Source organism: Mesorhizobium sp. B2-5-4, from assembly GCF_006441095.1.
In the GTDB taxonomy this organism is placed as follows: Bacteria; Pseudomonadota; Alphaproteobacteria; order Rhizobiales; family Rhizobiaceae; genus Mesorhizobium; species Mesorhizobium salmacidum.
The window spans coordinates 168,362-279,069 of record NZ_VFUR01000004.1 but is presented as its reverse complement, the minus strand read 5'-3'; the positions used below and the strand labels follow the sequence as shown (position 1 = coordinate 279,069).

110 protein-coding genes, 2 tRNA genes and 1 pseudogene (2 of these 113 running past the window's edge) are annotated in these 110,708 nt (G+C 62.5%); 51 read left to right on the top strand and 62 right to left on the bottom strand.

Annotated features, from left to right (window positions below):
• The 3 genes from FJ492_RS07505 to FJ492_RS07495 all read left to right on the top strand — a co-directional run.
• On the top strand, window positions 1-27 hold the 3' portion of the coding sequence (locus tag FJ492_RS07505) for an NUDIX hydrolase (protein ID WP_140769281.1). It extends 462 nt beyond the left edge of the window; only the last 27 of its 489 coding nucleotides appear in the window; the start codon falls outside the window, past its left edge; it ends in the stop codon at window positions 25-27.
• A gap of 104 nt (window positions 28-131) precedes the next feature.
• On the top strand, window positions 132-443 hold the full coding sequence (locus tag FJ492_RS07500) for a PilZ domain-containing protein (RefSeq protein WP_140506283.1): 312 nt from the start codon (window positions 132-134) through the stop codon (window positions 441-443).
• A 674-nt stretch (window positions 444-1,117) separates the two neighbouring features.
• A complete protein-coding gene (locus FJ492_RS07495) occupies window positions 1,118-4,915 on the top strand; it encodes a vitamin B12-dependent ribonucleotide reductase (RefSeq protein WP_140769278.1) in 3,798 nt (1,265 codons plus the stop codon).
• Window positions 4,916-5,195: 280 nt separating this feature from the next.
• On the opposite strand, the gene FJ492_RS07490 is transcribed toward FJ492_RS07495, so the two are convergent.
• The 3 genes from FJ492_RS07490 to FJ492_RS07475 all read right to left on the bottom strand — a co-directional run bounded on the left by FJ492_RS07490 (window position 5,196) and on the right by FJ492_RS07475 (window position 7,860).
• Window positions 5,196-5,810 carry a hypothetical protein gene (locus tag FJ492_RS07490; RefSeq protein ID WP_181166597.1) on the bottom strand — a complete coding sequence of 205 codons (615 nt, stop codon included), beginning with the start codon at window positions 5,808-5,810 and terminating at the stop codon, window positions 5,196-5,198.
• Window positions 5,803-6,324: a hypothetical protein gene (locus FJ492_RS07485; RefSeq protein WP_140769276.1), complete on the bottom strand. Its 522-nt coding sequence runs from the start codon at window positions 6,322-6,324 to the stop codon at window positions 5,803-5,805. The genes FJ492_RS07490 and FJ492_RS07485 overlap by 8 nt, the downstream gene beginning before the upstream one ends.
• A gap of 555 nt (window positions 6,325-6,879) precedes the next feature.
• Window positions 6,880-7,860: a DUF3592 domain-containing protein gene (locus tag FJ492_RS07475; RefSeq protein ID WP_246675926.1), complete on the bottom strand. Its 981-nt coding sequence runs from the start codon at window positions 7,858-7,860 to the stop codon at window positions 6,880-6,882.
• A 189-nt stretch (window positions 7,861-8,049) separates the two neighbouring features.
• Here FJ492_RS07475 and FJ492_RS07470 point away from each other — a divergent pair, with 189 nt between their 5' ends.
• Window positions 8,050-8,238 (top strand): hypothetical protein, encoded by a 189-nt coding sequence (locus FJ492_RS07470; RefSeq protein WP_027145480.1) that lies wholly within the window; start codon window positions 8,050-8,052, stop codon window positions 8,236-8,238.
• Between the two features lie 39 nt (window positions 8,239-8,277).
• Here the strand turns inward: FJ492_RS07470 and FJ492_RS07465 are convergent, their stop codons facing one another.
• Window positions 8,278-9,351: a GH25 family lysozyme gene (locus tag FJ492_RS07465; protein WP_140769270.1), complete on the bottom strand. Its 1,074-nt coding sequence runs from the start codon at window positions 9,349-9,351 to the stop codon at window positions 8,278-8,280.
• Between the two features lie 328 nt (window positions 9,352-9,679).
• Between FJ492_RS07465 and FJ492_RS07460 the strand changes: the two genes are divergently transcribed.
• Window positions 9,680-10,312, top strand: coding sequence for a DedA family protein (locus FJ492_RS07460; RefSeq protein ID WP_140769267.1), 633 nt, complete (start codon window positions 9,680-9,682; stop codon window positions 10,310-10,312).
• A 28-nt stretch (window positions 10,313-10,340) separates the two neighbouring features.
• Here the strand turns inward: FJ492_RS07460 and FJ492_RS07455 are convergent, their stop codons facing one another.
• The 5 genes from FJ492_RS07455 to FJ492_RS07435 all read right to left on the bottom strand — a co-directional run bounded on the left by FJ492_RS07455 (window position 10,341) and on the right by FJ492_RS07435 (window position 13,820).
• On the bottom strand, window positions 10,341-11,129 hold the full coding sequence (locus FJ492_RS07455; protein ID WP_140769265.1) for a phosphodiester glycosidase family protein: 789 nt from the start codon (window positions 11,127-11,129) through the stop codon (window positions 10,341-10,343).
• 111 nt (window positions 11,130-11,240) lie between these two features.
• The gene (locus FJ492_RS07450) at window positions 11,241-11,867 is read right to left on the bottom strand and encodes a transglutaminase-like cysteine peptidase (RefSeq protein WP_140506305.1); all 627 of its coding nucleotides are present in this window, start codon (window positions 11,865-11,867) and stop codon (window positions 11,241-11,243) included.
• Window positions 11,868-12,014: 147 nt separating this feature from the next.
• Window positions 12,015-12,887 (bottom strand): undecaprenyl-diphosphate phosphatase, encoded by an 873-nt coding sequence (locus tag FJ492_RS07445; RefSeq protein WP_140769263.1) that lies wholly within the window; start codon window positions 12,885-12,887, stop codon window positions 12,015-12,017.
• Window positions 12,888-13,077: 190 nt separating this feature from the next.
• Window positions 13,078-13,275 (bottom strand): hypothetical protein, encoded by a 198-nt coding sequence (locus tag FJ492_RS07440; RefSeq protein WP_140506309.1) that lies wholly within the window; start codon window positions 13,273-13,275, stop codon window positions 13,078-13,080.
• 149 nt (window positions 13,276-13,424) lie between these two features.
• Window positions 13,425-13,820 (bottom strand): GFA family protein, encoded by a 396-nt coding sequence (locus FJ492_RS07435; RefSeq protein ID WP_140715031.1) that lies wholly within the window; start codon window positions 13,818-13,820, stop codon window positions 13,425-13,427.
• A 113-nt stretch (window positions 13,821-13,933) separates the two neighbouring features.
• On the opposite strand from FJ492_RS07435, the gene FJ492_RS07430 reads away from it, so the two are divergent.
• Window positions 13,934-14,962, top strand: coding sequence for a 2OG-Fe(II) oxygenase family protein (locus tag FJ492_RS07430; protein WP_140769260.1), 1,029 nt, complete (start codon window positions 13,934-13,936; stop codon window positions 14,960-14,962).
• A gap of 50 nt (window positions 14,963-15,012) precedes the next feature.
• On the opposite strand, the gene FJ492_RS07425 is transcribed toward FJ492_RS07430, so the two are convergent.
• On the bottom strand, window positions 15,013-15,969 hold the full coding sequence (locus tag FJ492_RS07425; RefSeq protein WP_140769258.1) for an alpha/beta hydrolase: 957 nt from the start codon (window positions 15,967-15,969) through the stop codon (window positions 15,013-15,015).
• Window positions 15,970-16,087: 118 nt separating this feature from the next.
• A complete protein-coding gene (locus FJ492_RS07420; RefSeq protein WP_140769256.1) occupies window positions 16,088-16,336 on the bottom strand; it encodes a ParB N-terminal domain-containing protein in 249 nt (82 codons plus the stop codon).
• Window positions 16,337-16,490: 154 nt separating this feature from the next.
• On the opposite strand from FJ492_RS07420, the gene FJ492_RS07415 reads away from it, so the two are divergent.
• From FJ492_RS07415 to FJ492_RS07395, 5 genes are read left to right on the top strand one after another with little or no spacing between them, the layout of a single operon-like run.
• Entirely contained in the window at window positions 16,491-18,131 is a 1,641-nt protein-coding gene (locus FJ492_RS07415) for a N,N-dimethylformamidase beta subunit family domain-containing protein (protein ID WP_181166596.1), read from the top strand.
• A 1-nt stretch (window position 18,132) separates the two neighbouring features.
• Window positions 18,133-19,518, top strand: a complete 1,386-nt coding sequence (locus FJ492_RS07410; RefSeq protein WP_140769254.1) for an aspartate aminotransferase family protein — start codon at window positions 18,133-18,135, stop codon at window positions 19,516-19,518.
• A 5-nt stretch (window positions 19,519-19,523) separates the two neighbouring features.
• Entirely contained in the window at window positions 19,524-20,453 is a 930-nt protein-coding gene (locus FJ492_RS07405) for a 3-keto-5-aminohexanoate cleavage protein (RefSeq protein WP_140769252.1), read from the top strand.
• 14 nt (window positions 20,454-20,467) lie between these two features.
• Window positions 20,468-20,974 carry a GNAT family N-acetyltransferase gene (locus tag FJ492_RS07400; RefSeq protein WP_140769250.1) on the top strand — a complete coding sequence of 169 codons (507 nt, stop codon included), beginning with the start codon at window positions 20,468-20,470 and terminating at the stop codon, window positions 20,972-20,974.
• Window positions 20,971-21,999 carry a histone deacetylase family protein gene (locus FJ492_RS07395; protein WP_140749690.1) on the top strand — a complete coding sequence of 343 codons (1,029 nt, stop codon included), beginning with the start codon at window positions 20,971-20,973 and terminating at the stop codon, window positions 21,997-21,999. The genes FJ492_RS07400 and FJ492_RS07395 overlap by 4 nt, the downstream gene beginning before the upstream one ends.
• A 15-nt stretch (window positions 22,000-22,014) precedes the next feature.
• Here the strand turns inward: FJ492_RS07395 and FJ492_RS07390 are convergent, their stop codons facing one another.
• From FJ492_RS07390 to FJ492_RS07380, 3 genes are all read right to left on the bottom strand, one after another.
• Window positions 22,015-23,283 carry a cysteine desulfurase-like protein gene (locus FJ492_RS07390; protein ID WP_181166595.1) on the bottom strand — a complete coding sequence of 423 codons (1,269 nt, stop codon included), beginning with the start codon at window positions 23,281-23,283 and terminating at the stop codon, window positions 22,015-22,017.
• 48 nt (window positions 23,284-23,331) lie between these two features.
• Window positions 23,332-24,399: an aldo/keto reductase gene (locus FJ492_RS07385; RefSeq protein ID WP_140506327.1), complete on the bottom strand. Its 1,068-nt coding sequence runs from the start codon at window positions 24,397-24,399 to the stop codon at window positions 23,332-23,334.
• 119 nt (window positions 24,400-24,518) lie between these two features.
• Complete coding sequence (locus tag FJ492_RS07380; protein ID WP_140749757.1) at window positions 24,519-24,980, bottom strand: hypothetical protein; 462 nt, start codon at window positions 24,978-24,980, stop codon at window positions 24,519-24,521.
• Between the two features lie 381 nt (window positions 24,981-25,361).
• On the opposite strand from FJ492_RS07380, the gene FJ492_RS07375 reads away from it, so the two are divergent.
• Window positions 25,362-25,526, top strand: a complete 165-nt coding sequence (locus FJ492_RS07375; RefSeq protein ID WP_084636818.1) for a hypothetical protein — start codon at window positions 25,362-25,364, stop codon at window positions 25,524-25,526.
• 44 nt (window positions 25,527-25,570) lie between these two features.
• Here the strand turns inward: FJ492_RS07375 and FJ492_RS07370 are convergent, their stop codons facing one another.
• Window positions 25,571-26,077 carry a DUF1993 family protein gene (locus FJ492_RS07370; RefSeq protein ID WP_140506332.1) on the bottom strand — a complete coding sequence of 169 codons (507 nt, stop codon included), beginning with the start codon at window positions 26,075-26,077 and terminating at the stop codon, window positions 25,571-25,573.
• Between the two features lie 139 nt (window positions 26,078-26,216).
• On the opposite strand from FJ492_RS07370, the gene FJ492_RS07365 reads away from it, so the two are divergent.
• Window positions 26,217-27,266: a DUF1176 domain-containing protein gene (locus FJ492_RS07365; protein WP_140769246.1), complete on the top strand. Its 1,050-nt coding sequence runs from the start codon at window positions 26,217-26,219 to the stop codon at window positions 27,264-27,266.
• Window positions 27,267-27,286: 20 nt separating this feature from the next.
• Here the strand turns inward: FJ492_RS07365 and FJ492_RS07360 are convergent, their stop codons facing one another.
• Genes FJ492_RS07360 through FJ492_RS07330 form a run of 7 tightly spaced genes read right to left on the bottom strand, consistent with a single transcriptional unit; the run spans window position 27,287 to window position 33,643 of the window.
• Entirely contained in the window at window positions 27,287-28,195 is a 909-nt protein-coding gene (locus FJ492_RS07360; RefSeq protein ID WP_140769244.1) for an alpha/beta fold hydrolase, read from the bottom strand.
• A gap of 33 nt (window positions 28,196-28,228) precedes the next feature.
• Window positions 28,229-29,839 (bottom strand): molybdopterin-binding/glycosyltransferase family 2 protein, encoded by a 1,611-nt coding sequence (locus tag FJ492_RS07355; protein WP_140769242.1) that lies wholly within the window; start codon window positions 29,837-29,839, stop codon window positions 28,229-28,231.
• The gene (locus tag FJ492_RS07350; protein WP_140769240.1) at window positions 29,836-30,540 is read right to left on the bottom strand and encodes an XdhC family protein; all 705 of its coding nucleotides are present in this window, start codon (window positions 30,538-30,540) and stop codon (window positions 29,836-29,838) included. The genes FJ492_RS07355 and FJ492_RS07350 overlap by 4 nt, the downstream gene beginning before the upstream one ends.
• A gap of 6 nt (window positions 30,541-30,546) precedes the next feature.
• The gene (locus FJ492_RS07345) at window positions 30,547-30,885 is read right to left on the bottom strand and encodes an XdhC family protein (RefSeq protein ID WP_140769238.1); all 339 of its coding nucleotides are present in this window, start codon (window positions 30,883-30,885) and stop codon (window positions 30,547-30,549) included.
• Window positions 30,886-30,934: 49 nt separating this feature from the next.
• Window positions 30,935-32,185 (bottom strand): VWA domain-containing protein, encoded by a 1,251-nt coding sequence (locus FJ492_RS07340; protein WP_140769236.1) that lies wholly within the window; start codon window positions 32,183-32,185, stop codon window positions 30,935-30,937.
• Window positions 32,186-32,189: 4 nt separating this feature from the next.
• Window positions 32,190-33,119 carry a MoxR family ATPase gene (locus tag FJ492_RS07335; RefSeq protein ID WP_140506342.1) on the bottom strand — a complete coding sequence of 310 codons (930 nt, stop codon included), beginning with the start codon at window positions 33,117-33,119 and terminating at the stop codon, window positions 32,190-32,192.
• Window positions 33,116-33,643: a flavin reductase gene (locus tag FJ492_RS07330; protein ID WP_140506344.1), complete on the bottom strand. Its 528-nt coding sequence runs from the start codon at window positions 33,641-33,643 to the stop codon at window positions 33,116-33,118. Before FJ492_RS07330 ends, FJ492_RS07335 begins: the two co-directional genes overlap by 4 nt.
• Before the next feature lie 173 nt (window positions 33,644-33,816).
• On the opposite strand from FJ492_RS07330, the gene FJ492_RS07325 reads away from it, so the two are divergent.
• Both FJ492_RS07325 and FJ492_RS07320 read left to right on the top strand, forming a co-directional pair.
• Entirely contained in the window at window positions 33,817-34,890 is a 1,074-nt protein-coding gene (locus FJ492_RS07325; protein ID WP_140769234.1) for an ABC transporter substrate-binding protein, read from the top strand.
• Entirely contained in the window at window positions 34,890-35,915 is a 1,026-nt protein-coding gene (locus tag FJ492_RS07320; protein ID WP_140506347.1) for a P1 family peptidase, read from the top strand. Before FJ492_RS07325 ends, FJ492_RS07320 begins: the two co-directional genes overlap by 1 nt.
• A 9-nt stretch (window positions 35,916-35,924) precedes the next feature.
• On the opposite strand, the gene FJ492_RS07315 is transcribed toward FJ492_RS07320, so the two are convergent.
• A complete protein-coding gene (locus tag FJ492_RS07315; RefSeq protein WP_140769299.1) occupies window positions 35,925-36,179 on the bottom strand; it encodes a DUF2171 domain-containing protein in 255 nt (84 codons plus the stop codon).
• A 277-nt stretch (window positions 36,180-36,456) separates the two neighbouring features.
• Between FJ492_RS07315 and purB the strand changes: the two genes are divergently transcribed.
• Window positions 36,457-37,764 (top strand): adenylosuccinate lyase, encoded by a 1,308-nt coding sequence (purB, locus tag FJ492_RS07310; RefSeq protein WP_140769232.1) that lies wholly within the window; start codon window positions 36,457-36,459, stop codon window positions 37,762-37,764.
• 174 nt (window positions 37,765-37,938) lie between these two features.
• Here the strand turns inward: purB and FJ492_RS07305 are convergent, their stop codons facing one another.
• Entirely contained in the window at window positions 37,939-38,751 is an 813-nt protein-coding gene (locus FJ492_RS07305) for a VOC family protein (protein ID WP_140769230.1), read from the bottom strand.
• Window positions 38,752-38,995: 244 nt separating this feature from the next.
• Here FJ492_RS07305 and FJ492_RS07300 point away from each other — a divergent pair, with 244 nt between their 5' ends.
• On the top strand, window positions 38,996-39,550 hold the full coding sequence (locus FJ492_RS07300; protein ID WP_140749660.1) for an alpha/beta hydrolase: 555 nt from the start codon (window positions 38,996-38,998) through the stop codon (window positions 39,548-39,550).
• Between the two features lie 20 nt (window positions 39,551-39,570).
• On the opposite strand, the gene FJ492_RS07295 is transcribed toward FJ492_RS07300, so the two are convergent.
• Complete coding sequence (locus FJ492_RS07295; protein WP_140769228.1) at window positions 39,571-40,344, bottom strand: HpcH/HpaI aldolase/citrate lyase family protein; 774 nt, start codon at window positions 40,342-40,344, stop codon at window positions 39,571-39,573.
• A gap of 110 nt (window positions 40,345-40,454) precedes the next feature.
• The gene (locus tag FJ492_RS07290) at window positions 40,455-40,775 is read right to left on the bottom strand and encodes a DUF1476 domain-containing protein (protein ID WP_140506359.1); all 321 of its coding nucleotides are present in this window, start codon (window positions 40,773-40,775) and stop codon (window positions 40,455-40,457) included.
• A 274-nt stretch (window positions 40,776-41,049) separates the two neighbouring features.
• On the opposite strand from FJ492_RS07290, the gene purC reads away from it, so the two are divergent.
• The 6 genes from purC to FJ492_RS07255 all read left to right on the top strand — a co-directional run bounded on the left by purC (window position 41,050) and on the right by FJ492_RS07255 (window position 44,838).
• A complete protein-coding gene (purC, locus tag FJ492_RS07285; RefSeq protein ID WP_013532127.1) occupies window positions 41,050-41,844 on the top strand; it encodes a phosphoribosylaminoimidazolesuccinocarboxamide synthase in 795 nt (264 codons plus the stop codon).
• A 43-nt stretch (window positions 41,845-41,887) separates the two neighbouring features.
• Window positions 41,888-42,130, top strand: coding sequence for a phosphoribosylformylglycinamidine synthase subunit PurS (gene purS / locus FJ492_RS07280; RefSeq protein WP_013895864.1), 243 nt, complete (start codon window positions 41,888-41,890; stop codon window positions 42,128-42,130).
• A 256-nt stretch (window positions 42,131-42,386) separates the two neighbouring features.
• Complete coding sequence (purQ, locus tag FJ492_RS07270) at window positions 42,387-43,055, top strand: phosphoribosylformylglycinamidine synthase subunit PurQ (protein WP_015318137.1); 669 nt, start codon at window positions 42,387-42,389, stop codon at window positions 43,053-43,055.
• Between the two features lie 64 nt (window positions 43,056-43,119).
• Window positions 43,120-43,785 carry a glutathione S-transferase family protein gene (locus tag FJ492_RS07265; RefSeq protein ID WP_140769226.1) on the top strand — a complete coding sequence of 222 codons (666 nt, stop codon included), beginning with the start codon at window positions 43,120-43,122 and terminating at the stop codon, window positions 43,783-43,785.
• Entirely contained in the window at window positions 43,782-44,189 is a 408-nt protein-coding gene (locus tag FJ492_RS07260; RefSeq protein ID WP_140715075.1) for a hypothetical protein, read from the top strand. The genes FJ492_RS07265 and FJ492_RS07260 overlap by 4 nt, the downstream gene beginning before the upstream one ends.
• A 7-nt stretch (window positions 44,190-44,196) precedes the next feature.
• Window positions 44,197-44,838: a Pr6Pr family membrane protein gene (locus FJ492_RS07255; protein WP_140769224.1), complete on the top strand. Its 642-nt coding sequence runs from the start codon at window positions 44,197-44,199 to the stop codon at window positions 44,836-44,838.
• Window positions 44,839-44,846: 8 nt separating this feature from the next.
• On the opposite strand, the gene FJ492_RS07250 is transcribed toward FJ492_RS07255, so the two are convergent.
• Complete coding sequence (locus FJ492_RS07250; RefSeq protein ID WP_140715079.1) at window positions 44,847-45,098, bottom strand: DUF1127 domain-containing protein; 252 nt, start codon at window positions 45,096-45,098, stop codon at window positions 44,847-44,849.
• A gap of 91 nt (window positions 45,099-45,189) precedes the next feature.
• Between FJ492_RS07250 and FJ492_RS07245 the strand changes: the two genes are divergently transcribed.
• A complete protein-coding gene (locus FJ492_RS07245) occupies window positions 45,190-46,599 on the top strand; it encodes a PLP-dependent aminotransferase family protein (RefSeq protein WP_140715081.1) in 1,410 nt (469 codons plus the stop codon).
• A 78-nt stretch (window positions 46,600-46,677) separates the two neighbouring features.
• Here the strand turns inward: FJ492_RS07245 and FJ492_RS28670 are convergent, their stop codons facing one another.
• A complete protein-coding gene (locus FJ492_RS28670) occupies window positions 46,678-46,842 on the bottom strand; it encodes a hypothetical protein (RefSeq protein WP_181165979.1) in 165 nt (54 codons plus the stop codon).
• 246 nt (window positions 46,843-47,088) lie between these two features.
• On the opposite strand from FJ492_RS28670, the gene purL reads away from it, so the two are divergent.
• The 5 genes from purL (at window position 47,089) to FJ492_RS07220 (ending at window position 52,205) form a co-directional block, all read left to right on the top strand.
• Window positions 47,089-49,320: a phosphoribosylformylglycinamidine synthase subunit PurL gene (gene purL, locus FJ492_RS07240; protein WP_140769222.1), complete on the top strand. Its 2,232-nt coding sequence runs from the start codon at window positions 47,089-47,091 to the stop codon at window positions 49,318-49,320.
• Window positions 49,321-49,327: 7 nt separating this feature from the next.
• A complete protein-coding gene (locus FJ492_RS07235; protein WP_246675923.1) occupies window positions 49,328-49,915 on the top strand; it encodes a hypothetical protein in 588 nt (195 codons plus the stop codon).
• Window positions 49,916-50,037: 122 nt separating this feature from the next.
• Window positions 50,038-50,271: a BolA family transcriptional regulator gene (locus tag FJ492_RS07230; protein WP_015318146.1), complete on the top strand. Its 234-nt coding sequence runs from the start codon at window positions 50,038-50,040 to the stop codon at window positions 50,269-50,271.
• 151 nt (window positions 50,272-50,422) lie between these two features.
• Window positions 50,423-50,758, top strand: a complete 336-nt coding sequence (gene grxD / locus FJ492_RS07225; RefSeq protein WP_013895877.1) for a Grx4 family monothiol glutaredoxin — start codon at window positions 50,423-50,425, stop codon at window positions 50,756-50,758.
• Window positions 50,759-50,981: 223 nt separating this feature from the next.
• Window positions 50,982-52,205 (top strand): multidrug effflux MFS transporter, encoded by a 1,224-nt coding sequence (locus tag FJ492_RS07220; protein WP_181166602.1) that lies wholly within the window; start codon window positions 50,982-50,984, stop codon window positions 52,203-52,205.
• Window positions 52,206-52,235: 30 nt separating this feature from the next.
• Here the strand turns inward: FJ492_RS07220 and FJ492_RS07215 are convergent, their stop codons facing one another.
• From FJ492_RS07215 to rpsD, 3 genes are all read right to left on the bottom strand, one after another.
• A complete protein-coding gene (locus tag FJ492_RS07215; RefSeq protein WP_140769220.1) occupies window positions 52,236-53,063 on the bottom strand; it encodes an inositol monophosphatase family protein in 828 nt (275 codons plus the stop codon).
• Window positions 53,053-53,940, bottom strand: coding sequence for a tRNA 2-thiocytidine(32) synthetase TtcA (gene ttcA, locus FJ492_RS07210; RefSeq protein WP_140769218.1), 888 nt, complete (start codon window positions 53,938-53,940; stop codon window positions 53,053-53,055). Before ttcA ends, FJ492_RS07215 begins: the two co-directional genes overlap by 11 nt.
• A 137-nt stretch (window positions 53,941-54,077) precedes the next feature.
• Complete coding sequence (rpsD, locus tag FJ492_RS07205) at window positions 54,078-54,695, bottom strand: 30S ribosomal protein S4 (protein WP_140769216.1); 618 nt, start codon at window positions 54,693-54,695, stop codon at window positions 54,078-54,080.
• A gap of 375 nt (window positions 54,696-55,070) precedes the next feature.
• Here rpsD and FJ492_RS07200 point away from each other — a divergent pair, with 375 nt between their 5' ends.
• Window positions 55,071-55,268, top strand: a complete 198-nt coding sequence (locus FJ492_RS07200; protein ID WP_140506376.1) for a hypothetical protein — start codon at window positions 55,071-55,073, stop codon at window positions 55,266-55,268.
• An 80-nt stretch (window positions 55,269-55,348) separates the two neighbouring features.
• Here FJ492_RS07200 and FJ492_RS07195 read toward each other — a convergent pair whose 3' ends face one another.
• The gene (locus tag FJ492_RS07195; RefSeq protein WP_027143670.1) at window positions 55,349-55,537 is read right to left on the bottom strand and encodes a DUF3008 family protein; all 189 of its coding nucleotides are present in this window, start codon (window positions 55,535-55,537) and stop codon (window positions 55,349-55,351) included.
• A 156-nt stretch (window positions 55,538-55,693) separates the two neighbouring features.
• Here FJ492_RS07195 and FJ492_RS07190 point away from each other — a divergent pair, with 156 nt between their 5' ends.
• Window positions 55,694-57,076: an RNB domain-containing ribonuclease gene (locus FJ492_RS07190; protein ID WP_140769213.1), complete on the top strand. Its 1,383-nt coding sequence runs from the start codon at window positions 55,694-55,696 to the stop codon at window positions 57,074-57,076.
• Here FJ492_RS07190 and murI read toward each other — a convergent pair.
• Both murI and FJ492_RS07180 read right to left on the bottom strand, forming a co-directional pair.
• Window positions 57,020-57,889, bottom strand: a complete 870-nt coding sequence (murI, locus tag FJ492_RS07185) for a glutamate racemase (RefSeq protein WP_140506380.1) — start codon at window positions 57,887-57,889, stop codon at window positions 57,020-57,022. The genes FJ492_RS07190 and murI overlap by 57 nt on opposite strands.
• The gene (locus FJ492_RS07180) at window positions 57,882-58,805 is read right to left on the bottom strand and encodes an RNA methyltransferase (RefSeq protein WP_140769211.1); all 924 of its coding nucleotides are present in this window, start codon (window positions 58,803-58,805) and stop codon (window positions 57,882-57,884) included. The genes murI and FJ492_RS07180 overlap by 8 nt, the downstream gene beginning before the upstream one ends.
• A 213-nt stretch (window positions 58,806-59,018) precedes the next feature.
• Between FJ492_RS07180 and FJ492_RS07175 the strand changes: the two genes are divergently transcribed.
• Window positions 59,019-60,230 carry an NADP-dependent isocitrate dehydrogenase gene (locus FJ492_RS07175; protein WP_027143667.1) on the top strand — a complete coding sequence of 404 codons (1,212 nt, stop codon included), beginning with the start codon at window positions 59,019-59,021 and terminating at the stop codon, window positions 60,228-60,230.
• Window positions 60,231-60,310: 80 nt separating this feature from the next.
• Window positions 60,311-60,935: pseudogene (locus FJ492_RS07170) on the top strand (glutathione S-transferase family protein).
• Window positions 60,936-60,999: 64 nt separating this feature from the next.
• Here the strand turns inward: FJ492_RS07170 and alaS are convergent.
• Window positions 61,000-63,666 (bottom strand): alanine--tRNA ligase, encoded by a 2,667-nt coding sequence (alaS, locus tag FJ492_RS07165; RefSeq protein WP_140769209.1) that lies wholly within the window; start codon window positions 63,664-63,666, stop codon window positions 61,000-61,002.
• 271 nt (window positions 63,667-63,937) lie between these two features.
• A complete protein-coding gene (recA, locus tag FJ492_RS07160; protein ID WP_013895892.1) occupies window positions 63,938-65,038 on the bottom strand; it encodes a recombinase RecA in 1,101 nt (366 codons plus the stop codon).
• 281 nt (window positions 65,039-65,319) lie between these two features.
• Here recA and FJ492_RS07155 point away from each other — a divergent pair, with 281 nt between their 5' ends.
• Both FJ492_RS07155 and FJ492_RS07150 read left to right on the top strand, forming a co-directional pair.
• Window positions 65,320-66,264 carry a carbohydrate kinase family protein gene (locus tag FJ492_RS07155; protein ID WP_140769207.1) on the top strand — a complete coding sequence of 315 codons (945 nt, stop codon included), beginning with the start codon at window positions 65,320-65,322 and terminating at the stop codon, window positions 66,262-66,264.
• Between the two features lie 58 nt (window positions 66,265-66,322).
• Complete coding sequence (locus tag FJ492_RS07150) at window positions 66,323-67,240, top strand: pseudouridine-5'-phosphate glycosidase (protein ID WP_140506394.1); 918 nt, start codon at window positions 66,323-66,325, stop codon at window positions 67,238-67,240.
• Between the two features lies 1 nt (window position 67,241).
• Here the strand turns inward: FJ492_RS07150 and FJ492_RS07145 are convergent, their stop codons facing one another.
• Window positions 67,242-67,565, bottom strand: coding sequence for a TfoX/Sxy family protein (locus FJ492_RS07145; protein WP_140769204.1), 324 nt, complete (start codon window positions 67,563-67,565; stop codon window positions 67,242-67,244).
• A gap of 91 nt (window positions 67,566-67,656) precedes the next feature.
• Between FJ492_RS07145 and FJ492_RS07140 the strand changes: the two genes are divergently transcribed.
• On the top strand, window positions 67,657-68,154 hold the full coding sequence (locus FJ492_RS07140) for a GFA family protein (RefSeq protein WP_140715107.1): 498 nt from the start codon (window positions 67,657-67,659) through the stop codon (window positions 68,152-68,154).
• A 35-nt stretch (window positions 68,155-68,189) separates the two neighbouring features.
• Here FJ492_RS07140 and sufA read toward each other — a convergent pair whose 3' ends face one another.
• From sufA to FJ492_RS07105, 7 genes are all read right to left on the bottom strand, one after another.
• Window positions 68,190-68,570, bottom strand: a complete 381-nt coding sequence (sufA, locus tag FJ492_RS07135; protein ID WP_140506400.1) for a Fe-S cluster assembly scaffold SufA — start codon at window positions 68,568-68,570, stop codon at window positions 68,190-68,192.
• Window positions 68,571-68,671: 101 nt separating this feature from the next.
• Window positions 68,672-69,064, bottom strand: a complete 393-nt coding sequence (locus FJ492_RS07130) for an SUF system Fe-S cluster assembly protein (protein WP_140715109.1) — start codon at window positions 69,062-69,064, stop codon at window positions 68,672-68,674.
• 5 nt (window positions 69,065-69,069) lie between these two features.
• Window positions 69,070-70,311 (bottom strand): cysteine desulfurase, encoded by a 1,242-nt coding sequence (locus FJ492_RS07125; protein WP_140506403.1) that lies wholly within the window; start codon window positions 70,309-70,311, stop codon window positions 69,070-69,072.
• Window positions 70,312-70,518: 207 nt separating this feature from the next.
• Entirely contained in the window at window positions 70,519-71,787 is a 1,269-nt protein-coding gene (gene sufD / locus FJ492_RS07120) for a Fe-S cluster assembly protein SufD (RefSeq protein WP_140769201.1), read from the bottom strand.
• Between the two features lie 39 nt (window positions 71,788-71,826).
• The gene (sufC, locus tag FJ492_RS07115; protein WP_027143656.1) at window positions 71,827-72,582 is read right to left on the bottom strand and encodes a Fe-S cluster assembly ATPase SufC; all 756 of its coding nucleotides are present in this window, start codon (window positions 72,580-72,582) and stop codon (window positions 71,827-71,829) included.
• Between the two features lie 30 nt (window positions 72,583-72,612).
• Window positions 72,613-74,130: a Fe-S cluster assembly protein SufB gene (gene sufB / locus FJ492_RS07110; RefSeq protein ID WP_027143655.1), complete on the bottom strand. Its 1,518-nt coding sequence runs from the start codon at window positions 74,128-74,130 to the stop codon at window positions 72,613-72,615.
• Window positions 74,131-74,345: 215 nt separating this feature from the next.
• Window positions 74,346-75,506 carry a cysteine desulfurase family protein gene (locus FJ492_RS07105; protein ID WP_140769199.1) on the bottom strand — a complete coding sequence of 387 codons (1,161 nt, stop codon included), beginning with the start codon at window positions 75,504-75,506 and terminating at the stop codon, window positions 74,346-74,348.
• A 254-nt stretch (window positions 75,507-75,760) separates the two neighbouring features.
• Between FJ492_RS07105 and FJ492_RS07100 the strand changes: the two genes are divergently transcribed.
• The gene (locus FJ492_RS07100; RefSeq protein WP_027028091.1) at window positions 75,761-76,435 is read left to right on the top strand and encodes an alpha/beta hydrolase; all 675 of its coding nucleotides are present in this window, start codon (window positions 75,761-75,763) and stop codon (window positions 76,433-76,435) included.
• A 95-nt stretch (window positions 76,436-76,530) separates the two neighbouring features.
• Here the strand turns inward: FJ492_RS07100 and FJ492_RS07095 are convergent, their stop codons facing one another.
• From FJ492_RS07095 to FJ492_RS07080, 4 genes are read right to left on the bottom strand one after another with little or no spacing between them, the layout of a single operon-like run.
• The gene (locus tag FJ492_RS07095; protein ID WP_140769196.1) at window positions 76,531-77,352 is read right to left on the bottom strand and encodes a phosphatase PAP2 family protein; all 822 of its coding nucleotides are present in this window, start codon (window positions 77,350-77,352) and stop codon (window positions 76,531-76,533) included.
• A gap of 25 nt (window positions 77,353-77,377) precedes the next feature.
• On the bottom strand, window positions 77,378-79,027 hold the full coding sequence (locus tag FJ492_RS07090; protein WP_181166594.1) for a glycosyltransferase family 39 protein: 1,650 nt from the start codon (window positions 79,025-79,027) through the stop codon (window positions 77,378-77,380).
• A 38-nt stretch (window positions 79,028-79,065) separates the two neighbouring features.
• Complete coding sequence (locus tag FJ492_RS07085) at window positions 79,066-79,398, bottom strand: lipid-A-disaccharide synthase N-terminal domain-containing protein (RefSeq protein WP_140506409.1); 333 nt, start codon at window positions 79,396-79,398, stop codon at window positions 79,066-79,068.
• Complete coding sequence (locus FJ492_RS07080; RefSeq protein WP_140769193.1) at window positions 79,391-80,125, bottom strand: glycosyltransferase family 2 protein; 735 nt, start codon at window positions 80,123-80,125, stop codon at window positions 79,391-79,393. The genes FJ492_RS07085 and FJ492_RS07080 overlap by 8 nt, the downstream gene beginning before the upstream one ends.
• A 323-nt stretch (window positions 80,126-80,448) precedes the next feature.
• Here FJ492_RS07080 and tyrS point away from each other — a divergent pair, with 323 nt between their 5' ends.
• The gene (gene tyrS, locus FJ492_RS07075; RefSeq protein WP_140506412.1) at window positions 80,449-81,702 is read left to right on the top strand and encodes a tyrosine--tRNA ligase; all 1,254 of its coding nucleotides are present in this window, start codon (window positions 80,449-80,451) and stop codon (window positions 81,700-81,702) included.
• A gap of 7 nt (window positions 81,703-81,709) precedes the next feature.
• On the opposite strand, the gene FJ492_RS07070 is transcribed toward tyrS, so the two are convergent.
• Window positions 81,710-85,090: a DUF3971 domain-containing protein gene (locus FJ492_RS07070; RefSeq protein WP_140769191.1), complete on the bottom strand. Its 3,381-nt coding sequence runs from the start codon at window positions 85,088-85,090 to the stop codon at window positions 81,710-81,712.
• 95 nt (window positions 85,091-85,185) lie between these two features.
• Between FJ492_RS07070 and FJ492_RS07065 the strand changes: the two genes are divergently transcribed.
• Window positions 85,186-85,653, top strand: a complete 468-nt coding sequence (locus FJ492_RS07065) for a peroxiredoxin (RefSeq protein WP_140769189.1) — start codon at window positions 85,186-85,188, stop codon at window positions 85,651-85,653.
• A 41-nt stretch (window positions 85,654-85,694) separates the two neighbouring features.
• Here FJ492_RS07065 and FJ492_RS07060 read toward each other — a convergent pair whose 3' ends face one another.
• Window positions 85,695-86,825, bottom strand: a complete 1,131-nt coding sequence (locus FJ492_RS07060; protein WP_140769187.1) for a GNAT family N-acetyltransferase — start codon at window positions 86,823-86,825, stop codon at window positions 85,695-85,697.
• Window positions 86,822-87,823 carry a sterol desaturase family protein gene (locus tag FJ492_RS07055; RefSeq protein WP_140769185.1) on the bottom strand — a complete coding sequence of 334 codons (1,002 nt, stop codon included), beginning with the start codon at window positions 87,821-87,823 and terminating at the stop codon, window positions 86,822-86,824. The genes FJ492_RS07060 and FJ492_RS07055 overlap by 4 nt, the downstream gene beginning before the upstream one ends.
• Window positions 87,824-88,124: 301 nt before the next feature.
• On the opposite strand from FJ492_RS07055, the gene FJ492_RS07050 reads away from it, so the two are divergent.
• From FJ492_RS07050 to FJ492_RS07025, 6 genes are all read left to right on the top strand, one after another.
• Complete coding sequence (locus FJ492_RS07050; RefSeq protein ID WP_140749601.1) at window positions 88,125-89,429, top strand: M23 family metallopeptidase; 1,305 nt, start codon at window positions 88,125-88,127, stop codon at window positions 89,427-89,429.
• 271 nt (window positions 89,430-89,700) lie between these two features.
• Window positions 89,701-90,867 (top strand): ROK family transcriptional regulator, encoded by a 1,167-nt coding sequence (locus FJ492_RS07045; RefSeq protein ID WP_140769183.1) that lies wholly within the window; start codon window positions 89,701-89,703, stop codon window positions 90,865-90,867.
• Window positions 90,864-91,628, top strand: a complete 765-nt coding sequence (locus FJ492_RS07040) for an ATP-binding cassette domain-containing protein (RefSeq protein WP_135864119.1) — start codon at window positions 90,864-90,866, stop codon at window positions 91,626-91,628. The genes FJ492_RS07045 and FJ492_RS07040 overlap by 4 nt, the downstream gene beginning before the upstream one ends.
• 39 nt (window positions 91,629-91,667) lie before the next feature.
• A complete protein-coding gene (locus tag FJ492_RS07035) occupies window positions 91,668-92,708 on the top strand; it encodes a sugar ABC transporter substrate-binding protein (RefSeq protein ID WP_140769181.1) in 1,041 nt (346 codons plus the stop codon).
• A 116-nt stretch (window positions 92,709-92,824) separates the two neighbouring features.
• Window positions 92,825-93,820 carry an ABC transporter permease gene (locus FJ492_RS07030; protein WP_140506428.1) on the top strand — a complete coding sequence of 332 codons (996 nt, stop codon included), beginning with the start codon at window positions 92,825-92,827 and terminating at the stop codon, window positions 93,818-93,820.
• 46 nt (window positions 93,821-93,866) lie between these two features.
• Window positions 93,867-94,637 carry an SDR family NAD(P)-dependent oxidoreductase gene (locus FJ492_RS07025; RefSeq protein ID WP_140769178.1) on the top strand — a complete coding sequence of 257 codons (771 nt, stop codon included), beginning with the start codon at window positions 93,867-93,869 and terminating at the stop codon, window positions 94,635-94,637.
• 101 nt (window positions 94,638-94,738) lie between these two features.
• On the opposite strand, the gene FJ492_RS07020 is transcribed toward FJ492_RS07025, so the two are convergent.
• The 4 genes from FJ492_RS07020 to FJ492_RS07005 all read right to left on the bottom strand — a co-directional run bounded on the left by FJ492_RS07020 (window position 94,739) and on the right by FJ492_RS07005 (window position 98,033).
• Window positions 94,739-95,923, bottom strand: coding sequence for an FAD-dependent monooxygenase (locus FJ492_RS07020; RefSeq protein WP_140769174.1), 1,185 nt, complete (start codon window positions 95,921-95,923; stop codon window positions 94,739-94,741).
• Window positions 95,902-96,639, bottom strand: a complete 738-nt coding sequence (locus FJ492_RS07015) for a methyltransferase domain-containing protein (protein WP_140769171.1) — start codon at window positions 96,637-96,639, stop codon at window positions 95,902-95,904. The genes FJ492_RS07020 and FJ492_RS07015 overlap by 22 nt, the downstream gene beginning before the upstream one ends.
• A 1-nt stretch (window position 96,640) precedes the next feature.
• Window positions 96,641-97,720: a type III polyketide synthase gene (locus FJ492_RS07010; RefSeq protein ID WP_140506435.1), complete on the bottom strand. Its 1,080-nt coding sequence runs from the start codon at window positions 97,718-97,720 to the stop codon at window positions 96,641-96,643.
• A 237-nt stretch (window positions 97,721-97,957) separates the two neighbouring features.
• Window positions 97,958-98,033: transfer RNA gene (locus FJ492_RS07005), tRNA-Val, on the bottom strand.
• A 217-nt stretch (window positions 98,034-98,250) separates the two neighbouring features.
• On the opposite strand from FJ492_RS07005, the gene FJ492_RS07000 reads away from it, so the two are divergent.
• Together FJ492_RS07000 and FJ492_RS06995 are read left to right on the top strand one after the other, a co-directional pair.
• Window positions 98,251-98,327: transfer RNA gene (locus FJ492_RS07000), tRNA-Asp, on the top strand.
• A gap of 128 nt (window positions 98,328-98,455) precedes the next feature.
• Window positions 98,456-99,154 (top strand): hypothetical protein, encoded by a 699-nt coding sequence (locus FJ492_RS06995; protein WP_246675921.1) that lies wholly within the window; start codon window positions 98,456-98,458, stop codon window positions 99,152-99,154.
• An 85-nt stretch (window positions 99,155-99,239) separates the two neighbouring features.
• On the opposite strand, the gene rbsK is transcribed toward FJ492_RS06995, so the two are convergent.
• The 3 genes from rbsK to ugpC are packed head-to-tail and all read right to left on the bottom strand — an operon-like array spanning window position 99,240 to window position 101,703.
• Window positions 99,240-100,169: a ribokinase gene (gene rbsK, locus FJ492_RS06990; protein WP_140769169.1), complete on the bottom strand. Its 930-nt coding sequence runs from the start codon at window positions 100,167-100,169 to the stop codon at window positions 99,240-99,242.
• Between the two features lie 4 nt (window positions 100,170-100,173).
• Window positions 100,174-100,626 carry an RbsD/FucU family protein gene (locus FJ492_RS06985; RefSeq protein ID WP_127278878.1) on the bottom strand — a complete coding sequence of 151 codons (453 nt, stop codon included), beginning with the start codon at window positions 100,624-100,626 and terminating at the stop codon, window positions 100,174-100,176.
• Window positions 100,627-100,653: 27 nt separating this feature from the next.
• Window positions 100,654-101,703: a sn-glycerol-3-phosphate ABC transporter ATP-binding protein UgpC gene (gene ugpC, locus FJ492_RS06980; protein WP_140769167.1), complete on the bottom strand. Its 1,050-nt coding sequence runs from the start codon at window positions 101,701-101,703 to the stop codon at window positions 100,654-100,656.
• A 276-nt stretch (window positions 101,704-101,979) separates the two neighbouring features.
• Here ugpC and FJ492_RS06975 point away from each other — a divergent pair, with 276 nt between their 5' ends.
• The 3 genes from FJ492_RS06975 to FJ492_RS06965 all read left to right on the top strand — a co-directional run bounded on the left by FJ492_RS06975 (window position 101,980) and on the right by FJ492_RS06965 (window position 105,758).
• Window positions 101,980-103,644: a sugar ABC transporter substrate-binding protein gene (locus tag FJ492_RS06975; RefSeq protein WP_140506443.1), complete on the top strand. Its 1,665-nt coding sequence runs from the start codon at window positions 101,980-101,982 to the stop codon at window positions 103,642-103,644.
• A 68-nt stretch (window positions 103,645-103,712) separates the two neighbouring features.
• On the top strand, window positions 103,713-104,834 hold the full coding sequence (locus FJ492_RS06970; protein WP_140506444.1) for a sugar ABC transporter permease: 1,122 nt from the start codon (window positions 103,713-103,715) through the stop codon (window positions 104,832-104,834).
• Window positions 104,835-104,840: 6 nt separating this feature from the next.
• A complete protein-coding gene (locus FJ492_RS06965; RefSeq protein ID WP_027143632.1) occupies window positions 104,841-105,758 on the top strand; it encodes a carbohydrate ABC transporter permease in 918 nt (305 codons plus the stop codon).
• A 47-nt stretch (window positions 105,759-105,805) separates the two neighbouring features.
• Here FJ492_RS06965 and FJ492_RS06960 read toward each other — a convergent pair whose 3' ends face one another.
• Together FJ492_RS06960 and FJ492_RS06955 are read right to left on the bottom strand one after the other, a co-directional pair.
• Window positions 105,806-106,549 (bottom strand): creatininase family protein, encoded by a 744-nt coding sequence (locus FJ492_RS06960; protein WP_140715145.1) that lies wholly within the window; start codon window positions 106,547-106,549, stop codon window positions 105,806-105,808.
• 3 nt (window positions 106,550-106,552) lie between these two features.
• Complete coding sequence (locus FJ492_RS06955; RefSeq protein WP_140769292.1) at window positions 106,553-107,119, bottom strand: SIS domain-containing protein; 567 nt, start codon at window positions 107,117-107,119, stop codon at window positions 106,553-106,555.
• Window positions 107,120-107,309: 190 nt separating this feature from the next.
• On the opposite strand from FJ492_RS06955, the gene FJ492_RS06950 reads away from it, so the two are divergent.
• The gene (locus FJ492_RS06950; RefSeq protein WP_140769165.1) at window positions 107,310-108,332 is read left to right on the top strand and encodes an aldo/keto reductase; all 1,023 of its coding nucleotides are present in this window, start codon (window positions 107,310-107,312) and stop codon (window positions 108,330-108,332) included.
• An 84-nt stretch (window positions 108,333-108,416) separates the two neighbouring features.
• On the opposite strand, the gene FJ492_RS06945 is transcribed toward FJ492_RS06950, so the two are convergent.
• Window positions 108,417-108,689: an HU family DNA-binding protein gene (locus FJ492_RS06945; protein WP_027143628.1), complete on the bottom strand. Its 273-nt coding sequence runs from the start codon at window positions 108,687-108,689 to the stop codon at window positions 108,417-108,419.
• Window positions 108,690-108,885: 196 nt separating this feature from the next.
• Window positions 108,886-110,708, bottom strand: the 3' portion of a protein-coding gene (lon, locus tag FJ492_RS06940; protein ID WP_140506451.1) for an endopeptidase La. 589 nt of this gene lie beyond the right edge of the window; only the last 1,823 of its 2,412 coding nucleotides appear in the window; its start codon lies off the right edge, out of view; it ends in the stop codon at window positions 108,886-108,888.

Below are 110,708 nucleotides of genomic sequence, written 5' to 3'. Positions count from 1 at the left end.
TGTGCCGACCCGCGCAGGTTCTCCTGATAGACGCCTTTTGCGTGTATCATGGCGGATTCACAACCTTGTGCTATGCCGCAATGGTTTGCTAATTTTTCTTCGCTAAGAATCGGTCACTCCTGGTTTGATCGATGACGAATCCCGCAGACCCACTTCAGCAAGATCCCGGCGAGCCAAAGCGCGAGCATCGGCCGCGCGTGCTCAAAGGTGGAACGATCATCACCGGAATCCAGAATTCAGAAGTCGGTTGCACGGTCCGCAACCAGCATGCGGACGGCGCCGAACTGAAAATGCCGCTCGAAGCTCGGGTTCCCGACCATTTCCTTCTTTATGTGCCGCTCGACGGCGTCGCCTATCGCTGCGAGGTTCGCTGGCGCCGCAACGACCGGATCGGCGTACAGTTCACCGGTACCGAGCCCAAGCCGAAGCTGCACTACGGCTGACGCCCTGCGCACCGGCTTGCAGGCTTTTGCTGCCTGCGGGACAGTCTTTACGCAGCCCGCGTATCGCGGACTGGGTGATCGCGTGTGCCTGCCGCCGGAAAATGGCCGCCGCAAGCGGTCAATTCTATCCCCGTTATCCACATGTGTGACACACAAGATGTTGGGGTCACAAAAGCTACGCAAACGAATCCTTGACGGCTCGAAACGAGTCGCCTTTTATAGGCCATGCGCTCCTGTTGAGAGCGCGACCGGAAAGTTCTGAGCCCGGTCTTTTTCCCGGATTATGTGCGTTTTGCCCGCATTTCCGCCCGTTTACGAGGCCGGCGGAAGCGTTGGGATCGTGGGTGGTGGGGCGACGAAAGGGAGAATTGTCGGACTGGAATAAATTGTCTGTTAATACTATATTTAGTGTTTGCAGCTAGGTTCGACGCTAGATAGTGTGAACTTCCCTCGGGTGAGGGAATCGAAAAATTCAGTTTTGAGGGACCCGCGGGGTCGGTTGGCAGCCTCGGCAAACGCCCGGCAAGGCGTTTTGTCGTGTGCGTGGCCGCGCCTGCGAAGAGGAGATGCCGGCATTGTTCGCGATGCCGGCAAACGGCGGACTGCGCGTTTCGTCTTTTGGGGGCAGAAATCCCCGATGAAAGCGCTATATGTAGACAAAAGGGACCGGACCAATGCGCATCGAGCGTCGTTTCACCAAGCCAGGACATGCAGGCCAAGAAGGGGCCGCTTATGCGGAGATCGAATTCCGCAAGGCGCTTTCCGAGATCAAGAATCCGGATGGCTCGGTGGTGTTCCGCTTGGACAACATCGACGTGCCGGCGCAGTTTTCCCAGGTCGCCGCCGACATCCTGGCCCAAAAATATTTTCGCAAGGCCGGCGTTCCCGCGCGCCTGAAGAAGGTCGAGGAGAACGACGTCCCCTCCTTCCTGTGGCGCTCCGTCGCCGATGAGGCGGAGCTCGCCAAGCTGCCCGAGGCCGAGCGCTATGGTTCCGAGATCGACGCCCGTCAGGTCTTCGACCGGCTGGCCGGCACCTGGACCTATTGGGGCTGGAAGGGCGGCTACTTCAAGGCGTCGGAGGAAGACGCGCGCGCCTTCCGCGACGAGCTTGCCTATATGCTGGCGACGCAGCGCGTCGCGCCGAACTCGCCGCAATGGTTCAACACCGGCCTGCACTGGGCCTACGGCATCGACGGCCCGAGCCAGGGCCATTTCTATGTCGACCCCTTCACCGGCAAGCTGACGAAGTCGAAATCCTCGTATGAGCATCCGCAGCCGCATGCCTGCTTCATCCAGGGCGTGCAGGACGACCTCGTCAACGAGGGCGGCATCATGGATCTGTGGGTGCGCGAGGCGCGCTTGTTCAAATATGGCTCCGGCACCGGCTCGAACTTCTCGCTGCTGCGCGGCGAAGGCGAAAAGCTGTCCGGCGGCGGCCGCTCGTCCGGCCTGATGAGCTTCCTCAAGATCGGCGACCGCGCCGCGGGCGCCATCAAGTCGGGCGGCACGACGCGCCGCGCGGCGAAAATGGTCATCGTCGACGCCGACCACCCCGACATCGAGGAATTCATCGACTGGAAGGTCAATGAAGAGCAGAAGGTCGCCTCGCTGGTGACCGGCTCCAAGATCGTCAAGAAGCACCTCGAAGCGATCATGAAGGCCTGCGTCAATTGCGAAGGCCATGACGACGACTGCTTCGATCCGGCCGTCAACACGGCGCTGAAGCGCGAAATCAAGGCGGCCAAGAAATCGGCGGTGCCAGAAAACTACATCTACCGCGTCATTCAGTTCGCCAAGCAGGGCTACAAGTCGATGTCGTTCAAGACCTACGACACCGACTGGGATTCTGACGCCTACCTGACGGTCTCGGGCCAGAACTCCAACAATTCGGTGTCGCTGAAGGACAACTTCCTGCGCGCCGTCGAGACCGACGCCGACTGGCACCTGACCGCCCGCAAGGACGGCAAGGTCTTGAAGACGCTGAAGGCGCGGGACCTCTGGGAAAAGATCGGCTACGCCGCCTGGGCTTCGGCTGATCCCGGTCTGCATTTCAACACGACGATGAACGACTGGCACACCTGCGCTTCGGCCGGTGCGATCCGGGCCTCCAACCCATGCTCGGAATACATGTTCCTCGACGACACGGCCTGCAACCTCGCCTCGATCAACCTGCTCCCCTATCGCAATGCCGACGGCACGATCGATATCGCAGCCTACGAGCACACGGTGCGGCTGTGGACCATGGTGCTGGAAATCTCGGTGATGATGGCGCAGTTCCCGTCAAAGGAGATTGCCAAGCTCTCCTACGACTACCGCACGCTGGGCCTCGGCTATGCCAATATCGGCGGCCTGCTGATGACTTCGGGCATTCCCTACGATTCCGACGAGGGCCGCGCCATCTGCGCCGCGCTGACCGCTATCATGACCGGCGTCGCCTACTCCACCTCGGCGGAAATGGCTTCCGAGCTCGGCGCCTTCCCCGACTATGACCGTAACGCCCAGAATATGCTGCGCGTCATGCGCAATCATCGCCGCGCCGCCTATGGCGACAAGGACGGTTACGAAAAGCTCGCCGTCAATCCGGTGCCTCTCGTGGCGTCGGATCTGAAGCAGCAGGATTTGGCGACCCATGCCAAGGCCGCATGGGACCGTGCCATCGAGCTTGGCGAGGAGCATGGCTACCGCAACGCGCAGGCTACCGTGATCGCGCCCACCGGCACGATCGGCCTGGTCATGGATTGCGACACCACCGGCATTGAGCCCGACTTCGCCCTGGTGAAGTTCAAGAAGCTCGCCGGCGGCGGCTATTTCAAGATCATCAACCGCGCCGTGCCGGAGGCGCTGCGCACGTTGGGCTATTCCGAGAGCCAGATCGCCGAGATCGAGGCCTATGCGGTCGGCCACGGCAATCTCAACCAGGCGCCGGCCGTCAACCCCGGCTCGCTCAAGGCCAAGGGCTTCACCGACGACAAGATCGCGGCGCTCAACGCCGCGCTGAAGTCGGCCTTCGACATCAAGTTCGTCTTCAACCAGTGGACGCTCGGCGCCGACTGGGTGAAGGAGACTTTTGGCTTCACCGACGAGCAGCTCAACGACTTCTCGTTCGAAATGCTGCCGGCGCTGGGTTTCTCCCGGAAGGATATCGAGGCCGCCAACATCCATGTCTGTGGTGCGATGACGCTGGAAGGCGCGCCCTTCCTCAAGGCCGAACACCTCCCCGTGTTCGACTGCGCCAGCCCGTGCGGCAAGATCGGCAAGCGCTCGCTGTCGATCAACAGCCACATCCAGATGATGGCGGCCGCCCAACCCTTCATTTCCGGCGCCATCTCCAAGACCATCAACATGCCGAACGACGCGACGGTGGAGGATGCCAAGAACGCCTACATGCTGTCGTGGAAGCTGGCGCTGAAGGCGAACGCGCTCTACCGCGACGGCTCGAAGCTGTCGCAGCCGCTGAATGCCTCGCTGCTCGCCGATGGCGAAGAGGATGAGGACGATGCGATCGAGCAGCTGATCCAGGCACCGGCTGCGGCGCGCGCGGCGCAGATCACCGAGCGCATCGTCGAACGCATCATCGAACGCGTGTCGCGCGAGCAGGAGAAGCTGCCCGGCCGCCGCAAGGGTTACACGCAGAAGGCCAAGATCGGTGGCAACACCATCTTCCTGCGCACCGGCGAATATGACGATGGCCGTCTCGGCGAGATCTTCATCGACATGAACAAGGAGGGTGCCACGCTGCGTGGCCTTCTCAACAACTTCGCCATCGCGATCTCGCTCGGCCTGCAATATGGCGTGCCGCTCGACGAATATGTGCACGCCTTCACCTTCACCAAGTTCGAGCCGGCCGGCATGGTCATCGGCAACGATGCCATCAAGAGCGCGACGTCAATCCTCGACTACGTGTTCAGGGAGCTCGCCATCTCCTATCTCGGCCGCAACGATCTCGCCCATGTCGACCAGTCGGACTTCTCCAACACCGCACTTGGCCGCGGCATCAGCGAAGGCAAGACCGACGCCGTCTCCAAGGGCCTGACCCGCGGCTCGCCGGTAAAGCTGGTGTCGAGGGCGAGCGGCAACGAGCCGAAGGGTTTTGCCGGCCCCTCCGGCATCCCTGCCCGTTCGGCGCCGACAGCCTTCTCCGGCTCCAACGTGCTGGCGCTGAAGCCCGCAACCGACGAGGCGGTCGCCTACAAGCGCGACTATGAGGAGCGGGCCAAGGAACTGGCGGAAGACATCGCCTTCGAGGAGGCGGCCTCCGATGCCTCGACCGATACCACTGCGGCGCTGTTCACCGATACGGCGGCCCATGAAGCGGCCGAAGCGAAGAAACTCGCCGCCGACCGCCGCGCCAAGTCGCTGCTCCAGGGCTACACCGGCAATTCCTGCTCCGAGTGCCAGAACTTTACCATGGTGCGGAATGGAACTTGCGAGAAGTGCGACACGTGCGGTGCCACGAGCGGGTGCAGCTGAGAAATCTTGAGTCTCCTAAACCACTGTAACATGGTCGGCCCGGTCGCAAGATCGGGCCGAAATGGTAAAAAGAACAAAAACGGCACAAAAATATAAGTATGTCTTTATGTAGCATCCTTTGAAAATACCAAGACCGGCTCTCTCAGGCCGGCCTTGAATACCGCGAACAAGCCAAAGACCACGCGGAGCGACGAGATCAAATCCCATCTCCTGTGACAAGGATATCATATGGGGGAGTCGGTTCTCGGAGTCGAGCTGAAGGAGGTTTGACGTGGCTCCTCTACGGCAAAACCCGCAACGTCTGCTCATCAAACAACGGCTCGTCCTGACCGACGCGGACAAACAGCAGCTTGCGCCCCTCACCTGCCGGCACCTCGAAATACTGGATCCCGTCTGGTATTTCGCCCCAGTCGCCGCAGGGCGGGTCGGGGACCTCGTTAGGATCGGCCTTCGCCTTCAGCTCTTTCGCATAGGCGGCGTCGGGGCTGAACGTGTAGCGCTTGACGCCGGCGGGCACGGTGCCCTCGGTGTAAGGCGTCAGCACACAGCGGGCGCTGACGGCCTTGTCGGTCTTTTCAAGAAACAGACGCTGCAAGACGGCTTCGGCGGTTTTGCCAGACTGGATGTCGAAAACCTCGACAAGCGGATCGGCTGCGCCGCCATCGCTGTACTTGATGGCGAGCGCATTGCCGACGAATTCGAAATGAATCTGGCGGAAGCCAAAATCACAGCGCTGCACCCAGGCGGCGAGCCCGATATTTTTGTCCGTCAGCCTTTCCCAAACGCATTTGTCGATGGGCGGGCGCGACGGCGCCGATTCGCCCGCCACAGCGGGAATCGATCCGGACGCAAGCAGGGCGAAGGTCAAGCTGATCAGTCTCATCGCGCTATTCATCGGTGCATCCCGTCAAGGCAAAGGCATCCCAGGCCGAGCCGTCGGGGTTGGCGTTGGAGAAGTCGGGCCATTCGCTGAACATCGCACCGAACTGCGGCAGCAATAGCCCTTTCGGGGCCGGTGTCGCTTCGCGCGAATTCAGCTGCTCGGCGCCGCCTCCAGTCAGGGCATAAATCTGCCCGTCCCATATCCGGCAAAGCCCGCTGCCGTCCTCCAGACCCGCTTCGCGGTCGTCGTCGGTGCAGGGGTGGCGGATGGTGCCGAGCGGAAATGAATTTTTGCCGTTGGTCCAGGTGATGTCGGCCGGCAGGCTTATGCCGGTATGAGGCACGGCCAGCGAGAACACCTGCGCCGTCAGTGCCGCCGGTTCGTTGTCGAGCGGCCGGAATTGCATGACCGCGCCCGAACGTGGCTCCCGATAGGTGGCATGGCTCAGGAGGCATTCCTTGGCGCTCGCCGCTTGCATGAGCCCGAGCGAACCCAGGACAACAAAGGCCAGTTTGCGAATGATCATCGAAATCTCGGGGAAAGCGTTGTGAAGCAGGGCCGGCTGCGTGCCGGCTGCACAGTATCGCATCATCCGTGCAAAACCGTAAACGAAATCCGGAACCGCTGTGTCTATCGCACCTCGATCGAAAACTTGCCCCACGCAAACCCGCAATCTGTATGATCGAACACAGCAGCCCAGGGGACAAAGATGCAGCGTTTGGCAATGATCATAGCGATCTCCGCAACTACGATTGTGCCGGCCGCAGCGGCCGCGCCCTATGTCGGGACGTGGTCCAGGGACAGGTTGAACTGCCATGCGACCGCAGACGTCCAGCGCCAGACTGTCTTCACGGTGGATCAGTCGGCCCTGTCGTTTCCCAACCTCGGCTGCGAGCACGCGAGCTTCCGCAGAACCGCCACCGGTTGGCTCGTTCGCGCCAGCCAGTGTTATGGCGAGGACCCATCGCTTGACGAACCATTTTCGCGCATCATCCATATCCAAAGAGATGGCGCGACGGTGCGGTTGACCTGGCGGGGATTCGACAGCGGACCTCTCGTCCGCTGCTGAAGGCGGCGACACTCAGACCAGCCCTACCAGCAACGCCGCGCCGCCGAGAAAGCCTGCCGAACAGACCCACAGCAGCCAGAGCCCGCGCACCCGGCATTCGAGCACCGCCGAGGCGGGATTGGCGGGGTCATAGTGCACGTCGACCTTGCCGCCCTCGACATACCGCCTCGCCTGACCGCCGACGAGGCCGGGCAGCGAGGCCGTCACGCTGGCGCCGAAAGCGACACGATCGGCGCTGTAGCGCTGTCCGGCGACACCATAGCTGTAGATGATGCGGGATTTGAAGACAGTGCGCCAAGGCCGGTATCCCACGCGTTCGAACCGGTCGCGGATCTTGATCGCCTGCAGGCCGGACGCATCGATACGGCCGGCGGTGGTCGGCCATTTTGTCGCCTGCCCGGCCATCGATTTCTGGGCAAAGCCCATGCGCAGCACAAAAAGACCCATGAACAGCAGGAATGCCGCGGCACCAAGGTTCCGCGGCTTGGGCAAATGCGGCCCGATTGCCTCCAGCACGCCACCGACGGAAAACACCAGCACCAGCGCACCGACCACCAGCCCCGCCGAAAGCTGGATCATGAACTTGAAGGCACCGTCCGGCATGGTGCGCTCGATCACGGCCTTGACCGGGCTGGACGGGTCATAGAACACGGTTACCGCCGCGCCGCGCGGAAACCGCGCAAGGGTTTCGGCGACTTCGAAATTTCCGAGGTTCTCCTGCACGCTGTAGTGCGAACTTTGAAATGTCTTGCCGCCCACCTTGTACTCATAGGTGATAGCCGGGAAATTGCGGATCTCGGTCGAAGTGCTGCTTTCCGAGCCAGTGCCGGAGCTCGTCACCTCGCGCGCCTCGACGCGCGACGAGACGATCTTTCCAGGCGTCGGCAACCAGCGGCTGGCCGCCTTGACCTCTCGCCATTTCAGGAAGGTGACGATCGACAGCATGCCGGCGACCGTGCAGGCAAAGCCCACCAATAGAAATTTGAGCTCCAACTCGTCCCTCCGAAGACCAAGAGTGCAGCAGCCCGCATATAGACAGCACGGCAACGGAAATGTCTTGTCCATTCGCAAGGTTGGAAATGAACGCCGGCAAGGCCATCCGCACGATGACGTGATAAAGGGCTACTTGACGATCGACCCGATCGGATAAAATCCAGGAACACAACAGCCGGGACGATGCGCATGAGTGACAAAGCCGACGACGAACCCGATATCGTGAACCAGCTCGCCTATGTCAGGGCCGACCCAACCCAGCACGACACGCTAACGCTTCTCGCCATGATCGATGCCGCCATCGCCGAGATCATGAGCCTGAGGACGAAGCTGCGGCTGAGCGAGGAAAAGCACAGCGGGAGCAATCAGTTCCGATAGGCCGGGAATGAGCGCCTGGGCGGCGGACGGTATCCCGTCCTAGTCCGAGTCAGCCATCATCTGCCGGCCGCCGCCGCCGGCCCAGGCGCGCCATTGCCGCTCATCGCCATGGAAGACGTTGAGATCGATGCGGCCGGTTACACCATGCGACAGGCCGGAGCCGGAATACTGCCAGAACAGCCACTTGCGATCGGGATAGACCTTTGACGGGTGCCGGGCCACAGCGCGCAGCCAGAACGGGTAGTCCGGGAAGGCGCCCTGAAGGTTGTCTCGGTAGAAATCCGGCGCTGTGTAGATGATCGGCCGCTGGCCGTAGTGGCGTTCCAGCTTGTCCATGAACACCTGCATCTTCTCCAGCACCTTTTCGCGCGACGGGCGCCGCTGGCAACTGGAGTCGCCGTTCCACTCTACGTCGATCACCGGCGGCAGCGCGCCCTCGACCTTGGGTACGTTGCGGATGAACCAGTCGGCCTGCTCGCCGGCGGTGCGGCACCAGTAGAAGAAATGATAGGCGCCGCGCTTGAGGCCGGCGGCGTCGGCGCCGCGCCAGTTCCTGGCGAACATCGGGTCGAGATGGTCGCCGCCGTCGGTCGCTTTGATGTAGGCGAAGTTGGCACCCTGGGCGCGCAGCTTCTCCCAGTTCACGTTGCCTTGCCAGCGCGACACGTCGACACCGTGCACGGCAAGGTGACGGGGCGACGAGCGGCCGAAATTGATCGGCTTGGCATCGCGGAAGCCGTAGCGCGTGACCGGTCCGGCCAGCATGGGCGGTGCCGCCCGCGACAACAGCTTCGGCGGCGACACCAGGGCAGCCTCCTCGATCGGCGGCTCGACGCTGTCGGGCAGTTCGGCTGCGGGAAACGCCACCGTCTCTTCCTCCGCCAGGCCAAAGGGCCGAGCGGTGTCGTCCTCGGGCGCAACCTCGACCCGATTGCGCGCCGCGTTTGCCTTGGCCCGCGGAACGGATGCGATCGGCGCGCTTGGCCGGACAACCGAACTGGTGGTTTCACTGGATGGCTTCTGCATGTCGAGCGCATCCATGCCCGATGTCGACGAACAGCCGGCAAGGCACAGCGATGCGATCACGAAACTGATGACGCCTGGTAACCGCATCTGGACCTGTACTCAAAACACAACAGACCGAAGGCGACGGCCGACGGACAACCAGACGAGTTATGAACGAGAAATTACCAATAAAGATTGAATCAAGTTTTTTACCATAGTTGTGGCCCCTTTCAGACAGCCGCCGGCAGCGGTCCGGCCAAGCCTTGACAGTGCCATGATGTGGCTGTTGAGAACGGTATGCGGCGTTTGCGCCGGCGTTCCCAAGATTCCTGACAAGGCGCCGGGCCACGCGGCTGGCTCGTCAACGACAAGCTCGACGAACTCAGGAGCCTGCTCGACAGCGGCAGCTGAGGAACACTTTCAAAAGGGAGCTTGCGTGCAGTCATTCATCGACCAGAGCGTTTGTTTCATCGAGAACCATCAGGCCTGGGCGGGCCTCGTGGTCGGATTGCTGGCCTTCGGCGAATCGCTGGTGCTGGTCGGCATCCTGTTGCCCGGCACCACGGTGCTGATCATCGTCGGCGGCCTGGTGGGCGCCGGTATCGTCCAGCCGCTGCCGGTTCTCCTCGCCGCGATGATCGGTGCGACGCTCGGCGACACCATCTCCTATTTTCTCGGCAAATGGCTCGGGCGCGGCGTCGTCCACAAATGGCCGCTCAACCGCTATCGCCGCGAGATCGCCAGGGCGCGCCTGTTCTTCCATCGCTACGGTTTCGCCGCGGTTTTCGTCGGCCGCTTCTTCGGTCCGGTGCGTGCCACCGTGCCGCTGGTAGCGGGCATGATGGGGATGAACAGGCGCCGCTTCCAGATCGCCAACATCCTGTCGGCGATCGTCTGGGCGCCGGTCGTGCTGTCGCCTGGATGGCTGGTGGCGAAAGGGGCCGACAATCTGCCCGAACTCGACGCGACCAGCCTGTTCGGCCTGGCGGTGATCGCGGCCATGGTGGCGGCGATCATCATCGCCGTAATTGTCATCAGGCTGCGAGGCAGGCGCGATAAACGGGCTTAGCGCGTATCGCGATCGAGGGCGCCAAGCATCAGCGCCTCCTGAAGACGCCGATCATCGGCCCCAGGTTCCAGTAGTCGTCGTTGCGGCCGATGGCCGGAGCGAGCAGGCTCGATATCGTGCCGTCGAGAAAGAGCGCGTTGTCGCAGCCGAGCGCGTCACGAAACAGGCGGGCGAAGGCATGGAACGTCACCGTGCCGTTCGAAATGGCAAAGACGGCAATCCCATCCTTTCGCACCCCGACGCCGTCGCGGCTTTTGCGCGACGTGCCGTCAGACCGGAATTTCGGGTGAAGCTGGCCGTCGATCACCAGCATTGGCCCTGATTGGGTCGCATAGTCGGTCGCTGGCCGCTGCCTGACAAAGTCCCTGGTCGCCCGGACCACGGCCTTGCCGCCGCCGATGTAGAAGATGCCATTCGGCTGCAGCGAAAAATTGCCGCTGCCCGATCCCGTCTTCACACCGGCCATTTCCTGGCCGCGTTCGACATAGAGGCCGACCGGCCTGAGGTCGGGATGATACATGCCGGCATTGATGGCAAACAGCATGGTACGTCCGGCCGTGCGCTGGGCGTCGTCGAGATTGTGCAACGATTGAAAAGGCTTGCCCGCCGGGTCTTTCCAGAACAGTTCGATCGAATATAGCTTTGGATCGACCTCGCAGACGAGAAAGCTCGCCGCCTCGAAGGCGACGTCACGGCACGGCGGCACCGAAGCGAACCACTGGCCGAATGCCACCGTCGTGGCGACCGCGTGCGGCAACGCGGCCTTGAGCAGGGCCAGCAACAAGGGTGCCGAATGCAGGAGTGTCAAAAAATCCATGCGCGTTCCGGATTGTCGGTTCCAACGAACTGTCGTGGATAGCACCGCTTGCCGGTACGATGAAGGATTTGCTTGAGGGGCGTGGACTACGGCCCGGACGGCCCGCGGCGGCTATTTGACGGCGCTGACCAGCTTCTCTTCGCCGGCAAGAATGGAGACCCAGTGCCCGGTGTCGTCGCTCGCCTGCCTTTTCAGATAACGATACGGCGTCTGGTTCCAGAGACGAACCTTGTCGACAAGGTTGTCGAGGATGAAGTCGCCCTTGTCGGTACGCACCGTCAGCACGGCATGGCCTTCGCCGTCCGGCTTGCGAACCACCGTCATCAGAAGATTGGCTATGGCAATGCCCAGGCTGTTGAGCTCACGCCGCTTTTCCAGCGCGTAATCCTCGCAATCGCCGAAGCCATTGTCCGGATAGGCCCACCATTCCTCCTTGCCGTAATTGTCCATGTCGCTCATCGGCTTGACGCGCGCGTTGACCGAAAGGTTTACGGCGCTGATCTCCCGCGACAGCCTGGCGGTCAAGCGTGCCGGCTCGCTGTCGGGCGAACGGATCGAGCACTCGGCGGAATGGATCTTGCAAAAATCATAGTGGCCGATCGGCTGGGAAGTCGAGCCGCCGATAACCATGGAGACGGGAGCCGCGTAGGCGGAACTCGCCGCCGAACAGAAAGCAATCAGGCCAATCGCAAGCCCCAGCCCCTTCGCCTTCCGGCGCCAACCCATCGAGGATGCCATCCGGCCCCGCCCATCTGTTTTGTTAACAGAACGTTAAGGGCGGATATTGCCGGGAGTCAATGAAGGCGTCCTATCACATCTTCGGGCATGGGTTGATGCTCTCCTGGCGGTTGCAGCCGTGCAACACCGGAAGCGTGCGGGTCCAGCCTAGACAAGCCACCCCATCGCCACGCCCACCAGCAGGACGACCCCGAGCACGCCGCGATAGATGACGAAGGGCCATGCGGAGAAGCGTTCCAGCACGCGCATCAGGCCCCAGATGGCGAAAAAGGCCGATATCGAAGCCACGAGCAGTCCCAGGCCGAGAACCGACCATCCATGGGCATCGAGATGCACCTTGTGCAGCTCCCATAATTCCTTGAGGCCGGCAAGCGCGATGGCCGGCAGCCCGAGCAGGAACGAGAAACGGGCCGCCTCCGCCCGCTTGAAGCCAAGCCCTAGTGCCGCCGTCAGGGTCGAGCCGGAACGGGAAACGCCGGGTATCAAGGCACCGATCTGCGCTACGCCGACCAGCAATGCATCGGCCCGCGACGCGTCGGCCATGGTGCGCCGATGGCGGGCAAAGATTTCCGCGAACCCCAGTAGGACCGCCATGGCGATGCAGGCCCAGCCAATCACGGTCAGGCTGCGCAACGGCGAATTGCAGGTGTTGAGAACGCCCGAGAGCGCCACGCCGGCGATGATGATGGGGACTGTCGCCAGCACGATCCACAGCGCCAGACGGAAATGCCGGTCGGCAAAATCGCTGCGCGCGAGGGCGGCGAATGACCCGAACAAAAGATCCCTTACGTCGCCCCAGAAATAGCTGACCACGGCGGCAAGGGCCGCCAGTTGCATGGCGGCGGAGAAAGCGGAGCCCGGATCCTGCCATCCAAGCACGGCCGGCACGATGCGCATATGGGCGGTCGAGGAAATCGGCAGCAGTTCTGTGATGCCTTGCACCAGGCCGAGGAATGCGACCTTGGCAAATCCAAGGCCGACAAAGCCCGTGTCGACGCCTTGCGTGCAGATATCAGCCATGTCGGGCTCCATGCGGGAGGGATCGGACTAGCGAAGGCATCGACGGCGATCGGTGCCCGGCAAGCCATATCGTCATGTAGCGTAGAATCAATTTACGGATTTGTAAGCTGGCGCCGCCGCGTCAGACGCGCACGGTTCAAACCGGCCCGAAGGGCCGGCGATGCTCCATGGGTGGAGGTTGGCAAGACGATTACGGGCAAAGCCAAAGTTTCTGGCAGGTCCTGGCAATTACATGCGCGGGCGGCACGACAGGCTCCTCCGCGGATGGCCGGCGAGCCCGTTCGAGCAGCATGCGCACCTGTTCCGGGCGCACACGGTCACGCTCCATCACAAGCAGGACCATCGGGTCGCTCAAAAGCTCGTCCAGGGTGCTGATGCTGTCGTTCATCCGTCGTCTCCTCGAATGCCGGGCCCGCGACGCTTAGATAGGGCGACAAAGATGGCCCGCCAATGACGCTTTGCCGGCTATCGCGTGTCTCTTTGGACTATTTTTGGTCATCCTGGGGCACGTCCTCCTGGCGAGGGGAAGGAGGAAGCCTAGGCCGGCGGAGCGCCTTCATATCGCGGCAGGCCGTCGTCCAGCATCACCCAGGGCTGTTTCGAGGTGGTCCAGATATGCATCTGGGGCCTGAACAGCGACGGGTCGTCGAGCGAACCGGTCGTAAGGCCGATGATGCCGGCGGAATCGCGCCGCGAAAACATCGTCGTTCCGCAGTTCGGGCAAAAACCACGCTTGAGATCCGGCGAGGTGTTGACCGTGGCCAACGGACCCTCGACCGTCACATCATCGATGCGGAACAGAACGCGCGCATTGAAGGCCGCGCCAATCGCCTTCTGGCAGAGCCGGCAATGACAGATGCGCTCGTTGATGGGGTCAGCGTCGGTGCGGTAGCGCACCGCCCTGCACAGGCATCCGCCCTCATATTTTGCCATCGTCTGGATCCATTGGTGGAGTGAACGGGCGGCAAGGTAGCGGCGAGGCCGATTGGGTCAATTGAAAAGCTTTGATACAAGCTCATCGATTATCGTGATGTGGCAGGACCGTCATGACAGCGGACATCGAAACAATCGGCATTGCGGCTCTGTTCGGACCGCCCTCGCCCGCCCGCGACCGCTGCGACGCCAGGATCATGGCCGCAGCGGCTGGCATCGGTTTCATGGCGATTCGGGATTTTCCCGGCGATGACTGGCTGACGCCGGACAAGCGCACGCAAGTGCTGCGCATCTTTTCGCTTCCCGACGCCGAGAAGCAGAAACTGCTGCGCTGGAATTTCGATCACACGAAGAAGAATTTCTACCGCGGCTGGTTTCCGCTGCAGCCGCATGCCGTTTCCTACAAGGAAGGTATCGACATGGGGCCGGACCTTGCCGACGCGGCGCGACTGTCAGCCTCCGACGATCCCTTGTGCGAGCCGACACCATTGCCGGCCGAAAATGCGCTGCCAGGCTGGCGTACCGCCGCAGCCGACTACTATCGCGCGATGGAGACGGTCGGCATCATGCTGATGCGGTCGATCGCCCGCGGGCTTGGCCTGCCTGAACTGATCTTCGATGCCTATTTCGACGGTGGCATCTCGACGCTGCGCCTGATCCGCTATCCCCTGCGTGACGCCAATGCCGGCGTCGATACCGGCGGGCCGGAGTTTTCGGTGATCCACAAGGGCGAGACGCGCACCATCATTGGCCGCGAACATGCCGATTCAGGCTTCGTCACTTTGCTGGCGCAGGACGACGTCGAGGGCTTGCAAGCGAAGAACCTCGCCGGCGAATGGATCGACGTGCCTCCAGCCAACGGCACGCTGGCGGTCAATTTCGGCCAGTTGCTGGAACACTGGACCAGCGGCCGCGTGCGGGCGACACGGCACCGGGTCATTGCGCCGAAAACGGTGCGGTTCTCTATACCGTTCTTCTACGAGCCGCGTGTCGATGCGGAAATATCGCCTCTGCCGTTGGACGACGCCGAGCCGTTCGAGCCGTTTCTCTACGGTGACTATCTCTGGGAGTCGGCGACGAACTTCGTCGAGATGAGCGGCATCAAGCATCTGAGGCAGCCGCGCCGAGCCAAGGCTTCCTGAACAACTCGCCGGCCGTCCCGCTGGAGACGACCGGCGGAGACGGTGGAGGGTCATTCGGCTTCGCCGACCACCTCGTCCCAGCTCTTCACCTTGGTCTCACCGTTGAGGAACGGCAGCGCGGCGGCCGTCAGTTCCGGGGCGAAGAAGACGTCGTAGTGGGTGCGGTTGGGCAGGATCGCCAGACGGTTCTGCGACAGGTTCTCGCGCATCCAGCCGGCATCCTTCAGACCGCCGCCGAGCATCTGGTAGAACTTGATCTCGTGCTCGGGCTTGTACATATCGCTGTCGCCGTAAGCGAGCATGACCGGCATCTTGAGCTTGGGAACATCGGCCGAGAAGTCGTAGTTCTGGCGCATGAAATTGCCGAGCGCGTCGAGCAGTTTCGGGAAGTCTTCCGGATGCGGCGCGACGGCGACGTAGGATTTGTACATCGGCGTGTCTTTCATGAACGCCGCCGCGGCGGCGCTCACCTGCGCCTGCTGCGGACGCATCTCGTCGTAAAAGCCGTCGGCCGCATAGCCTGTCGAGACAAGCACCAGCCGGCGCACAGCCTCGGGATGCTGGACCGCCATGCGGAAGGCAACGCCGCCGCCCAGCGAATAGCCCATGACGTCGACCTTGTCGTAACCGAGTGCCTTGACGATACCGGCCATGTCGTCGCCGAGCGCCTGCAGACTGAATGGCCGGTCGCCAAGCGCCGTGCGGCCGTGCCCCTGCAGGTCGACGCCGATGACGGTGCGGTTTTCGGCAAGCTTGGGCAGGATCGGCGCGAACATATCGAAGGAGCCGAGGCCGCCATGCAGCAGAAGCAGCGGCTCACCCTTGCCATAGACGGCGTAATAGTAGTTGACGCCGTTGATCGGCAGCAGGCCGGATTTTTGCGGCTTCGGCAGTGTTGTCGTTTCGGTCGTCATGGCAGGCTTTGACTCCTCTGTGTTGGCTGGGCCCGAGGCGGCCACCAAGGCTGCGAGCGAGGCAAGAATGGCGATAAAAGTCGATCTGGACATGTCGGGTCTCCTCCGGTTCTGCCCAAGGACGAGCGAACACGGCGCGGGCCGACACGATCTGTGGAAATTTGTCTGGCGAGGATCAGCCAGCCATTGTCGGTCGACTAAAAACTGCGCGTCAGTGGCGCTTGGCTTGCACCAGATAGGCGTCGATCTCTGACTCGCCGAGCCATTTGGCGGCCTCCAGACGATGCAGTCCTTCGACAAGTATGTGCCGCTTCCCGTCATGGCGGACCTGGATCGGCATCTTCATGCCGTTTTCCAGTATATCCTCGGCCAGATGCCGGACGGTTTCGGGGTGCAGCGTCTTCTTGCGCGCGGTGGGCACATAGATATCGTCGACCTTGACCTTTTGCACCCTGAGCATGCCTGTCCCCGTGGCGGAACCGCCGCCGCCCTCTGAGATAGTCCGTTTGCTGAGCGCGGCCAAGGGTGCGGCTAACGAATGCTGGCATGATCGTTTCTATTTGACGCCTGGCCGGCGGATCGCCGAAATGGCGCCTCCGATGGGCTAGGGCTTCATGATCAACCTGCCGACCGAATTTCCCGATTTCGGGCTGACGCCCGAGCAACGCCGCCACGCGGTGCGCGGTCACTATTACGAATGGCCGGGCATGGATGGCGAGCGCGGCGAGATCTGGTGCTACAGTGATCGGTTTTCGTATCGTGCCGGCGAAACCGTAACGCTGCATGTTAGTTCCACCGCTCCGTCCTTCGGCATGACGATCGTTCGGGACGGCGGCGCCGAGACGAGGGCGTTCGAGAAATCGGGCATCGCATCGCGCTGGCAGGACAGTCCGGACCAATGCTCGGCAGAAGGCTGCGGCTGGGAAGCCTCCTTTGAATTCCGTGTGGAAAACGACTGGCCGTCCGGCGCCTACCGCGTGACCCTGACCGCCGACGGACGCGACGGCAAGCCGATCCGATCCCACCATCTGTTCATTGTCAGCCCTCCGCCAGGCAAGAAACCCGGCCGTGTTCTGCAGGTGGCGGCGACGGGGACCTGGCTTGCCTACAACACCTGGGGCGGCTCCAACCACTATCAGGGCATCACCGGGCCCGACCGTAACCAGTACTCGCCCATCGTGTCGACGCAGCGCCCCTGGTGCCGCGGCTTCGTCGTGCTGCCCCGGGATGCGCCGCGCGTGCCGTTGGAGGTCGCGGTGCCGCCGAAGACCGCGCCGCGCTATCCGCACATGGAATGGGCGCTCGCCACCGGCCATTCGAAGAAATACGCTTCGTCGGGCTGGGCCAGCTACGACAGCCATTTTTTTCGCTTTGCCGAAGGGGCTGGTTACGATGTCGACCTGACAAGCCAGCACGATCTGCATTTTTCGCCCGAGATTCTCGACGGATATGACTGCGCAGTCTTCGTCGGCCACGACGAATACTGGACCTGGGAAATGCGCGATGCCGTCGACTTCTATGTCGAGCGCGGCGGCCATGCGGCGCGCTTTGCCGGCAATTTCATGTGGCAGACCCGGCTGGAGGACGAAGGCCTCCGGCAGGTTTGCTACAAATACCGCGCCCGGGCCGAGGATCCCGCCTATCGCGGCGGCGACGTGACACGCGCCACCAATTCCTGGGAAGCGCCCGAAATCGGCCGGCCGGGTTCGGCGACCTTCGGGCTCAACGCCACACGTGGTGTCTATGCCGGCTGGGGTGGCTGCGCGCCACGTGGCGTACGCGGCTTTCCGGTCTATCGGCCCGAGCACTGGGCCTTCGCCGGCACCGGCATCTATTACGGCGACCTGCTCGGCGCCGACAGCCATGTCTATGGCTATGAGGTCGACGGGCTCGACTTCGAGATACGCGGCGGCCTGCCCTACCCGACCCCGACCAGCGGTGCGCCCGATGGCTTGCAGGTGCTGGCCGTCGGCATGGCAAGCCAGGTCGAGGAAAGCGCCGACATCCCGGTCGAGGACCAGTTCCTCACCGATGAGGATGGCCGCTTCACCGCCGAAACTTTGTTCGGCGCGGCGAGCGACGCCAATCTCGAAAAGGTCAAACGCGGCAATGGCATGATCGTCAACTTTCCGCGCGGCAAGGGCGAGGTGTTCCATGCCGGAAGCTGCGAATGGGTCGCCGGTCTGCTAAGACAAGACCCGATGGTCGAACGGGTTACCCAGAATGTCCTCGATCGCTATCTTGGAAAGTCCTGACATGTCGAAAGTCCAGCCTGCCGTTCAAGACATTGATGCCCGGCGCCAATCGCATTTGTTCTACCTCTCCAGCCTGCGCCGGCCGCTGATCGACCGTGCCGAAGGTATCTACATGTGGACGCAGGATGGCCGCCGTTTCATCGACGGATCGAGCGGCCCGATGGTCGCCAATATCGGCCATTCCAACCGCAATGTGCTCGATGCGATGAAGCGGCAGATGGACCGCGCCACCTTCGCCTACCGGCTGCATTTCGAAAACGAGCCGGCGGAAGAACTGGCGCGAGAACTTGCCGGCAAGCTGCCGGAAGGCATGGACCGCATCTTCTTCGTCTCCGGCGGCTCCGAAGCGACGGAATCCTGCATCAAGCTGGCGCGGCAATGGGCTGTCGCGACCGGCCAGGCGAGCCGCTGGAAGGTGATCACCCGCTTTCCTTCCTATCATGGCGGCACGCTGGGTTCGCTTTCGATCACCGGCGACGACGCGCTGGCCGAGACTTTCACACCGATGATGCGGGTGATGCCGACCGTGCCGGCACCGACCGCCTGGCGCGACCGCGACAATCTCTCGATGGAGCAGCGTGGCGTCCGCTATGCCGACATGCTGGAGGAAAAAATCCTCGCCGAAGGTCCTGAAAGCGTCGTCGCCTTCATCATGGAGCCGATCGGCGGCGCCGCGACCGCGGCCCTGGTGGCGCCGGACAGCTATTACGCCCGCATCCGCGAGATCTGCGACCGCTACGGAATCCTGCTGATCCATGACGAGGTGATGAGCGGTGCCGGCCGCACCGGCAAATTCCTCGGCGGCGACCACTGGAACTGCAAGCCTGATATCGTCGCGCTGTCGAAGGGCTTGGGGTCGGGCTATGCGCCGCTCGGCGCGCTGGCCGCACCGATGCGGCTAGTCGAGCCGCTTCTCGCCACCGGCGGCTTCCAGCATGGCCATACCTATGCCGGCAATCCGCTCGCCTGCGCCGCCGGGCTTGCGGTGCTGGGCGAAATGGACCGGCTCGACCTGATCGCCAACGCTGCCGCCATGGGCGACGTGCTGATGGACGGATTGAAGGCACTTGCGAAGCGGTTTCCGTTCATTGCCGATGTGCGTGGCAAGGGGCTGCTTACCGGCGCCGAAATGGTCGCCGATCCCGATACGCTGAAACCTATCGAGCAGAGCAAAAAAGCCACGCAGCGCCTACTCGATCTCGCCTATGAGCGTGGGCTGATCATCTATGGCCGCAGGGTCAAGGGCGGCGTCGACGGCGACAATTTCATGGTGGCGCCGCCGATGATCGTCACCAGCGAGCAGGTCGGCGAGATCATCTCCATCATCGGCGACTCGCTTGAAGTTCTGGCCTCCGAGCTAGACCTGCCGGTCGAAGGCCGGGGGTAGAGCAAATGGCACCGCGTAAAGTCATCATCACCTGCGCCGTTACCGGCTCGGTACACACGCCGTCGATGTCGCCCTATTTGCCGGTGACGCCGGACCAGATTGCCGCGGACGCCATCGCGGCGGCCGAGGCCGGCGCCTCGATCCTGCATCTGCATGCCCGCGACCCAAAAGACGGGCGGCCGACCGCCGATCCCGATGTGTTCATGCAGTTCCTGCCGCGCATCAAGCAGGCGACCGATGCGGTGATCAACATCACCACCGGCGGCTCCTCGCTGATGACGCTCGACCAGCGGCTCGCGGCACCGCTGCGGGCTGAACCTGAAATGTGCTCGCTGAACATGGGCTCGATGAATTTCGCGCTGTTCCCGATGCTCGAAAAGCCAAGGGAATGGCAGCACGAATGGGAGCCGCAGCTGCTCGAAGCCACGCGCGACACCATCTTCAAGAACACCTTCGCCGACATTGAGGGTGTTCTCGAGCGGCTGGGCAAAGGCTGCGGCACCCGCTTCGAGTTCGAGTGCTACGATGTCGGCCACCTCTATTCGCTGGTGCATTTCCGCGACCGGGGGCTGGTGTCGGGGCCGCTGTTCATCCAGTTCGTGCTGGGGATCCTGGGCGGCATCGGCGCCGATCCGGACAACCTCATCCATATGAAGCGCATCGCCGACAAATTGTTCGGCGACAGCTACCAGTTCTCGGTGCTCGCCGCTGGGCGCAACCAGATGCCGCTGATCTCGATTGCCGCCGCGATGGGCGGCAATGTGCGCGTCGGGCTGGAAGACAGCCTCTATGATGGCCGCCAGCTGGCGAAATCCAACGCCGACCAGGTGCGCCGCATCCGTGGCATTCTTGACGGGCTTTCGCTGGAGGTTGCCACACCCGCGGAAGCGCGCGACATGCTGGCGCTCAAGGGCGGTGACCGGGTGGCGTTTTGACGAGCACAGCGCCCATGATGAGTGCGATCCTCCTCCGCTCCGGCACCATCGATGATGTCGAAACCATCCACGCGGCGATCCTGAAGCTTGGCAGCCATATCGGTGCGCCGGAGGAAATCATCGCGACGGCGGACGATCTCAGAATCTGGGGCTTCGGCGAAAGGCCCGCCTTCTCGACTCTGATCGCCGAAGTCGATGGCGAATTCGCCGGACTTTGCCTGCATTTCCCGATCTTCTCGACATGGATGGGCCGGCCTGGCGTCTATGTGCAGGACCTCTATGTCGAGGACCAGTTCCGTGGCCGCAAGATCGGCGAGCGCCTGCTGCGACGCGTGGCGGCCGAGTGCCGCAAGCATGGCGGGGTCTATCTCAGGTTGTCCGTCGATACCGACAATGAGGGCGCCAAGGCCTTTTACGAGAGGCTGGGCATTGCCTGGTCGAGTTACGAGCAGACGCAGAAAATCATCGGCGAGGCCTTTTTCGCCTTCGCCGACGCGCCGGAAAATGGGGAGCAGGAATGAAAGCCTTCTATGCGCAGGAGCAGAAGCGACACGACCCCAAGGCCTTTCTTTCCAGCGGCGCGGCGCAGCCGAACCCGGAAAAACCGGAACGCGTCGAAAGATTGTTAGCCGGCGCAAAGTCCGCCGGCTGCACGATCGAGCGGCCGCGCGATCACGGCCTCGGCCCGGTCTCGGCGGTGCACACACCCGAATATCTCGACTTCCTCGAACATATTTTCGAACGCTGGCAGCGCATCGCTGGCGCATCGGCCGAGGTCATCCCCAACATCCACCCGATCGCCCGCAACGGCTCCTATCCGGCCTCCGCCGTCGGCCAGGCCGGATATCACATGGCCGACACCGCTTGCCCAATCTCAGGCGAGACATGGCAAAGTGCACTGTGGAGCGCCTGGAGCGCGGTCGAGGCGGCGGAAACGGTGATGGCAGGCGCTTCCGGCGCCTATGCATTGTGCCGCCCGCCCGGCCACCACGCCTTTGCCGATGTCGCCGGCGGCTTCTGCTTCATCAACAACTCAGCCGTTGCGGCACAAATACTGCGCAAACAGGCGGCCCGCGTGGCGATCCTTGATGTCGACCTGCATCACGGCAACGGGACGCAAGGCATTTTTTATGCGCGACCTGATGTGCTGACGGTGTCGCTGCATGCCGATCCGGTGCGGTTCTACCCGTTCTTCTGGGGCCACGCCCACGAGCGCGGTGAAGGTCCGGGACTTGGCTACAATTTCAACCTGCCGCTGCCGCGGAAATCCGCGGATGCGGCGTTTTTGGAAGCGCTCGGCGTTGCGTTCCAGCGTATCCGCGCCTTCTCTCCCGATGCGCTGGTCGTGGCGCTCGGCCTCGACGCGTTCGAAGGCGATCCGTTCGGCGGGCTCTCGGTGACGACGCCGGGCTTTTCGCGCATCGGCGAGGCGATCGCCGGGCTTGGCCTGCCGACGGTCATCGTCCAGGAGGGCGGCTATCTCTGCGACGGGCTCGGCGACAATCTCACCGCCTTCCTCACCGGTTTTGGCGGCAAGGCGCGGTGACAATGCAAGCTCGCGTCAGGGGCGTTGCTGCCTGAGCATAGCAATCACCCGGTGAACGCTCTCAAGCGTCTCGTCGATTTCGGACGCCGTATTGTAGTGAGCGATGCCGATGCGCACGACGCCCTGCTCGGCAGGAATGCCGAGCTGGTGGACGATCTCCCAGGCATAGTTGTGGCCCGACCACAGGAAGATGTTTTCGGCGTTCATCTGCCTCACGATCGTTTCGGGCACTATGCCGTCCATGGTGAAGGAGACGGTCGGCACGCGATCGCCGAGCCGTTTCGGATCGGTGATGCCGTGGACGGACAGGCCTGAAATGTCGGACAGCCCATCGATCAGCCTTTGTGCCAGCGGGTTTTCATAGGCGATGGAGACTTCGAACGCCTTGGCAATCCTGCGCCTTCTCGACCCGTCCTCGCCGGCCGACGTGCCGAGTCCGGCAAAATAGTCGACCGCGGCGGTGAGCCCGGCCATCAGTTCGATCTGCGGCGTGCCGAGTTCGAAACGCTCTGGCAGTCCGTTCGAGGAACAGCGGCATTTATAGGCTTTCAGACCATCGATAACGTCGCGCCGGCCCCACAATATGCCCATATGCGGACCGAAGAATTTGTAGGCCGAGCAGATCAGAAAATCGCAGCCGAGCTCCTGCACGTCGATCAGGCCATGCGGCGCGAATTGCACGGCATCGACATAGACCAGCGCTCCGGCGTTTTTTGCAAGTTGGGTCAAGGATTTGACCCTGTTGATCGAGCCTGTGAGATTGCTGGCGTAGTTCAACGCTACCAGCCGAGTCTTCCCGGACAACAGACTTGCCAGCATCACCTCCTCGACCTGCCAGGTCTTTTCGTCGAACGGCAGCCAGTGCACGACGAGGCCAAGGTCCTCGGCCAGTTGCAGCCAGGGCGACACATTGCCCTCATGGTCCATGCGGGTGAGGATGATTTCGTCACCGGGCTTCATCGTGCGGCCGAGCGTTCGCGACATATGATAGGTCAGCGTCGTCATGTTGGCGCCGATGATGATTTCCTGCGGGCTCGCCGCACCGAGGAAATCGGCCATCGCCTGATGCGCCTCGTCAACGACCTGCTGTGCCGCGATCGTCGTTTCAAAATGGCCGCCGAGATTGGCGTTGGTCGTGAGCAGGCAGCGCGACACCGCGTCGGCCACAGCCTGCGGCACCTGCGTGCCGGCAGGATTGTCGAGATAGATGCGGCGACGACCCTTGTCGGTCAGCGAGAGAGCGGGGAATTTTCCACGCACGGCCTCGATCGGGAAATCCACCATTGTCTCCATGCCTTTGCTGTTACTCGACAATTCCGCGCCCGGGATCGGTCACGGACAGGGATTGCCGACCCTCTGGTGAACTGTGTCCACCGCCTTCTGCATTTCTTCGGTCCAGACGACATCCACCGAGGACAGCGCCATTTCCAGTTGGGAAATGGTTGTCGCGCCGATGATGTTGGAGGTCACGAAGGGCCGGCTCGAAACATAGGCATTGGCAAACAGCGCCGGCTCCAGGCCGAAAGAGCGCGCCAGTTCATTGTATTCGAGTTGCGCTTCGGCGGCATTGGGCGTCTCATAACGCTGACCGCGATTGAACAGTTGCGAGCGCGAGCCCTGCGGGCGGGCACCGTGATCGTATTTGCCGGTCAGATAACCCTGTGCAAGCGGCGAATAGGCAAGCAGCGACACCCCTTCGCGCTCGCAAATCTCGGCGAGGTTCACCTCGAAGGTGCGGTTGACGAGGTTGTAGGCGTTCTGGATCGAGGCGACGCGCGGACCGATCTCTTTGCCGGCCTCTGCGAGGAAGCGCATCACGCCCCAGGAACTCTCGTTCGAAAGGCCGAAATGGCGGATTTTTCCTGCCTTCACCAGTTCCTCGAACACCGCGAGCGTCTCCGCGATCGGCGTTTCGCCGACTGGTGCGCCGACAGAATCGGCACGCCGCGCCACCGCCCCGATGCGCGTTGGGTTGGCACCCCAGGGGATGTCTCGTTCCGGCCAATGGATTTGATAAAGGTCGAGATAGTCCGTGCCGAGCTTGGCCAGCGACTTGTCGATGGCATCAAAGATATCGGCCCGCACCAATTGCGAGGGCCGGTCGCCGCGAAACCAGGCATTGGCCGTGCGACCGACAACCTTTGAGGCAAGGATCACCTTGTCGCGATTGCCCTTGGCCTTCATCCAGCTGCCAATGATCTTCTCGGTCCGCCCTTGCGTCTCCGCCTTGGGCGGGATCGGATAGAGTTCGGCGGTATCGATGAAATTGACGCCATGCGAGAAGGCCAGGTCCATCTGGGCATGGCCCTCGGCCTCGGTGTTTTGCTGGCCCCAGGTCATCGAACCGAGGCAAATCTGGGTAACAAGAAGATCGGTCCGACCGAGACGGCGTTTGTGCATGGAATTCTGCTCCGGAGGGAATGTATGCGCGGCTGCGCGGAGAGGAATTCGCATCTTATAGGAAAAGCGGAGGCGCTCTCCAAGCCTCGCCGGGCCGACTTTTGCGTGAGCAGAGGCGGTTAGCGGCGTGCGGCGGCCACGGCGCGGCGCTTGGCCTCGTCGATCAGCATATTGGCGATCTGCATGCGGATCATGGCGCGCTGGCGCAAATGCGGGGCAACGCGGTCGGGATGATTGGCGAAAGCAAAGCTGCGGCGCATGCGACCGAAATCGGCAACGCCTTTGGGCTGATCCAATCCCAGTTCGACCGCAATCGATTCAGGATCGATTGGCGGTAATTTTTCTTCCGGCTTCGGCTCTTCGCCAGCCAAGGCGAGCCTGGCCTGTTCAAGCAAGGCGGCAAATTCGCTGGCCAGATCGACACCAGCCTCGCGATATTCCGCGGCGGATACCTTGATGCGGCCGGAATGGAGTTCATCGGCGACCGAGAGATAGTCGAACGGGATGGATGGGCGCGCGCCGGTCTCCTCGCCCTCGCTGCCATCGCCTTTTTCGGAGGCAACGAAGAGGTCGTCGAGCAACGAAGCGAAATCACGCTTGGCGCTAGTAGCGATGTCAGCCTCCCCTTGCCTGACTGTCTGGATTACCGAGCATAGAACCGGCTCGTTAAAAATACATGCCACCGGTCTTAACGAATTTAGCCGTTGCGAGGATTGCTATCGAGGATCAATGCTCCCCAAACAAAAGCCGGACTGCACCTTCATGCAGGCCGGACGGCGAGGAAAAACTGGCCATGTGCCAGCTTCGAAGCCTACGACTGGCGCGGCGCAGAAGTCTCATCGGGGCCGAAATAAAATTGTAAAAAATCATCCGGGCATGGCAGGCATGCAAATGCTGCAATGCACAATCTTCACGATTCACCTATACTGTCTGGCGTGGAGGACCAATCAGGAGCCTGAATCATGGGTTTCTTCACGGAAATGTTCGCCCGGCCGCGCCCGCAGGAACATCAGAGGTATCGCGCGGCGCTCGCGTTGCTTCATTCGATGAGCAATGCCGAGCGTGCCGACATCGGCGTCAAGCCCGCCGATTTCCCGCGCATCGCCCGCGAAATGTCCATCCGCTAAGCAGGTGCGAGATGCCCCGGATCGATCCAGGACATCTCGATTCCTCAACGCGATCCCAGGAACGTCGCCTTGCCAAGCGGCACGCCATTGTGGCGAAGGATGTCGTAGGCGGTGGTGAGGTGGAAATAGAAGTTGGGCATGGCCACATGCAGCAGATACTGCATGCCGCGCAATGTCGTTTCCCGGCCCGCCAGCTTCAACTCGATCATCCTGTCATCCGACCCGTCGATATCGGCGGCCGAAAAAGTCGCCAGATAGGCGACCGTCTTGGCGATCCTCGCTTCGAGTTCGGCAAAGCTTGCTTCATTGTCCTCGTATTTCGGCACTTCGCGGCCGGCCAGCCGTGACGGCGCGCCCTTGGCATGGTCGGTTGCGATCTGCACCTGCCTGGTCAGCGCGAACATGTCGGGCGCAAGCCGCGCCGTCAAAAACACCTGCGGGTCGATCTTGCGATCAAGCGCATTCTGTTCGGCTGCCGCCAGCACACTGGAAAGTGCCTTCAGCCTGGCTGAAAACACGGGCACGGATGCCTCATACATCGATATCGTCACGTCAGATCTCCTGTCCGGCAGGAACGCCGCGGAAGGACGTAGCGCCCTCAACCGCGATTCTTCAAGCTGAAGCCGCACGGCGTCACCACGTCGCCGCAATCGCCATGGTAGAATCTTCGTTATCGAGCGGAGATTCCCGATGAGACGCGCCCTTCTCGCAGCGACTGCCCTTCTCTCCCTTGCCACGACACGCCAGACGGCATTGGCCGCCAGCGATACACCCGAAGCGCCCTACGTCGATGATCGGTCGAGCGCGGATGCGGTCGTCCGCTCTCTCTACAGCGCCATCAACCGGCATGAATTCGCGCGCGCCTGGGGCTACTACAGCGATACAAAGCCGGCAAAGGATTTCGATACATTCGTCAAGGGCTATGACGGCACCGACAGGGTGGAGGTCAGGACTGGTCCGATTTCGGACGAGGGCGCGGCGGGCAGCATCTATTACAACGTCCCGGTCGCCATCCAGGCAACCGACAAGAAGGGCGAAGCGAAGGTTTTCGCCGGCTGCTACACGCTGCGCCAGGTCAATGCCCAGATCCAGGCGCCACCCTTCCAGCCGATCTTCATCGACAAGGGCGCGCTGAAGCCCTCCGCCGCCGATCTCGACGAGGCGTTGCCGCCAAGCTGCGGCGACGGTCCGCCGCCGCCGAAGAAGGATACCGCGCTGGAACAGGCCAAGAAGGCCTTCCTCGCGACCTATGGCGACCAGTGCGACAAGGATCTTTTGGCCAATGAGCCGGAGGTCTTTTCGATCAAATACAAGTACAAGAATGCTCAGCCGGGCGACCCGGACAAGGAAACCCGCCTATTCCACTTCTCCTGCTCGGCCGCCGCCTACAATGAAAGCTCGGTCTATTACATGACCGACGAGGTGGACGGTGTCAGGCAATTGCAGTTCGCCGAACCTCAGACCGATATACGCTACGAGAATAATGACAGCGAAGGCAAGCTGTTGAGTGTAACGGTAATCGGCTTCCAGACCACAGGATGGGCGGTCAATTCCGACTATGACCAGGACGCCCACACGATCACCACGTTCAACAAATGGCGCGGCGTCGGCGATGCTTCGGATGCCGGGACGTATCTGTTCCGCAACGGCGATTTTTCGCTGGTTCAGTATGACGTCGACGCGTCCTATGACGGCAAGGAGAATCCGCAGACCATTGTCGACTACAACACCGCGCCTTAGAGCGGTCCACACATTGGCCTTTACGGCGCCTTCGACAGCATCCAGTTGAGCGTGCCGCGCCAGTCGACCATGCGGATCGGCGTGCCGTGGGTACCGGTTTCGAAGCGGACGAAGCGGGTCGGATAGGTTTTTGATTTCGCAAGGATGGAGCGGAAGAACGCTTCCTGGCTGGCCACGGGAAAGACCACGTCATGGCTGCCCTGGCCGAAGAACACTGGCACGCGACGCTTAAAGGCGGGACTTGCGAGAAAGCCCTCGTCCCACAGCGATCCGAGCAGCAGCAGTCCATTCACGCGGCCGCCAGTATCCTTGCGTGCGGCAAGCTTCCAGCACAGCGCTCCACCCATCGAGCCGCAGGCGACGAAGATTTTCGCGCCCGGGGACTGTTCGGCATAGTGATCGATCAGGGCCGCGACCTGTGCTGCGCCCTTGTCGCCGAAATCAGGAAAATCCGGAGAGATGTAGAGCCCGCCATTGCCGGCCATCAGGTTCTTGAGGCGGTTGAAATTGCCGCCGAAGGTGAAGTCGTCGACGCCTTGCTTACGGCTGCCGCCCTGCCCGTGCAGATAGAGCACGATGACGGCGGCCCCTTGCGTCTTGCCGACGGCGACATGCCTGACATCGCCGGCGTCCGTCTTCAGCAGCAGATCCTGCTGTACCTTGCGCACGCCGGTGTCGGTGTACTGGGCATGCACGCGCTTTTCCGGCACCTCGTCGCGCTGGTTGATGTCGCGCATCTCACGGTAGTCGAGGACCGTGTAGGCGCCGTTGCTGTCGGATGAGAGCGTCGCCGGATAGGCGAAGACATCGTCCTTGAACGGTTTTAGCGTGAGAGCATCAGCGTGAGCAGCGATCGGAAATATGATTGCAGCCAGAAAGGCCAGGAAAGCGCGAGATAAGCGGCGGCGAAGCAAGGTGGGGAATGCCATACAGAAAGGCATGCGGAATACAGGCCGGGTTTGTCAATCCTGCAGCACGCCGCCTGCGCTTTCCAGCGCCTCTCGGGTGTCGACGTCGACGGATGCGCCCTCGCCGATCTCGACATCGATGACATCGAGCCCCTCGGCCTCGACCAGATGGCGTGCGCCGGTGTCGCCTTCGAGATGGGCGAGGGCCGCGAACAGCGAACGCGGCAGGAGCACCGGATTGCCGCGTTTGCCTTCATGCGAGGCGCGGACCACTGAGTTGCCGCCGGCCCGGCGGAAGGCATCGATGAGCCTGTCAAGGTCGTCGGACGCGACACCCGGCATGTCTCCCAGAACGATCATCGCACCAGCGATGTCCTCGGGGAGATAGGCAGTACCGGCCTTCAGCGAGGTCGACAGGCCATCGGCAAAATCGGGATTGTCGGCGAAGGTGACGTCGAGGCCCGACAATGCCGCGCGGACCCGCTCGCGCTGATGGCCGGTGACGACAATCGTGCCTGAAGCCTTCGAGGCGAGCGCGCGTTCGGTGGTGCGGCGCACCAGCGGTTGACCGTCGAACAGCGCCATCAGTTTGTTCGGCCCGCCCATGCGGCTCGACCGGCCCGCCGCCAAAAGCACGATCCCGACCTTGAGCCGGTTTTTGGCCGGCAGCGGCTCGCGCGGCTGCGGCCGCGTCGGTATCTCCATCAGCAGGCCGCCGACACCCATGCCGGCGATGTCGCGCGCGGTGACATCGAGGCCTGCAATCAACCGGTCGAGCACCCAGTCGAAGCCGTTTTCCTTGGGGCTGCGGGCGCAGCCAGGCGCGCCGATGACGCGCTTGCCGCCGAGTGTGCCGAGCACCAGCAGATTGCCGGGATCGACAGGCATGCCCGCGCGGATGACGGTACCGCCCGCCCTCTCGATCGCCGCTGGAATGACGTCGGCGAAATCGCTCATGGCTGAAGCCCCGAAGATCACCACCATGTCGTTGTCGCGCGCAAGCGCGATGGCGGCCTCGGCGACAGGGCCGATCTCATGCGGCGTGCGGCGCTCCGCCGTCAGCCTGCCGCCCGAGCGCGCCAGCCGGGCTTCGGTGACGCGCAACGTCTTGTCGAGCACAGTTGGTTTGATCCCCGGCAGCACCGTCTGAATGACACCTACACGCACCGGCTGATAGGCGTTGACGGCAAAAATTTCGACGCCGGCGCAGATTTTCACCACGGCGTCGACCAACGCGGAAGAGACCGCGAAGGGGATGATCTTCACCGTCGCGACCATCTGGCCCTTTTCGACCGGCGAGTGCCGGGCCAGCGTGGCGATGGTGATGGCCGGATCGACGGCATTGATGGCGTCGATGACAGCGGCGTTGACCGTGAAGATACCAGCCGCCTTGGCGTGGAGGTTGACCCGACCGGTGGCGGCAGGCTTCGCCTCGATGCCGCCAAAGGTCATACTCTGCGCAATTCTTTGCGCCGCGGCGTCCTCGCCGAGATCGTCAGGGGTCAGCACGGCCGCGACGACCTGCAGGATACCCGCCCCTTTGAGTATGGAGACATCTTCGGCGCTCAGCCTGTGCGCCTTGCGAAACCGCTTTTCGCCCGCCGTGGTGGCATGCGCCAGCACCGCCCCCTCGGCGGCCTCGATTGGTATCGGACCAAATTTCACGCCGCTGCGCCCTTCACATCGAGACCGCGCGAGCGGAAGGCAAGGATGGTCTGCGCGAGAATGGCGACGGCGATCTCGGCGGGGCTTGCCGCCCCGATGTCCAGCCCGATCGGCGCGTGGATACGCGCGATCTGGTCGGCACTCGCGCCCAGCGCCAGCAGGCGCTCGACGCGCTTGGCATGCGTCTTGCGGCTGCCAAGTGCCCCGACATAGAAGCAGTTGGCGTCGAGTGCCGCCTTCAGCGCGAAATCATCGATCTTCGGGTCATGGGTGACAGCGGCGAGCGCGGTGTAACTGTCGAGCGGCTGGCGCTCCAGCACATCCTGCGGCCAGTCGGCATGCAAGGCGACGTCGGGAAACCGGTCCGATGTGGCGAAGGCGGTTCGCGGATCGATGATCTCCAGGGGATAGCCGGCGATCCGGGCCATCGGCGCGAGCGCCTGGCTGATATGGACGGCGCCGATCACCACCATGCGCGGCTGCGGCAGATGCGCATTGAGAAAAAATGTCCGACCTTCCGCCTCGACGGAGCCGGAATCGCCGGAGCGAAACGCCTTGGCGATCGCCGCTCCGAGATCGCCGGCGACCTGATCGCCCTCCCGCACGATACGATCGCAACCGTCACCGAGATCGGTGACGAGGATCGCCGCGCGGCGGGCGCGTCGTTCGGCATTGAGCGTCTTCAGCGCGTAGGGATCCATCTGAGGTCAGCCCAATCGCTCAACATAAACCTTGATACGGCCGCCACAGGACAGGCCCACCTGCCAGGCCGTCTCATCGGCGACACCGAACTCCAGCATCTTGGCCTTGCCGGAGCCGATGACGTCGACCGCCTCGGTCACGACGGCGCCCTCGACGCACCCACCCGAAACGGACCCGTGGAAAATGCCATCGGCATCGATGACAAGGTGGCTGCCGACCGGGCGTGGCGCCGAACCCCAGGTCTCGACCACGGTCGCGATAGCCACATCCTTGCCGTCCTTCATCCAGGTTTCCGCGATGATCAGCGGGTCGCGGGCCTCATCGAGATAAATGCTGTCGCTCATCGTTGCTTCTCTTAGGGTCTGTTTTTCCAGGGGACCAGGAAACATATGGCTATGCGGCGTGCCTCGCGCCAGCACCCATCCACCGCCGCGGATCGACCGAAAGCGCCGATTTCTTGTCGAGCGAGGCGCAGAGATCGGCGAGCGCTTCGAGATTGTGCACCGAGCGGAATTCGTCGACATGCGGCAGCATCGCCTTGACGCCTCGGGCGCGCGCCTGAAAACCATCGAAGCGCAACAACGGATTCAGCCATATCAGCCGCCGGCAGGATTTGTGCAGCCGCTCCATCTCTTCCGACAAGCCCATGACGTCGTCGCGCTCCAGCCCGTCGGTGATCAAAAGCACCACCGCGCCCTGTCCCAGCACGCGCCGCGACCATACAAGGTTGAACTCTGCCAGCGTATCGCCGATGCGCGTGCCGCCCGACCAGTCCTTGACCGCCGCCGAGCAGTCGGCAAGAGCAGCATCGGGATCGCGGTGGCGCATCTGCCGGGTCAAATTGGTCAGCCGCGTGCCGAAGACGAAAGTGTGCACGCGCCGGCGCTTTTCCGTCAGCGCATGCAGGAAATGCAGGAAGATGCGCGTGTACTGGCTCATCGAACCGGAAATGTCGGCCAGTACCACCAGCGGCGGGTGGGTTTCGCGGACCGAGCGGAATTTCGGCAGAATCAATTCACCGCCGGTGCGCGCCGCCGAGCGCATCATGGCGCGTGGATCGATGCGGCGGCCGTGCGCATCGGCCTTGAAGCGGCGGGTCCGCACCATGTCGAAAGGCAATCGCAGCTCGGCGATAGCCTTCCTGGCACCGGCCATCTCGGCTGCGTTCATCTGCGCGAAATCCTTGCCCCGCAACACCTCGTTGCCGGAAAAGGTGAAGCGGGCGTCGACTTCGATCTCAGGGACTTCCTGCGGTGGTTGCTTTTTCTGGTGGCCTTCGAACATCGCCTGGCTGACGCGGTTTTCGGCCGCGCGCGGCTTCTGCTTCTGCCTGACGTCGGGGGCCACCGGCGAAAACATCGCCAGCAGCTTTTCGATCAGTTCGCGCGATTTCCAGAACAGCCTGAAGGCTTCGTCGAAGGTGGCGTGATCCTCATGCCGCGAGACCAGCACGGCGTGCAGCGTCCAGTAAAAATCATCGCGCGAGCCGATGCCGGCGACGAGCACCGCCTCGATCGCGTCCTTGACCGAGGCCGGCCCGACCCGCATGCCGGCCTTGCGCAAGGTGCGGGCGAAATAGACGATATTGTCGGCGATCCGCCCGTCCTCGGTCGCCTCTCTGGGGTCGGGACGCGACGCCTTCATTCCCCTACTCCGCCGCCGCGAGCTCGGCCTTGACCTCGTCGAGGATGCGCCGGCCCTCACCCGCACCGATGCGGGCAATGTCGTCCTGGTATTTCAGCAGCACGCCGATCGTGTCGGACACGGTCTCCGGATCGAGCGCCACCTTGTCGAGTTCAGTCAGTGCACCGGCCCAGTCTATGGTTTCGGCGACGCCAGGTACCTTGAACAGCTCGAGCTGGCGCAGCTTCTGGATGAAGGAGACCACTTCGGCCGAAAGCCGCTGGTTGGCCCGAGGCACCTTGCGGCGCACGATCTCCAGCTCGCGTTCCGTATTGGGATAGTCGACCCAGTGATAGAGGCAGCGCCGCTTCAGCGCGTCGTGGATCTCACGCGTGCGATTGGTGGTGATGATGACGATCGGCGGCTCTTCCGCCTTGATCGTGCCGAGTTCAGGCACCGTCACCTGGAAGTCGGAGAGGATCTCGAGCAGGAAGGCCTCGAACGCTTCGTCGGTGCGGTCGAGCTCGTCGATCAGGAAGACCGGGGCCGCGCCCGTCTTGCCGGTCAGCGCATCGAGCACCGGCCGGCGGATCAGGTATTTTTCCGAGAAGACGTTGCGCTCCATGGCGGAGCGCTCGACCTTGCCGGCAGCCTCCTCCATGCGGATTTCTATCATCTGCGCGGCGTAATTCCACTCATAGACGGCCGAGGAGACATCGAGCCCCTCATAGCATTGCAGGCGGATCAGCCGGCGGCCAAGCGCCTCGGCCAACACCTTGGCGATCTCGGTCTTGCCGACGCCGGCCTCCCCCTCGAGGAAAAGCGGCCGTTTCATGCGCAGCGACAGGAAAAGTACCGTTGCCAGCGACCGGTCCGCGACATAGTCCGCGCCGGTCAGGAGATCGAGCGTCTCATCGATCGTCCGCGGCACGGGGCGCGGTTTCAAGTCGCTCATTCTTTCTCCGTGGGTGCGGCCGCCCCACTTTCCAGGACGTGGTAGCCGCGCGCGTGGTAGATCAGCGGCCGCAAATTATCGCCCATGCGAAGGCCTGTCACCTTGCCAAAAAGCACACGATGGGTGGCCAGGTCCTTGGTGTCGATCAACTCGCAATCGAAAACGGCGAGCGCGCCCTTCAGCGTCGGCGCGCCGGTGGAAATCACGTCCCACTCGCCAAGCGCGAAACGCTCTTCGACCGGCAACCCAGTCATACCGGAGAATCCAATCGACAGCGGCTCCTGGTGCGAAGCCAGCGTGTTCAAAGCAAACCTGCCGTTCTTCACGAACGGCTCGTTTTTGGGGTTTTCACGGTTGAGGCAGACCAGGATGGTCGGCGGCGTGTCCGACACGGAACAAGCCGCGATCACCGTCGCGCCACGCTTGCCGGCGGGTCCGTCGGTGGTCACCACATGAACGTGACCGGCAAAATGGCTCATCGCGTCGCGATAGGCCTGCGGTCCAATATCGTTTATCTTCAGCACTGGAGATTTCCACAGCCAAAACCTGAACTGTTATATATGGCCAGACATCACATGCCACAAGCGAAGTGCTTGGCCCATATCCGGAATTCGCGTGTTGCACCAAGGCCGGACAGCCTTTAGGTCTTGGCGGGAATTGGCGCCCGCGCGCGGGCTTGGAGGGACGGTTCGGCAGGATGCGATCCGGGGGAACGATATCCATCGCACTGGCCTGGCTGTTGCTGACCGGTGCCGCCGGCGCCCAGACGCTCACGATCGGCGTCGCCGCGCCCCTGTCGGGACCATCGGCCATCCTCGGCAAGCAGATCGAGGCCGGCGCCCGGCTGGCGGCAGAGGCGAACGGCATCCACTTCAAGACCGTGGATGACGCCTGCACCGGCAACGGCGGCGCCTTGGCGGCCAGCGAGTTCGTGGCAGCCAAGGTCAATGTCGTGATCGGCTTCCTCTGCACGGAGGCTATCGAAGCGGCGATGCCTGTCCTGAAGGACGCCAATATCCCGGTCATCACCATCGGCGTGCGAACCGAAAGCCTGACCGACCGCCGCGCCAAGACCGGCTGGCCGGTATATCGCTTGGGACCACGCGGCGACGATGAGCGCAACGCTGTCGCCTCTAACCTCACCCGGCTGTGGCGTGACGAACTGTTCGCCATCATCGATGACGGCACCATCTATGGCCGCGAGATCGCCGAGACATTTCGCGCGGCGGCCGAGCAGGCAGCGCTGAAACCGGTCTTCGTCGACACGTTCCGGCCGCAGCTCGACAACCAGATCGGCCTGGTGGGGCGGCTGAAAAAGGCCGGCGCCACGCATGTTTTTGCCGGCGGCGACGGCGACGACATCGCCATCATGGGGCGCGATGCCGCCCAGCTCCAGACGGGCATCGTCCTCGCCGGCGGCGAAAACCTGCGCACGCCGCCCGGCGACGTGCCTTATGCAACGGGCACCCTGATGATCGCGCCGCCCGAATGGGCCGATGTCGCGGACCCTAAAGTTCTGGAGAGCTTCTCCGCGCAAAAGATCGTGCCGGATGGCTACACCTTGCCGGCCTATGCGGCGGTCGAGATCGCCAAGGCGGCGACGGCGGACGCTGCTGGCTCCGGCAAACCACTGACCGATGCGCTCACCGGGCATGATTTCACGACGGCGATCGGGCCCGTCCGCTTCGACGCCAAGGGCGACCTCAACCAGAGCCCCTACCGTGTCTTCCGCTTCGACGGCACCCGGTTCGTGCCCTTGGAAAACAACTGATGTTCCGCACCGGTCCGCGCAATCTCATATCAGACGTTGCCGGCCTGCGCGTCGGCAATGCTTCCGATGCCAGGCTTAACTCCGGTGTGACGACCGTCCTTTGCGACGAGCCGGCGGTGGCGGGTGTGCAAATCCTTGGCGGCGCGCCTGGGACCCGCGAGACGGATCTGCTGGAACCGCACAATTCCGTGGAGACAATCCATGCGGTTGTGCTGTCGGGCGGTTCGGCCTTCGGCCTCGATGCTGCGTCCGGCGTGCAGGCCGCGCTGCGCGAACGCGGCATCGGCTTCGAGGTGGGCGGCTTCCGGGTGCCGATCGTTCCGGCGGCGATCCTGTTCGACCTGCGCAATGGCGGCGACAAGGACTGGGGCCGCTATCCGCCCTATCGCGACCTTGGCTACGAGTCGGTACAGGCAGCCGCCGTCGATTTCCAACTTGGCACGGCCGGCGCCGGTACCGGTGCACTGACGTCGGGGCTGAAGGGTGGCCTGGGTTCCGCCTCGACGTTGCTGGACAATGGCGTCACCATCGGCGCGCTGGCGGCCGTCAACCCAACCGGATCGGTCACCGTCGGCCGCACCCGCTATTTCTGGGCGGCGCCCTTCGAAATCGGCGATGAATTCGGCGGGCTCGGTTATCCCTCGCCCATGCCCGACGACGCAAAGCGGATCTTGCTGAAATACCGCGACAAGGATCACGGGCGGCAGATGGAAAGCGGCGGCAACACGACCATCGCCATCATCGCGACAGACGCGGTCCTCACCAAGGCCGCCGCGAAACGCCTGGCGATTTCGGCGCATGACGGCTTCGTGCGCGCCATCTGGCCGACGCACACGCCGGCCGACGGCGACCTGGTGTTCGCGCTGGCCACCGGCAGGAGCGGGGTCGAACTGACCGCCGACGCAGCGGTCGATCTCTATGCCGCGGCCGGCGCCACCATGGCGCGGGCCATCAGCCGTGGTGTGTTTGCCGCGACGCCAGCGGGCAACGATCTGTTTCCCGTCTGGTCGTCGCGCCTGGGCTAAAGCCTTCGATCAAACCGGATCGGATTTTTCTTCTTCGAACGTCACCGCGACATCCGAATTCGCGGACAACCAAACCTTCTTGCCATCGACCTCGGCAACCAAGGCCAGGGAAACATAATGGTGATGGCCCTTGTGAGCGCCCTCGCCGCTGTCGGCCCTGGTCAGCTTGATGCGCTGGCCCTCGACCTTGTCGACGGTGCCGATATGCACGCCATCGGCGCCGACGACTTCCATGTGCTCACGAATTTTGCTGGTGTCGGTCATGTCAGGTTCTCCATTGGGGTGGTTGCCATTGGGATTGCCGACAATAACAAATGACGAGCGGATTGGATGCATCGGCTTTGGCCCGCACGACGCTTTGATTGGGCAATCAACCGCGTCCAATCTCCTCTAAGGTCCATGCGCCCGCCTTCACTCGCCTGGGGAATCCGGCTCTATTTCCGCTTGACCGGCCTCTGGTTTGCGCAGCAGCAACGTTGAGCATTTTGCCCGCCTCTGTTAGGACGCGACCAATGCAACGCGAAGCTGGAAATCGATCCATATGATCCCTCGCTACTCCCGGCCAGAAATGGTCGCCATCTGGTCGCCCGAAATCCGGTTTCGCATCTGGTTCGAAATCGAGGCCCATGCCTGCGACGCGCTGGCCGAACTGGGCGTCATCCCCAAGGAAGCGGCTAAGACCATTTGGGAAAAGGGAAGCGCGGCGGAATTCGACGTCGACAAGATCGATGCGATCGAGCGCATCACCAAGCATGATGTCATCGCCTTCCTCACCCATCTTGCCGAATTCGTCGGGCCCGACGCGCGCTTCATCCATCAGGGCATGACGTCCTCGGACGTGCTCGACACCTGCTTTGCGGTGCAACTCACCCGTGCCAGCGACATCCTGCTCGCCGACATCGACACGTTGCTCGCAGCGCTCAAGCGCCGCGCCTTCGAGCACAAGGACACTGTCACCATTGGACGCAGCCACGGCATCCATGCCGAGCCGACCACCTTCGGCATCAAGCTGGCGCAGGCCTACGCCGAATTCTCGCGCTGCCGCGAGCGGCTGGTGCACGCGCGCGAAGACATTGCCACCTGTGCAATTTCAGGGGCGGTCGGCACCTTCGCCAACATCGAGCCCTATGTCGAGGAACATGTGGCCCAAAAGCTGGGACTGAAGCCGGAACCGGTGTCGACGCAAGTGATTCCGCGCGATCGCCACGCCATGTTCTTCGCCACGCTCGGCGTCATCGCCTCGTCGATCGAGCGGCTGGCGATCGAGGTCCGGCATTTGCAACGCACCGAAGTGCTGGAAGCGGAAGAGTATTTTTCGCCGGGCCAGAAAGGCTCGTCGGCGATGCCGCACAAGCGCAACCCGGTGCTGACCGAAAACCTCACCGGCCTTGCCCGCATGGTGCGTTCCATGGCGTTGCCGGCGATGGAGAACGTGGCGCTCTGGCACGAACGCGACATCTCGCATTCCTCGGTCGAGCGCATGATCGGCCCGGACGCCACGGTGACGCTCGATTTCGCGCTGTCGCGCCTGACCGGCGTCGTCGATAAGCTGGTCGTCTATCCCGAGAACATGCTGAACAACATGAACAAGTTCCGCGGCCTGGTGCATTCCCAGCGCGTGATGCTGGCGCTGACGCAGGCCGGCCTGTCGCGTGAGGACTCCTACCGGCTGGTGCAACGCAACGCCATGAAAGTATGGGAACAAGGCGCTGATTTCCTTGAGGAACTCCTTGCCGACAAGGAAGTGACAGCCGCGCTGCCGGAGGCGCAAATCCGCGAGAAATTCGACCTGGGCTACCACACCAAGCACGTCGACACGATTTTCAAGCGGGTGTTCGGAGAGGCGTGAGTACAGCTTCTTTCTCCCCATACCGGGAGAAGGTGCCGGCAGGCGGGGCGGCACCGACTTCGGCGATGAACCCTCGTCGGCTTCGACAATCTCAAGAATTGCCCTCATTGCCCTGCCGGGTCTTTCTCCCCGTATAGATGGGGAGAAAGACGCTCGCGCCGACGCTTTCGCCAATCAAGCCTTGCCGGGAACAGTCCTGATCACCGTGCCCCAGGGGTCCTCGCGGGTCGTTTCGCTGCTCACATTATCCGAACGCATCTCTACCCAGGCGAGGCCCGAACGGGCCGGGTCGCGGCGGCCGGCGCCGGCGCTATGCCAGGCATTGACGCCGATGTGGTGGTGGTAATGGCCTGACGACAGGAACACCGCCTGGCCGCCGTATTTGGCCACCGTGTCGAATCCGAATTCCTGGTTCCACCAGGCTTCGGCCTCTTCCGGCCTGCCAACGCGCAGGTGGACATGGCCGACGATGCTGTTTTCCGGCGCACCCTGCCAACCCGCATCGCCGGCCGGCACTTCGGCAACGACAGACGGAATGTTCATCCGCTCGGTCGCCATGGCGATCTTGTCGCCGTTCCATTTCCAATCCCGCGGGCGGCGGTCGGCATAGATTTCGATGCCGTTGCCCTCGGGGTCGGTCAGGTACAGCGCTTCGCTGACCAGATGGTCCGAAGCGCCCTCGATAGCGATCTTGTCCGAGATGGCGTGGTTGATCCAGCGTCCGAGATCGGCACGGCTGGGCAGCAGGAAAGCCGTATGAAACAGGCCGGCGCTGCGCGGATCGTCCGGTTTGGCAGAGGTGTCCGGCTCAAGCACCAGCAGCGGACGGCTGCCGGCGCCGAGCGTGATCGCGCCTTCGGCACGGCTCAGTTCCTGCAGTCCCACGACTTTACGATAATAGGCGGCAAGACTTTCGGCATCACGCGCCTTCAGGCCGACGCGGGCGACGCTCACCGGCGTGGTGGCGGCAAATGGCAGTTCGCTCATCATTGTCTCCGTTGCGGCGACGTTTCGCGAAGTTCCCAAAGCCAGGGCCCCGGCGCCGCCGATCATTGTTCGTCGTGTCAGCGCCAAATCCCGGTCCCTCCACGGCTGTTTCTTTCCCGACAGAGATCGTCGATCGCCATCGTTCACACAAGACCGCGAAAAGCAAACATGGTGTTCACCATTGCGAGCGTGAGCGCATCCATCAATGGTTGCATCAGACAATCGCGCTCGCTATCTCAGCGCCATGAAAGTCAAGGACGCAGATATTCTGATCATTCCCGGATACACCAATTCCGGGCCCGAGCATTGGCAGACCCGCTGGCAATCGAAGCTGTCGACGGCGCGGCGCGTGGAACAGGCGGAGTGGTCTAAGCCGGTGCGTGAGGACTGGACGGCGAGCGTGGCCAAAGCGGTCAACGAGGCGCAGAGACCTGTCGTCCTCGTCGCTCACTCACTGGGAGTGGCCGCGGCCGTACAAGCCATTCCGCAATTTCAGAAGCCGGTCGCCGGCGCCTTCTTCGTGGCACCGCCCGACGTCGCCAATCCCAAGATCAAGCCAAGGCATCTGATGACCTTCGGCCCTTATCCGCGCGAGCCGCTGCCGTTTCCCTCCATCTTGATCGCCAGCCGCAACGATCCCTTTTGTCCCTTCGATGTCGCCGAGGACATCGCCGGCGCCTGGGGCTCACTGTTCATCGACGCCGGCGAGACCGGTCATCTCAGCGAGGATTCAGGCTTCGGCCCATGGCCAGAAGGCTCGATGACCTTTGCCAAGTTCTTGACGGATCTGAAGGTTTAGCCTCCGCGGTCGCGGGCCCGTCAGGCGTCAATCGAATCCTTGATGCCCTTGAGCAAGGTCCTTGCTCCCAGCGAAATCAGCGCGTGTTCGGATCCGGTGGCCAGCAGGCGGTAGCCCATCGACACGACGCGGCCGGCAATGGCCGGTTCGATGACGTAGATCGCGGCGTGTTTGCCAGCCTTGCGGGTGCGTTCGGCGATCGAAGCCACGGTTTCCATCATGCTTTCGAGCGTCGAATTGACGGTCGTGCCGTTCGACCACGCGATCGAGAAATCCGATGGGCCGAGGAAAATGCCGTCGATACCTGGCGTATCGAGAATGCCGTCGAGCGCGTCGAGCGCGGCACGCGTTTCGACCATGGCGAAGGCCATGGTGCGCTGGTTGGCATCGCGCAGCCAATCGGCTTGGTTGCCCTTGCCGTGACGAGGAAAGGCGTAGGTCGGCCCCCAGGAGCGCTCGCCGAGCGGCGGGTATTTCATGGCGGCGGCAAACATTTTTGCGTCGGCCACCGAATTGACCATCGGCGCAATGACCGCTTCGGCGCCGAAATCAAGCGCCCGGCTTGCCATGTCGAAGCGGCCGACGGGAATGCGCACCAGCGCCGGCTTGCCGGTGGCGAGCACCGGGGCGAGACCGCGCAGCACGCTGTCCTCGTGATGACCGCCATGCTGCATGTCGAGCGTGACGGCATTGAAGTCCTGCCTGGCGAGGATCTCCACGGTCAACGCGTCCGGCACGCCGGACCAGGCGGTGACCAGCGTTTCATCGGCGGCAAGACGGGACTTCAGCGACATCTAATCTCTTTCCTTGTTAGCGTCGGCAGTTTCAGCCGGAAACCGCCGCAAAGGCAAAGAAAAACCGCCCGGATCGGCCGGGCGGTCGATTGGTCCAGTAAGAGGCCGGATCAGGTGTTCCTGATCTGCTCGATCGCCTGCGCCATCAGTTCATCCATGGTGCGGCGGATCTGGTGATCGGACTGCTCGACGCCGGCGGCGTCGAAATCCTTGCGGATCTTGCGGAATACGTCATGGTCGCCGGCTTCCTCGATATCGGAAACAACCACTTCCTTGGCGTAGGCGTCGGCGTCGGCACCGGATTTTCCGAGCTTTTCGGCGGCCCACAGACCAAGCGCCTTGTTGCGCCGCGCCGAAGCCTTGAACCGAAGCTCCTCGTCGAATGCAAATTTGCGCTCGAAGCCCTCTTCGCGGTCTTTCATGCTGCTCATGGAGTCCCTCCGGGTCAAATCCGATTCGTTGGCAGGTGAATATGTGTTGCCGAAGCACAAACCAAAAGGTCGCGGGCCGGTCAATATGCTTCGTCATATGCTGCGCTGCGGCATTTCAGTCCCGAAAGCGGTTGATTGGAAGGATTTGCCGATTGAGCAAACGGTGTGATTGGGATAGACCCGGCATTGAACGTCACCGTCGCCGCATTAATTCAGGCGGACGGACAGGAAGTGGTCGCTTGCCGCCTGCCCGCAAATCCAGAGAAAAATTCAAATGAAAAATCGCCGCCGCATTTATGAAGGCAAGGCCAAGATCCTCTATGAGGGACCCGAGCCGGGCACGCTGATCCAGTTCTTCAAGGACGACGCAACCGCGTTCAACAAGAAGAAACACGAGGTCATCGACGGCAAGGGCGTGCTCAACAACCGCATTTCCGAATACATATTCAATCATTTGAACCGCATGGGCATTCCGACCCACTTCATCCGCCGGCTCAACATGCGCGAGCAGCTGATCAAGGAAGTCGAGATCATCCCGCTCGAAGTGGTGGTGCGCAATGTCGCCGCCGGTTCGCTGTCCAAGCGCCTCGGCATCGAGGAAGGCACCGTTTTGCCGCGCTCGATCATCGAATTCTACTACAAGGCCGACGCGCTCGACGATCCGATGGTTTCGGAAGAGCACATCACGGCGTTCGGCTGGGCAAGCCCACAGGAAATCGACGACGTCATGGCGCTCGCCATCCGCGTCAACGATTTCCTCTCCGGCCTGTTCATGGGCGTCGGCATCCAGCTGGTCGACTTCAAGATCGAGTGCGGCCGCCTGTTCGAGGGCGACATGATGCGCATCGTCGTGGCCGACGAGATTTCGCCGGACTCCTGCCGCCTGTGGGACGTGGCAACGCAGGACAAGCTCGACAAGGACCGTTTCCGCCGCGACATGGGCGGCCTCGTGGAGGCCTATCAGGAAGTCGCCCGCCGCCTCGGCATCATGAACGAGAACGAGCCGCCGCGTCCGACCGGCCCGGTGCTTGTCGCCTCGACCGACGGCCTCAAAGGCAAGCCGCACTGATAGCGGCTTGCGCCCCAACATTCAGAACAGGAGCATGTCCAGCGTGATCAAGGCCCGCATTACCGTCACCCTCAAGAACGGCGTTCTGGACCCGCAAGGCAAGGCAATCGAACACGCACTGTCAGGGCTGGGCTTCGATGGCGTCGGCGCGGTGCGGCAAGGCAAGGTGTTCGACGTCGAACTGGCGGAAAGCGACAAGGCCAAGGCCGAAGCCGACCTCAAGGCCATGTGCGACAAGCTGCTGGCGAATACGGTGATCGAGAATTATAGTGTGACGCTTACCTGAGGTTGTGTCGGAGGCAATATGCCGGAAGTGAATGAGTTGATGTTCGAGCTGCTGAAATGCGTGCATCACGAAATTGGTGAACTTCGTCAGGATGTTCCGAGACGAAACGGGAATTGAGTGTTATGCGGGGTCATGTGGTGGCAACGCAAAGTAACATCTATGGCATTTTCGCCCGCCAGGATGATCGATTTGAACGCATAGAACGCCGTCTCGACCCGCGCGAACTTGCCGAAGCTCAGAGGCCTTACGAACCAAAATGAAATCAGCTGTCGTCCTCCTGCCTGGCCTCAATCGCGACCGCGACATGATTGCGGCGCTGACCAAGATTTCCGGACAGGCGCCGGCAACCGTCTGGCAGACCGACACAGAAATCCCCGATGTCGACCTGATCGCCATTCCGGGCGGTTTCTCCTTCGGCGACTATCTGCGCTGCGGCGCGATCGCGGCACGCATGCCGGTGATGCGGGCGGTCGCCGAAAAGGCTGCCAAGGGCGTCATGGTCATCGGCGTCTGCAACGGTTTCCAGATCCTGGTCGAGGCGGGACTGCTGCCCGGTGCGCTGATGCGCAACACCTCGCTGAAATTCGTCTGCCGGCAAGTCAAGCTCGAGATCGCCAACGCCAACACCATGTTCACCCGCCGCTACCAGCCGGGCCAGATCATCCGCTCGCCGGTTGCGCATCATGACGGCAATTACTTTGCCGACGCCGACACGCTTGCCCGTCTCGAAGGCGAAGGCCAGGTGGTGTTCCGCTATGCCGAAGGCACCAATCCGAACGGCTCGATCAACGACATTGCCGGCATCGTCAATGAACAAGGCAACGTGCTTGGCCTGATGCCGCATCCCGAGAACCTGATAGAAGCAGCGCATGGCGGCAATGACGGAAGGGCGCTGTTCGAAGGCGCCCTGGGCATTGCCGCTTGAAGTTTGCAACCGCAACCTTAAGAATTGCGGTAATTCAAAATCATGGCGTGAGGGAGAGACGGTCATGAAACTCTATTCGCGGCCGTTGTCGCCCTACTCTTCGATTGTGCGGGCACTGGCCTATATCAAGGACGTGCCGCTCAAGATCATCGCGCCGCCCCCGGGTTTTCCGATCCCCGAAGAGTTTCGCGCCATCTCGCCGATGAACCGGATTCCGGTTCTGATCACCGGCTCGGGCGAAACGATCGTCGAATCGGTGGTCATCGCCGAATATCTTGAGGAGCGGTTTCCCGAACCGGCGCTGTTGCCGCCCGATTCGAAGGACCGCGCGCTGGTGCGCATGTTCGCCCGCATCACAGATCTCGATGTGCTGACGCCGACGATGAAGCTTTTCGAGCTGCATTTCGTGCCGAAGCGCAACACTGCCGAGATCGACGCCCAATTCGCCCGTCTCCACCATGGGCTGGCGGCCATCGAGGCACGCATGGCGCAAGGCCCCTTCGCGCTCGGTAGCGACATCAGTTTCGCCGATGCCTGGCTGACGCCGACGCGGTTCATCCTCAACAATTTCCGCGCCATGACAGGCCGCCACGACTTGCTCGACGCCTATCCCAAATTCGATGCCTATGAGCAGATCGCCTCGCAGCACCCCGCATTGTCCAGGGTGTGGGGCGAGATGATCGACGGCCTCAAGATGTCTCTATCCGAACTTGAAATGGGTGCCGCTTGATCAAGACGAGGACGATTGCCATCGTCGCCGCGGCGGGGTTTGCGTTGGCATCGTGCCAGTCGAGCCCCAAGAGCACGCCTTTGCCGTCGGGCAAAAGTGCCGCGCTGCTGGCGATGGAACAAGTGGCGATATCGGCCCACAAATGCTGGATCGCCAGCAAGGACCCGGCTTTCAAGCAGTATCAGATGGCCAATGAGTTGAACTCGTTCAGCGGCCAGCCGCGCTTCCTTCTGGTGCCGGCCAAGCACTATGGCGGCAAACCGCTGCTGGTCGTGCAGGCGCAGGGGAATTCAAGTCATGTCGACGTCTTCGGACCGTTGATGAACGACCCGCTTGGCGCGCGCATCAGCTCGGATGTCGCGCGCTGGCAGGCGGGCAATCCGGCCTGCGCAGCCACCGCCTGAGCCAGCCATGGGCCGGTTCCTGCAGACCGCAGGGTTGGTAGTTGGCCTGATAGCGCTTGCCCTGCAGTTCTCGATCACCATTCCAGCGTCGATGGAAGCGGGCCGCGGCCTGTTTGGATCGATCGTGTTCTATTTCAGCTTCTTCACCATCCTGACCAACATTGGCGCCGTACTGGTTCACACCTCGCTGTTGTCATCCAACGGCCATGTGTGGCTGCCGGCCTTTGCCGGACCACGGATGCGCGCGGGCGTCGCGGTTTCGATCACCTTGGTCTTCATTGTCTATGCCACCCTGCTGGCGCGGCTCTGGCAGCCACAGGGCCCGTTCCTGCTTTGCGACGTCCTGCTGCACTACGTGACGCCGGTGCTGTTCGTGCTGTGGTGGCTGACGTCAGGCGCCGACGGCAAAACGAGATGGAGCGATATTTCCTGGTGGGTTGTCTATCCCATCGCCTATCTGGCCTATGCGCTGGCGCGGGCGCCGGTGGCGGGCGAGGTGCCCTACCCCTTCCTCGATATCGCCAGGAATGGCGTTGAGAGCGTCACTATAGCGGCGCTCGCCATCACCGCGCTGTTCGTGGCGATATGCGTCGTCGCCATTTTCGTCGATCACGGCGTCGGACGCCTCAGGAGCAAAGGCATCCGATAGACCGGTCCCTATTCCCAGAGCGGCTTGATGCCTTCGCGGTGAGCGTCGCAGCGCGAGATGCCGATATCCTTGAGTTGATCGTCGGTCATCTCCAGCAGTGCCAGCCGGCCGCGCCGGCGCTCCAGCAGATGGTCGATCCATTTCGCCAGCGACCTGATCACTTGCACCAGTCGGCCGGCGAAGCGGCGCTGCCCGGACGGGCGTGCAGGCTGGCCGAGCAATTCGGTTCTGGAGTGGCGGAATGTTCCGATTGTATCCATTTTCTTTCTGCCAAATATCAATTGCACCCTTTTTAGCGCGCTATTGATATGTATTGACTCCCGAAACGGTGCAATATAGAAAATTGTCACCATGACAAATTGGGTTCCAGATCTCACGGGTTCAGGTCCGCTGTATCAGCGCCTCGCAGACGCCATTGAAGCGGATATCGACCGGGGTGTGATCGGGGCCGGGGCAAAGCTGCCACCACAGCGCGACCTCGCCTACGACATCGGCGCCACGGTCGGCACGGTCGGCCGGGCCTACCAATTGCTGCGTGAGCGCGGTCTTGTCAGTGGCGAGGTCGGACGGGGGACCTATGTGCTGGGAGAGAACGTTGGCGTTACAGAGCCAGAGGAGCCCGACACCAGTGTCGAAGGCACGCGTTATGCCGATGCCCCCAAGGGCAAGCTGCGTTTCGACAGCACGGCGGCCCCTGACATGGGCCAGGGCGCCATTGTTGCCGACGTCCTCTCGCGCGCCGCGCAGGACCATCCGCATGAGATTTCGAGCTACACGCGCGATTTCCCGGATCGCTGGTACGAAGCCGGCGCCCGGTGGCTGTCACGGAACGCCTTCCGGCCAGCGGTCGACACAATCGTCCCCACTCTCGGCACTCATGCCGCGGTGATGGCCGCGATCGCGGCCCTCACCACGCCCGGCGACTATGTCGCCTTCGAGCACCTCACCTACTCGCAGATTTCCCGCAGCGCCGGCCTGATAGGCCGGCGCACCGCGCTGGTGGCATCGGATGATGAAGGCCTTGATCCAGCGGATTTCGAACGTGTCTGCGCGCAAAAGCATCCCAAGATGATATTTCTGATGCCAACGGCGCAGAATCCGACCTTGGTGACCTTGTCGTCGGCGCGCCGTGAGGCGATCGCGCGTGTCGCCCGTGAATACAACGTCATCCTGATCGAGGATGACCTCTACGGCCATCTGACCGACGACCCGACACCACTGCTTGCCGAATTTGCGCCTGAACGCACCATCATTGCCGGTGGCTTGTCGAAATCGGTCGCGGCCGGCCTGCGTGGCGGCTGGCTCTCCTGCCCGCCTGCCTATCGCCACCGCATCCGGGTCGCCCACAAGATGATGACCGGCGGCATGCCATTCCTGTTGGCGGAGGTGAATTCCCGGCTGGTGCTTTCCGGTCAGGCCAGCGAAATCCGCAGACGCAGCATCGCGGAGATCAGCGCCCGCATGGCCATAGTGCGCGAACGCTTGACAGGCTTCTCATTCAAATCGCACGACAAAGTGCCGTTCGTCTGGCTCACCCTGCCCGATCCCTGGCTTTCCGGCACGTTCAAGAATGCCTGCCTGGAGCATGGCGTGCTGATCGACGATGAGGATGAGTTCAAGGCGGGGCGCTCGGAGCGGGTTTTTCATGGGGTGCGGTTCGGCGTCTCGCAGCCGAAGCGGCGCGAGGATATTGCCGGCGGCGTCACGGTGATCAGGCGGCTGCTGGACGAGGGCCGCGCAGGCTACGACAGTTTTTCCTGAGCCATTCGCGGCCACCCGCCCCTGCTAGCCTCGAGACGCCGCCTTCGCGAAACCGAGACTTGTCAGAACCGGATCGGATCAGCCTTCGGCCTTGAAGTTCTTGGCTTCCTTCTCGGCCTTGTCCTTGCCGTGCTTTTCAGCCAATTCCTTGGCTTGCCGGGGTGAAACGTCGGTGGTCTCCGCGATGTGGAGAGCCTCCTTGTCCGAGAGGCGATTGTTGTTCTTGCCTTGCTTGGTAGCCATCGTGCTGTCTCCTGAGTGATAGGAATCTAACGGCTGGGACACCATGGCGTTCCCCATTTGGCTTTGTGGGAGCTTCAATCGCTGGCCTGGCGCCTCTCATTGCTCACGAGAGAGCCTGCCGCGATCCATCGTGGTCATCACCCTGTTGCTTTCTGCCTTTTTCCTCAGCCGACGGGTGTATCGACCGCAAAGCTTGCGATAAGAGGAGACTCAAAATCCCTGCTCCATGGACATAAATCGCCGCCCATGACCATTTCCAATTCCGTGCCGATCACATCAGAGCTCATCGCCGCGCATGGGCTGAAACCCGATGAGTATCAGCGCATCCTCGACCTCGTCGGACGCGAACCGAGCTTTACCGAACTCGGGATCTTCTCGGCAATGTGGAACGAGCACTGCTCCTACAAATCCTCGAAGAAATGGCTGCGCACCTTGCCGACCACCGGTCCGCAGGTCATCCAGGGCCCGGGCGAGAATGCCGGCGTGGTCGACATCGGTGATGGCGACTGCGTCGTCTTCAAGATGGAAAGCCACAACCACCCCTCCTTCATCGAGCCTTATCAGGGTGCGGCGACCGGCGTCGGCGGCATCTTGCGCGACGTCTTCACCATGGGCGCGCGGCCGATCGCGGCCATGAACGCGCTGCGCTTCGGTGCTCCCGACCATCCCAAGACCAGGCATCTCGTCGCCGGAGTGGTTTCCGGTGTCGGCGGCTACGGCAATGCCTTCGGCGTGCCGACGGTCGGCGGCGAGGTCAATTTCGACGCTCGCTACAACGGCAACATCCTGGTCAATGCCTTTGCCGCGGGCCTTGCCAAGACGGACGCCATCTTCCTGTCAGAGGCAAAGGGGGTCGGCCTGCCGGTCGTCTATCTCGGTGCCAAGACCGGCCGCGACGGTGTCGGCGGCGCCACCATGGCCTCGGCCGAGTTCGACGACAAGATCGACGAGAAGCGCCCGACCGTGCAGGTCGGCGATCCCTTCACCGAAAAATGCCTGCTCGAGGCCTCTCTCGAACTGATGGCCTCGGGCGCGGTCATCGCCATCCAGGACATGGGTGCGGCCGGCCTTACCTGTTCGGCGGTCGAGATGGGCGCCAAGGGCGACCTCGGGATCGAGCTCGACCTCGACAAGGTGCCGGTGCGCGAAGAGCGCATGAGCGCCTACGAGATGATGCTGTCGGAAAGCCAGGAGCGCATGCTGATGGTGCTGCGCCCCGAAAAGGAAAAGGAAGCCGAGGCGATCTTCCACAAATGGGGCCTCGACTTTGCCATCGTCGGCAAGACCACGGACGATCTGCGCTTCCGCGTGCGGCACCAGGGCGACGAGGTCGCCAACCTGCCGATCAAGGACCTTGGCGACAAGGCACCGGAATACGATCGCCCGTGGGTCGAGCCGAAGAAGCCTGCGCCGCTTGCCGCCAACGATATCCCGCAAGCCGACCTCGCCGATGCGCTGCTGAAGCTGCTTGGCGGACCGGACCTGTCTTCGCGTCGCTGGGTGTGGGAACAATACGACACGCTCATCCAGGGCAATTCGCTGCAGCTTCCGGGCGGCGATGCCGGCGTGGTGCGCGTCGAGGGACATCCGACCAAGGCGCTGGCCTTCTCCTCCGACGTGACGCCGCGCTACTGCGAAGCCGATCCCTATGAGGGCGGCAAGCAGGCCGTCGCCGAATGCTGGCGCAACCTGACCGCCACGGGCGCGCTGCCGCTCGCCGCCACCGACAATCTCAATTTCGGCAATCCCGAACGGCCAGAAATCATGGGCCAGCTGGTCGGCGCGGTGAAAGGCATTGGCGATGCCTGCCGGGCGCTGGGTTTCCCAATCGTGTCGGGCAACGTCTCGCTCTACAACGAGACCAACGGCCAGGGCATCCTGCCGACACCGACCATCGGCGGCGTCGGCCTGATATCGGACTGGTCGAAGATGGCGCGGATCGGTTTCGCCGCGGAAGGCCAGATGATCCTGCTGGTGGGCGCGCCGGCTTCCTGGGGAACGCATCTTGGCCAGTCGGCGTATATGCGCGATATCCACGGCCGCAGCGATGGCCCGCCTCCGCCGGTCGATCTCGAGCACGAGAAGCGCGTCGGCGACCATGTGCGCTCGTTGATCGCGTCCGGCGTCGTCACGGCGGCGCATGACGTCTCCGACGGCGGCATCGCGGTGGCGCTGGCCGAAATGGCGATGGCGTCCGGCATCGGCGCGACCGTTCCCGGACTGGTCGGTACCGATCCGATCCCGGTCTGGTTTGGCGAAGACCAGGGCCGCTATCTCCTGACGCTGTCGATCGATCCCCATGGCGATGAATGGGACGCTATTCGCAAGCAGCAGGGCGAACTCGGCATCTTCGCGCCGTGGATCGGCTCGACGGGCGGCAACGCGCTGAAGCTCGGCGATGCCAGGGCAATCCCGGTCAGCGATCTGACCGCCGCCCATGAAGGCTGGTTCCCGCGCTTCATGGACCTGACCAGCTGACGAGAGCATGATCCCGAAAAGTGAAAACCGGTTTTCTCGGACAAACGGAAAGCCGTTTTGTCCAGAGATCCTGCTCAACCATAAGAAAATTGCCCTACGGGCGCTGCTTGCGGTCGTCTTCTGGCCGTCGCTGTTCTTTTTCTGGTGCCTCGGGCCGTTCGTCTTCTTCCTGCTGTCGACGACCTCGAGCGAGGTTTGCCCCAGGCTGGAAACACGCGCCGAGTTTCTCGCCGCGGCCAACGATACGCTTCCGATGCTGGTCCTGCAGAACCTCATCTATGCGGTTCCGGTTGTCTGTCTGGTGCTTTGGAACTGGCTCCTGCCGGAACCAACGCGAGCTAGGCATATCATCACCTGCATCAAGCTTTTCGCCGTCTCGGCTGTTTTGGGAGCCTTGTGGGAGTATGGCTCTTCGCTTGTCTGCGATGGCTACGGCCAGCCGTTCTTCTCGCCCGCCTGGCGGGTGACCAGCTATCTGCCGATCGCCAACCTGGCGGTCAACACCCCGCTTTACGTGCTGGTTTTCAGTCTGGGCCGCGCCTTCTCGATGCGCGAGGACGAGCCGGCGCAGGGGCCGGGTGAAACCATCTCCTGAACACCAACAGAACGAACTCCGGACGGAACCGCTTCAATCCGGATTGGAAAGGCTTTAGGCTCGCCCGACTCTCATCGCATGGGCCGCCGCGCCGCCGCCCTCCCGGAACAGGAATTTCTGCAATGGCAATGGACGCCCACGATATCGAAAAACTTATCAAGGACGGCATACCGGACGCCCGCGTGACGATCCGCGATCTCGCCGGCGATGGCGACCACTACGCGGCCGAAGTCGTGGCCGAGAGCTTTCGGGGAAAGAGCCGCGTTCAGCAGCACCAGATGGTCTATGACGCGCTGAAGGGCAATATGGGCGGCGTGCTGCACGCGCTGGCGCTGCAGACCAGCGTTCCCGACTGAGGCATTTCCACCCGACAAGCTTGGCCCAAAACAGCCCATTCTTTGCGCCATTCGGGTGATGGCATGGCTAAAGTCTTGTTTCGGGCAACCTATGGGTTTATTTGAAAGACATGCTTCGAGCCTGACTCCCACAGGCGTGAAAGGATATTCCATGAGCGGTATCAACGACTACATCGACAACGAAGTGAAGGGCAACGACGTCGTCCTTTTCATGAAGGGCACGCCCGGCTTTCCGCAATGCGGGTTTTCCGGCCAGGTCGTCCAGATCCTCGACTATATCGGCGCCGACTACAAAGGCGTGAACGTCCTGGACTCCGCCGAACTGCGCCAGGGCATTAAGGATTATTCCAACTGGCCGACGATCCCGCAGCTCTATGTCAAGGGCGAATTCGTCGGCGGCTGCGATATCATTCGCGAAATGTTCCAGGCCGGCGAGTTGCAGACCTTCCTGGTCGAGAAGGGCGTCAGCGTCAAAGGCGCCGCCTAATTCAGCCAAGGCATGTCGACACCGACATGCCTTGGGCGCCGGGGCAGCCCACCTCGGCAATTTTACATCCCGGCTCCCGGGACTAGGACGAGCCCACGCGCCGGCCCGCCGGCGCGTTTTCGTTTGAGAGATCGGACTTGCCGTGGACCAGCAGAAATCAGCGCCGCAGGGGGCAAGCGCCTTGCCCGGGGCAAGCGCCTTGCCCGGAGTGAGCAAATTGCCCATTCCGCGCTGGGAGTTCATCGCGCTCTGCGCGGCGCTGATGGCGCTCAATTCGCTGGCCATCGACATCATGCTGCCCGCGCTGCAGCAGATTGGCGCCTCGCTCGGCGTCGAGAATGAAAACCACCGGCAATATGTGATCACCGCCTACATATTGGGTTTCGGCGGTGGCCAACTGTTCTTCGGGCCGATCTCGGACCGCTTCGGACGCCGTTCGCCGCTTGTCGCCGGCCTGATCATCTATGTGGCTGCGGCCGCTGCGGCCGCCATCGCGCCCAGCTTCGAAACACTTTTGATATGCCGCGCCGTGCAAGGCATCGGCGCGGCCGCCACGCGCGTCATCGCAGTCTCGATCGTGCGCGATACATTCGATGGCCGGCGTATGGCCGAAGTCATGTCGCTGATCTTCATGGTGTTCATGGCCATTCCGGTCGTGGCGCCGGGCATCGGCCAGTTCGTCATGCTGTTCGCGACCTGGCATTGGATATTCGTCACCATGGCCGTCGGCGCCCTGATCGTGTCGGCATGGTCGCTGCTGCGCCTGCCCGAGACGCTGCATCCCGAATATCGCCGGGCACTGACGGTCTCCTCCATTGTCGGCGGCTTCCGCATCGTGCTCACCAACCGCATCGCGCTCTGCTATGCCTTCGCCAGCACGTTCATCTTCGGCGCCATGTTCGGCTTCATCGCCTCGGCGCAGCAGATCTATGTCAACGTCTTCAACGTCGGCGAGATGTTTCCGGTCATCTTCGCCGGTGTCGCGGGCGTGCTCGCCTTCTCCAATTATCTCAACTCGCGCCTCGTCGGCCGCGTCGGCATGCGCCGCCTGTCGCAAAGCGCGCTGCTGCTGTTTCTGGTGATCAGCCTGGCCTGGCTGGTGGTTTCGTTGGAAACGAAGATGCCGCTCTGGCTGTTCATCACCTTCTTTGCCAGCGCCATGCTGCCGTTTGGCTGCCTCGGCGCCAATTTCAACGCGTTGGCCATGGAGCCGCTTGGCCAACTGGCCGGCACGGCGTCATCCATCCTGGGTTTCATGCAGACGTTTCTCGGCGGCATTCTCGGCACGCTGATCGGCCAGGCTTTCAACGGCACAGTGACGCCACTGGCCGCCGGGTTCTGCAGCGTCTCGGTTGCCGCACTGCTGATGATCCTGATTGCCGAGCGCGGCAAGATGTTCCAGCCGCAGAACGCACCCGTCTCAGGGCACGTCACCGACCTGCACTAGATCTGCCGCAGACGCCGCGTGGAACTTAACCTATTGCGCCCACAGCTCGCGGCGCAGCTCCTGCCAGCTGTCCTGGTCCGGCGCGACAAGCAGGCCGCCGTCGACATGCGAGGGCAAATAAGCGCTGCCGTCGATGCGCGCGGCATGGCCGCCGGCTTCCTGATGGATCAGCACGCCGGGCAGATGATCCCAGGGCATCAGCTTGTTGTAGACGACAAAATGCGCGTGCCCGCTCGCCAGCAGGCGATATTCGTGCGCAGCGCAGCGATAGGCGAACTGCGACAGTGCCTTGGTCTGGTTTCGTGCAAGGCGTGAGCGCTCCGGTTCGTCGAGATATTGCCAGGAGACCGCGCCGGTCATCTGCGAGATCGGCACGGGTGCCGCCACATGCACTTTCTCCAGGCTGCCATGGGCATGCCTGATATGGCTGCCGGCGCCCCTGGCGGCGATGAGCCAGTCCTTGCCCACCGGATCATGGATGATGCCCGCGACCGTCTCGCCCCTGACCACGACCGCCAGCATGACGCCGAACAGCGGTACGCCGGATGCGAAATTGAAGGTGCCGTCCACCGGATCGATGGTGAATGCCAGTTCGGCATCACCCAAGCCATCGAGCAGCGCCGGATTTTCGGAACAGGCCTCCTCGCCCACCATCATGGCCGAGGGATAGCGCTCGCGCAGCCTGGCGGTGATCAGCCGCTCGGCATTGACATCGGCCTCCGTCACCAGGTCGGCCGCGGAAGTCTTCTGGCGGATATCGCCGTCGCCCAATCGGCGAAAGCGCGGCATGATTTCGGCTTGGGCTGCCTCGGCCAGAATACCGGCCAGCCAGTCGATCGCGGTATCGTCAAATGTCATCGGAAATGTCTTGCCTGGTCGCGAGGGTTTCATTGAGGGCAGCGAAATCGAACAGCTTTCGGTCGAGCAAATGCGACGGCCTGGTGTTGGACAGAGCGCGGATCATCGTGTCCTTGCGGCCAGGCATGCGCTTTTCAATGTCCTCGAGCATCGCCTTCATGGCGTTGCGCTGCAGCCCTTCCTGGCTGCCGCAGAGATCGCAAGGGATGATCGGGAACCGCATCGCGGCAGCGAATTTCTCCAGGTCGACCTCGGCGCAGTAGCTCAGCGGCCGCAGCACCATGACGTCGCCGTCGTCGTTGAGCAGTTTTGGCGGCATGGCGGCAAGCCGGCCGCCATGGAACAGGTTCATGAAGAAGGTTTCGAGGATATCCTCGCGATGATGGCCGAGGACCAGGGCCGAGCAGCCCTCCTCGCGGGCGATCCTGTAGAGATGGCCGCGCCGCAGCCGCGAGCAGAGCGAGCAATAGGTGCTGCCCTCCGGGAGCTTGTCGGTGACGACCGAGTAGGTGTCCCGGTATTCGATCCGGTGGGCTATGCCGTTGGCGTCGAGATAGTCGGGCAGGATGTGCTTGGGGAAATTCGGCTGACCCTGGTCGAGGTTGCAGGCCAGCAACTCGACCGGCAGCATCCCGCGCCATTTGAGATCAAGCAGGATGGCTAGCAGACCGTAGGAATCCTTGCCGCCCGACAGCGCGACCAGCCAGCGCTCGCCGGGCTTCACCATCGAAAAATCCTCGATCGTCTGGCGGGTCAGCCGCAGCAGCCGCTTGCGCAGCTTGTTGAACTCGACCGAGGACGGCACATCAGCGAACAGTGGATGGAAACCACCGTCGGCGACCGGTTCAAGCGTTTCGATGTCTGGCAGCATGTTCATGGCGCGACGGCCCCGGAAATGTGACTTCCGCCCGGATTAACGCATCGGCTGGAAAATCGAAACGGCAAAGCGGATGCCCGAAAACAAAAAGGCCGCCTCGAAGGCGGCCTTTTCCGATATCGCAGAAAAGCGTTCGCTTAGCGCGAGTAGAATTCGACGACCAGGTTCGGTTCCATCTGCACGGCGAACGGAACGTCGGCGAGGCCCGGGATGCGCGAGAAGGTCGCGACCATCTTGTTGTGATCGGCTTCGATGTAGTCCGGCACGTCGCGCTCGGCGAGCCCGACCGCCTCCAGAACGATGACCAGCTGCTTCGACTTTTCGCGCACTTCGATGACATCGCCCGGCTTGCAGCGGTACGAGCCAATGTTGACGCGCTTGCCGTTGACGTTGACGTGGCCGTGGTTGACGAACTGACGGGCGGCGAAGATGGTCGGTACGAACTTGGAGCGGTAGACGACCGCGTCGAGACGCGATTCGAGCAGGCCGATCAGGTTCTCCGAGGTGTCGCCCTTGCGGCGGTCGGCCTCTTCATAGACCTTGCGGAACTGCTTTTCCGAAACGTCGCCATAGTGACCCTTCAGCTTCTGCTTGGCGCGCAGCTGCAGGCCGAAATCGGAAAGCTTGCCCTTGCGGCGCTGGCCATGCTGGCCGGGGCCGTATTCACGCTTGTTGACCGGGGACTTCGGGCGGCCCCAGATATTTTCACCGAGACGGCGGTCGATCTTGTACTTCGCGGATTCGCGCTTGCTCATCGCATTCCCTTTTCAAAACAACACACCCGGCACCTCATGGTCCGGGTGAAGGAAACGCGCCCTCCTCTGGCCTCCGTTTTCGAGACCTGACAGGGTTTTCCCACGCAACGCGGCGGAAAACCCACGGGACACGTCAGTTCAAACAAGGCCAGAAACAGAGAGGGTGACTGACTTTGCGTATATAAAAGAAACACCGGACATCGCTGCCCGGCATTGGCGGCTGGTTAAACCGAGATTTAACCGATGTCAAGCTTGTGAGTAGCGTGGCCAACCACAACCATGTAGCGTTTGCGACGTTGATGCGATGCCGGATGTGGCGGGAGGTTTTGCGCCAGCGGCACCAGGAAGGGACTGGAGCTAGAGGAGCCCAACTACATGAAGAAGTTCTTCCTTACCCTGGCAGGCGCGGCGGTGCTTGCAGGCTCGATGGCGGTGGCGCCGGAACCGGCCATGGCGCGCCATTGGCACGGCCACAAACAGGTCTGCCGGGTCATCGTCAAAAAGAGAGTGGTGTGGCGGCATGGTCATCGCAGGGTGATCGTCGAGAGGGTACGGCGCTGCCACCGCTGGTAGGCTGTTCAAGCAACAATCCCAAAGGGCCAGCGAACGTCGCTGGCCCTTTTTCATTTCCAAGATAGTCTGGCTCGCAGCGCTCAATCCTGGGATTTTTTCTCCGGTAGTCCCTTGCGCTTCGTCTCGGCGAATTCCTCGAGCTGCTTTTCATTCATCGATTCATACATGCCCTTGGAAGCGCCTTTGAGCTCGCTTTTCTTGGTCTCGCCACGTTTGGCGGAGAGTGCGGCGCCGGCGGCCTTCTGCTGGGCTTTCGAGGTGGCTGGCATGGCGGTTCTCCTTTGCTGTCAGGAGAAACGCCGCGCTTCGGCGGCGGTTCCAGCGCCAGTGGCCCATCCCGGTCCGCTCGGTGCCAGATGATGGCCGGCCTTGGCGATTTTCGTTGGTACCTTCCCGTGTCCGGAACCCCAGTGTAGGACGGCTGAATGAAATCCCTGACCGATCCCTCACAGGCTCTCTCCACCGGCCTGGCGAAAATCCGCACCGAATTACACGTAACGGATGGATTTCCGGCTGATGTAGTTGCCGCGGCGGAGGCGGCGGCCAAACGCGTGCCCGACCAGCATGCCGATCGAAGGGCGATGCCCTTCGTCACGCTCGATCCGGCTGCCTCCACCGATCTCGATCAGGCGTTCTCGATCGAGGCGAGCGGTGGTGATCTTCTGCTGCATTATGCCATTGCCGACGTGGCCTGGTTCGTTGAGGACGGCGACGCGGTGGATCTCGAAGCCTGGACGCGGGGCGAGACACTATACTTGCCGGACGGCAAGGCCGGACTCTACCCGCCGGTGATTGCCGAGGGTGCCGCAAGCCTGTTGCCGGATGGACCCCGTCCAGCTGTTATCTTCACGGTCCGGATTGCGCAGGACGGTGCAACGAAGTTGGACGGTGCGGAGCGGGCAATCATTCAAAGCCGCGCCAAGCTCGCCTACGACAGCGTGAAGGCTTCCGACGTTCCGGCCGGCTTTGCCGAAATGGCGTTGCGCATGGCAAAGAACGAACAGCGTCGCGGGGCTTCCCGCGTCGACCCACCCGAGCAAGAGGTGGAAAGGCTTGCCGATGGCACATACCGGCTTTCGTTCAGACCGCTGCTGCAATCCGAGCAGGACAACGCAGCACTTTCGCTGGCCGCCAACATGGCGATCGCCGATGCCATGCTTGCGCACCACACCGGCTTGTTCCGGGTGATGTCGGGGCCGGATACTTTCAAGGTTCAAAGATTGCGCAACGCGGCACAGGCTCTCGGACTGTCCTGGCCCGCCTCCACCGGTTTGCGAGACTATCAGCGAACCCTCGATCCGACCGATCCGCGACAAGCAGCACTGATGCTGGAAATCCGCCATGCAAGCCCCGGCGCGTCTTATCAAGCCTATCACGACGGCGTTATCCCATGGCATGAGGCGATGGCTGCGACCTATGCCCATGCAACGGCACCACTCCGACGGCTTGCCGATCGCTATGTCGTGCGCTGCGCGCTAGCCATCGCCAACGGCCAGCCCGTGCCCCAGGCTGTCACCGACGCGTTCGCCAGATTGCCGAAGGCTATGGGACGTGCGGATAGCCGCGCTTCGCAGATCAACCATGCAGCCATCGACCTTGCCGAGGCAATAATGCTCAGGGGACGCGAGGGGGAGATTTTCAAAGCCGTCGTCACCGACTTCGTCGACCATGGCGTGCGTGTTCAGCTTGCCGACATGCCTGTCGTCGCCACCGTAAAGGCCTCCGGCCTCAGACAGGGCGACGGTCTGAGGCTAAGGCTGGTCCTGGCCGATCCGGATCAACGCAGCATCGTCTTCGAACCTGTTTGAATGGCGGGCAGTTCCGCCACTGTCTAAGTGCACGGTCAGCCCAAAGCCCTGCATAAGGCGACTGACGGCGAAATCCGCCTTGCCCGAGGTGAAGACCGCGATATCGGGCTCGCCTTGCGGCAGCGCCCCATCGATGGGCGGCAGCAGCGAAAGGACGCGCCGTGCGATCGCCTCGGCCGGATCGATCCAGTCGACCGGCCAGGGCGCCGTCTTGCGCATGCGGTTGACCAGAAAGGGATAGTGCGTGCAGGCCAGCACAACGATATCGGTGCGCATGCCGTCGCGCTCGATGAAGCACGGCGCGATCTCGGCGCGCACGGCCTCCTCGTCGACGAAGCCCTCGCGCATGTAGGCTTCGGACAGACCCGCCAGCCGGTCGCTGCCGACCAGGCGGACATGGCATTTCTGCGCCCATTTGGCGATCAGGTCGCGCGTGTACTGGCGCTTTACCGTGCCCGGGGTCGCCAACACCGAGACCAGGCCCGAGCGCGTGCGCTCGGCCGCCGGCTTGACCGCCGGCACCGTGCCGACGAAGGGATGGCCGGGAAAGGTATCGCGCAGCGCATCGATCACCAGCGTCGAGGCGGTGTTGCAGGCAATGACCGAAAGGGCCGGCGCAAACCGGTCGAGCAGTCTGGCGAACAGCTCCAGTATATGGGCCCGCAGCGCCGGCTCTTCCCAGGCGCCAAAGGGAAAGGCGGCATCGTCGGCGACATAGATGAAGCGACGGTCGGGCATCAGCACGCGCGCCTCGCGCAACACGGTGAGCCCGCCGACGCCGGAATCGAACATCAGGATCGGCTGGTCAGTCATTGTCGGTTCCCTTGCCGCCGAGCGGCGGCGTGTCCGCGTCGTCGCCATTAGCGTCCGGCACCACCCGGCCAGCAGCCTCCGCCTTGCGGGCGCGCGCGGCGGCCGCGGGCAAACGCCTCGGATCATCGCCCGGCGACCCATCGCCGCGCGGCATCGCCGGTGAGAACCGGTCTAGTGACGAGATGATGCCGCGCAACACCTTGAGCTCCGGTTCGGCAAAGCCGGCGCGCGTCAGCACGGCGCGCAGATTGTCGACCATTTTCGGCTTCTTCGGCGCCGGTCGGAAATAGCCGCGCGCCTCCAATGCGCCTTCCAGATAGGCGAACAGGCCGTGCAATTCTTCCTTGCTTGCAGGCTTCATCTCCGGCCCCGTAAAGTTTGTCCTGGTCTCGTCCTCCAGGCCCGACTTCATCCACTCATAGGACATCAGCAAGGCCGCCTGGGCGATGTTGAGCGAGGAGAAGTCGGGATCGACCGGGAAAGTGACGATCTCGTCGGCGAGGCCAACCTCGTCATTGTAGAGACCGAAGCGTTCGCGTCCGAACAGGATGCCGGTGCGTTGTCCCGATTCGTATCGGGCACGCAGCATCCTGCCTGCTTCCACCGGGCCGCGCACGGATTTGAAGCCGTCGCGCTGCCTGGCGGTAGTGGCGAAGACGAAGTTCAGGTCGGCGAGCGCCGTGGCCAGGTCGTCAAAAACCTTGACGGCATCAATGACATGGTCGGCACGGCTGGCGGCGGCGCGCGCCTTCTCGCTCGGCCAGCCGTCGCGCGGGTTGACTAGGCGCAGCTCCGAAAGTCCGAAATTGGCCATGGCGCGGGCGACCATGCCGATGTTCTCGCCAAGCTGCGGCTCGACCAGAATGATCGCCGGGCCGGCGGCTGCGGGGTTAGCGGAATCTTTGGTAATGGGCATGATTGTCAATGAACTGCTGTTTGCGGCATTTCAGCGTCCCCTGCCATATTCGACCGGGAAAATGAAGCATTCGCAAATGGCAGCGGTCATGGCCTCGCATTCGTGACCGATCGCCGTTTGCGTGGCCAAAAGCGCTTTGATATACGGGCGGCATCCCCGGCCAACGCCACGCGGGCAAGGCCGTCCCATTCCCAGCAACGAGGCATTCTTTCCATGGCGAAGATCAAGGTGGCGAACCCGGTCGTCGAACTCGACGGCGACGAGATGACCCGCATCATCTGGCAGTTCATCAAGGACAAGCTGATCCACCCTTATCTCGACCTCAAGCTTGAATATTACGACCTCGGCATCGAGCACCGCGACGCCACCAACGACCAGGTGACGATCGATTCGGCCAACGCCATCAAGAAATACGGCGTCGGCGTGAAATGCGCGACCATCACCCCCGACGAGCAGCGCGTCGAGGAATTCAAGCTGAAGAAGATGTGGAAATCGCCCAATGGCACCATCCGCAACATTTTGGGCGGCACCATCTTCCGCGAGCCGATCATCATGAAGAACGTGCCGCGCCTGGTGCCCGGCTGGACCAAGCCGATCATCGTCGGCCGTCACGCCTTCGGCGACCAGTATCGCGCCACCGATTTCCGCTTCCCCGGCAAGGGCAAGCTGACGATCAAATTCGTCGGCGAGGATGGCCAGGTGATCGAGCATGACGTGTACGATGCGCCCGGCGCCGGTGTCGCCATGGCCATGTACAATCTAGACGAGTCGATCCGCGAATTTGCCCGGGCGTCGCTGAATTACGGCCTGCTGCGCAATTATCCGGTCTACCTGTCGACCAAGAACACCATCCTCAAGGCCTATGACGGCCGCTTCAAGGACATATTCCAGGAGGTCTACGAGGCTGAATTCGAGGCCGAGTTCAAGTCAAAGAAACTTTGGTACGAGCACCGCCTGATCGACGACATGGTGGCGTCGAGCCTGAAATGGTCGGGCGGCTATGTCTGGGCCTGCAAGAACTATGACGGCGACGTTCAGTCCGACACCGTTGCGCAGGGTTTTGGGTCGCTCGGCCTGATGACCTCGGTGCTGATGACGCCGGATGGCAAGACCGTCGAAGCCGAAGCCGCGCACGGCACTGTCACCCGCCACTATCGCCAGCATCAGAAGGGCGAGGAAACCTCGACCAATTCGATCGCCTCGATCTTCGCCTGGACACGGGGCCTGGCGCACCGCGCCAAGCTCGACGACAACGCCGAACTGAAGCGTTTTTCCGAGACCCTGGAAAAGGTCTGCATCCAGACCGTCGAGAGCGGTTTTATGACCAAGGACCTGTCGCTTTTGATTGGCCCCGACCAGCCTTGGTTGTCGACCACCGGCTTCCTCGACAAGATCGACGAGAATTTGCAGAAGGCGATGGCGTAGGCACCCGCAGTTCCAAATGCCGAAGGCTCCGAAAGGAGCCTTCGGTTTTTTGGGGCCGGCGAAAGCAAAGGGCTGACAGCGTGACCAAGCCAATCCTCTACGGCGCGGACTACAGTGTATGTGCGCATCGCGCGGATGGCGCTGGCGGAGAAAGGCATCGACTGCGAGCTGGTGCCGGTCGACATCTTCACCTCCGAGGGGGTCCCGGCTTGGTATCTCGAACACCATCCGTTCGGCCGCATTCCGGCCCTCGAGCACGACGGGTTCCGCCTCTTCGAGACCAGCGCGATCGCTCGCTATGTCGACGAGGCCTTCGATGGGCCGGCGCTGCAGCCTGCCGATGCGCGCGGCCGCGCCAGGATGGGCCAGATCGTCGGCATGCTCGATGCCTATGCCTATAGGGCGATGGTCTGGGACGTCGCTGTCGAGCGGCTGGAAAAAGAAGCTCCCGACGAGGCGCTGATCGCCGACGGGCAGCGGCAAGCCGAAACAGTGCTCAGGGTGCTGACCTCGCTGAAGGCACAAGGGCCATGGCTGCTTGGCGACCAGCTGACGTTGGCCGACCTGCATGCGGCGCCGATGATCGGCTATTTCGTCAGGGTTGCCGAAGGACGCGACTTGCTGGCGCGGTTTGCGGGTATCCGGGACTGGTATGCGCGTGTCTCGGTGCGTGCAAGCTTTTCGCGCACCGACAAGGTTAGTTGACAAGGATTGAGATGGCTTCGGGGCGGCGCCCCTCCCAACCGTCGTAATAAGTCCAATCCGACGCTTACGCTGCCTCGAGCGCCGCCCTTACCGCCGCGATCGCATCGTTGGCTTTCGACGCGTCCGGTCCGCCGGCCTGGGCCATGTCGGGACGGCCGCCGCCGCCCTGCCCGCCCAATGCGGCGGAGGCGACGCGCACCAAGTCGACGGCGCTGAAGCGGTTGACGAGATCATCGGTGACGGCGACCACGACGCTCGCCTTGTTGTCCTCGCCAGCGCCAACGAACACGACGACGCCAGAGCCCAACGAAGTCTTGCCGGCGTCGGCCAGCGGCTTCAAATCCTTCGGCGAGACGCCGGAAACCGCCTTGCCGAGGAAGCCGACGCCAGCGACGATCTCGTTGGCGGCCGGGGCATCGGCAGGCGACCCGCCGCCCAGCGCCAGCTTCTTGCGCGCTTCGGACAGGTCCTTCTCGAGCTTCTTGCGCTCTTCGAGCAGCGCTTCGACGCGCGCTGGCACATCCGCCGGCGAGATCTTCAGCGTGGCAGCGGCCGCCTTCAGCCGCCTGTCCTGCTCGTCGAGATGTTTTCGCGCGGCTTCGCCTGTCAGCGCCTCGATGCGGCGCACGCCTGCGGCGACCGCGCCGTCCGAAACGATGCGCACCAAGCCGATATCGCCGGTTGCCCTGACATGCGTGCCGCCACAAAGCTCGACCGAATAAGGCCGGTTGGCCTTGGCGCCATGAACGCCCGTGCCCATCGAGACGACGCGCACCTCGTCACCATACTTCTCGCCGAACAGCGCCATCGCGCCCTCAGCAATGGCGTCGTCGACCGACATCAGGCGCGTGGTCACCGGGCTGTTCTGGACGACGATCTCGTTGGCCATGCGCTCGACCTCTTCGAGCTCCTGCGGAGAGATCGGCTTGTTGTGGGAGATATCGAAACGCAGGCGCTCGGGCGCGACCAGCGAGCCTTTTTGAGCGACATGGGTGCCCAGCACCTCGCGCAGCGCCTCATGGATCAGATGCGTGGCGGAATGGTTGGCGCGTAGCCTGGAACGCCTGGCATGATCAACCTTCAGTTCGACCGCGGCACCCGTCTTGACCGTGCCTGCGATCACCTTGCCGAGATGCACAAACAGACCATCGGCCTTCTTCTGCGTATCGGAAATCTCGATCGAGAACCCCTCACCCGAGATTACGCCGGTGTCGCCCATCTGGCCGCCGGATTCGCCATAGAACGGCGTCTGGTTGATGACCACGGCGACCGCATCGCCCTTGGCGGCGCTGTCAACGGTCTTGCCCTCCTTGACCAGCGCCTGGATGAGGCCCTCAGCCTGCTCGGTTTCGTAGCCGAGGAATTCGGTGGCGCCGGTTTTTTCGCGCACGGAGAACCAAACCGTTTCGGTGGCGGCCTCGCCGGACCCGGCCCAGTGCTTACGCGCCTCCGCCTTCTGCTGCTCCATCGCATTGGTGAATCCGGCAAGATCGACCGAAATGCTGCGCTGGCGCAGCGCGTCCTGTGTCAGGTCGAGCGGAAAGCCATAGGTGTCGTAGAGCTTGAATGCCGTCTCGCCATCCAGCATGTCGCCGGCGCCGAGCTTCTCCGTCGCCTCGGAGAGCAGCCCAAGGCCGCGCACCAGCGTCTTGCGGAACCGTGTCTCCTCGAGTTTCAAGGTCTCGGTAATCATCGTTTCGCCGCGCACCAGTTCCGGATAGGCCTGGCCCATCTCGCGCACCAGCGCCGGCACCAGCTTCCACATCAATGGATCGCGGGCGCCGAGCAGCTGCGCATGGCGCATGGCGCGGCGCATGATGCGACGCAGCACATAGCCGCGGCCTTCATTGGACGGTAGCACGCCGTCGGCGACCAAGAAGGAGGACGAGCGCAGGTGATCGGCAATGACGCGGTAGGAGGAAACCGTTTCCGCATCGGGTGCGCGCCCAAGTGCGGAGGACGCAGCATCGATCAAATGACGGAACAGGTCGGTCTCGAAGATGCTCTCCACCCCCTGCAGGATGGATGCCATGCGCTCCAGGCCCATGCCGGTGTCGATCGACGGGCGCGGCAGGTCGACGCGCTCCTCCTTCGTCACCTGCTCATACTGCATGAACACCAGGTTCCAGAATTCAAGGAACCGGTCGCCATCCTCCTCCGGACTGCCGGGAGGGCCGCCCCAGATGTGCTCGCCACGGTCGATGAAGATTTCCGAGCACGGGCCGCAGGGTCCGGTATCGCCCATCGCCCAGAAATTGTCCGAGGTCGGGATGCGGATGATGCGATCGTCGGAGAAACCGGCGATCTTTTTCCAGAAATCGGCCGCCTCATCGTCGGTGTGGTAGACGGTGACCAGCAGCTTATCCTTCTTCAGCCCGAATTCCTTGGTGATGAGGTTCCAGGCAAGCTCGATGGCGCGCTCCTTGAAATAATCGCCGAAGGAAAAATTGCCGAGCATCTCGAAAAAGGTCAGGTGGCGCGCGGTATAGCCGACATTGTCGAGATCGTTGTGCTTGCCGCCGGCGCGAACGCTTTTCTGGGCGGTGGTGGCACGCGAATAGGGCCGCTTCTCCAAACCGGTGAAGACGTTCTTGAACTGTACCATGCCGGCATTGGTGAACATCAATGTCGGATCGTTGCGCGGCACGAGCGGGCTCGAGGCCACGACCTCGTGGCCCTCCTTGCGGAAATAGTCGAGAAATGTCGACCGGATCTCGTTCACGCCACTCATGGATACTGCCTTTTCAAGAGAGCCGCCGGCCGGACCGGCGGGAGATGGCTCTGTGTTTTCTAGAAGATGGAGTTGGCCTTTTAGCCGTAGCTCTTGACCCTGTCCAGAAACACGGAATTGGGCCAATTCGCGCTTTGCACCGGCACTTACGCAGGCACGCAAACGAAAACCGCCGGCGCGAAGGCCGGCGGTTTGGAACGCGGTACTACAGAACTCTGTTACTTAAGCATCAGATAATAGGCTGGATTTATGGCCAAACTCTGGCGTTGCCCTACATCGCGCCGGCTTCGTCCTCAAAACCATCATCGCCATTGCCCTCTGAGCCACCGTTTTCGAGGAACTTTTCGGCGATCAACCCGGCATTCTGCCTAAGCGCTAGTTCGATCTCGCGCGCGGTGTCGGGATTGTCGCGCAGGAACAGTTTGGCGTTCTCGCGGCCCTGGCCGAGACGCTGCGAATTATAGGAGAACCAGGCGCCCGACTTCTCGACCACACCGGCCTTGACGCCGAGATCGACCAGTTCGCCGGTCTTGGAGACACCCTCGCCATACATGATGTCGAACTCGACCACCTTGAAGGGCGGCGCCAGCTTGTTCTTGACCACCTTGACGCGGGTCTGGTTGCCCACCACCTCGTCGCGATCCTTGACCGAGCCAATGCGGCGGATGTCGAGACGCACCGAGGCGTAGAATTTCAGCGCGTTGCCGCCGGTCGTCGTCTCGGGCGAACCGAACATGACGCCGATCTTCATGCGGATCTGGTTGATGAAGATGACCATGGTGTTGGAGCGCGAGATCGAGGCGGTCAGCTTGCGCAGCGCCTGGCTCATCAGGCGGGCTTGCAGGCCCGGCAAGGAATCGCCCATCTCGCCCTCGATTTCGGCGCGCGGCGTCAGCGCCGCCACCGAATCGACCACCAGCACGTCGATGGCGCCGGAACGCACCAGCGTATCGCAAATCTCCAGCGCCTGCTCGCCGGTGTCGGGCTGCGAGATCAGCAGGTTTTCAAGATCGACGCCGAGTTTGCGGGCGTAAACCGGATCGAGCGCGTGCTCGGCATCGACGAAGGCGCAGATGCCGCCCTTCTTCTGGGCTTCGGCCACGGTATGCAGGGCCAGCGTCGTCTTGCCCGAGCTTTCCGGCCCGTAGATCTCGATGATACGGCCACGCGGCAGACCGCCGACGCCGAGCGCGATGTCGAGGCCGAGCGACCCGGTCGGCACCGTTTCGATCTCGACGACCTGCTCGTTGGCGCCGAGCCGCATGATCGAGCCCTTGCCGAAAGCCCGCTCGATTTGCGACAGCGCCGCATCCAGAGCCTTTGATTTGTCCACTGCCTTATCCTCTACCAGCCGCAAAGAATTCTGAGCCATGATACATCACCCCTTGGTCGTCAATGAAGGCCGGACAATCCGTAATCCTTGTCAATTTGTACCTTTTTTGTTCTCATTTGGCAAGGGGTGACAACCAATTGAAAAACAAGCGATATCCTGATTTGTTCTTTTTTTGTCTCGCAAACCCGGGCAGGAACAGGCCGCGCATTGGGCCAGACGGCTCGATCGTATCGCCCGGCCGAATCGCCGTCCTGCATGCGAAGCTCTGTCGCGCACTCTAGCGCTTGTGCGGTCCCAACAACAAAGGTCATATCGCCGCCATGGTGGATTCCTTGACGGTACTGGCCGTGGGCGGTGCCCATATCGACCGGCGTGGCCAGGTGTCCGGCCCCTATGTGCCGGCCGCCTCCAATCCCGGCACGATGCGCGAGGATGTCGGCGGTGGCGTCTTCAATGCGTTGCGCAGCATGGTGCGGCGCGGCCTCTGCGCATCGCTGCTTTCGGTGCGCGGTGGCGATGCGTCAGCCGATACGGTTTCACGGGCCATCGCCGAGGCAGGCATCGCCGATCTTTCGGCGGTGTTCCTCGATCGTGCCACGCCGAGCTACACAGCGCTGATCGATCGCGAGGGCGAATTGATCGTCGGCTTTGCCGACATGGCGCTGTACGACCTGGCTTTTCCCAAGCAGATCAGACGTTCCAAGATACGCCAGGAAGTGGCCGCCGCGGATGCCATCCTGTGCGACGCCAACCTGCCGTCGGCCGCACTGGAGGGGTTGCTGTCGCTCGCCGCCGGCAAACCGGTTTTCGCCATCGCGATTTCGCCGGCCAAGGTGACGCGGCTGATACCGGTGCTCGGCGGGCTGGCCCAACTCTTCATGAACCGACGGGAGGCCGCTGTGCTGGCCGGCGTCAATGCAAGTGTCGGCGAGCAGGAAATGATCGACGGATTGCGGTGCAGCGGCCTTGCCAGCGGCGTGGTCACGGCAGGCAGTGGCCCTGTGCTGGGTTTCGACGGCACGGGCGCCTTTTCGATCCTGCCGCCTGCTCCGAGAAAAGTTGCCGATGTCACCGGCGCCGGCGACGCACTGGCGGGCGCGACGGTCGCGGCACTGCTGCGCGGCCTGCCATTGCGCCAGGCCCTGCGCGAAGGCGTCGCGGCGGCAACCTTGACCATCGAAAGCGCCAATGCGGTGCCCGAATTCACCGCGGCGAGTTTCGCGGAGGCGCTGGCCCTTGTGCCGGATGCCAGGGAAGTGGCATGAGACCGGCAAATTCATAGAGCGCAGTGGATGCGCCGCACTCCCGGATTGGAGATCAGAGATGACGCCAGAAACCGCCCGCCCTTTCATCGATATCCACGCACCGGTAGCGCAAGCCCTGGCCGCCGGGCGTCCGGTGGTGGCGCTCGAAAGCACCATCATCACCCATGGCATGCCCTATCCCGACAATGGCGCCATGGCGGCCAATGTCGAGAAGATCATCAGTGACGGCGGCGCGGTGCCGGCGACGATCGCCGTGATTGGCGGCCGCATCAAGATCGGCCTCTCCGACGGCGAGCGCGAATCGCTGGCGATGACGGGTGACGCCATGAAGCTGTCGCGCGCCGATCTCGGCTTCGCCGTCGCGCAAGGCCGCACCGGGGGCACCACGGTCGCAGCGACCATGATCGCGGCTGACATGGTCGGGATAAAAGTATTCGCCACCGGCGGCATCGGCGGCGTGCACAAGGGCGCGGAAAAGAGTTTCGACATCTCGGCCGACCTCGATGAACTGGCGCGCACGCCGGTCATCGTCGTCTCGGCCGGCGCCAAAGCGATCCTCGACATCGAAAAGACGCTGGAAGTGCTGGAGACGCGCGGCGTGCCTGTGGTTGGCCATGGCTGCGAGACGATGCCCGCCTTCTGGTCGCGGCAGTCGCCGTTCCGGGCGCCATTGACCCTGCACAAGCCGGAAGACATCGCGCATTTCTATCAGACGCGCCTGGCTCTGGGTTTGGGCGGCGGCTTGCTGGTTGCCAATCCGGTGCCGGAAAACCACGAAATCCCCGCTGAAGAAATGGCGGGCTACATCGAAGCCGCGCAGAAGGCGGCCGAGGCCCTCAACGTCACCGGCAAGGCGGTAACGCCGTTCCTGCTGGGAAAAATCCTCGAACTCACCGGCGGCCGCAGCCTGAAGACCAATATCGCGCTGGTCGAGAACAATGCAAGGCTGGCGGCTGAGATCGCCAAGGCCTTGTAGGTCACTTGCCGGCGCGCCGCCCCGCCTCATAGGCGCGGCGTGCCCAGACCGTCGTTTCGTCCGGATCGTCAAAAGCGCTGTCGGGAATGCTCCAGTAGGGCATCGCTACCAGCTTGCCGTGGCGCGTGCCGATATAGGTCCACTGCCGGCAGCCCGCGGCTTCGAAATCCGGTGCGCTTTGCTCGTCCGCCTTCAGCAGCAATTCGCCACGCAGGACAATGGCGACGATGACGCCGTCGAAATAGATGCCCTTGCCGCCGAACAGTTTTCGGATGCTGACCGGACCGAGGCCCTCGAACAGTTCGGCGATGCGTTCATTGTCCATGCAGCGATCATGTCACCGGCATTTGGCCTTGTCATCGCCGCAACCAAAATCATGCTGACAGGTTGAGGCTATCCTGTCGGAGTTTTTTGCCATGCCTGTGCTGCTCAAGGGGTCCTGTCGCTGCAACGCCGTGCGTTTTGAAGTGGAAAGCCACACGCCCGTGCCGTTCATGCTGTGCTACTGCTCGATCTGCCGCAAGCAGCAGGGCGGCGGCGGTTTCGCCATCAATCTAGGCGCCGACTACGAAACGCTGAACATCAGGGGCAAGAGAAACCTTGGCGTCTATCGCGCTGAGATCGAGGACGACGAGCATCCCAATTGCGAGGTCTCGACCGGCGAGCGCAATTTTTGCCGCAAATGCGGGTCAGCGCTGTGGCTCTACGACCCGACCTGGCCGGAACTGGTGCATCCCTTCGCCTCGGCGATCGACAGTGACCTGCCGAAGCCGCCCGAAAAAGTGCATCTGATGCTGAAATACAAGGCGAACTGGGTCGAGCCCGATATCGGGCCGAAGGACAAGGTGTTCGACGTCTATCCCGAGGAATCGATCGCCGACTGGCACAAGCGAACAGGCATGTGGGTGGATTAGCTTTCTTCACCCCGTAAACGGGGCGAAGGAAATGCTCAGGCCGAAGCGCGCGCCTCGGCCAAGACTTTCAGATCGGCCGGTTTCAATTCGACCGATTCGCCGCAGCCGCAGGCCGAGCTCTGGTTCGGGTTGCGGAAGGTGAAGCCGGTGCGCAGCGTCGTCTGCTCGAAATCCATCTCGGTGCCGAACAGGAACAGGGCGGCTTCCGGCGCCACATAGACATGGGCGCCATCGCGTTCGATGTGGTCGTCCTTGGCGTTGGGCTCGGTCACCAGGTCGACCGTGTATTCCATGCCGGCGCAGCCGCCCTTCTTGATGCCGAGACGAATGCCATGCGCGTTATCGCGCGTGGCGACGATCTCGCGCACCCGGTCGGCGGCCTTTTCGGTCATCGTGATGACGGCAAATCGTCCCATGTTTTTCCTTCTCCATTCCATGCAGGTTCAAGGCCTGCCGAATGAGTCCTCACCTAAAATGGTGAAGTTTTACCATTGGCGCAAGTGTACCAGGCTCGCTGCTAGTACCAGCCCACCGCCACCTGCGCCTCTTCCGACATGCGATCGGGCGTCCAGGGCGGATCGAAAGTCATGTTGACTTCGACGCCAGACACGCCTTCGACGGCGCCGACAGCATTTTCCACCCAGCCGGGCATTTCGCCGGCCACCGGGCAGCCGGGCGCGGTCAGCGTCATGTCGATCTTGACCGAGCGGTCGTCCTCGACGTCGATCTTGTAGACGAGGCCGAGCTCGTAGATGTCGGCCGGGATTTCCGGGTCGTAGACCGTCTTCAGCGCCGAGACGATGTCATCGGTCAGCCGCGCCAGTTCATCGGCCGGGATGCCCGAGGCGGAAACGACACTGTTGCCGGCGTTTTCCGGCGTAGCCTCGGTGGTGGTGCTCACATCATCCATAGTCGTCACCCGAAAAACTTGCGCGCTTTTTCAAGCGCCTCGGCCAAAGCGTCGACTTCGGCCCTGGTATTATACATGCCGAACGATGCCCTGCATGTGGAGGTTACGCCAAAGCGTTTCAACAGCGGCTGGGCGCAATGGGTGCCCGCGCGGACAGCCACGCCTTGCCTGTCTATCACCATCGACACGTCATGGGCATGAATACCTCTTAGCTCGAAGGAGATGATGGCGCCCTTGCCAGGCGCATCACCGAAGATGCGCAGCGAATTGATGGCGCGCAGGCGCTCATGGGCATAATTCTTGAGGTCTTCCTCGTGTGCCGCGATGCGCTCACGGCCGACAGTGTCCATGTAGTCGAGCGCGGCACCCAGTCCGATCGCCTGGACGATCGGCGGCGTGCCGGCTTCGAAGCGGTGCGGCGGGTCGTTGTAGGTGACGATATCTTCCGTCACCTCCTCGATCATCTCGCCGCCGCCCATGAAGGGCCGCATGCCGGCGAGACTATCCTTCTTGCCGTAGAGCACGCCGATGCCCGAGGGGCCGTAGACCTTGTGGCCGGTAAAGACGAAGAAATCGCAATCGAGATCCTGCACGTCGATGGGCATGTGCACGGCGCTCTGGCTGCCGTCGACAAGCACCGGAATGCCGCGGGCGTGAGCGATCCGGACGATCTCCTTGATTGGCGTCACCGTACCCAGTGCATTCGACATCTGCGTGATGGCGACTAGCTTGGTGCGGTCGGTCAGGCGTTTTTCGAATTCCTCGATGTGGAAGACACCGAGGTCGTCGACAGGGACCCAGACCAGCTTGGCGCCCTGGCGTTCGCGGATGAAATGCCACGGCACGATGTTGGAATGGTGCTCCATGATCGACAGCACGATCTCGTCGCCCTCGCCGATATTAGGCATGCCATAGCCATAGGCGACAGTGTTGATGGCCGAGGTCGTGTTCGAGGTGAAGACGATGTTGTCGGTGCTTGGCGCGTTGAGGAAACGGCGCACCGTTTCTCGCGCCTTTTCATAGGCGTCGGTGGCGGCATTGGAAAGGAAATGCAGGCCGCGATGGACGTTGGCATACTCCTGGCTGTAAGCGTGCTCGATGGTATCCAGCACCACCTGCGGCTTCTGCGCCGAGGCGCCGTTGTCGAGATAGACGAGCGGCTTGCCATAGACTTCGCGCGACAGAATCGGAAAGTCACGGCGGATCGCCTCGACGTCGTAGGGGCTGGTTTCGATCTTCCGGTCCATCACAACTTCATCGCCTCATTCTGCCGCGCACCCCTCATCCGACCGCTTCGCGGCCACCCGCCCAGGGCGAGTCACTCGCCTCGCCCGCCCTTCAGGCCCCACAAGGGGAGAAGGAAGAGCACTTTACCTTCTCCCCTTGTGGGAGAAGGTGGACTGGCGCGTAGCGCCAAGACGGATGAGGGGTGGCTTAGCCAGGCCCCATCCAATTTAGCCGTGCGTCACAAACCACTCATCGAGCCGCGCTTCCAGCGCCTCGACGATCGCTTCGTCATCCAGTTCCTCGATCACCTCGGCGACGAACGCCTTGACGAGCAACCCCCGCGCGCTCTTTTCATCGACGCCGCGCGCCATCAGGTAGAACAAATGATCGTGGTCGATCTCGGTGACCGTCGCGCCATGGCCGCAGACGACGTCGTCGGCAAAGATCTCGAGCTCCGGCTTGGTCGAGAACTCGCCATCGTCCGACAAAAGCAGCGTGTTGCAAGCCATCTTGGCGTTGGTCTTCTGCGCATATTGATGGACGTTGATGCGGCCCTGGAACACGCCCCGCGCCTTGCCGGTCACCACATTGCGGATGACCTCGGTCGATGTCGTATGCGGTACGGCATGGTCGAGCACCATGGTGACGTCGGTATGGGTGTCGCCGGCCAGAAGATTGATGCCGCGCAGCTTGAAGTCGGCGCCTTCGCCCGTCGTCTTGACCATGATTTCCTGGCGCACCAGCCTGCCGCCGGCGTTCATGACGAACAGCGTCAGTTTGGCATCCTTGCCGATATGGGCCTTGAACTGCCCCAGATGTGTCGCCGTATCCGGCTGCTCCTGGACGATCAGCCAGGTCACCTCGGCGCCCGCGCCAAGCACGAGCTGGCTGACCGAGCTCGTCAGCGCCGCGCCCTCGCCGGCTTGACGCTCGACGATGACCGCCTTGGCGCCGGTGCCAACCCGCACCGGCAGGCGCACATGGGTCTGGCCACCGGCCTGCAGGTTCTGCAGCTCGATCGGCTTTTCCAGTTCAATACCGTCGGCGATATCGACAAAATAGCCGTCGGCAACGAAGGCCGTGTTCAGCGCGCCGATGGCATCGTCGCTGCCATAGGGATCGAGCCCCGGCGCGATGCTGCCATCGGTCAGCTTTTCGGACAGACGCTGGACGCTGACGCCGTCGACGACCGGCGCCTTGGCGCTTGATACCCCGTTCAACAGGGTCAGAACTGTCGAACCGTCGACGATTGGCGCGATGGCTTTGGCGGCGGCGGCCGGATCGAAGTCCGGCACCGCACCCAACAGCCGGCGCAGGTCGGTATAGTGCCAGGATTCGATGCGCCGCGTCGGCAGGCCGTGCTTGACCGCTTCGATGGCGTCGTCACGCTTCAGCATCACCGCGCCGTCTCCCGGCAAAAGCGACAGCCGTTCGCCGAAGGCGTCGATCAACGCTGTCTCGGCCGTTGTCCGCTGCGGTTGTGTGTGCATATTCATCAGTCTCGCCTGTCTTCTGGACCAAAATGACTTGGCACGTTACGCGGCTTGCCCGATGACGCCGGCATAGCCGTTCGCTTCAAGATCGAGCGCCAGCGACTTGTCGCCCGACTTGATGACCTGGCCCCTGTAGAGCACATGCACGCTATCAGGCACGATGTGTTCGAGCAGGCGCTGGTAGTGGGTGATGACCAGGAACGCCCTGTCCGGCGAGCGCAGTGCGTTGACGCCATCCGAGACAATCTTCAGCGCATCGATGTCGAGGCCGGAATCGGTCTCGTCGAGCACGCACAGTTTCGGCTCCAGGAGCTTCATCTGCAGGATCTCGGCGCGCTTCTTCTCGCCGCCGGAGAAGCCGACATTGAGTGGCCGCTTCAGCATCGCCATGTCCATGCTGAGCGAGGCGGCGGCTTCCTTCACCCGCTTCAGGAATTCCGGGATCTTCAGCGGTTCCTCGCCGCGCGCCTTGCGCTGCTCGTTCATCGCCACCTTGAGGAATTCCATGGTCGCCACGCCCGGTATCTCCATCGGATATTGGAAGGCGAGGAAGATGCCGGAAGTGGCGCGTTCGGCCGGATCCATTTCGAGGATCGACTGGCCGTTGTAGAGGATGTCGCCCTCGGTCACCTCATAGTCCTCGCGGCCGGCGAGGATGTAGGAGAGCGTCGATTTGCCCGACCCGTTCGGTCCCATGATCGCGGCGACCTCGCCGGCTTTCACCGTCAGGTTCAAGCCGCGAATGATCTCGGTGCCGTCATCGACGATGCGGGCGTGCAGGTTCTTGATCTCAAGCATTTTTGTTTCCTGAATATTTGTCCGGGCCGGTCAGCCCACCGAGCCTTCCAGCGAGATGCCGATCAGCTTCTGCGCCTCTACGGCAAACTCCATCGGCAGCTGCTGGATGACATCCTTGACGAAGCCGTTCACGATCAGCGCGATGGCTTCCTCTTCCGGGATGCCGCGCTGCATGACGTAGAACTTCTGGTCCTCTGATATTTTCGACGTCGTCGCCTCATGCTCGAACTGCGCCGTCGAGTTCTTGGCTTCCATGTAAGGCACAGTGTGCGCGCCGCACTGGTCGCCGATCAGCAGTGAGTCGCAATTGGTAAAGTTGCGGGCATTGGTCGCCTTGCGGTGCGCCGAAACCTGGCCGCGATAGGTGTTCTGCGAGAAGCCGGCGGCGATGCCCTTGGAGATGATGCGGCTCGACGTGTTCTTGCCGAGATGGATCATCTTGGTGCCGCTATCGACCTGCTGGTAGCCGTTCGACACGGCGATCGAATAGAACTCGCCCGAGGAATCGTCGCCGCGCAGGATGCAGCTCGGATATTTCCAGGTGATCGCCGAACCGGTCTCGACCTGCGTCCACGATATCTTCGAACGATGGCCACGGCAGTCACCGCGCTTGGTGACGAAGTTGTAGATGCCGCCCTTGCCCTCGGCGTCGCCGGGGTACCAGTTCTGCACCGTTGAATATTTGATTTCGGCATCGTCGAGCGCGACCAGTTCGACCACAGCGGCATGCAACTGGTTCTCGTCGCGCTGCGGCGCCGTGCAGCCCTCGAGATAGGAGACGTAGGCCCCCTCCTCGGCGATGATCAGCGTGCGCTCGAACTGGCCGGTGTTCTTCTCGTTCATACGGAAATAGGTCGACAGCTCCATCGGGCAGCGCACGCCCTTGGGCACGAAGACGAACGAGCCGTCGGTGAACACGGCCGAATTCAGCGTGGCGTAAAAATTGTCGGAGGTCGGCACGACCGAGCCGAGATATTTCTTGACCAGTTCCGGATGCTCGCGGATCGCTTCGGAGATCGAGCAGAAGATGACGCCGGCCTGCGCCAGCTCCTTCTTGAAGGTGGTGACGACGGACACGGAATCGAACACGGCGTCGACGGCGACGCGGCCCGATTTGTAGACATTGTCGCTGACTTCCTCGAGCTCCGAGGCGTCGGTCTTCTGCACGCCGGCGAGGATTTCCTGCTCCTTCAACGGAATGCCGAGCTTCTCGTAGACTTTCAAGATCTCGGGATCGACGTCGCTGAGCGAAGTCGGTCCGGGCGTGCTCTTGGGCGCCGCGTAATAGTAGATGTCCTGGAAATCGATCTTGGGATAGTTGACGCGCGCCCAGGTCGGCTCTTCCAGCGTCAGCCAGCGGCGATAGGCTTCGAGGCGCCATTCCAGCATCCAGGACGGCTCGTCCTTCTTGGCCGAAATGAAGCGGATGATGTCTTCGCTCAGGCCCTTGGGAGCCTTGTCGACAGCGATCTCGGTCTGGAATCCGTATTTGTATTGGTCGACGTCGATCTTTCGGACCCGATCGATCGTGTCCTGCACAGCAGGCATATGCGTTCTCCATCCACGCCGGGGTCAAGGCCCGACAGTTTTCAAACTATGGCACCGCCGAATGAACGCCCGAGCAGCGTCCGCGGCAGCGTAAGTTTCATATAGTGCGCCTCGACCGGAAATTCACCCGGCCAGCATAAAACGCACGGCTCTACCAGGCCGAAGCCTGATCCTTCTTCTCAAGCATCGGATTCCCCGGTCCGATGCTCCAACCGCTACGCGGCCTTCTCTCTAGCCGCCCGACGCGCGGCAATGCTTGCCAGCGCGGTGCGGAACAGTTCGATATCCTCGTCGGCGGTCGCGGCACCGACCGATACGCGCAAGGCACCAAGGCTGTCGCCGTGTCCCATGGCCTTCAGCACATGGCTCGGCCCGACCTTGCCCGACGAGCACGCGGAACCGGCGGAAAGCGCCACGCCCCCCAGATCAAAGGCGATCTGGGCGGTTTCGGCTTTGACGCCGGGAATAGCGAAGAATGTCGTGTTGGCAAGCCTTGGCGCGCCGGCTCCGAAGATTTCCACGTCCGGCACCAGCGTCTTGATCGACGTTTCGAGCTCATCGCGACGCCGACGCACGGCACCGATGGCCTTCAGCCCGGCCAGCGCTTCGCGCGCGGCGGCGCCAAAACCGGCGATGCCAGGCAAGTTCTCGGTGCCGCCACGGTGGCCCTTTTCCTGGCCGCCGCCATTGATCAGCGGCTTCGGCATCATCAGGTCGGCAGCGGCAACGATGGCGCCGGCGCCCTTGGGGCCGCCGATCTTGTGCGAGGACAGAATCACATAGTCGGCGTATCCAGCCGACATATCGATGGAAACGCGGCCCGCGGCCTGAACGGCATCGACGACAAGAATGCCGCCCGCCGCCCCGACGATCTCCGCGATGCGGTCGATCGGCTGGATGACGCCGGTTTCGTTGTTGGCGGCGTGGATCGCGACCAACGGCAAGCCATCGGCCTTATCGTGACCGCCGAGCGCAGCCGTCAAGGCGTCGAGACTGACGATGCCATCAGCGCCGACACCGATCCGCGTCACCAGGTTTGCCGGAAAGCGTCCGCCATTCAGCAGGCACGGATGGTCGGCCTCGCACACGTAGAGCCGGCTCATGCGAATGGCGCCGCGCCCCATCTGCCAGTCCGGCGTCAGCAGCGTCGAGGCGGCCTCGGTCGCACCCGAGGTGAAGACGACATGTTCGGCCTTGCTGTTGACCAGTGCCGCCACGTCGCGCCTGGCATTGTCGACCAGCCTGCGCGCGGCGCGCCCCTCGGCATGGACCGACGAGGGGTTGGCTGCGTCAAACGCCGCGACCATGGCCTCGCGCGCGGCTGAAAGCAGCGGCGCGCTGGCATTATAGTCCAGATAGGCGCGTATCGCGGCCATTTTCGTCCAGTTCTTCCCGTCAAAAGCCATTCCGCCGACGTATGGCGTTATTTCCTTGAAATTCCAAGGCAAGCCGTCCTATTTACGCGGCTTGCGGCGAGTGCGACCGGGCGATTGCGTTTCGGCCACCCAGTTTTGAACAATTCTAAACTAGCTTCTAGGAAGACGCTCGCCCTGCGTCAAGGTCTGTGGAAGCGGGGCCAGAGCAAGAGTTCCGGGCGCCGCGCATTTGTATATGTCACGTGGAGTATTTCATGCCTGAGGTCATTTTTACCGGTCCGGCCGGCCGCCTGGAGGGACGCTACCAGCCCTCGAAGGAAAAGAGCGCGCCGATTGCCATCGTGTTGCATCCGCACCCGCAGTTCGGCGGTACGATGAACAACAAGATCGTCTATGACCTCTTCTACATGTTCCAGAAGCGCGATTTCACCACGCTGCGCTTCAATTTCCGCGGCATCGGCCGCAGCCAGGGCGAGTTCGACCACGGCACCGGCGAGTTGTCGGACGCGGCGGCCGCACTCGACTGGGTGCAGTCGCTGCATCCGGATTCCAAGAGCTGCTGGGTGGCCGGCTATTCCTTCGGTTCGTGGATCGGCATGCAGCTCCTGATGCGCCGGCCCGAGATCGAGGGCTTCATCTCGATCGCGCCGCAGCCCAACACCTATGATTTCTCCTTCCTGGCGCCCTGCCCGTCCTCGGGTCTGATCATCCATGGCGATGCCGACAAGGTGGCGCCGCCGAAGGATGTGCAAGGCCTGGTCGACAAGCTTCACACGCAAAAGGGCATCACCATCACGCAGAAGACCCTGCCCGGCGCCAACCATTTCTTCGCCAACGACGCCGATGTGCTGATCGAAGAATGCGCCGACTATCTCGATCGCCGGCTGGCGGGAGAATTGTCCGATCCGAGGCCGAAGCGGCTGCGCTAAAACATCAGGCCATCCGTATCCCCGGGCTATGAGCGGGCGGGCAAGGCCCGCTCCTCGACATGAGGCCGCCGCGGTGCGGACGGTCCGGCAGCGACCTATTTTTCCGGGGCAATAAGCCGGAACGATGGCTTGCGGACCGGCAATCCTGAAGGTGCCGGCCTGAAGATGAAACCGAGCCTCGCAAAGACCAGTCCGCACGCCAGCGCGAAGGCACAGCCGAGGCCGAAGCCGGCGACGGTGTCGCTTGGATAGTGCGCACCGACGAAGATCCTGGTCGAGGCGATGCAGCCCGTGACCACAAGGGCGATATACCAACGCCGCGGAAACAAAAGCAGCAGGATACCGAACACGGCGCCCATCGTCGTGGCGTGGCCGGACGGAAAGCCAGCAAAGCGCGCATCGAAGGCAAAGGGGTGCAGTGCAAGGACGCCAAAATCCTGGAAGTAGAGCGGGCGAGCCCTGCCAATGGCATATTTGAGGACATTGACCGTTAGGCCGGACAGGCCAACGGCGCTCAGCACCAGGAAAGCCAGGCAGGTCCAACTGTAGACCAGCATCAGCGCGCGCCGCGAAAGGCTTCGCCAATCCGTCAGATTGGCCGCGACAAGCAGCAGCGCGGACGGGATGAGATACCAGCCGCCCAGTCCGAACTGCGTGAAGAACTCGGCAAGCCTGGCGGCGCCCGCCGACCACTGGCCATATGCTACTCCTGCCGGCGTATCGAGACGGACAAAGGCCGCGGCCGTCAGAAAGACCCAGACAAGGCCCCACGCCCACCATGAGATGTTGGGATAGCGAGCGGGGCGAACGGCAAGGCGCCGTCTTGCGATCTGCAGGGTGTCGCGAAAATTGCCGAGGGACCGGCGCCCTATCCCGAGAAGCGATCTGGAAACTGGAGGCTGCGATTTCACGAGCATTGGGAACTCGACCCCATCATCGAAGTCATTGCGCTATACGGTAGAGACCGAGCGACAGTTTGTCTCCCGACGAATAGTTGAGGCCGTCGACTTCGGCGAGGCGGTTCGCCGACTTGCGTTGCACGGACAGCATGCCATTCAATTTCTGCTCGTCGCCGATCGGCACCAGGCCCAAGGAGCAAGCGGGATCGGCGAGCAGATGTTCCGCCACGCCCCCGACATCGGTCAGCACCGTTTTGGTGCCGACCAGGAACACCAGGCTCGGCTCCTGATAACGCGCCGAGGCCAGCACGGTCGTGTCGCAAGGTTTGTTGGCGCGCACCGCGTCCCTGATTGCCGGGCTCAGCCAGATCGGCTTCAGGGACGGGGCGATGACGCCGAACAGCAAGGCGTAGGCGATGCCCGCACAGGCGGCGGTGGCGCCGATGCGGGGCAGCGGCACCTGTAACTGCCGCGAAAACGCGAAATAGCCCGCGCCAAGTGCGGCCGCGGCCGCTGGAATGCTCCACCAAGAGAAAGTGTGGGTGAGGTAGATTGGCGCTCCGATGCAGACCGCCGCCAGGCCCAGGCTGACCACGACAAGACCGAATGCGGTCGACCACCACAACCATTGCTGCCAGCGACTGAGCGGCGCATTGGCGTCCTGCGGCTGCAATGTCAGCAGCCAGCCGATCAGCAGCGCCATGCCGGGATAGGCGGGCAGGACATAATGCGGCAGCTTGGTGGGAATGAGTTCGAAAACGAGCCAGAACGGAATGTACCAGGCGAGGCAGAAGCGCAGCCTCACATCATCGCGCATGCGGTTGAGGGCCTGCAGGCCAGCGCCTACCGCGATCAGGCCGAACGGCCACATGAACAGCGAATAGGTCAGCATGTAGAAGCCGGGCGGCAGGCCGTGCGATTCCGCGCCCGACGCGACCTTGCCGAGCATGTCCTTGCCGACGGCCTGCTGCAGGAAAGCACCGTGGCTCTTCCAGGTGATCGCGGCGAGCCAGGGCAGAGAAATCACCAAGACGAGTAGCAGGCCGCGCCCAACCCTAAGCTTCGACAGCCAACGCCCGTCGCGCTCGAAGGCGAACAGGACGGCAATGGTCAACGCGGACAGCAGCGGCGCAATCGGCCCCTTGATGAGGATCGCCGCCCCTTGCGCGATCCAGAAGATCCACCAGAGATGGCCGGCGACCGCTTCATTGCGGCGCGATGCCAGGTAAATCTGCGCCAGCGCGCCTTGCGCCGCCACGCAGCAGGCCAGCAGCATCGCATCGGTCTTGGCGTCGCGGCCCTCGAACGCCGTGGCGAAGATCGCAGCCATCACCAGGCCGGCCGCGAGGCCGGCATTGGCACCGAAAAGATTGGTCCCAGTCCAGGCGATCGCCAGCACGGCAAGGGCAATGCCGAGTGCCGAAACCGTGCGATAGACCCAGATCGGTGCCTCGGCACCCTGCCCGCTCAGCGCCACGGCCGCCGATTGCAGCCAGTAGATGCCGATCGGCTTCTGGTAGCGCGAGGTCTCCTGGAAGCGGATGTCGACATAGTCGCCGCTCTCGACCATCTGCTTGGATGCCTGGACGAAGCGGGGCTCGTCGCGGTCGACTGGCGGCATGGATGCCAAGCCTGAAGCCGTCATCACCAGGCTGAACAGGAAGAGGAAGATGTAGTTCCTGTTCAACGCCATTTTTGCGTCTCTCCGATCATTTCTTTTTTGGCGGTTGCTCAATCGACCTTGGTCATCGCCGCCTTGCGCTCATTGGCGATCAGCCAGAGATTTCTGATGTAGATGAACATGCCCATGGCCTGCCCGGCGATGAACACCGGATCCTGGCGCTGGATGGCATAAATCAGAAGCAGGCCGCCGCCGAACAGGGAGAAGAACCAGAAGGCCACCGGCACGACGCTGCGCTTGGCCTTTTCCGAGGCCAGCCACTGCACGACGAAGCGCATGGTGAAGAAGAACTGGGCGACGAAGCCGAGCAGGATCCACGCATCGAACTGCTTGATGAAAACCTGATGAAGCCAGGCTCCCAGTTCCTGAAGCACATTAAACACGCTTGATTTCCTCTATTTTTGGCATTCTGCGGCGCCGGCGGCGCAACCACCAGACACCGCAGAGATCGAGCACACCCTGCAGGCCGCGATCGAAAATGCCGTAATTCGATTTGCCGTGCCGGCGCGAGCGGTCGACGACGTCGCAATGCACGACGCGATACCCCTCCTGGATGACCAGGGCCGGAACGAAGCGATGGGTGCCGTCGAAGAACGGCAGTTTGCGCAGGATATCGGTATGAACCGCCTTCAGGCCACAGCCGGTGTCGCGCGTCTCGTCATGCAGGATGGCGTTTCGCAGCCAGTTGGCGAAACGCGACGCCAATTGTTTGACCTTGCTGTCGCGGCGCTTGAGGCGCTGCCCTTGCGCGGCGCCGAAATCGGGCCCGGCTTGGCGCAGCGCATCGACCAGCACCGGAATGTACTGCGGATCGTTCTGGCCGTCGCCGTCGATGGTCGCGACGATGCCGCCGCGCGCCGCCCAGGCGCCAGAACGCACCGAAAGGCTCTGGCCGGCGGACTTCCGATGCCGCAATTCGCGTAGCGGAAACGGGCGTCGCGCCGCCTGTTCGGCGAGCACGGCAGCCGTCTCGTCGGTCGAGCCGTCATTGACGATGATCAACTCGAAGTCGCGGTCGGCCATCGCCGCCTCGATCTCGTCGATCAGCAGTGGCAGGTTTGCCGCCTCGTTCCTGCAAGGAATGACAATGGATATCAATGCGTCCGGCATGTCGCGTCGGGGCTCTGTCGTCGGATATGGCATTTTATAGATGCCGTGCGGTGCCGCTTGAGGTCGTGGACTGTTAGAACCTTGTGGCGCGGCGCCTCATTACGCCAGCCGAAACGATGAAGCAAGCATTGCGGCCGGACCGCCGCTGGCACCATCCGCGCGGCCGCAAAACCGGAATCCGCTTTTGCTGATCGCCAACTCTTGGTTGGCGCGCGATCCGGCGCAAAACCGGAATCCACTTTTGCTGATCGCGCTTGGGTGCTAAACGCGCGCGTTCACATATGCCCGCCACGGACCGTGGCGTACGCTTCGGGAAAGAAAACATGCCTGCCTTCAAATCCGATTTCCTGCGCACGATGAGCGAGCGCGGTTTCATCCACCAGACCTCGGATGATGCCGGTCTCGACACTATTTTCGCCAAGGAAACGGTGACGGCCTATATCGGCTTCGACGCCACGGCCAAGAGCCTGCATGCCGGCTCGCTGATCCAGATCATGATGCTGCATTGGCTGCAGCAGACCGGCCACCGGCCGATCGCGCTGATGGGCGGCGGCACGTCGATGATCGGCGACCCCTCCTTCAAGGACGAGGCGCGCAAGCTTTTGACGCCTGCGGATATCGACGCCAATCTCGCCGGTATCCGCCGCAACTTCATGCCCTACCTCAAATTCGGCGGCGGTCCGAACGACGCGGTCATGATCAACAATGCCGACTGGCTGATGGAGATCAACTACGTCAATTTCCTACGCGATGTCGGGCGGCACTTTTCCGTCAACCGCATGCTTGCTTTCGATTCCGTCAAATTGCGGCTTGATCGCGAGCAATCGCTGTCGTTCCTCGAATTCAACTACATGATCCTGCAGGCCTATGATTTCGTCGAACTCTACAAGCGCCTCGGCTGCCGCCTGCAGATGGGCGGCTCCGACCAATGGGGCAACATCATCAACGGCATCGATCTCGGCCGCCGGATGGAGGATGCGCAACTCTACGCACTGACCACGCCGCTGCTCACCACCTCGTCCGGCGCCAAGATGGGCAAGTCGGCATCGGGCGCGGTCTGGCTCGATCCGGAGATGCTGAGCCCCTACGAGTTCTGGCAGTACTGGCGCAATACCGAGGATGCCGACGTTGCCCGGTTCCTGAAACTCTACACCACGCTGCCTTTGGAAGAGGTCGCACAGCTCGAGCGGCTGGGCGGTTCCGAGATCAACGAGGCAAAGAAGATCCTCGCCACCGAGATCACCGCTCATCTGCATGGCCGCGCGGCCGCCGAACAGGCCAGCGAGACGGCGCGCAAGACCTTCGAGGAAGGCGCGCTCGCCGACACGTTGCCGACCGTCGAGACGGACAAGGCCGCGCTCGAAACCGGCGTCGGCATCCTGTCGCTATTGGTCAGCGCGGGGTTGGCTTCATCCAATGGCGAGGCACGGCGGCACATCCAGGGTGGCGCCGTGCGCCTGAACGACCAGCCGGTAAGCGACGACCGTCGACTGGTCACGCTTCAGGATTTGAGTCCGGAAAATGTCGTAAAGCTTTCATTGGGCAGGAAAAAACACATCTTGGTGAGACCGGCCTGAGTACCCCTCACCGGTATTCGAAGATCGACCTGAATATCCCCGGCGCGATCACCGACAGCGGGTTGACGTCGAGCACCGGCTTGTTGGCATTGCCCCTGAGCCGGAAGGTGACGCCGATCAGGCCGCGGTCGCGGCCATTGCCCAGAAGCGCGCCGACGATGGGCAGTTCGCCGAAAATGCGGTTGAGGCCGTAGGCCGGCATGAAGGTGCCGGTCATGTCCATATTGTTGTTCTGGTCGTAGAGGATGCCCTGGAACGTCGTGCCGATGCGCGGGCCACGCAGCACGCCATTGGTCAGCCTCAGATAGCCGCTGCCCTTGTCGATCTCGGCGTAACCACGTTCGAATTTCACCCTCGACGTGTCGAGCTTGCCCTTCACCGCCTGGTTGAGGCTGCGGCTGTCGCCGGCCGGCGTGGTCGAGACGATGGAGGCGAGCTTGGGTTCGTTGACGATGAAGAAGTTGCTGGTGTCGACCTTGCCCTTCATCGGTCCGTCGCTGGCCCCCGTCAGCGCCAGCGTGATCGACCCGCCTTCCATGTGCTCATAGATGTTGAGGAATCGAAGGATGGCGCCGGCGTCCGCCGACTGCACGTTGAGCGAGCGCCTGCCGTCGCCGGTGGTGTTGCTGATGGCGATGGCTGCGCCGGAACTCGCCGTCGCGCTGACCTTCAGTCCGTTGACCCTTGAACCAGCCGCACTGTAGTCGAGCTTCAGGTTGGACAGTTGCTCATCGTGGAAACCGGTCAGCTGATCGACATCGGCGCTGACGGAAATGTTGTCTGTTCCCGTCGTCTTGGTTGCGGTGTCCACATCGGACGTGAACTGCTTGATGAGGGAACGAGCATCAAGCGCGTTGCCAGTGATGTCGACCGCATAGCTCTTGCCCGATCGCTTCACCGAAACCGCCACGTCGTCGCCCCTGTTCAAGGTGACCTTGCTGAACTTGGCCGAAGATAAGGCGCCGTTGACCAGCACGATGCTGCCGTCGACGGAGAACGTCTTGCCGTCGAGTTCGAAGTCGGACAGGGTCGTGGTGTCGCCGGACTTGGTCATGACGAATGTGGCGCTGGCGGGAACCCCCGTCCCCTTGCTCCAGCCGGCCCAGGGAATGTCCAGCCTGGCATTGGTCAGGTCGGCCGAGACATTCTGGTTGCCGCTGCCGCTCTTGTCGATCGCGACCTTCACCGTTCCGCCAAGCAGCGGCGTCAAGCCGGGCATGGCGGCGGCGCGGATCTTGTCGTCGAGCACCAGGGCTACCTTGCGGCTGCGCGCCGGCCCGTCATCCGCCAGCGGCTCGACGAGATCGAGTTCGGCCGGAATGCCATTCAGCGATGCCTTGGCCGAAATGACAGCCTTTTGCGGGTCGACGGTGATCGAGCCATCGGCATCGGTCACGGCCTGTCCCTCGAACGGCTTGGCCAAGGACAGGCCGGTGTAGTCGAGAGACACCAGCCAATCGAGCTTCGCGGTGTCGACGCCCGACTGCAGCGGAATGTCCGCCTTGACGTGGCCGGTGACGCCGCCGGAAAGGTCCTCCGGCAGAATGCCGACATGGCGCATGGCATTGATCGGTTCGTATGATGCAAGTTCGGCGACGGCTGACGCATCGCCGGCAACGTCGATATCGAGAGCGCCGATGACCGGCGGGCGGTTGGCTGCCTTGACGGCCAGTGTCCCGTTGCTGGCCGCCACCACGCGGCCACTGGGCATGAAGACGGTGCCCGACGACAACGAAATATCGACGTCGTTGCCGTGGAATCCGACGACGCCCACCGCGTCGCGTATCGGCGGAATGCGGCCGGCCGTGTCGAAACGCGCCCCCTCGATCTGGAAGCGGCCAAAGACCTCGTCGGCTGAAAGCGGCACGCCATTGCCGAGGCGGTCCGGCACTACCTGGAACTGGAGATTGGCGTCGACCACACGGCCGCCGAACAGGTTGTCCAGGCACCAGAGCCGCGCATTGCGCGCCGAAAACCACGGCCACAGCTGTTTGACATGCGAGACCGGCATGTCATGGATGTTGAGCGCCAGATTGATCCCAGGAGCCTTGCCGTCGACGAATTGAATCGCCGCGGTGCCAAGCACCTCGCCGGAACCGGCGGACCGAACCGCGATCTGCTCGGCCACCAGTTTACGGCTTTGCGGCTGGTAGACGCCGGCGATCCGCGCCAGGAAGATCAACGCGGGCTCAGGCGATTCCGATGGCGCCAAGGTCGAACCGTCGCTGGTCAGGTCGTAACGGTAGGAGGGTTCCTCGCCCGCCACCCCGGTTGCCGGTTTTGGCCCGATCGAGCCGCCGAAATCGAATGAAGACCGGCCGGTTTTCAGCAGCAACCTGTCCACCTGGATCTTGTTAGAGCCGTGGACCAGCGTCGCATTGACATCGGCATCCGCCGGCAGCAGCCCGCGCGTGCCGAGATCCAGCACCGACCCGGTGGACGAAAGGGCGGCCATCAAGCGTGATGCGGTGGCACCTGAGCCTTCCGATCCTGTCAGCTCCAGTGCGACGGCACCAAGCCTGCCGGAGCCGGCAGCAGTATCACCGGCATCCGCCAGATTGATGCTGGCATCCAGGCTTATCACCCGATGCGCGGCGATATCGCGGGTGGCGGAGGCGGCAACGGTGACTGTCCTGCCGTCGACATCCGCCTCGGAGGTAAACTCCATGCCGCCCGGCCCCGACTGAACGACGGTGGCGTCGGCGATCTTGACCAGTCTGATCGATCCGGCGTCGGGCAGCACGAACTCGACATTGCTGAGATCGATGCGGCGCATCGAATCCTCCCGCACGGCGTCGAGCGCGCGATGGATGTTGCCGAACACCGCGTCCGACAATTTTTCCGGATCGACGAGGCCGTTCTCGTTGCGCAGCGCCGCGGTCCAGTCGCCGCCGGACGGCATCGCCGCCATGACGATGCGGGCATCGGAGATCCCGGCGCTGGTCAACCGCACCTCACCCCATAGCAGCGGCACGAGACGCACGCCAAAGCGTACACGACCGGCATCCGCCATCGGTTTGCCGTCTGATGTCTTCAGACTGACATCGCTCACCTGGAGGGCGACGAAACTCGAACTGTCGAGAGTGATGCGGGCTGGCCCGACCGCGACATTGACGTCGACGCCCGCCAGCCTCTCTATGGCGCTCTCCGCCTCGACGCGCAGCCTGTCCGACCCGATGCCGGAAAGGCCGATGAGATAGACGGCGACCGCGGCCAGCAGCATGAATGCGACCACGCCGGCAAACACGCGCGAAAGGATGCGAAAGCCGCGGCCGATCGCCGCCTGGCCGAGAGGCGGGACGCGGCACGCGGACGGCAAGGCTCCCAGGTCGGTGATTTCGTCCCGCCTGAACCGGATCTTCTCGTGCTGCGGTTGGTCCTGATCCACGCAATCTTCCGTTGTACAAACTCGCTCGTGGACGAATCCCCGCTCGACACTATATCGGTGTGGCTTCGCGCGTAACCTTAAACAAGGGCATCGATATGGCTGACCTGGAAGTAGGCGATCCCGCGCCGCAATTCGATCTACCGCGGGACGGCGGCGGATCGCTCAGCCTGGCCGCATCCGCCGGCAAGCCGGTCGTGCTCTATTTCTATCCGCAGGACGACACGACAAGCTGCACGCAAGAGGCGATCAGCTTCTCACAGCTGAAGCCGGAATTCGAGAAGGCCGGCGCCGTCGTCATTGGCCTGTCGCCCGACAGCGCCAAGAAACACGACAAGTTCAAGTCGAAATACGATCTCACCATCGATCTTGCCGCCGACGAGGAGCGCAAGGTGATCGAGGCCTACCATCTATGGGGCGAGAAATCGATGTATGGCCGCAAATACATGGGCGTCGAGCGCGCGACGTTCCTGATCGGCCGTGACGGGCGGATCGCCAGGATTTGGCGCAAGGTCCGGGTCAAGGGCCATGCCGAGGCAGTGCTGGAAGCTGTTCGCGAGCTTTGAGCGTCGCCGAAGCCCACCAAAGCAATCGACAATTATGGTCGCTACTCGTCAGGTGCCTCGGCCTTCGGCTGCCGCCCAGTCCTCCAGGATTTCGAAACATGGCTCACATGATCGGCCAGCGCGGCGAGATGACCACGCAGGCCGCGCGCGCCCATCATCGATGACAGCGTGACTGATTGCGTGGCGAAGCGCCGCTTGAAATCCTCGCCGCCGCAGAGAAAATCAATTGTGCCAAGGCCGCGGTCGAACGACCACTGGATATAGTCCATCATCAGTACCATACCCGGCGAGCCGCGCTCATATTCGGGATCGTAGGTGGTGACGAAAGCCATCATCGTGCCGTGCTGCTCGAAATTGATCGAGACGGCGACGATCGTGTCGTCAAGCTCCAGCACGAAGATGCGCAACAGCCCGAGGTCGGCAAGCACCGAAATAAGCGCGGAGAGAACTGGCGAGCCCTTATCGAACAGATCCGAGGCCCGACCATGCCGGGCGAGCCAGAGGCGCTTCAACGTCGCGACCCGCTCGAGCACCGGCTCGCGCGGGTCCTCCAGGAGCCGGAAACGCAATGCACCGCTTTCTTCCATGGACTTGCGGCCACGACGATAGTTCTGCCGGCCCTTCTTGGACAACGTCTCGAACCATTCCGCCCCACGTTGCCAGGGACCCGCAACACGATAGCTGATTTCAGTGCGGTGGTTGCGCCGAAGCGCCTTGCCATGGGCCAGTCCCAACAGGGCATGAACGCCGGCATCCGGCAGCAGACGGTTCAGATAGATCAGGTCGAAGCCGCCCTGGTCAAAAACATATTGCCAAAGGCCGGAGATCGCTCGCGGGTCGCTGTCGGGTGCAACCAGAGCGTCGCCATAGTCACTGTGATCCTTCGCCGCCCATTCGAGCATGCGGATGCCGGAGCGCCTGAAGGTCGCGAGCGCTATCACGCCATCGAGCCGGTCACCGTTCCAGGCAAGCCCGATCCTGAGCGCGCGCCGCTCCTGATGCGGGGTGGTGCGCCACCAGGCCGCAATCCAGTTCGGATGCTGGAAGACAAGCCCGCCAGCCCGCTGCCAGAGCGCACTCCAGGCCGGTGCGATCTCGGCCAGGCGCACCGCCGATGTCACGACTTCGAAGGTGCGTGTCCGCGGGATCGCGAGCACAACGGGAGCGTTCATGGCCGTGTTCCTTCCGATGACCGCGCGGTTCTTGGCCGTGGCTTTCCTGGCCGCATGCGCCTGGCGATATGCCCCCACATCCGCTTCAACGGCATGACGTAGAGCCCGGCGAGCGACTGGTAGTCACGCACATCGCGGTCGACCAGCCCGAACTTGAAGTCCTCGTCGGGCCTCGGCACACACAATGTCCCGAAGAGCCGATCCCAGAACGAGAAGAGCAGCCCGAAATTCTTGTCGTAGTGGCGCGGATCGACGCTGTGATGCAACTGGTGCCAATGCGGACACAGGATCAAATTGTTGAGCGGGCCGAACGAGATCCTGAAATGCGTGTGCCTGACGAAATCCATCATCAGTATGTTACGCATGACATAGACGTTGACGCCAAAGACGGTCAGTTCGACAAGGTTCAGCGAAATGAGCGACCAGATGCCGAAGCACAGCCCCACGATGAGGCCGTCCCAGGCTCGGTTCATCAACTCGTCCAGCGGATGGACCCTGTCTTTGGTGATCCCGACCATCACCTCGGCCGAGTGATGCACCTTGTGCAGTTCCCAAAGCAGCGGATAGCGATGCTGGGCGACGTGATAGAGATAATAGGAGATGTCGTAGGCGAGCAGCATGCTGACGGTGAAGATCAGCACCGTCACCGGCCCTGCCGGCCCCTCGATCAGAGGCGGCTGAAACTGGAACAGTGTCGAAAACAGCCAGTTGGTCCCGTAGCCCACCGCCGTGACGAAAACGATTCCGGCGGGGAGCATCAGGAAAGGCATCAGGGCCTTCTTCGTCACCCAGAACAGCAGGTCGGCCTTCGCCGAGGGATGGGTGATGACCTCATGCGGGACGACGAACTCGAAGAACTCCTTCCAGCTCTTCTCCTCGACCGTGCGCCAATAGGCTACGAGCGCGCTGACAAGGGCAGTCAGCAGCAAAAGCCCGGTCGCCAGCAGACTGGTGGCCGAAATCTTGTCGAGGATCTTGCCAATCAGATCGTTCAGCATCCCTACCGCCACGGTGAATCCGAAGTACCAGCACGCCTTTACTCGAAAAACGTCAATTAATCGCAATCGAAGACAGTTAAGAAACCCAAGCCTTTCTGCGGGCGACAGGCCACTGCTGGCGGAGCATTGGTGCTCATCACCAACGATTTCGCGACATGGCGGCCGTACCCCGGCGGTTTTCATGCAACCTCTTGCGCGCGCTGCCTGCATTCGGCGCGACGCAGCGGATAAGGCAAGCCTTTGTTAACCCTAATAATGTGTAGTCAGGCTGTCGTGGTGTCGTAAACGAAAGCTTGGTCCCGTGAACGTAACCGGTCAGTCCGCAGTCTTCGGCAGGCGCAAGGAACTCCATACGGTCATCATCGCACGGGGTAACGAGATCAGGCACTTCACGATACGGCCCTGGCTCGCGGCATTCATCGGTTCGGGACTCGCCGCCATTGCCATCGGCTATCTCCTGGCCACATCCTATCTTGTGCTGCGTGACGACCTGATCGGCGCCACCACCGCGCGCCAGGCGCGGATGCAGCAGGCTTACGAGGACCGCATTTCGGCGCTTCGCGCCCAGGTAGACCGCATCACCAGCAGGCAGTTGCTCGACCAGCAATTGATGGAAACCAAGGTCAGCGAACTGCTTCAGCGCCAGACACAGCTCAGCCAGCGGCATGGCCGTCTCGGCCCGCTGTTCGAACGTGCCGAGAACGACGTCGGAACGGTGCCCGCGGAAGATCCGGCCGCGACCGCCAAGCCGGACAAGCGCGCCGAGGTGACCGGCAGCATCAACCAGCCCGCGCAGACCTACGCGGTCGCCGGCCTGGGCGCCGACCTCGGCAGCGCCGACACGAGGCCCTTCTCCTTGTGGTCGACCCGCGCCGATCCGCTGCCCAGCGATTCATCCGCCGATCGTGCCGACAAGCTGTTCGTCTCGATCAACCAGTCGCTGAAATCCATCGAGAACGATCAGCTCAGCCGCATCAGTACGCTCGCGGACAACGCCTACAAAAGCGCAGATGCCATCCAGCAGGCGCTGCAGGCGGCCGGACTGCCGGTCGACAGCGATTTCGGCAAGAACGAAAGCGATGTCGGCGGACCGTTGATCCCGCTCGACTCCTCGATGATCTTCGACAGCAAGGTCAAGGAACTGGACGAGGCGCTGGACACGCTCGATCAGCTGAAAAAGGAAGCGCGCCGGCTGCCGCTCGCCAATCCCGCCCCTGGCCACTCCGTCACCAGCCCGTTCGGCGTGCGTACCGATCCCCTTCTCGGCACCGCCGCGCTGCATTCGGGAATGGACTTCAGGGCGCCCATCGGCATGCCCGCCAAGGTCACCGCGCCCGGCATCGTGACCAAGGCCGGCTGGAACGGCGGCTATGGCCGCATGGTGGAAGTCGATCACGGCAACGGCTTTGCCACCCGTTACGGGCATCTGAGTGAAATCGACGTGACAGTCGGCGAGAAACTGGATGCCGGCGCCGTCATCGGCAAGACCGGCAGCAGCGGACGCTCGACCGGCCCGCATCTGCATTATGAAGTGCGGCACAATGGCGAGGCGATCGATCCGCTGCGCTTCCTGACCGTCGGCAGGAAAGTCGCGCAATATCTTTAGCAAGGGCAACCGCCCGCCGGGGGGTGAATCGGGACCACCGGCCAGCCACGCCTCTCCCTCGCCAAGCAGTCTCCGCACGTCGTCAAACTGCTGACGGCCATCCGCCAACGGCAGGACCGCAAACCGTCGCTTCTTAGTCTCATCCCTGATCCACATCGAAGGTGAGAAGCCGTGGAGTCGGCAGCTCGGTCCGCGTGCCGGATTATTTTTGAATTCCATTTGACTGAATAAATATTTGATGCGAACCTCACGTCAAGCAGGGGCGCAAGGCATGGCATTGCGAGGGACCAACCAGGAGTTCGGGCGGCCGTACAACCGGCGCATCGTACTTGAGTCCATCCGCCGTCATGGCCCGATCGCCCGTGGCGACATCGCCAGGCATGTCGGGCTCACCGTCCAGACCGTATCGACCATCGTTCGCGAACTGGAGGAACAGGGCTATATCCTGTCCGTGCGCGAAGAGCCGAAGGGCCGTGGCCTGCCACCGGCGACGCTGCGCATCAACCCGGAAGGCGGCTATGCCGTCGGCATCCACCTGACGCCGCTTGGAATAGACGCCGCACTGATCAATCTCAGCGGCGACGTCATCGAGAGTTCACGTCGCGAAGCGCACAACCCGGCGCCCGATCATGCGTTCGAACAGATTGGCGCCATGGTCCGCGACCTGACGGGCAAACGGCCCGGCGGCCGCGTCATCGGCATCGGCATGGCCCTTCCCGGCCCGTTCGACGTGGACTCCATGAGCTTTGTCGGCCCGACCACGATGACCGGCTGGAAGCACGTGGCGCTGCGTGAGCGGCTGACGGCCGCGACGGGATTGCCGGCGTTCTTCGAGAGCGACATGGCCGCCGCCGCGATGGGCGAGCGGCTCTATGGCATCGGCGCCCGCCATTCCGACTATTATTATCTCTATTTCGGCGTTGGGCTTGGTGGCGCCATGATGCATGACGGCAGCGTTCTGCGCGGCGCCTGGGGCAATGCGGGCGAGATCGGCCATATTCCCGTGGTCCCCGGAGGCGAGCTTTGCCCCTGCGGCAACCGAGGCTGCCTCGAGCGCTACCTCTCGCTCGAAGCGCGGGGCCGCCGGGCCGGCAATGACGCCGATTGGGTGGCGCAGGTCGGCCCGATCTTCCGCAACACCATCGCCATCATCGAAAACCTCTTCGACCCAGAGACGGTCGTGCTCGGCGGCCTGGCGGCATCGGAGTTGCTCGAACGCCTGGCAGACGCGGCCGAACCGCTGCACAATTCGGTTTCGGCCCGCGCGGACCGCAAGACGCCTCGCGTCGTCGTCGCCAGCGGCGGCCAGCATGCGGTGCTGCGCGGCGCGGCGGCACTCGCCGTTTCCGGGGTGTTGTCGCCACGCTTCGGCCAGATGTTCGCCGCCGAACGCGAGCGCGGCCGCGACATCCTTTCGGCCGGGGAGATTGCAGCATGAGCGAACCCCTGCTGGTGCTCGACAACGTGACCAAGAACTATGGCGCGATCGAAGCGCTGAAGGGGATCAGCTTTTCCATCGGCAAGGGCGAGGTGGTAGCGTTGCTCGGCGACAATGGCGCCGGCAAGTCGACGCTGGTCAAGATCATTGCGGGCGGTCTCGAACCGACCTCCGGCCGCATGCTGTTCGAGGGCAAGGAGTTCCTGGCCCGGTCGCCGGCGGAAGCCAAGGCGGCGGGTATCGAGACCGTCTACCAGGACCTGTCGCTCTGCACCAATGTCGACGTGGTGGCCAATTTCTTCATGGGCCGCGAGATCACCAGGAAGGTGCTTGGCATTCCCGTGCTCGATGAGCGTGCCATGGAAGCCGTCGTCGGGAAAGCGCTGGCCAGCGCCGGTACCCGCATTCCTTCACTGCGCACCAACGTAGAGCATCTCTCGGGCGGCCAGCGGCAGGCCATCGAACTCAACCGCTTCGTGCACTGGGGCGGCAAGCTGGTGCTGCTCGACGAACCGTTCGCCGCACTTGGCGTCGAGCAGACGCGGCGCGGCCTCGACATGATCCGCCAGGTGGCGAGCCAGGGCATCGGCGTCGTCATCATCACCCATATCATGCAGCAGGCTTTTCAGGTCGCCGACCGGATCGTGGTGATCCGGCAAGGCGTCGTGGCGGGCGATGTCGCACGCAACAAGACAAGTCCCGACGCGGTGATCAACATGATCACCGGGGAGACGCTTGCCGGTGCCGGACCGGCGGGCTGAGGGACAAAGAGGGGTCCGGCTTAATAGGGAGCCAACGACATGAAGCGAATACTTCTTGCTGTCTTCGGTATCCTGGCACTGGCTTTTGCCACACTCACGCCGGCATTCGCGCAGTCCAAGGGTATTGTCTACTACATGGTGCCGACACTGCTCGACGAGTTCCAGACTGGCTCGGTGAGCGCGCTGGAGCTGTTCCTGAAACAGAGCGGCTACGACATGAAGACGCTGAACGCCGACAACAAGACCGACGCCCAGCAGTCACAGATGAACGACGTCATCGCACTGAAGCCGGCGGCTATCATCCTGGCCGCCGTCGATTTCAATGCGCTGAAACCGTCGATCGAGGCAGCGCGCGCCGCCGGCATTCCGGTGGTCGAGTTCGACCGCCAGATCACGTCGACGCCGTCCGACTTCACGTCGGTCGCGGGTACCGTCGAGATCGGCTACGTCGCCGCCGACCAGGCCGAAAAACTTCTGAAAGCCAAGAACGGCTCGGTGAAGGGCAAGGTCTTGCAGGTGCTTGGCGATCCCGGCGATCCCTACACGCTCGACATCCAGAAGGGTTTTGAAGAAAAGATGAACGCGTTCCCGGACGTCAAGATCATCTCTCTGCCTGCCATGCAATGGGAAGCCAGCAACGCCGGCACCATCGTTGCCGACCAGATGCTGGCCAATCCCGACATCGACCTGATATTCAGCCATGCCGCACACCTGTCGGTCGCCGCCGTCGCCTCGCTCGAGGCCGCCGGCAAGAAGCCTGGCGACATCATGCTGATGAGTTCGAACGGCGCGCCGGTCGGTCTCGACCTGATCCGCAAGGGCTGGCTCAACGTCGAGGTCGAGCAGCCACTTTACGCACAGGCCGCGGCCGTCGCCATGTTCATGGACAAGGTCGTCAAGAAGGAAGAGATCAAGCCCGGCGAATACGATGTGCTTGGCCTGAAGTCGACCGTCACCAAGGAAGCCTGGGGCCCGAACATCAAGATCCCGGGCGCCGCAATCACCAAGGAGAATGTCGACAATCCGGCCTTCTGGGGCAACCAGAAGCCGCCGACCGATACGGTCAAGCCGGTCGAATAGACAGATGGCCCAACCGCTCCGGGCCGTACCCGGCCCGGAGCCCTTCCCTGTCCGTATCGAATGAGACGCAGGCAATGTTCTACGGCCTTGATTGCGCACGCCAACCGGATCGACATATGAATCCTCGCACACGCAAAGCCCTGGAGTTCGTCCTCGACAATCTCGTCTGGTTCATGCTGCTCCTTGTCCTGGTCGTCTTCTCGCTGTTCATCCCGAATTATTTCCAGCTCGGCATCTTCGCCAACATCATCGAGGCGTCGAGCGTACTCGGCGTCATGTCGATCGGCCTGGCGCTGGTTATCATTGCCGGTCACATGGACCTGTCGGTCGAATCCGTCGCCGCGCTCAGCGCCATGGCGGTGGGCATCCTGTTTTGTTCCTCGGGCATCGGCCTCGGCGTCCAATTGCACCCGGAATGGCTGATGGTTCCGGTGTCGCTGCTGCTGGCGCTGGCCGTCGGCGGCCTCATCGGCGCCTTCAACGGCTATCTTGTGGTCAAGGTCAAGATGAGCGCCTTCATCATCACGCTCGCTTCCTACATCTGGGTGCGCGGTCTGGTGCTGGTCATTTCGGGCGGTCGCTCGGCCCAGGATCTGGCACCTGCCATCCGCTGGTTCGGCATCCAACGCCTGATCGGCCTGCCGCTTACCGCCTGGATCGCGGTGGCCTGTTTCGTGGTCTTCTCGCTGATCATGGCCAAGACGCCGTTCGGCAGGCACCTCGTGATGATCGGAGGCAATGAAACCGCGACCTTCCGCGCCGGCATCCGGGTGAACCGCAACCTGATCATCGCCTTCGTGCTCGCCGGCGCCATAGCAGGGCTCGCCGGCTGGCTGCTGGCGATCCGCACCTCGGGTGCCACGGCCAATCTGGGCGTTGGCCTTCTGTTCAACGCCTTTGCCGCGGTCGTCATCGGCGGCGTCAGCCTGAAGGGTGGTGTCGGCACCTTGCCGGGCGTCTATGCCGGCGTGCTCCTGCTCTCTGCCATCAACACGGCGATCAACCTGATGGGCCTGCCCGCCAACTTCACCCAGGTCATCCACGGCCTGCTGGTTCTGGCAGCGGTGTTGCTCGACGCATTCAAGCAAACCATTCGCCAAAGACTGGCGTGAGGGGGATTGGCGTGAGGTGGGGATTTGGCATGACAGGACGGCTCGCATGACAGGACGACTGGAAGACAAGGTGGCGTTGATCGTCGGCGGCGCGCGCGGCATCGGCAAGGGCATCGCACTGCGCTTCGCCGAAGAAGGCGCAAGGCTGGTGCTGGCCGATACGGAGGAGGAGGCCGGGCAAGCAAGTGCGGATGAACTCGGTGTCCCCTTCATCCGCACCGACATCTCGCAAATGAGAGACGCCGAGGCCGCGGTGGCATTGGCGCTGAGACATCACGGCCGCCTCGATATCATAGTGCAGAATGCCGGCATCTATCCCTGGCAGTTGATCGAAAACACCAGTGCCGACGACTGGGACCGCGTCATGGCCGTCAACCTGCGCGGTACTTTCAATGCCAGCCGCGCGGCCCTGGTACCAATGAAGGCGCAGCGCTTTGGCCGCATGCTCTACACCTCCTCCATCACCGGCCCGCATGTCACCAGCCCTGGCCATGGCCATTATTCGGCGACGAAAGCGGGCATCAACGGCTTCATTCGCGCTGCGGCGCTGGAGTTCTCCGGCTACGGCATCACCGTCAACGGCGTCGAGCCCGGCAATATCCTTACCGAAGCCATCCAGCAGCATCGAGGCGCCGCCTATATCAAGAACATGGAAGATTCGATCCCGCTCGGCCGGCTCGGCAGCCCGCGCGACGTGGCCAACGCCTTCCTGTTTCTCGCCTCGGAAGACGCCAGTTACATCACGGGCACCACCATTGTCGTCGATGGCGGGCAATTGCTGCCCGAGGGCAAGGATTTCCGGATGGTGCCGCCGTGAGCCGGGGGCAGCCATACGCCACGAACCGTGTGCCTGCTGAATTGCCGATTTGGCTCGAGCGCTTCGGCGAATTCCTCCAGGCGTCCGGCCGGCTTCAGCCCTTACGGATGGCTGAGGGCAGGTAAGGCTTTCGTCTTGCCGGACAATCTGGCTCCTAAGGTCAGGCTATTCGGGAACCACCCCACGAACGCCTTCATCGCCGTATTGGATCTGGGGAGGACGGCAATGCGCGCCAACAGTGCGGCCGCATGAATGCGAGTGGCAAATTGCCGGCTCCACGCTCTTGAATAGCGGTTGCCGACGGCGAGGCGCGCCGTCCGGTCCCATTGTTCGAACCTTGCCAATTCGCCAGCGAGAAGCCAGCTGGACTGCAGGGCCATGGAGATGCCTTCGGCGATGATGGGATGGGACTCGCCGGCGATGTTGCCGACCCGAAATATGTCGTCGGCAAATCGTGGGCGCATCCCCGGACGTATGGGACCGGCGGCAAGCCATTCACCTTCGAGGCTGGCGTCGCCGATCGTGGAAACCACCGCCGGGCACGATGCCAGTATGTGCGCGTGAACGGCTTGGGCTGCTGACGTGGCACCGCCCTTTTTGCGCAGCCTGGCCAACACGTCGCGGCGTATGCAGCACGACAGCGATATCCTGTCCTGATCCGCCCACACCATGCCACCATAGCCGCCCGGAAACACCAGGAGCGGCATGAGGTCTCGAGCGAGCGAAGCTCCCCTGAAATGGGCCTTGAAGCCAAACAGATCGGAGGCCGCGCTGCTCTTTGGGAGATTGGTCGGCAACCTGCCCTGCCCCCAGGAGCCATGCGCCGCAATCACCACCTGCCCGCTAAGACTTGTCTGACCGTCCTTGTTGGCGATCCGGACGATGGCACGATCGCCATTGCTGGCGATCTCCACCGCGCGCCACGGCTGAAAAACGTCGGCTCCGGCGTTGCGCGCCGCGTCCAAGAGGATGCCATCCAAAACGTCCCGTCCAAGCGCCCGCCCGTAAGCATCCCCGGCGGCGCGCGGCATGCCTGCTTGTATGCCAGGGCCCGACGCGAACAACGCAACCCGCTTGACTTCCGGTCCTGCCTTGGCGCGAACCGCCACGCCCGCCTCCAGACGGTCCAACAGCTCCAGATTGACCGCCGACATGAATTCGCCGCAGACCTTGCGGCGTGGAAACTCGCTCGCTTCGATGATGGCCACGGAACGACCCTGGCCGCGCAAGGCCAAGGCTGCCGACGAGCCGCTTGGGCCGGCACCTATGACGATGGCATCGTACATCGCGCAAATCCTTCCTTGGGGAAAACGCGGAAGGCGTGGGTAAACGGGCCAATCCTGCGTTCTTCACACTGCTGCGCGGAACCGAGAGGCCACAAGCCGGAAAGTTCCTTGCCAGCGAAACCTGCGCGGACGCTTGCCGCCGCATCGTGCATGGTGACCTGGTTTGCACCGACAAGGCGCAGGAGCGAGCATGCTTTCAAGGCGACAACGTTTCGGCTTGGCTCGGCGGCGAGGAACACCGGTGCCAAACGGCGCAGGGCTTCGAACAGGATCTTTAAGGCGGCGTCGGAAAAATGGTGCAGGAACAGATTGGCCGAGACAACGTCGTACGCGTCACCCCCGGGTTTTGCGATCCAGTCGAAGACATTGTCGGTGACGGTTTCAACCCGCCAGCCCAGTGCCGCGAAATCGGCGCGCCGCCGGTCGGTAATGAGGTCAACCTGGTCGAGCATGACCAGTTCCACGTCGACCCACTTCCTGGCGAGGCGCCTTGCAACCGAGAGCATGAATGTACCGTCGCCGGACCCGACTTCCAAGATTCTGATCGAACCCTCGCGCACGCTTGCCTTCAGGAGGCTGGACATGATCGCATGTTGAAACATCAGGGAATTTATCCAAATCAGGTCACGCCGGGAGCCAATTGCCTTGGGATCGTCGGGAGGCAAATGATCGAGCAGTTCCGGCTGGATATGACGGTTGTCGAGATCCGTGGCCATGTCAGGCACTGCCGGCAGTGTGGAACATCATCGTCTCGGCCGTGAGGCCGGGGCCGAATGCCATTGCACAGCCCACGTCATCATCCGTGAACCCGCGAAGCATCCGCTCCAGCACGAACATCACTGTGGCGGAGGACATGTTTCCGTTTTCGCGAAGCACGTCGCGCGACGGCAACAGCGCATCGGGAGGAAGATCCAGCGCGCGCTCCACGGCGTCGAGAATGGAACGCCCACCCGGGTGAACAGCCCAAAGGTCGACGTTGGCGGCGGTCCTGTTTCCCAGGATGGCGCCGACGCCTTTGCCAAGCGCATTCTGGATTGCAGCAGGAACCTGCCCCGACAGAACCATGTCGAACCCGTCGTCGTGCACGCTCCAGCTCATCAGGTCGCGGGCGTCGGCATCCACGATCGCATGAAAACTGTCCAGGCCGATGCCAAACGGGCGGGCGGTCACCGACGCGGCCGCGCAGCCATCGCCCCAGAGGGAGAAAGATAGCAGTTTTTCGAGATCAGCCGTCTCCTTGAGATGGAGCGTACAGAGTTCGATGCAGACGATCACAACGTGGGCCGCAGGTTCCGACAGGACGATGTGCCGCGCCAGTTTGAGCGCATTGATTGCCGCATAACATCCCATGAAGCCGATGATCGTGCGCTCCACGGTGGTGGGCAGATTGCACCGGGCGATTATTTCCAGATCGATGCCGGGGGCGGAGAAGCCCGTACACGTGGTGACGATCAGATGCGTGACACCCTTCCTGTCTTCGCCCTCCAGGAGCCGCTCCAATGCTCGCTCGGCCAGCGCGGGCGCGGCCGTGGCAAACATTTCCATGCGTTTGGCCGTACCTGGAAACGCACCGCGCTTGAAAACACCCGCCAGGTCGACGCTCAGACCCTCAGGATCACTAGCGGGTGCGAAGCAGGAATAGCGATGTTCGATGCCGCCCTTGTCGGCCATGCGATCGAAAATTGCGCGGCGGCGGGGATCTGCCAGCTGGGAGCCCGCAAATTGAAGGAAGAATTGGTGGACACCGTGATCAGGGACGGCCGTGGCAATTCGGTTGATGAAAGCTTGAACGGGCATTTTCCTTGACCTGCAGCCGCAGTTGCCTTCGGCGAGAGCTGTGGCCCCCACGGCAATGGCTATCTCTATCGAGGTGAACGCTGGGAGGCCCTAAAGATTTCCCGAAAATGCCGCTCACCCGTGAAAAAGCAATGCACGCCCTCAGGAGGGAGAACAGGTGAGCTGTGCGCGGAACTGTTGTCGACGCGGCGATTCGTGGCGCCCGCAAACCGGAAAACATCAACGGGTGGAAAGATATGGTGGGCGATGACGGGCTCGAACCGCCGACATCTTCGGTGTAAACGAAGCGCTCTACCAACTGAGCTAATCGCCCGCTCCGGGCCGGACCTTTAAGCGGTCGGGACTTGCTTCGCAAGGCTAAATGAGTGTGGGATGCCCTGTTCGCAGGCCCGATTTGCGAACAAAATGCCGCCTGTCAAAAAACCTTCTCCTGTTTGGCGTTATGATGGTTTGGTGCGCTTGACACCCGGTAGGGAACCCCTTATCCAGCGCCCCAACGACGAACACGGCTGACACGTGCTCGTCAATGCGCGGGTGTAGCTCAGTTGGTTAGAGTGCCGGCCTGTCACGCCGGAGGTCGCGGGTTCGAGCCCCGTCACTCGCGCCATTTCCCTCAAGGATTACGATCCTTGGCTCCAGGGAAATGCCGACATGAATTGTCAAAGATCTCTTCAGAATTGACGTGCCGAAGGCGTCCTTAGGCCTGGCTTTCCCAGGATCCAAAATCACCCTTGCATGAGCGGTACCGTGGAACCCACGACGCGGTTCCGGTGGCTGACAAACAACGGACGAAGCAGCCCTGCAGACCGCGAACGCGTTGGTCGTTGCGAATCTGCTTGCGCAATCGCCCACAAAGCGCTCGATTCATCCGCAGGCAGCCAGATTGCAGTATGCTGCCGGAATGGCATGGAGGACGTAATGTCAATTGCACCGAATATTTCTACGCGCACGATATTCACGCTGATTTGCCTGGGCGGCGCGACGACGGCCGCCTCTATCCTTTTTCCCGCCGCCGCGTCGGCGGACCGGCTGCAGCGATGCGCGCGCGAGGGCGAGATCTGCCGCCTGCCGTATCCCGCCGAGGTCGTCTACGGCGCCAAGGGCCGCACGACCTCGCGTTACATCGAGCGCAACGCGATACCCTGTTCGAACCGCGTTTTCGGCGATCCTGCGCCGGGCAAGGAAAAGTTCTGCTTCATCGTGAAGCGCGACCGTGACGAGTCGAACGACGATTACGATGAGCCTCGCCGCGAGAAGTGGGCGGTCTGCGCCGAGGAAGGCGAATTCTGCGATTTCTATGGCCGCAAGGTGGTCAGGTACGGCGCCCACGGCCGATTCACGCAGGACGTGTTCCGCAATGGCGTCCAATGCGACAATGATGCATTCGGCGATCCCGCTCCGGATCAGGGAAAGCGCTGCTACGTCAGGCAGTAGCTTCGCAACGCGTCCATCGAACATGAGACTTCGGAGGCCGGAACGGTCTGGCCTCCGGGTACCCTGCGAGTTCCGGGCAATTGCCTCAGCCCTTGGCCAGCAGCGCCTCGACCTCCTGCAATGTCGGCATCGACGGTGCGGTGCCTGGACGTGTCACGGAAATGCCGGCAACGGCGCAGGCGAAGCGCACCGCCTCCAGCGGCTCCACGCCGCGCGAAAGTGCTGCGGCCAAGCCGCCATTGAAGGCGTCCCCCGCGCCGGTGGTCTCGACGACAGGGCCGGCACTGATGGCTGGAACATGCTCGGACCGATCCTTCGCGTGCAGCAGCGCGCCCTTGTCGCCGAGCGTGAGGATGACCGTGCCGACGCCCTTTTCAAGCAGCTTGTCCGCGGCGGCGCGCGCGTCGTCGACCGAAGTGACTCCCATTCCGGTCAATTCCTCGGCTTCGGTCTCATTGGGTGTGAGATAGTCGCAGAGCGTGTAGATGCGGTCGGGAAGCTTTGCCGCCGGTGCCGGATTGAGGATGGTCGTCACCCCTGCCCCGCGCGCGATCTCCAGCGCCCGCATCGCGGCATCGATCGGCTGTTCGAGCTGCGTGACGAAAACACCGGCACCACGGATCAGGTCGACATTGGCTTCGATATCCTCAGGCGTGATCAGCATGGCAGCGCCGGGACTGACGATGATGGCGTTGTTGCCGCTTCCCTCCTCGACGAAGATGTAGGCGGCACCGGTATAGCTGTCCGGCGTGTCGATCGCGGCGCTCTTCACGCCGGCATCCTTCCAGGTCCGCGTGGCCATGTCGGCGAAGGCATCGATACCGAGGCGGGTCAGGAATGTGACGTCCGCCCCGAGCTTGCCGGCGGCCACTGCCTGGTTCGACCCCTTGCCGCCTGGCCCCAGCTTGAAGGAATTGCCGAGGATCGTTTCGCCCATGCGCGGCTGGCGCTGCGCCCTGTAAGCTGTATCGGCAACAAAGACACCGAGGATAACAACCGGCTTGCCCGAGGCCATGCCGCTACTCCGCATCCGGCGGCACGACGCCCTTGCGGAAGGCAAAGCAGCCGTAGAAGCGGCGTTCGCCAGTCTGGATGACGCAATAAGCCTGCTTGGCGCGCTCATAGAAGGCGTAACGCTCGACCGGCACCATCGGCCAGGACTTGCCCTCGGCGGCGTCGATCTCCTTCTGCACTTCCTTCTGCACGGCTGGGATCTCGTCCGGCTTGCCGACGATCTCCATGCGGGCGGCCGAATCATCGACGAACGTGTCCAGCGGGTATAGCGACAGCACGGCCTTCACCACCTGCGCCGCCGAGGCATCGATGCGCAGCACCCGACCGAGCGCCGTCCGGCGCGCTACCGAATCGGAGGGAAAATTGGTGTCGGCGATGATCAGGTCATCGCCATGTCCCATCGCCCGCAATGCCTGGAGCACATCGGCATTGAGCAACGGATCGATCCCTTTGAGCATGATGGTCCTCGTGAAGTGCGTTTGAGATCAGAGACGCTTCCCGGTCTCGGCGTCGAACAGATGGAGATGGTCGAGCCTTGGCCGAAGCTTCAGCGTGTCGCCCGGCTTGAAGTCATGGCGCTCGCGAAACAGCGCCACCATCTCGCCGTCGCCGAAACGCAGGAAGACCAGGGTTTCCGAGCCGGTCGGCTCGACCACCGAAATCTTGGCCGGCACGCCATCGGGGTGGATCTCGAGATGTTCGGGGCGCACGCCATAGACGACGGAGCGCCCCTCCTCGACGGCGTTGTTCGGAGCAACCGGGAACAGCGTTCCGGCAATCTCGACGCCGCCCTTGCGCCCGTTGCCCTTGAGCAGGTTCATCGAAGGCGAGCCGATGAAACCGGCGACGAAAAGGTTCGCCGGCCGGTCGAAAAGCTCCAGCGGCGCGCCGACCTGTTCGATGCGGCCGTCGCGCATGACGACGATCTTGTCAGCCATCGTCATGGCTTCGATCTGGTCGTGGGTGACATAGATGGTGGTGGTCTTCAGCCGCTGGTGCAGTTCCTTGATCTCGGTGCGCATCTGCACGCGCAGCTTGGCGTCGAGGTTCGAAAGCGGCTCGTCGAACAGGAATACCTGCGGATTGCGCACGATGGCGCGCCCCATGGCGACGCGCTGACGCTGGCCGCCGGAAAGCTGGCGCGGATAGCGCTTCAGATATGGGCTGAGGTCGAGGATGTCTGCGGCGCGCTTGACCCGCTCGGCAACCACGGCCGGATCGGTCTTGCGCAGCTTGAGGGCAAAAGCCATGTTCTGCTCGACCGTCTTGTGCGGATAAAGCGCATAGTTCTGGAACACCATGGCGATGTCGCGCTTTGCGGGCGGCAGGTGATTGACGACGCGGTCGCCGATGGCGATCGTGCCGCCGGAGACAGTCTCCAGCCCCGCCACCATCCTGAGCAGCGTGGACTTGCCGCAACCGGACGGGCCGACAAGCACTACGAACTGACCATCGGCAATGTCGACGCTGACTTCGTGCAGAACCTTGACGGTTCCAAACGCCTTGGCAACATTGCTGATCGCGACTTGAGCCATCGTTCCCCCATCGGCTCCACTGGCCGTAGGCGCAGAAGCTAACCAACGCGACCGGTCAGGGCAAGTCGGTCTCTTATAGACAAAAACCGTTCTCGTTGACACGGCGTTTGGTTGCGAGAATAGTGACAAGCGCCGATCCGAAACGCTGGTACTCTACCCGAAAAACGGAACGCGAAGCGACGCAGGTTGGGGTCCTACGTTTCGCTTCTGAACAAAGCCAGCGCCCGGCGCGATCGGCACTTCGATTCACGACTAATGTTCTGGGAGGAATAGTCCATGCGAGTAGGTCTTTACGACAAACTGGTCCGTGCCGGCGCTACAAGGCGCGACATATTGAAGGGCGCGGCCTCGATGGCCGCGATCGCAGCCGCATCCGGCGCCGGACTTGGCGCGCTGACGCGCCCAGCTGCCGCCGCAAGCGAACTGCGCTCGAAAATCCTGCAGATCCCCGGGGTTGGCAAAGGTCAGCCGACCGACGCCGACTTCCAAAAGGTTGGCGAGCTTTGCCTCGAGGCGACCAAGGCCAATGTCAAGGAAGGCGAGTTCGCCGGTGTCGAGCTCACCTTCATGGGTCTTAACAACCAGAACCTGCACAATGTGCTGTTTCGTGGTTTCCTGAAGCCATGGGAGACCTATACCGGCGCCAAGATCAGCTGGATCGACCTGGCGCAGGCCGATTACAACGCCCGCCTGCAGCAGTCGATCGCCACCGGCACCGTCGATTTCGACATCATCGAGATGGGCGCCCCGTTCGAGGGCGACGTCTGCGGCAAGGGCCTGACTTCGGAGATGCCCGACTGGGTCAAGAAGCAGATCGACTTCGACGATCTCGTCAACTACCTCAAGCCGCCCGTTGGCACCTGGGATGGCAAGCAGTACCGGGTCACCATCGACGGCGACGCGCACAACTTCAACTACCGCACCGACGTGTTTGCAGACGCCGATCTCGCCAAGCAGTGGAAGGATGGCGGGGCGACCAGCGAATGGGGTGTACCGAAGACCTGGCAAGAGGTTCAGGCCGTGACCAAGTTCCTGAAGGGCAAGAAGTTCAAGGGCCAGGATGTTTACGGCTATCTCGACGCGCCTAAGCCCTGGGGCGGTTTCGGCTTCTATTTCCTGGGCAGCCGTGCCAGCGCCTACGCCAAGCATCCCGATGACAAGGCCTGGCTGTTCGACGCCGACACGATGAAGCCACGCGTCAACAATCCGGCTTGGGTACGGGCCATCCAGGATGTCATCGACGCCCTGCCGTCGGAGCCCGCCGACCAGATCAATGCCGACCCGAACACCACCGCCTTCCAGCAGTTCCTGGCCGGCACCGGCTCGATGATCCCCTGGTGGGGCGATGTCGGCTCGAACGTCAAGACCAATGATAGCTCGGTCATCGGCGATGTCACCGGCTTCTCGATCCTGCCGGGCTCCGACGATGTCTATAACTCCAAGACCGGCAAGTGGGAGAAGCTCGCCAGCGGCCCGAACTATGCGCCGAACTGCGCCTATCTCGGCTGGGGCGTCTATGTCATGGCCCGTGTCGATGCGGACGAGAAAAAGAAGAAGGCTGCATGGTCGGCGGCCGCCCATCTCGGCGGCAAGGACCTGTCGATCTGGACGGCGATGTATCCGTCGGGCTTCCAGCCCTACCGCAACTCCCATTTCGACATTCCCGAATGGGTGGCGGCCGGCTACGACGAGGCTTTCATCACCTCCTATCTCAAGTCGGAAGGCGACAGCTACAACCACCCCAACGCGGCGATCGAGCCGCGCATCCCCGGCATCTTCCAGTATTACAGCGCCGCCGAGGATATCCTGGCCAACACTTTCGCCGGCAAGATGAAGGCGCAGGAAGGCGCCGATGCCATCGCGGCCGCCTGGGAGAAGCTGACCGACCAGATCGGCCGCGACAAGCAGGTCAAGCTCTACAAGGCCTCGCTCGGCATGTAAGCTGCCTTTGAACCGTGGTCCGGCGGCAACGCCGGACCACAGCCTTCCCTTCCAAACGGGCGAGATTTGTGGCTGACCAGACTTCGACCGCGACCGGGTGGCCGGCAGACGCCGCCTCCTATGATCTGATCCCGCCAGGGCGCAGGCGTTTGGGCTGGGCGCTGATGGCGCTTGCCACGCTCGGCCTGCTGGCAACGATCGTGCTGCAGATCCTCTACAAGACCGAGGTCGATACGATCGGCTTCGAGACATGGCGGCCCGTGGTCTACGCCTATGTGCTGTGGGGTGTGGCGATCGGCATCGGCCAGGTTCTGACACGCGGCGAGGACGGCCAGCGCGCGCTCTTCCTGCTACCGGCTCTTTTGTTCACCATCGCGATGGTGATCTTCCCGACGCTGTTCGGCTTCTACATCGCGCTCACCGACTGGAATCTCAGTTCGTTCAGCGGCCGCAGGTTCAACGGGCTCGACAATTTCTGGCAGATGCTCGCCGACCCGTACTACCGCAACGCCCTGGTCAACATGGTGCTCTATGTGCTGGCGGTGCTGGTCGAATATGTGATCGCGTTCGGCCTGGCGCTGCTGCTCAACGCGCAGATCCGCGCCCGAAAATTCTTCCGGGTGGTGTTCCTGATGCCGCTGATGCTGTCACCGGTCGCCGTGTCCTGGATGATCGGCAAGTCGCTGATGGAATACCGCTTTGGACCAGCAGCCACGCTGGCGCGCCATCTCGGCTGGGAAGACCCGGCTTTCTTCTCGAACCCGATCACCGCCCGCATCTCGATCATGCTGCTGGACGCCTGGACCTTCGTTCCGTTCATGATGATCATGCTGCTGGCGGGACTGCAGGCGATGTCGCGCGAGGTGCTGGAGGCGGCGCGTGTCGATGGCGCCACGGCCTGGCAGACCTTCTGGCAGGTCACTTTCCCGCTGATGCTGCCGGTGTCGGTGACGGCGGTGATCCTGCGCATCATCTTCAAGCTGAAGCTTGCCGACATCATAATCACGGTTACCTCGGGCGGTCCGGGCGGCGCCACTGATTCGGTGTCGAGCTTCATCTACCGCGAATACCGCGACCGCTCGAATGTCGGCTACGGGACCATGCTGGCGATGGCCTATCTGGTCATCATCGTGGTGTTCGTGACCTGGCTGTTGAAGTTCGCCAGCCGTTTCGTGCGCAATGTGAATTAGGGCAAGATGAGCGTCCAGACCACAGACTACGTCGCCTCCGAAATCCGCTCGCCGGCGAGCTTCGTCGCCAGCCGCGTCTTCATCTATGGCGCGCTCGCCTGCTGGGGCTTCATCTGCCTTTTTCCGATCTATTGGACCATCACCACCTCGTTCAAAACGGCGGTGGATGTCACCCAAGGCCATCTGATCCCGTTCGTCGACTTCCAGCCGGATTGGAAAGGGTGGCGATCGCTTGGCCTGTCGCCGGACTCGATTTTCCAGACTTCGACCGTGCGCGACGAATTCCTCAAGCGTTTCATGAATTCGGTCATCACCTCGGTCGGCGCGTCAAGCCTGGCGATCATCATCGGCAGCCTCGCTGCCTATGGCCTGACCCGCTATCGCTACCATTTCGCCTGGTTCAAGAACGAGGATATCTCGTTCTTCTTCCTGTCGCAGTTGATCCTGCCGCCGGTGGTGCTGGCCCTACCCTTCCTGGTGCTCTACCGCGAAGTCGGGCTGCTCGATACGCGCATCGGGTTGATCCTGCTCTACACGCTGATGGTGCTGCCGATCGTCATCTGGATCATGCGTGACCAGTTCAATTCCATCCCCGTCGAGCTGGAGGAAGCAGCCCTCGTCGACGGCCTGTCGATCTGGGGCGCCTTTTTCCGCATCGTCATGCCGATCGCGCTGCCGGGCATGGTCGCAGCCTTCATCCTGGCAATGGTGCTGTGCTGGAACGAGTATTTCTTCGCCGCCCTTTTGACATCGACGGACGCCAAGACGATCCCGGTCATGGTCGCCAGTCAAACGGGGTCGCAAGGTATCAACTGGTGGTCGATGGCTGCTCTGGCCACCGCAGCGATCGCGCCGCTTGCGGTCATCGGCATCGCGCTGGAACGTTACCTGATCATGGGCATGACGGCTGGTGCGGTGAAGTAACCGGGCGCCTCTTCCTTCTCTCCGCTGTGGGAGAAGGAAAGGGCGGGCTAGGCCTTCAGGATCGTGCGCAGATGATCCATGATCATGGCGACGCCCTGCTGTCCGAGTTCTGCCGAAGCATCCGCCGCGCTCGCCGTATACCAGCTTTTGTTGTCCGCGAAGTGCGCGGCATCCACCGCTTCCGGGCATAGCGCCAGCATCAGCGATGTCTCACCGATGCCGGCATGGTCGAACGGGTATTTGCCGTTCATTGCGACCGGCATCAGGGGATGCACCTGTACCCAGTTGAAGAAATTTTCGCCCGCGGCATGTCCGGCGTAGTAGTCGGCCATCGTCTCGGCTCCCCACCAGCCCTCGCCGCGCTGCTTCTCGAGGAAGCGGAAGATCGCCTGTCTGCCGGCGGTCTTGAAAGCGAGATCGGTCGGCATGCCGGCGGAGAAATTCTCAGTCTGGTGATGAATGATGGCGTGGATGTTGCGAAAGCCGATGCGCAGCAGGCTGTAGAACAGCTCTTCGCCGAACGGCGCCAGTTGATTGCCGCCGACCTGAACGGAGCCGCTGCCTTCAGGCGGTGCGACAGCATAGCTCGCCGCCCCGTAATAGAAGGGCGGCAGGATGACGATGTCGCTCTCTTTTTCGAACAGTTCCAGCGTCTTGATGACGGCCAGCGTGTCCATGCCGACGGCCATGTGCTCGCCATGGTATTCCAGCACGCCGAGCGGCAGCGCGACCGGCCAATTCTGCGCGATCGCCTTGCGGATCTGGTGCGGCAGCATCAGTTCATAGCGCATGGTCTATTCCATGTTGGTGTGACGGGCGCGCATGGCTTCCGGCAACGCCGCGGTCAATTCCCTTAATTTCAGCACCATGATCTCGAACAGCAGGAACAACGCGCCCTCGAAGACAGAGCCCATCGGCAGCACCGACGTCTTTTGCGGCCCCTGGTCGTCGGCCATGGTCTGCGCCGGGATCAGCAGCGTCAAATCGGCTAGCCCTACAGCGCTGCCGCCCGCCTGGGCAGTCAGGAGCAGGACGGTTGCGCCGGCCTCGCGCGCAATGCGCATCAGGGTGAGTACGGTCGAAGTTTCGCCAGGCCCGGAACTGACAAGCAAGACATCGCCCTGCCCTACAGGCGGCGTGGTCATGTCGCCGACGACCGAAACCGGCAGGCCCAGATGATAGAGCCGCATGGCGAAGCCCTTCACCTGCAAGGCCTCGCGGCCGCAGCCATAGACGACGATCTGTCTGGCATCCGCCAGCATCCCGCAAGCGGCGTCGATCCGATCGCGGTCGACGCGCGCCAGCACCGCGCCAAGCTCGTCGAGCGCGGTCCTGAACATCTGCGAGCCGGAGCTGCTCATGGCCGCGCCACCGGCGTGCCAGTAGTCGAAGATGATTGGCAATTTCCGATCATGCTCTTCCCCGGAACAGCTTGATTTCGTCCATGCTAGCAACCGCGAAAATGCGTGTCCAACGCTCAGCGGTGCTTTTGCCGAGCCACGAGCATGATAGTGTCATGTTAGACAAATCAATGCGGGAAAATTTCAAGACATGAAGACACGGCATTTCGACCGCATCGGCAATGGCGGCATCGCCTTTACGGAGCTGGGCTTCGGCACGGCTCCGCTCGGCAATCTTTACCGCGCCGTCTCCGACGAGGACGCCAATGCGACGCTGGAGGCCGCCTGGGCGACTGGCTGCCGCTACTATGACACAGCACCTCTCTATGGGCTCGGCCTGTCGGAAACGCGCCTCAACCCGTTCCTGCGCTCCAGGAAGCGCGACGACTACGTGCTGTCGAGCAAGGTCGGCCGCATCATGCGCGCCTGCCGGCCGGAGGAGCGCACGGGCATCGGCAAGTTCTTCGACACGCCGTCGCGCAAGGAGGTCTACGATTACAGCTATGACGGCGTCATGCGCTCGTTCGAGGCGTCGCTGGAGCGGCTTGGCGTCGACCGCATCGACATCCTGTTCGTGCACGATGTCGACATCTTCACCCATGGCAGCAAAGAGGCGTCCGACCAGCGCATCGATGAGTTCATGCGCTCGGGCTATTATGGTCTGCTTGCCTTGCGCGACCAAGGCGTCATCAAGGCGTTCGGCGGCGGCATCAACGAGTGGCAGGTGGCCCAGACGCTGGCCGAGCGCGGCGATTTCGACCTGTTCCTGCTTGCCGGTCGCTACACGCTGCTGGAACAGGAGGCGCTGACATCGTTCCTGCCGCTTTGCCAGAAACGCGGCATCGGCATCGTTCTCGGCGGCCCCTACAATTCCGGCATCCTGGCGACCGGACCCAAGCCCGGCGCCTACTACAACTATTCCGAAGCGCCGCAGGATGTGCTCGACCGCGTGACGCGCATCGAGGCCGTCTGCAAACGCCATGATATCAGGCTGATCGAGGCCGCCCTGCAGTTCCCGCTGTTGCACCCGTCGGTGGTTTCGGTCATCCCCGGCGGCCAGAGGCCTGAAGAAGTCGAGAGCAACCGGTCGCTGCTGGACGCGAAACTCCCTGCAGCGCTCTGGGCCCATCTCAAGAAGGAAGGCCTGATGCGCGCCGACGCCCCGACTGTTTGAGGAGCTTCCGATCCGATCGACACGAGTCCAAAAATGAAAAGCCGGGCAAGCCCGGCTTTTCAGGTTTTTGAAAATTAAATGCGCTTAGTTGACGGCGTCCTTGAGGCCCTTGCCGGCCGAGAACTTCGGCACGGTGCGCGCCGGGATCTGCACTTCGGCACCGGTCTGGGGGTTGCGGCCAGTGGATGCAGCGCGCTTTGACACGGTGAAATTGCCAAAGCCGACAAGCCGGACATCGCCGCCCTTCTTCAGTTCGCCGGAGATGACAGAAAACACTGCATCGACCGCCGACTGCGCGTCACCCTTCGAAATGCTCGCGGCGTCGGCGACAGCGGACACCAGTTCGTTCTTGTTCATAAAAATTCCCTTCCATGAGAACACCGGAACTTACGACTCGTCCGGCAGGAAACGGACTTTAGAAAGAAGCGTTGCCGCAACCAAGTCGAAAAGGCAGGAAAAAAGCGGAAAAAGCCCGGAATTCCGCGGTTTTTCACATGAAAAAGCCGGGCGCGAGGCCCGGCTTTCTGTTTGTGCACTGCAACTTTAGAAAAAACTAATGCGCAAGCGACTTTCCGGCATCGTCGGCACTGTCGGTCGTGGCCGGCGGATTGACCGGCTCGACCCATTCGATCGGCTCCGGCATCCGCACCAGCGCGTGGCGCAACACCTCACCGACGCGTGAGACCGGAATGATTTCCATGCCGTTCTTCACGTTGTCCGGAATCTCCGCCAGATCCTTGGCGTTGTCTTCCGGGATCAGCACCTTCTTGATGCCGCCGCGCAGCGCGGCGAGCAGCTTCTCCTTGAGGCCGCCGATCGGCAAGATGCGGCCGCGAAGCGTTATCTCGCCAGTCATCGCCACATCGGCCCGAACCGGAATACCCGTCAGCACCGACACAATGGCCGTGGCCATGGCGGCACCCGCGGACGGACCGTCCTTCGGCGTTGCGCCTTCCGGCAAGTGCACGTGGATGTCGCGCTTGTCGAACAGCGGCGGCTCGATGCCGAAATCGATGGCGCGCGAACGGACATAGGAGGCCGCCGCCGAAATCGATTCCTTCATCACGTCGCGCAGATTGCCGGTCACCGTCATGCGGCCCTTGCCGGGCATCATGACACCTTCGACCGTCAGCAACTCGCCGCCGACCTCCGTCCAGGCAAGACCGGTGACGACACCGACCTGATCGTCAGCCTCGACCTGGCCGAAGCGGTAGCGCTGAACACCGAGATAGTCGGCGAGGTTCGCCGCCGTGATGCTCACCGTCTTCTTCTTCGTCTTCAGGATCTCGGTCACCGCCTTGCGCCCGAGCTTCATCAGCTCGCGCTCCAGGCTTCTGACGCCCGCTTCACGGGTGTAGGTCTGGATGATCGCGCGGATCGCGTCCTCACCGACGGAGAACTCCTTCGGCTGCAGTGCGTGATCGCGGATCACCTTCGGCATCAGGTGCCGCTTGGCAATCTCGATCTTCTCGTCCTCGGTGTAGCCGGCGATACGGATGATCTCCATGCGGTCCATCAGGGGCGCAGGGATGTTCAGCGTGTTGGCCGTCGTCACGAACATCACGCTCGACAGGTCGTATTCGACCTCGAGGTAGTGATCCATGAACGTCGAGTTCTGTTCGGGATCGAGCACCTCGAGCAGGGCCGACGACGGATCGCCACGGAAGTCCTGGCCCATCTTGTCGATCTCGTCGAGCAGGAAGAGCGGGTTGGACTTCTTTGCCTTCTTCATCGACTGGATGACCTTGCCGGGCATCGAGCCGATATAGGTGCGCCGGTGACCACGGATCTCGGCTTCGTCACGCACGCCGCCGAGCGCCATGCGGATGAACTCGCGACCGGTTGCCTTAGCGATCGATTTGCCGAGCGAGGTCTTGCCGACACCGGGAGGGCCGACGAGGCACAGGATCGGCCCCTTCAGCTTCTTCTGGCGGCTTTGCACGGCAAGGTACTCGACGATGCGGTCCTTGACCTTGTCGAGGCCGAAGTGATCGGTGTCGAGGACGTTCTGCGCGTAGGCCAGGTCCTGCTTGACCTTGGAGTTCTTGCCCCACGGGATCGACAGCAGCCAATCGAGATAGTTGCGCACGACCGTCGATTCAGCCGACATCGGCGACATCGTCCTGAGCTTTTTCAATTCGGCTTCCGCCTTTTCGCGAGCCTCCTTGGAGAGCTTGGTTTTCTTGATGCGCGCCTCGATCTCGGCGGCCTCGTCGCGGCCGTCCTCGCCTTCGCCGAGCTCCTTCTGAATCGCCTTCATCTGCTCGTTGAGGTAGTATTCGCGCTGCGTCTTCTCCATCTGGCGCTTGACGCGCGAGCGGATGCGCTTCTCCACCTGCAGGACGGAGATTTCGGCTTCCATGAAGCCCATCGCCT

What these genes read in the sequence shown, in the direction of transcription:
- FJ492_RS07500 (WP_140506283.1), top strand. Translation starts at nt 132, where the DNA reads ATGACGAATCCCGCAGACCCACTTCAGCAAGATCCCGGCGAGCCAAAG.
- FJ492_RS07495 (WP_140769278.1), top strand. Translation starts at nt 1,118, where the DNA reads ATGCGCATCGAGCGTCGTTTCACCAAGCCAGGACATGCAGGCCAAGAA.
- FJ492_RS07490 (WP_181166597.1), bottom strand. Translation starts at nt 5,810, where the DNA reads ATGAATAGCGCGATGAGACTGATCAGCTTGACCTTCGCCCTGCTTGCG.
- FJ492_RS07485 (WP_140769276.1), bottom strand. Translation starts at nt 6,324, where the DNA reads ATGATCATTCGCAAACTGGCCTTTGTTGTCCTGGGTTCGCTCGGGCTC.
- FJ492_RS07470 (WP_027145480.1), top strand. Translation starts at nt 8,050, where the DNA reads ATGAGTGACAAAGCCGACGACGAACCCGATATCGTGAACCAGCTCGCC.
- FJ492_RS07465 (WP_140769270.1), bottom strand. Translation starts at nt 9,351, where the DNA reads ATGCGGTTACCAGGCGTCATCAGTTTCGTGATCGCATCGCTGTGCCTT.
- FJ492_RS07455 (WP_140769265.1), bottom strand. Translation starts at nt 11,129, where the DNA reads ATGGATTTTTTGACACTCCTGCATTCGGCACCCTTGTTGCTGGCCCTG.
- FJ492_RS07450 (WP_140506305.1), bottom strand. Translation starts at nt 11,867, where the DNA reads ATGGCATCCTCGATGGGTTGGCGCCGGAAGGCGAAGGGGCTGGGGCTT.
- FJ492_RS07445 (WP_140769263.1), bottom strand. Translation starts at nt 12,887, where the DNA reads ATGGCTGATATCTGCACGCAAGGCGTCGACACGGGCTTTGTCGGCCTT.
- FJ492_RS07440 (WP_140506309.1), bottom strand. Translation starts at nt 13,275, where the DNA reads ATGAACGACAGCATCAGCACCCTGGACGAGCTTTTGAGCGACCCGATG.
- FJ492_RS07435 (WP_140715031.1), bottom strand. Translation starts at nt 13,820, where the DNA reads ATGGCAAAATATGAGGGCGGATGCCTGTGCAGGGCGGTGCGCTACCGC.
- FJ492_RS07430 (WP_140769260.1), top strand. Translation starts at nt 13,934, where the DNA reads ATGACAGCGGACATCGAAACAATCGGCATTGCGGCTCTGTTCGGACCG.
- FJ492_RS07425 (WP_140769258.1), bottom strand. Translation starts at nt 15,969, where the DNA reads ATGTCCAGATCGACTTTTATCGCCATTCTTGCCTCGCTCGCAGCCTTG.
- FJ492_RS07420 (WP_140769256.1), bottom strand. Translation starts at nt 16,336, where the DNA reads ATGCTCAGGGTGCAAAAGGTCAAGGTCGACGATATCTATGTGCCCACC.
- FJ492_RS07415 (WP_181166596.1), top strand. Translation starts at nt 16,491, where the DNA reads ATGATCAACCTGCCGACCGAATTTCCCGATTTCGGGCTGACGCCCGAG.
- FJ492_RS07410 (WP_140769254.1), top strand. Translation starts at nt 18,133, where the DNA reads ATGTCGAAAGTCCAGCCTGCCGTTCAAGACATTGATGCCCGGCGCCAA.
- FJ492_RS07405 (WP_140769252.1), top strand. Translation starts at nt 19,524, where the DNA reads ATGGCACCGCGTAAAGTCATCATCACCTGCGCCGTTACCGGCTCGGTA.
- FJ492_RS07400 (WP_140769250.1), top strand. Translation starts at nt 20,468, where the DNA reads ATGATGAGTGCGATCCTCCTCCGCTCCGGCACCATCGATGATGTCGAA.
- FJ492_RS07395 (WP_140749690.1), top strand. Translation starts at nt 20,971, where the DNA reads ATGAAAGCCTTCTATGCGCAGGAGCAGAAGCGACACGACCCCAAGGCC.
- FJ492_RS07390 (WP_181166595.1), bottom strand. Translation starts at nt 23,283, where the DNA reads ATGGTGGATTTCCCGATCGAGGCCGTGCGTGGAAAATTCCCCGCTCTC.
- FJ492_RS07385 (WP_140506327.1), bottom strand. Translation starts at nt 24,399, where the DNA reads ATGCACAAACGCCGTCTCGGTCGGACCGATCTTCTTGTTACCCAGATT.
- FJ492_RS07375 (WP_084636818.1), top strand. Translation starts at nt 25,362, where the DNA reads ATGGGTTTCTTCACGGAAATGTTCGCCCGGCCGCGCCCGCAGGAACAT.
- FJ492_RS07365 (WP_140769246.1), top strand. Translation starts at nt 26,217, where the DNA reads ATGAGACGCGCCCTTCTCGCAGCGACTGCCCTTCTCTCCCTTGCCACG.
- FJ492_RS07360 (WP_140769244.1), bottom strand. Translation starts at nt 28,195, where the DNA reads ATGGCATTCCCCACCTTGCTTCGCCGCCGCTTATCTCGCGCTTTCCTG.
- FJ492_RS07350 (WP_140769240.1), bottom strand. Translation starts at nt 30,540, where the DNA reads ATGGATCCCTACGCGCTGAAGACGCTCAATGCCGAACGACGCGCCCGC.
- FJ492_RS07345 (WP_140769238.1), bottom strand. Translation starts at nt 30,885, where the DNA reads ATGAGCGACAGCATTTATCTCGATGAGGCCCGCGACCCGCTGATCATC.
- FJ492_RS07340 (WP_140769236.1), bottom strand. Translation starts at nt 32,185, where the DNA reads ATGAAGGCGTCGCGTCCCGACCCCAGAGAGGCGACCGAGGACGGGCGG.
- FJ492_RS07335 (WP_140506342.1), bottom strand. Translation starts at nt 33,119, where the DNA reads ATGAGCGACTTGAAACCGCGCCCCGTGCCGCGGACGATCGATGAGACG.
- FJ492_RS07325 (WP_140769234.1), top strand. Translation starts at nt 33,817, where the DNA reads ATGCGATCCGGGGGAACGATATCCATCGCACTGGCCTGGCTGTTGCTG.
- FJ492_RS07320 (WP_140506347.1), top strand. Translation starts at nt 34,890, where the DNA reads ATGTTCCGCACCGGTCCGCGCAATCTCATATCAGACGTTGCCGGCCTG.
- FJ492_RS07315 (WP_140769299.1), bottom strand. Translation starts at nt 36,179, where the DNA reads ATGACCGACACCAGCAAAATTCGTGAGCACATGGAAGTCGTCGGCGCC.
- purB (WP_140769232.1), top strand. Translation starts at nt 36,457, where the DNA reads ATGATCCCTCGCTACTCCCGGCCAGAAATGGTCGCCATCTGGTCGCCC.
- FJ492_RS07305 (WP_140769230.1), bottom strand. Translation starts at nt 38,751, where the DNA reads ATGAGCGAACTGCCATTTGCCGCCACCACGCCGGTGAGCGTCGCCCGC.
- FJ492_RS07300 (WP_140749660.1), top strand. Translation starts at nt 38,996, where the DNA reads ATGAAAGTCAAGGACGCAGATATTCTGATCATTCCCGGATACACCAAT.
- FJ492_RS07295 (WP_140769228.1), bottom strand. Translation starts at nt 40,344, where the DNA reads ATGTCGCTGAAGTCCCGTCTTGCCGCCGATGAAACGCTGGTCACCGCC.
- FJ492_RS07290 (WP_140506359.1), bottom strand. Translation starts at nt 40,775, where the DNA reads ATGAGCAGCATGAAAGACCGCGAAGAGGGCTTCGAGCGCAAATTTGCA.
- purC (WP_013532127.1), top strand. Translation starts at nt 41,050, where the DNA reads ATGAAAAATCGCCGCCGCATTTATGAAGGCAAGGCCAAGATCCTCTAT.
- purQ (WP_015318137.1), top strand. Translation starts at nt 42,387, where the DNA reads ATGAAATCAGCTGTCGTCCTCCTGCCTGGCCTCAATCGCGACCGCGAC.
- FJ492_RS07265 (WP_140769226.1), top strand. Translation starts at nt 43,120, where the DNA reads ATGAAACTCTATTCGCGGCCGTTGTCGCCCTACTCTTCGATTGTGCGG.
- FJ492_RS07255 (WP_140769224.1), top strand. Translation starts at nt 44,197, where the DNA reads ATGGGCCGGTTCCTGCAGACCGCAGGGTTGGTAGTTGGCCTGATAGCG.
- FJ492_RS07250 (WP_140715079.1), bottom strand. Translation starts at nt 45,098, where the DNA reads ATGGATACAATCGGAACATTCCGCCACTCCAGAACCGAATTGCTCGGC.
- FJ492_RS07245 (WP_140715081.1), top strand. Translation starts at nt 45,190, where the DNA reads ATGACAAATTGGGTTCCAGATCTCACGGGTTCAGGTCCGCTGTATCAG.
- FJ492_RS28670 (WP_181165979.1), bottom strand. Translation starts at nt 46,842, where the DNA reads ATGGCTACCAAGCAAGGCAAGAACAACAATCGCCTCTCGGACAAGGAG.
- purL (WP_140769222.1), top strand. Translation starts at nt 47,089, where the DNA reads ATGACCATTTCCAATTCCGTGCCGATCACATCAGAGCTCATCGCCGCG.
- FJ492_RS07235 (WP_246675923.1), top strand. Translation starts at nt 49,328, where the DNA reads ATGATCCCGAAAAGTGAAAACCGGTTTTCTCGGACAAACGGAAAGCCG.
- FJ492_RS07230 (WP_015318146.1), top strand. Translation starts at nt 50,038, where the DNA reads ATGGCAATGGACGCCCACGATATCGAAAAACTTATCAAGGACGGCATA.
- grxD (WP_013895877.1), top strand. Translation starts at nt 50,423, where the DNA reads ATGAGCGGTATCAACGACTACATCGACAACGAAGTGAAGGGCAACGAC.
- FJ492_RS07215 (WP_140769220.1), bottom strand. Translation starts at nt 53,063, where the DNA reads ATGACATTTGACGATACCGCGATCGACTGGCTGGCCGGTATTCTGGCC.
- ttcA (WP_140769218.1), bottom strand. Translation starts at nt 53,940, where the DNA reads ATGAACATGCTGCCAGACATCGAAACGCTTGAACCGGTCGCCGACGGT.
- rpsD (WP_140769216.1), bottom strand. Translation starts at nt 54,695, where the DNA reads ATGAGCAAGCGCGAATCCGCGAAGTACAAGATCGACCGCCGTCTCGGT.
- FJ492_RS07200 (WP_140506376.1), top strand. Translation starts at nt 55,071, where the DNA reads ATGAAGAAGTTCTTCCTTACCCTGGCAGGCGCGGCGGTGCTTGCAGGC.
- FJ492_RS07195 (WP_027143670.1), bottom strand. Translation starts at nt 55,537, where the DNA reads ATGCCAGCCACCTCGAAAGCCCAGCAGAAGGCCGCCGGCGCCGCACTC.
- FJ492_RS07190 (WP_140769213.1), top strand. Translation starts at nt 55,694, where the DNA reads ATGAAATCCCTGACCGATCCCTCACAGGCTCTCTCCACCGGCCTGGCG.
- murI (WP_140506380.1), bottom strand. Translation starts at nt 57,889, where the DNA reads ATGACTGACCAGCCGATCCTGATGTTCGATTCCGGCGTCGGCGGGCTC.
- FJ492_RS07180 (WP_140769211.1), bottom strand. Translation starts at nt 58,805, where the DNA reads ATGCCCATTACCAAAGATTCCGCTAACCCCGCAGCCGCCGGCCCGGCG.
- FJ492_RS07175 (WP_027143667.1), top strand. Translation starts at nt 59,019, where the DNA reads ATGGCGAAGATCAAGGTGGCGAACCCGGTCGTCGAACTCGACGGCGAC.
- alaS (WP_140769209.1), bottom strand. Translation starts at nt 63,666, where the DNA reads ATGAGTGGCGTGAACGAGATCCGGTCGACATTTCTCGACTATTTCCGC.
- recA (WP_013895892.1), bottom strand. Translation starts at nt 65,038, where the DNA reads ATGGCTCAGAATTCTTTGCGGCTGGTAGAGGATAAGGCAGTGGACAAA.
- FJ492_RS07155 (WP_140769207.1), top strand. Translation starts at nt 65,320, where the DNA reads ATGGTGGATTCCTTGACGGTACTGGCCGTGGGCGGTGCCCATATCGAC.
- FJ492_RS07150 (WP_140506394.1), top strand. Translation starts at nt 66,323, where the DNA reads ATGACGCCAGAAACCGCCCGCCCTTTCATCGATATCCACGCACCGGTA.
- FJ492_RS07145 (WP_140769204.1), bottom strand. Translation starts at nt 67,565, where the DNA reads ATGGACAATGAACGCATCGCCGAACTGTTCGAGGGCCTCGGTCCGGTC.
- FJ492_RS07140 (WP_140715107.1), top strand. Translation starts at nt 67,657, where the DNA reads ATGCCTGTGCTGCTCAAGGGGTCCTGTCGCTGCAACGCCGTGCGTTTT.
- sufA (WP_140506400.1), bottom strand. Translation starts at nt 68,570, where the DNA reads ATGGGACGATTTGCCGTCATCACGATGACCGAAAAGGCCGCCGACCGG.
- FJ492_RS07130 (WP_140715109.1), bottom strand. Translation starts at nt 69,064, where the DNA reads ATGGATGATGTGAGCACCACCACCGAGGCTACGCCGGAAAACGCCGGC.
- FJ492_RS07125 (WP_140506403.1), bottom strand. Translation starts at nt 70,311, where the DNA reads ATGGACCGGAAGATCGAAACCAGCCCCTACGACGTCGAGGCGATCCGC.
- sufD (WP_140769201.1), bottom strand. Translation starts at nt 71,787, where the DNA reads ATGAATATGCACACACAACCGCAGCGGACAACGGCCGAGACAGCGTTG.
- sufC (WP_027143656.1), bottom strand. Translation starts at nt 72,582, where the DNA reads ATGCTTGAGATCAAGAACCTGCACGCCCGCATCGTCGATGACGGCACC.
- sufB (WP_027143655.1), bottom strand. Translation starts at nt 74,130, where the DNA reads ATGCCTGCTGTGCAGGACACGATCGATCGGGTCCGAAAGATCGACGTC.
- FJ492_RS07105 (WP_140769199.1), bottom strand. Translation starts at nt 75,506, where the DNA reads ATGGCCGCGATACGCGCCTATCTGGACTATAATGCCAGCGCGCCGCTG.
- FJ492_RS07100 (WP_027028091.1), top strand. Translation starts at nt 75,761, where the DNA reads ATGCCTGAGGTCATTTTTACCGGTCCGGCCGGCCGCCTGGAGGGACGC.
- FJ492_RS07095 (WP_140769196.1), bottom strand. Translation starts at nt 77,352, where the DNA reads ATGCTCGTGAAATCGCAGCCTCCAGTTTCCAGATCGCTTCTCGGGATA.
- FJ492_RS07090 (WP_181166594.1), bottom strand. Translation starts at nt 79,027, where the DNA reads ATGGCGTTGAACAGGAACTACATCTTCCTCTTCCTGTTCAGCCTGGTG.
- FJ492_RS07080 (WP_140769193.1), bottom strand. Translation starts at nt 80,125, where the DNA reads ATGCCGGACGCATTGATATCCATTGTCATTCCTTGCAGGAACGAGGCG.
- tyrS (WP_140506412.1), top strand. Translation starts at nt 80,449, where the DNA reads ATGCCTGCCTTCAAATCCGATTTCCTGCGCACGATGAGCGAGCGCGGT.
- FJ492_RS07065 (WP_140769189.1), top strand. Translation starts at nt 85,186, where the DNA reads ATGGCTGACCTGGAAGTAGGCGATCCCGCGCCGCAATTCGATCTACCG.
- FJ492_RS07060 (WP_140769187.1), bottom strand. Translation starts at nt 86,825, where the DNA reads ATGAACGCTCCCGTTGTGCTCGCGATCCCGCGGACACGCACCTTCGAA.
- FJ492_RS07055 (WP_140769185.1), bottom strand. Translation starts at nt 87,823, where the DNA reads ATGCTGAACGATCTGATTGGCAAGATCCTCGACAAGATTTCGGCCACC.
- FJ492_RS07045 (WP_140769183.1), top strand. Translation starts at nt 89,701, where the DNA reads ATGGCATTGCGAGGGACCAACCAGGAGTTCGGGCGGCCGTACAACCGG.
- FJ492_RS07040 (WP_135864119.1), top strand. Translation starts at nt 90,864, where the DNA reads ATGAGCGAACCCCTGCTGGTGCTCGACAACGTGACCAAGAACTATGGC.
- FJ492_RS07035 (WP_140769181.1), top strand. Translation starts at nt 91,668, where the DNA reads ATGAAGCGAATACTTCTTGCTGTCTTCGGTATCCTGGCACTGGCTTTT.
- FJ492_RS07030 (WP_140506428.1), top strand. Translation starts at nt 92,825, where the DNA reads ATGAATCCTCGCACACGCAAAGCCCTGGAGTTCGTCCTCGACAATCTC.
- FJ492_RS07025 (WP_140769178.1), top strand. Translation starts at nt 93,867, where the DNA reads ATGACAGGACGACTGGAAGACAAGGTGGCGTTGATCGTCGGCGGCGCG.
- FJ492_RS07020 (WP_140769174.1), bottom strand. Translation starts at nt 95,923, where the DNA reads ATGTACGATGCCATCGTCATAGGTGCCGGCCCAAGCGGCTCGTCGGCA.
- FJ492_RS07015 (WP_140769171.1), bottom strand. Translation starts at nt 96,639, where the DNA reads ATGGCCACGGATCTCGACAACCGTCATATCCAGCCGGAACTGCTCGAT.
- FJ492_RS07010 (WP_140506435.1), bottom strand. Translation starts at nt 97,720, where the DNA reads ATGCCCGTTCAAGCTTTCATCAACCGAATTGCCACGGCCGTCCCTGAT.
- FJ492_RS06995 (WP_246675921.1), top strand. Translation starts at nt 98,456, where the DNA reads ATGAGCGGTACCGTGGAACCCACGACGCGGTTCCGGTGGCTGACAAAC.
- rbsK (WP_140769169.1), bottom strand. Translation starts at nt 100,169, where the DNA reads ATGGCCTCGGGCAAGCCGGTTGTTATCCTCGGTGTCTTTGTTGCCGAT.
- FJ492_RS06985 (WP_127278878.1), bottom strand. Translation starts at nt 100,626, where the DNA reads ATGCTCAAAGGGATCGATCCGTTGCTCAATGCCGATGTGCTCCAGGCA.
- ugpC (WP_140769167.1), bottom strand. Translation starts at nt 101,703, where the DNA reads ATGGCTCAAGTCGCGATCAGCAATGTTGCCAAGGCGTTTGGAACCGTC.
- FJ492_RS06975 (WP_140506443.1), top strand. Translation starts at nt 101,980, where the DNA reads ATGCGAGTAGGTCTTTACGACAAACTGGTCCGTGCCGGCGCTACAAGG.
- FJ492_RS06965 (WP_027143632.1), top strand. Translation starts at nt 104,841, where the DNA reads ATGAGCGTCCAGACCACAGACTACGTCGCCTCCGAAATCCGCTCGCCG.
- FJ492_RS06960 (WP_140715145.1), bottom strand. Translation starts at nt 106,549, where the DNA reads ATGCGCTATGAACTGATGCTGCCGCACCAGATCCGCAAGGCGATCGCG.
- FJ492_RS06955 (WP_140769292.1), bottom strand. Translation starts at nt 107,119, where the DNA reads ATGAGCAGCTCCGGCTCGCAGATGTTCAGGACCGCGCTCGACGAGCTT.
- FJ492_RS06950 (WP_140769165.1), top strand. Translation starts at nt 107,310, where the DNA reads ATGAAGACACGGCATTTCGACCGCATCGGCAATGGCGGCATCGCCTTT.
- FJ492_RS06945 (WP_027143628.1), bottom strand. Translation starts at nt 108,689, where the DNA reads ATGAACAAGAACGAACTGGTGTCCGCTGTCGCCGACGCCGCGAGCATT.